This is a genomic window from Streptomyces sp. NPDC002698 (assembly GCF_042888945.1).
Lineage (GTDB): Bacteria > Actinomycetota > Actinomycetes > Streptomycetales > Streptomycetaceae > Streptomyces.
In genome coordinates, this window is sequence record NZ_JBIAQM010000031.1 from 1 (window position 1) to 97,817 (window position 97,817).

General features: G+C 72.0%; 86 protein-coding genes, 1 pseudogene and 1 riboswitch. Of the genes and pseudogenes, 49 read left to right on the forward strand and 38 right to left on the reverse strand.

Annotated features, from left to right (window positions below; all coding sequences use genetic code 11):
• Positions 1-135: 135 nt before the first annotated feature.
• Positions 136-1,341: an urea ABC transporter substrate-binding protein gene (gene urtA / locus ACFYW9_RS31320; protein WP_389157407.1), complete on the reverse strand. Its 1,206-nt coding sequence runs from the start codon at positions 1,339-1,341 to the stop codon at positions 136-138.
• 298 nt (positions 1,342-1,639) lie between these two features.
• Positions 1,640-2,752, reverse strand: a complete 1,113-nt coding sequence (locus ACFYW9_RS31325) for a substrate-binding domain-containing protein (protein WP_351871173.1) — start codon at positions 2,750-2,752, stop codon at positions 1,640-1,642.
• Positions 2,753-2,830: 78 nt separating this feature from the next.
• On the opposite strand from ACFYW9_RS31325, the gene ACFYW9_RS31330 reads away from it, so the two are divergent.
• The 5 genes from ACFYW9_RS31330 (at position 2,831) to ACFYW9_RS31350 (ending at position 6,329) form a co-directional block, all read left to right on the forward strand.
• Positions 2,831-3,277 (forward strand): MarR family winged helix-turn-helix transcriptional regulator, encoded by a 447-nt coding sequence (locus ACFYW9_RS31330; RefSeq protein WP_389157410.1) that lies wholly within the window; start codon positions 2,831-2,833, stop codon positions 3,275-3,277.
• Positions 3,278-3,365: 88 nt separating this feature from the next.
• Positions 3,366-3,746, forward strand: a complete 381-nt coding sequence (locus ACFYW9_RS31335; protein WP_389157413.1) for a hypothetical protein — start codon at positions 3,366-3,368, stop codon at positions 3,744-3,746.
• 66 nt (positions 3,747-3,812) lie between these two features.
• A complete protein-coding gene (locus ACFYW9_RS31340; protein ID WP_389157416.1) occupies positions 3,813-4,058 on the forward strand; it encodes a hypothetical protein in 246 nt (81 codons plus the stop codon).
• A 279-nt stretch (positions 4,059-4,337) separates the two neighbouring features.
• A complete protein-coding gene (locus ACFYW9_RS31345) occupies positions 4,338-5,243 on the forward strand; it encodes a universal stress protein (RefSeq protein WP_389157419.1) in 906 nt (301 codons plus the stop codon).
• A 63-nt stretch (positions 5,244-5,306) separates the two neighbouring features.
• Positions 5,307-6,329 carry a zinc-dependent alcohol dehydrogenase gene (locus ACFYW9_RS31350; RefSeq protein ID WP_389157422.1) on the forward strand — a complete coding sequence of 341 codons (1,023 nt, stop codon included), beginning with the start codon at positions 5,307-5,309 and terminating at the stop codon, positions 6,327-6,329.
• Positions 6,330-6,422: 93 nt separating this feature from the next.
• Here ACFYW9_RS31350 and ppk2 read toward each other — a convergent pair whose 3' ends face one another.
• Positions 6,423-7,226 carry a polyphosphate kinase 2 gene (ppk2, locus tag ACFYW9_RS31355; RefSeq protein WP_389157425.1) on the reverse strand — a complete coding sequence of 268 codons (804 nt, stop codon included), beginning with the start codon at positions 7,224-7,226 and terminating at the stop codon, positions 6,423-6,425.
• Between the two features lie 86 nt (positions 7,227-7,312).
• Here ppk2 and ACFYW9_RS31360 point away from each other — a divergent pair, with 86 nt between their 5' ends.
• Both ACFYW9_RS31360 and ACFYW9_RS31365 read left to right on the forward strand, forming a co-directional pair.
• Positions 7,313-9,697 carry a phosphoketolase gene (locus tag ACFYW9_RS31360; RefSeq protein ID WP_389157428.1) on the forward strand — a complete coding sequence of 795 codons (2,385 nt, stop codon included), beginning with the start codon at positions 7,313-7,315 and terminating at the stop codon, positions 9,695-9,697.
• Positions 9,698-9,832: 135 nt separating this feature from the next.
• Positions 9,833-12,217: a glycoside hydrolase family 65 protein gene (locus ACFYW9_RS31365; RefSeq protein WP_389157431.1), complete on the forward strand. Its 2,385-nt coding sequence runs from the start codon at positions 9,833-9,835 to the stop codon at positions 12,215-12,217.
• Positions 12,218-12,278: 61 nt separating this feature from the next.
• Here the strand turns inward: ACFYW9_RS31365 and ACFYW9_RS31370 are convergent, their stop codons facing one another.
• From ACFYW9_RS31370 to ACFYW9_RS31380, 3 genes are all read right to left on the reverse strand, one after another.
• Positions 12,279-12,983 (reverse strand): response regulator, encoded by a 705-nt coding sequence (locus tag ACFYW9_RS31370; RefSeq protein ID WP_389157434.1) that lies wholly within the window; start codon positions 12,981-12,983, stop codon positions 12,279-12,281.
• A 163-nt stretch (positions 12,984-13,146) separates the two neighbouring features.
• Positions 13,147-13,611 (reverse strand): cyclic nucleotide-binding domain-containing protein, encoded by a 465-nt coding sequence (locus tag ACFYW9_RS31375; RefSeq protein ID WP_326789680.1) that lies wholly within the window; start codon positions 13,609-13,611, stop codon positions 13,147-13,149.
• Positions 13,612-13,976: 365 nt separating this feature from the next.
• Positions 13,977-14,561 carry a hypothetical protein gene (locus tag ACFYW9_RS31380; protein WP_351871198.1) on the reverse strand — a complete coding sequence of 195 codons (585 nt, stop codon included), beginning with the start codon at positions 14,559-14,561 and terminating at the stop codon, positions 13,977-13,979.
• A gap of 338 nt (positions 14,562-14,899) precedes the next feature.
• Between ACFYW9_RS31380 and ACFYW9_RS31385 the strand changes: the two genes are divergently transcribed.
• The gene (locus tag ACFYW9_RS31385; RefSeq protein ID WP_389157439.1) at positions 14,900-15,334 is read left to right on the forward strand and encodes a hypothetical protein; all 435 of its coding nucleotides are present in this window, start codon (positions 14,900-14,902) and stop codon (positions 15,332-15,334) included.
• 100 nt (positions 15,335-15,434) lie between these two features.
• On the opposite strand, the gene gndA is transcribed toward ACFYW9_RS31385, so the two are convergent.
• The 3 genes from gndA to ACFYW9_RS31400 form a co-directional block, all read right to left on the reverse strand.
• Positions 15,435-16,877, reverse strand: a complete 1,443-nt coding sequence (gndA, locus tag ACFYW9_RS31390) for an NADP-dependent phosphogluconate dehydrogenase (RefSeq protein ID WP_351871204.1) — start codon at positions 16,875-16,877, stop codon at positions 15,435-15,437.
• 365 nt (positions 16,878-17,242) lie between these two features.
• The gene (gene thiD / locus ACFYW9_RS31395; RefSeq protein ID WP_389157443.1) at positions 17,243-18,067 is read right to left on the reverse strand and encodes a bifunctional hydroxymethylpyrimidine kinase/phosphomethylpyrimidine kinase; all 825 of its coding nucleotides are present in this window, start codon (positions 18,065-18,067) and stop codon (positions 17,243-17,245) included.
• Between the two features lie 66 nt (positions 18,068-18,133).
• On the reverse strand, positions 18,134-19,534 hold the full coding sequence (locus tag ACFYW9_RS31400) for a purine-cytosine permease family protein (RefSeq protein WP_389157446.1): 1,401 nt from the start codon (positions 19,532-19,534) through the stop codon (positions 18,134-18,136).
• A riboswitch (TPP riboswitch) is annotated at positions 19,526-19,620 on the reverse strand. Its footprint overlaps the gene before it by 9 nt.
• 349 nt (positions 19,621-19,969) lie before the next feature.
• On the opposite strand from ACFYW9_RS31400, the gene ACFYW9_RS31405 reads away from it, so the two are divergent.
• Both ACFYW9_RS31405 and ACFYW9_RS31410 read left to right on the forward strand, forming a co-directional pair.
• Positions 19,970-20,803: an alpha/beta fold hydrolase gene (locus ACFYW9_RS31405; protein WP_389157449.1), complete on the forward strand. Its 834-nt coding sequence runs from the start codon at positions 19,970-19,972 to the stop codon at positions 20,801-20,803.
• Between the two features lie 132 nt (positions 20,804-20,935).
• Positions 20,936-22,303 (forward strand): phospholipase, encoded by a 1,368-nt coding sequence (locus ACFYW9_RS31410; protein WP_389157452.1) that lies wholly within the window; start codon positions 20,936-20,938, stop codon positions 22,301-22,303.
• 115 nt (positions 22,304-22,418) lie between these two features.
• On the opposite strand, the gene ACFYW9_RS31415 is transcribed toward ACFYW9_RS31410, so the two are convergent.
• Both ACFYW9_RS31415 and ACFYW9_RS31420 read right to left on the reverse strand, forming a co-directional pair.
• The gene (locus ACFYW9_RS31415; protein ID WP_389157455.1) at positions 22,419-23,171 is read right to left on the reverse strand and encodes a hypothetical protein; all 753 of its coding nucleotides are present in this window, start codon (positions 23,169-23,171) and stop codon (positions 22,419-22,421) included.
• Positions 23,168-23,455 (reverse strand): hypothetical protein, encoded by a 288-nt coding sequence (locus tag ACFYW9_RS31420; protein ID WP_389157458.1) that lies wholly within the window; start codon positions 23,453-23,455, stop codon positions 23,168-23,170. Before ACFYW9_RS31420 ends, ACFYW9_RS31415 begins: the two co-directional genes overlap by 4 nt.
• Before the next feature lie 344 nt (positions 23,456-23,799).
• Here ACFYW9_RS31420 and ACFYW9_RS31425 point away from each other — a divergent pair, with 344 nt between their 5' ends.
• On the forward strand, positions 23,800-24,294 hold the full coding sequence (locus tag ACFYW9_RS31425; RefSeq protein ID WP_389157461.1) for a hypothetical protein: 495 nt from the start codon (positions 23,800-23,802) through the stop codon (positions 24,292-24,294).
• Positions 24,295-24,349: 55 nt separating this feature from the next.
• On the opposite strand, the gene ACFYW9_RS31430 is transcribed toward ACFYW9_RS31425, so the two are convergent.
• Positions 24,350-24,796 carry a hypothetical protein gene (locus ACFYW9_RS31430; RefSeq protein ID WP_389157464.1) on the reverse strand — a complete coding sequence of 149 codons (447 nt, stop codon included), beginning with the start codon at positions 24,794-24,796 and terminating at the stop codon, positions 24,350-24,352.
• Positions 24,797-24,900: 104 nt separating this feature from the next.
• Positions 24,901-25,644 carry a phosphatase PAP2 family protein gene (locus ACFYW9_RS31435; RefSeq protein WP_389157467.1) on the reverse strand — a complete coding sequence of 248 codons (744 nt, stop codon included), beginning with the start codon at positions 25,642-25,644 and terminating at the stop codon, positions 24,901-24,903.
• A 527-nt stretch (positions 25,645-26,171) separates the two neighbouring features.
• Between ACFYW9_RS31435 and ACFYW9_RS31440 the strand changes: the two genes are divergently transcribed.
• Both ACFYW9_RS31440 and ACFYW9_RS31445 read left to right on the forward strand, forming a co-directional pair.
• Positions 26,172-26,564: a VOC family protein gene (locus tag ACFYW9_RS31440; RefSeq protein ID WP_351871232.1), complete on the forward strand. Its 393-nt coding sequence runs from the start codon at positions 26,172-26,174 to the stop codon at positions 26,562-26,564.
• A gap of 86 nt (positions 26,565-26,650) precedes the next feature.
• The gene (locus ACFYW9_RS31445) at positions 26,651-27,715 is read left to right on the forward strand and encodes an adenosine deaminase (protein WP_389157471.1); all 1,065 of its coding nucleotides are present in this window, start codon (positions 26,651-26,653) and stop codon (positions 27,713-27,715) included.
• Between the two features lie 28 nt (positions 27,716-27,743).
• Here ACFYW9_RS31445 and ACFYW9_RS31450 read toward each other — a convergent pair whose 3' ends face one another.
• Positions 27,744-28,253 carry a DUF664 domain-containing protein gene (locus ACFYW9_RS31450; protein WP_389157474.1) on the reverse strand — a complete coding sequence of 170 codons (510 nt, stop codon included), beginning with the start codon at positions 28,251-28,253 and terminating at the stop codon, positions 27,744-27,746.
• A 108-nt stretch (positions 28,254-28,361) separates the two neighbouring features.
• Entirely contained in the window at positions 28,362-29,255 is an 894-nt protein-coding gene (locus tag ACFYW9_RS31455; RefSeq protein WP_389157477.1) for a LysR family transcriptional regulator, read from the reverse strand.
• A gap of 149 nt (positions 29,256-29,404) precedes the next feature.
• Between ACFYW9_RS31455 and mgrA the strand changes: the two genes are divergently transcribed.
• From mgrA to ACFYW9_RS31480, 5 genes are all read left to right on the forward strand, one after another.
• On the forward strand, positions 29,405-30,397 hold the full coding sequence (gene mgrA, locus ACFYW9_RS31460) for an L-glyceraldehyde 3-phosphate reductase (RefSeq protein WP_389157480.1): 993 nt from the start codon (positions 29,405-29,407) through the stop codon (positions 30,395-30,397).
• Between the two features lie 282 nt (positions 30,398-30,679).
• A complete protein-coding gene (locus ACFYW9_RS31465; protein WP_351871246.1) occupies positions 30,680-31,090 on the forward strand; it encodes a hypothetical protein in 411 nt (136 codons plus the stop codon).
• A 68-nt stretch (positions 31,091-31,158) separates the two neighbouring features.
• Positions 31,159-33,501, forward strand: coding sequence for an FHA domain-containing protein (locus ACFYW9_RS31470; protein WP_389157484.1), 2,343 nt, complete (start codon positions 31,159-31,161; stop codon positions 33,499-33,501).
• Positions 33,502-33,507: 6 nt separating this feature from the next.
• Entirely contained in the window at positions 33,508-34,332 is an 825-nt protein-coding gene (locus ACFYW9_RS31475; protein WP_389157487.1) for a hypothetical protein, read from the forward strand.
• Between the two features lie 34 nt (positions 34,333-34,366).
• A complete protein-coding gene (locus ACFYW9_RS31480) occupies positions 34,367-35,365 on the forward strand; it encodes a serine/threonine-protein kinase (RefSeq protein WP_389157490.1) in 999 nt (332 codons plus the stop codon).
• 62 nt (positions 35,366-35,427) lie between these two features.
• Here ACFYW9_RS31480 and ACFYW9_RS31485 read toward each other — a convergent pair whose 3' ends face one another.
• Positions 35,428-36,726, reverse strand: a complete 1,299-nt coding sequence (locus ACFYW9_RS31485) for a streptophobe family protein (protein WP_389157493.1) — start codon at positions 36,724-36,726, stop codon at positions 35,428-35,430.
• Between the two features lie 162 nt (positions 36,727-36,888).
• On the opposite strand from ACFYW9_RS31485, the gene ACFYW9_RS31490 reads away from it, so the two are divergent.
• Positions 36,889-38,190, forward strand: a complete 1,302-nt coding sequence (locus tag ACFYW9_RS31490; RefSeq protein WP_389157496.1) for a DUF6777 domain-containing protein — start codon at positions 36,889-36,891, stop codon at positions 38,188-38,190.
• 84 nt (positions 38,191-38,274) lie between these two features.
• Positions 38,275-38,751 (forward strand): helix-turn-helix domain-containing protein, encoded by a 477-nt coding sequence (locus ACFYW9_RS31495; protein WP_351871264.1) that lies wholly within the window; start codon positions 38,275-38,277, stop codon positions 38,749-38,751.
• 25 nt (positions 38,752-38,776) lie between these two features.
• Here ACFYW9_RS31495 and ACFYW9_RS31500 read toward each other — a convergent pair whose 3' ends face one another.
• From ACFYW9_RS31500 to ACFYW9_RS31510, 3 genes are all read right to left on the reverse strand, one after another.
• Positions 38,777-39,379, reverse strand: coding sequence for an ATP-dependent Clp protease proteolytic subunit (locus tag ACFYW9_RS31500; protein WP_328456163.1), 603 nt, complete (start codon positions 39,377-39,379; stop codon positions 38,777-38,779).
• A 1-nt stretch (position 39,380) separates the two neighbouring features.
• On the reverse strand, positions 39,381-40,034 hold the full coding sequence (locus tag ACFYW9_RS31505; protein WP_389157500.1) for an ATP-dependent Clp protease proteolytic subunit: 654 nt from the start codon (positions 40,032-40,034) through the stop codon (positions 39,381-39,383).
• A gap of 252 nt (positions 40,035-40,286) precedes the next feature.
• Positions 40,287-41,483 carry an epoxide hydrolase family protein gene (locus ACFYW9_RS31510; protein WP_389157503.1) on the reverse strand — a complete coding sequence of 399 codons (1,197 nt, stop codon included), beginning with the start codon at positions 41,481-41,483 and terminating at the stop codon, positions 40,287-40,289.
• 220 nt (positions 41,484-41,703) lie between these two features.
• On the opposite strand from ACFYW9_RS31510, the gene ACFYW9_RS31515 reads away from it, so the two are divergent.
• Complete coding sequence (locus ACFYW9_RS31515) at positions 41,704-42,186, forward strand: VOC family protein (RefSeq protein WP_389157506.1); 483 nt, start codon at positions 41,704-41,706, stop codon at positions 42,184-42,186.
• Positions 42,187-42,349: 163 nt separating this feature from the next.
• Here ACFYW9_RS31515 and ACFYW9_RS31520 read toward each other — a convergent pair whose 3' ends face one another.
• Both ACFYW9_RS31520 and ACFYW9_RS31525 read right to left on the reverse strand, forming a co-directional pair.
• On the reverse strand, positions 42,350-43,573 hold the full coding sequence (locus ACFYW9_RS31520) for a PP2C family protein-serine/threonine phosphatase (protein WP_389157509.1): 1,224 nt from the start codon (positions 43,571-43,573) through the stop codon (positions 42,350-42,352).
• A gap of 61 nt (positions 43,574-43,634) precedes the next feature.
• Entirely contained in the window at positions 43,635-44,651 is a 1,017-nt protein-coding gene (locus ACFYW9_RS31525; RefSeq protein WP_389157615.1) for a zinc-binding alcohol dehydrogenase family protein, read from the reverse strand.
• 140 nt (positions 44,652-44,791) lie between these two features.
• Here ACFYW9_RS31525 and ACFYW9_RS31530 point away from each other — a divergent pair, with 140 nt between their 5' ends.
• Together ACFYW9_RS31530 and ACFYW9_RS31535 are read left to right on the forward strand one after the other, a co-directional pair.
• The gene (locus tag ACFYW9_RS31530; protein WP_389157512.1) at positions 44,792-45,589 is read left to right on the forward strand and encodes a VOC family protein; all 798 of its coding nucleotides are present in this window, start codon (positions 44,792-44,794) and stop codon (positions 45,587-45,589) included.
• Positions 45,590-45,678: 89 nt separating this feature from the next.
• Complete coding sequence (locus ACFYW9_RS31535; protein WP_389157515.1) at positions 45,679-46,377, forward strand: ribonuclease H; 699 nt, start codon at positions 45,679-45,681, stop codon at positions 46,375-46,377.
• A 55-nt stretch (positions 46,378-46,432) separates the two neighbouring features.
• On the opposite strand, the gene ACFYW9_RS31540 is transcribed toward ACFYW9_RS31535, so the two are convergent.
• Entirely contained in the window at positions 46,433-47,257 is an 825-nt protein-coding gene (locus tag ACFYW9_RS31540; RefSeq protein ID WP_389157518.1) for a tyrosinase family protein, read from the reverse strand.
• A 34-nt stretch (positions 47,258-47,291) separates the two neighbouring features.
• Positions 47,292-47,702, reverse strand: a complete 411-nt coding sequence (locus tag ACFYW9_RS31545) for a tyrosinase cofactor (protein ID WP_389157521.1) — start codon at positions 47,700-47,702, stop codon at positions 47,292-47,294.
• Between the two features lie 336 nt (positions 47,703-48,038).
• Between ACFYW9_RS31545 and ACFYW9_RS31550 the strand changes: the two genes are divergently transcribed.
• The 3 genes from ACFYW9_RS31550 (at position 48,039) to ACFYW9_RS31560 (ending at position 51,678) form a co-directional block, all read left to right on the forward strand.
• Positions 48,039-49,241 (forward strand): FAD-dependent monooxygenase, encoded by a 1,203-nt coding sequence (locus tag ACFYW9_RS31550; RefSeq protein ID WP_389157524.1) that lies wholly within the window; start codon positions 48,039-48,041, stop codon positions 49,239-49,241.
• A 272-nt stretch (positions 49,242-49,513) separates the two neighbouring features.
• Positions 49,514-50,959 (forward strand): MFS transporter, encoded by a 1,446-nt coding sequence (locus tag ACFYW9_RS31555; RefSeq protein ID WP_351871381.1) that lies wholly within the window; start codon positions 49,514-49,516, stop codon positions 50,957-50,959.
• 206 nt (positions 50,960-51,165) lie between these two features.
• Positions 51,166-51,678, forward strand: coding sequence for a TetR family transcriptional regulator (locus tag ACFYW9_RS31560; RefSeq protein WP_389157617.1), 513 nt, complete (start codon positions 51,166-51,168; stop codon positions 51,676-51,678).
• Positions 51,679-51,711: 33 nt separating this feature from the next.
• Here ACFYW9_RS31560 and ACFYW9_RS31565 read toward each other — a convergent pair whose 3' ends face one another.
• Positions 51,712-52,338, reverse strand: a complete 627-nt coding sequence (locus ACFYW9_RS31565) for an alpha-ketoglutarate-dependent dioxygenase AlkB (protein ID WP_351871293.1) — start codon at positions 52,336-52,338, stop codon at positions 51,712-51,714.
• 113 nt (positions 52,339-52,451) lie between these two features.
• Positions 52,452-53,159 carry an SDR family NAD(P)-dependent oxidoreductase gene (locus tag ACFYW9_RS31570; protein WP_351871296.1) on the reverse strand — a complete coding sequence of 236 codons (708 nt, stop codon included), beginning with the start codon at positions 53,157-53,159 and terminating at the stop codon, positions 52,452-52,454.
• Between the two features lie 102 nt (positions 53,160-53,261).
• Here ACFYW9_RS31570 and ACFYW9_RS31575 point away from each other — a divergent pair, with 102 nt between their 5' ends.
• On the forward strand, positions 53,262-54,101 hold the full coding sequence (locus ACFYW9_RS31575) for a helix-turn-helix transcriptional regulator (protein WP_389157530.1): 840 nt from the start codon (positions 53,262-53,264) through the stop codon (positions 54,099-54,101).
• Positions 54,102-54,117: 16 nt separating this feature from the next.
• Here ACFYW9_RS31575 and ACFYW9_RS31580 read toward each other — a convergent pair whose 3' ends face one another.
• Positions 54,118-54,999: an aminoglycoside phosphotransferase family protein gene (locus ACFYW9_RS31580; protein WP_389157533.1), complete on the reverse strand. Its 882-nt coding sequence runs from the start codon at positions 54,997-54,999 to the stop codon at positions 54,118-54,120.
• 368 nt (positions 55,000-55,367) lie between these two features.
• On the opposite strand from ACFYW9_RS31580, the gene ACFYW9_RS31585 reads away from it, so the two are divergent.
• The 3 genes from ACFYW9_RS31585 (at position 55,368) to ACFYW9_RS31595 (ending at position 59,514) form a co-directional block, all read left to right on the forward strand.
• On the forward strand, positions 55,368-56,423 hold the full coding sequence (locus ACFYW9_RS31585) for a tetratricopeptide repeat protein (protein ID WP_389157536.1): 1,056 nt from the start codon (positions 55,368-55,370) through the stop codon (positions 56,421-56,423).
• Positions 56,420-57,487: a polyprenyl synthetase family protein gene (locus ACFYW9_RS31590; protein ID WP_389157539.1), complete on the forward strand. Its 1,068-nt coding sequence runs from the start codon at positions 56,420-56,422 to the stop codon at positions 57,485-57,487. The genes ACFYW9_RS31585 and ACFYW9_RS31590 overlap by 4 nt, the downstream gene beginning before the upstream one ends.
• Positions 57,488-57,723: 236 nt before the next feature.
• Positions 57,724-59,514: a M4 family metallopeptidase gene (locus ACFYW9_RS31595; protein ID WP_389157543.1), complete on the forward strand. Its 1,791-nt coding sequence runs from the start codon at positions 57,724-57,726 to the stop codon at positions 59,512-59,514.
• 73 nt (positions 59,515-59,587) lie between these two features.
• Here the strand turns inward: ACFYW9_RS31595 and ACFYW9_RS31600 are convergent, their stop codons facing one another.
• Both ACFYW9_RS31600 and ACFYW9_RS31605 read right to left on the reverse strand, forming a co-directional pair.
• Positions 59,588-60,265, reverse strand: coding sequence for an AIM24 family protein (locus ACFYW9_RS31600; RefSeq protein ID WP_351871309.1), 678 nt, complete (start codon positions 60,263-60,265; stop codon positions 59,588-59,590).
• 125 nt (positions 60,266-60,390) lie between these two features.
• Complete coding sequence (locus ACFYW9_RS31605) at positions 60,391-60,951, reverse strand: NAD(P)H-dependent oxidoreductase (RefSeq protein WP_389157547.1); 561 nt, start codon at positions 60,949-60,951, stop codon at positions 60,391-60,393.
• A 124-nt stretch (positions 60,952-61,075) separates the two neighbouring features.
• Between ACFYW9_RS31605 and ACFYW9_RS31610 the strand changes: the two genes are divergently transcribed.
• Together ACFYW9_RS31610 and ACFYW9_RS31615 are read left to right on the forward strand one after the other, a co-directional pair.
• The gene (locus ACFYW9_RS31610) at positions 61,076-61,738 is read left to right on the forward strand and encodes a TetR/AcrR family transcriptional regulator (protein ID WP_389157550.1); all 663 of its coding nucleotides are present in this window, start codon (positions 61,076-61,078) and stop codon (positions 61,736-61,738) included.
• A 33-nt stretch (positions 61,739-61,771) separates the two neighbouring features.
• Complete coding sequence (locus ACFYW9_RS31615) at positions 61,772-62,908, forward strand: sulfite oxidase (protein ID WP_389157553.1); 1,137 nt, start codon at positions 61,772-61,774, stop codon at positions 62,906-62,908.
• A gap of 120 nt (positions 62,909-63,028) precedes the next feature.
• Here ACFYW9_RS31615 and ACFYW9_RS31620 read toward each other — a convergent pair whose 3' ends face one another.
• Positions 63,029-64,213 (reverse strand): glycoside hydrolase family 64 protein, encoded by a 1,185-nt coding sequence (locus tag ACFYW9_RS31620; RefSeq protein ID WP_389157620.1) that lies wholly within the window; start codon positions 64,211-64,213, stop codon positions 63,029-63,031.
• Between the two features lie 256 nt (positions 64,214-64,469).
• Between ACFYW9_RS31620 and ACFYW9_RS31625 the strand changes: the two genes are divergently transcribed.
• The 4 genes from ACFYW9_RS31625 (at position 64,470) to ACFYW9_RS31640 (ending at position 69,127) form a co-directional block, all read left to right on the forward strand.
• Positions 64,470-65,156, forward strand: a complete 687-nt coding sequence (locus ACFYW9_RS31625) for a FadR/GntR family transcriptional regulator (RefSeq protein ID WP_389157557.1) — start codon at positions 64,470-64,472, stop codon at positions 65,154-65,156.
• On the forward strand, positions 65,153-66,535 hold the full coding sequence (locus tag ACFYW9_RS31630; RefSeq protein ID WP_389157560.1) for a hypothetical protein: 1,383 nt from the start codon (positions 65,153-65,155) through the stop codon (positions 66,533-66,535). The genes ACFYW9_RS31625 and ACFYW9_RS31630 overlap by 4 nt, the downstream gene beginning before the upstream one ends.
• The gene (locus ACFYW9_RS31635) at positions 66,532-68,376 is read left to right on the forward strand and encodes a GMC family oxidoreductase N-terminal domain-containing protein (RefSeq protein WP_389157563.1); all 1,845 of its coding nucleotides are present in this window, start codon (positions 66,532-66,534) and stop codon (positions 68,374-68,376) included. Before ACFYW9_RS31630 ends, ACFYW9_RS31635 begins: the two co-directional genes overlap by 4 nt.
• 133 nt (positions 68,377-68,509) lie before the next feature.
• Entirely contained in the window at positions 68,510-69,127 is a 618-nt protein-coding gene (locus ACFYW9_RS31640; RefSeq protein WP_389157566.1) for a hypothetical protein, read from the forward strand.
• Positions 69,128-69,245: 118 nt separating this feature from the next.
• Here the strand turns inward: ACFYW9_RS31640 and ACFYW9_RS31645 are convergent, their stop codons facing one another.
• Positions 69,246-71,072, reverse strand: a complete 1,827-nt coding sequence (locus ACFYW9_RS31645; RefSeq protein WP_389157569.1) for a coagulation factor 5/8 type domain-containing protein — start codon at positions 71,070-71,072, stop codon at positions 69,246-69,248.
• A 430-nt stretch (positions 71,073-71,502) separates the two neighbouring features.
• Between ACFYW9_RS31645 and ACFYW9_RS31650 the strand changes: the two genes are divergently transcribed.
• From ACFYW9_RS31650 to ACFYW9_RS31670, 5 genes are all read left to right on the forward strand, one after another.
• Positions 71,503-72,597: a DUF1996 domain-containing protein gene (locus tag ACFYW9_RS31650; RefSeq protein ID WP_389157572.1), complete on the forward strand. Its 1,095-nt coding sequence runs from the start codon at positions 71,503-71,505 to the stop codon at positions 72,595-72,597.
• A gap of 138 nt (positions 72,598-72,735) precedes the next feature.
• Complete coding sequence (locus tag ACFYW9_RS31655) at positions 72,736-74,484, forward strand: discoidin domain-containing protein (RefSeq protein ID WP_389157576.1); 1,749 nt, start codon at positions 72,736-72,738, stop codon at positions 74,482-74,484.
• 46 nt (positions 74,485-74,530) lie between these two features.
• The gene (locus tag ACFYW9_RS31660) at positions 74,531-76,981 is read left to right on the forward strand and encodes a glycoside hydrolase family 3 C-terminal domain-containing protein (RefSeq protein ID WP_389157579.1); all 2,451 of its coding nucleotides are present in this window, start codon (positions 74,531-74,533) and stop codon (positions 76,979-76,981) included.
• A 61-nt stretch (positions 76,982-77,042) separates the two neighbouring features.
• Positions 77,043-78,083 carry a LacI family DNA-binding transcriptional regulator gene (locus ACFYW9_RS31665; protein ID WP_389157582.1) on the forward strand — a complete coding sequence of 347 codons (1,041 nt, stop codon included), beginning with the start codon at positions 77,043-77,045 and terminating at the stop codon, positions 78,081-78,083.
• A gap of 356 nt (positions 78,084-78,439) precedes the next feature.
• Entirely contained in the window at positions 78,440-79,318 is an 879-nt protein-coding gene (locus ACFYW9_RS31670) for a universal stress protein (protein WP_389157585.1), read from the forward strand.
• Positions 79,319-79,469: 151 nt separating this feature from the next.
• Here ACFYW9_RS31670 and ACFYW9_RS31675 read toward each other — a convergent pair whose 3' ends face one another.
• Positions 79,470-79,823 carry a hypothetical protein gene (locus tag ACFYW9_RS31675; RefSeq protein WP_328456220.1) on the reverse strand — a complete coding sequence of 118 codons (354 nt, stop codon included), beginning with the start codon at positions 79,821-79,823 and terminating at the stop codon, positions 79,470-79,472.
• 107 nt (positions 79,824-79,930) lie between these two features.
• Here ACFYW9_RS31675 and ACFYW9_RS31680 point away from each other — a divergent pair, with 107 nt between their 5' ends.
• Both ACFYW9_RS31680 and ACFYW9_RS31685 read left to right on the forward strand, forming a co-directional pair.
• Positions 79,931-80,596, forward strand: coding sequence for an NUDIX domain-containing protein (locus tag ACFYW9_RS31680; protein ID WP_389157588.1), 666 nt, complete (start codon positions 79,931-79,933; stop codon positions 80,594-80,596).
• Positions 80,597-80,668: 72 nt separating this feature from the next.
• Complete coding sequence (locus ACFYW9_RS31685; protein ID WP_389157591.1) at positions 80,669-81,655, forward strand: aldo/keto reductase; 987 nt, start codon at positions 80,669-80,671, stop codon at positions 81,653-81,655.
• A gap of 98 nt (positions 81,656-81,753) precedes the next feature.
• On the opposite strand, the gene ACFYW9_RS31690 is transcribed toward ACFYW9_RS31685, so the two are convergent.
• Together ACFYW9_RS31690 and ACFYW9_RS31695 are read right to left on the reverse strand one after the other, a co-directional pair.
• Entirely contained in the window at positions 81,754-84,294 is a 2,541-nt protein-coding gene (locus ACFYW9_RS31690) for a SpoIIE family protein phosphatase (protein ID WP_389157594.1), read from the reverse strand.
• Positions 84,295-84,484: 190 nt separating this feature from the next.
• Positions 84,485-85,405, reverse strand: coding sequence for a LysR family transcriptional regulator ArgP (locus ACFYW9_RS31695; RefSeq protein WP_389157597.1), 921 nt, complete (start codon positions 85,403-85,405; stop codon positions 84,485-84,487).
• Positions 85,406-85,471: 66 nt separating this feature from the next.
• On the opposite strand from ACFYW9_RS31695, the gene ACFYW9_RS31700 reads away from it, so the two are divergent.
• The 4 genes from ACFYW9_RS31700 (at position 85,472) to ACFYW9_RS31715 (ending at position 89,149) form a co-directional block, all read left to right on the forward strand.
• Positions 85,472-86,083 carry a LysE family transporter gene (locus ACFYW9_RS31700; RefSeq protein ID WP_351871357.1) on the forward strand — a complete coding sequence of 204 codons (612 nt, stop codon included), beginning with the start codon at positions 85,472-85,474 and terminating at the stop codon, positions 86,081-86,083.
• A 382-nt stretch (positions 86,084-86,465) separates the two neighbouring features.
• Positions 86,466-87,776, forward strand: coding sequence for an MFS transporter (locus ACFYW9_RS31705; RefSeq protein WP_389157601.1), 1,311 nt, complete (start codon positions 86,466-86,468; stop codon positions 87,774-87,776).
• A gap of 38 nt (positions 87,777-87,814) precedes the next feature.
• Entirely contained in the window at positions 87,815-88,633 is an 819-nt protein-coding gene (locus tag ACFYW9_RS31710) for a methyltransferase domain-containing protein (protein ID WP_328456233.1), read from the forward strand.
• A 147-nt stretch (positions 88,634-88,780) separates the two neighbouring features.
• Positions 88,781-89,149 (forward strand): DUF6479 family protein, encoded by a 369-nt coding sequence (locus tag ACFYW9_RS31715; RefSeq protein ID WP_329297826.1) that lies wholly within the window; start codon positions 88,781-88,783, stop codon positions 89,147-89,149.
• 87 nt (positions 89,150-89,236) lie between these two features.
• Here ACFYW9_RS31715 and ACFYW9_RS31720 read toward each other — a convergent pair whose 3' ends face one another.
• Together ACFYW9_RS31720 and ACFYW9_RS31725 are read right to left on the reverse strand one after the other, a co-directional pair.
• A complete protein-coding gene (locus tag ACFYW9_RS31720) occupies positions 89,237-90,178 on the reverse strand; it encodes an ATP-dependent DNA ligase (RefSeq protein WP_389157623.1) in 942 nt (313 codons plus the stop codon).
• A gap of 165 nt (positions 90,179-90,343) precedes the next feature.
• Complete coding sequence (locus ACFYW9_RS31725) at positions 90,344-91,237, reverse strand: Gfo/Idh/MocA family protein (RefSeq protein WP_389157606.1); 894 nt, start codon at positions 91,235-91,237, stop codon at positions 90,344-90,346.
• Positions 91,238-91,491: 254 nt separating this feature from the next.
• Here ACFYW9_RS31725 and ACFYW9_RS31730 point away from each other — a divergent pair, with 254 nt between their 5' ends.
• Both ACFYW9_RS31730 and ACFYW9_RS31735 read left to right on the forward strand, forming a co-directional pair.
• Positions 91,492-92,280, forward strand: a complete 789-nt coding sequence (locus ACFYW9_RS31730; RefSeq protein WP_389157609.1) for a PIG-L deacetylase family protein — start codon at positions 91,492-91,494, stop codon at positions 92,278-92,280.
• 204 nt (positions 92,281-92,484) lie between these two features.
• The gene (locus ACFYW9_RS31735; protein ID WP_389157612.1) at positions 92,485-93,912 is read left to right on the forward strand and encodes a M1 family metallopeptidase; all 1,428 of its coding nucleotides are present in this window, start codon (positions 92,485-92,487) and stop codon (positions 93,910-93,912) included.
• 32 nt (positions 93,913-93,944) lie between these two features.
• Here the strand turns inward: ACFYW9_RS31735 and glgB are convergent, their stop codons facing one another.
• The 3 genes and pseudogenes from glgB to ACFYW9_RS31750 all read right to left on the reverse strand — a co-directional run.
• Positions 93,945-96,521, reverse strand: a complete 2,577-nt coding sequence (gene glgB / locus ACFYW9_RS31740) for a 1,4-alpha-glucan branching enzyme (RefSeq protein ID WP_389157626.1) — start codon at positions 96,519-96,521, stop codon at positions 93,945-93,947.
• Between the two features lie 757 nt (positions 96,522-97,278).
• Positions 97,279-97,632, reverse strand: a pseudogene (locus tag ACFYW9_RS31745) (maltokinase); the annotation flags it as partial.
• A gap of 47 nt (positions 97,633-97,679) precedes the next feature.
• Positions 97,680-97,817: alpha-glucosidase C-terminal domain-containing protein (locus tag ACFYW9_RS31750; RefSeq protein WP_389157629.1), on the reverse strand; the 138-nt coding region annotated here is incomplete at its 5' end.

Here is a 97,817-nt window from a genome sequence, read left to right on the forward strand (position 1 = left end):
CCGCTGGCCGCCCGCCCCCCCCCCCCCCCCCCCGCGCCCCCGCGCCCCCCCCCCCCCCCCCCCCGGGGCGCCCCCGGCGGCGCCCCCCCCCCCCCCCCCCCCCCCCCCCCCCCCCCCCCCCCCCGCGACGGGTGGTCAGGAGAGGCCGGAGGCCCAGTCGTAACCCTTCAGGTAGGGGTCCGGCTTGATCGGCTTGCCGGAGTCCCAGACCTGCTTGATCAGCCCGTCGGAGCCGATCCTGCCGATGCGGGCGGTCTTGTAGATGTGCTGGGTCGCGCCGTCCACGGTGACCTTGCCCTCCGGCGCGTCGAAGGTGATGCCGTCGGACGCGGCCCTGACCTTCTCGGGGTCGAAGGACTTCGCCTTCTCGACCATCGCCTTCCACAGGTAGACCGAGGTGTACGCGGCCTCCATCGGGTCACTGGTCGGCTTGTCCTGGCCGTACTTGGCCTTGTAGGCCTTCACGAACGCGGTGTTCGCGGCCCCCGGGGTGGTCTGGTAGTAGTTCCAGGCCGTCAGCTGGCCCGCCAGGTACTGCGCCCCGATCGACTTGACCTCCTCCTCGGCGATCGACACCGAGACCACCGGCATGCTCTTGGCGGTGAGTCCGGCGGACTTGTACTCCTTGAAGAAGGCCACGTTCGAGTCGCCGTTGAGGGTGTTGAAGACCGCGTCCGCCTTCGAGGCCTTCACCTTGTTGGCGATCGTGCTGAACTCGGTGGAGCCGAGCGGCGCGTAGTCCTCGCCGAGGACCGTCATGCCGTTGGCCTTCGCGTACGCCTTGATCTCCTTGTTGGCGGTGCGCGGGAAGACGTAGTCGCTGCCGACCAGGTAGATCCGCTTCCTGCCCTGGGACTTGAGATAGTCGAGGCCGGGGACGATCTGCTGGTTGGTGGTGGCGCCGGTGTAGAAGATGTAGGGGGACTGCTCTAGTCCCTCGTACTGCACGGGATAGAAGAGCAGCGACTTGTTCTTCTCGAAGACAGGCTTGACGGCCTTGCGGCTCGCGGAGGTCCAGCAGCCGAAGGTGGCCGCGACCCGGTCCTCCCTGATCAGCTTGCTCGCCTTCTCGGCGAACGTCGGCCAGTCGGAGGCGCCGTCCTCGCTGATCGGCTCGATCCGCTTGCCGAGCACTCCGCCCGAGGCGTTGATCTCGCCGATGGCCAGTTTCAGGGAGTCGCGTACGGTCACCTCGCTGATCGCCATCGTGCCCGACAGCGAGTTGAGCAGGCCCACCTTGACGGTGTCGCCGCTCACGTCCGCTTTCGCGGCCTTGTCGGACGTACCGCCCGCGTCGGTCTTGGCGCCGCACGCGGAGAGCGTGACGACGGTCGCGAGCACGGCGGCACCGGCTGCGATCCGGCGTCGGAGAATTCGGGAACCGCTGGACAATAGAACCCCCTCGGGCTGTGGAGGAGACAACCTCCTGAAGTGCGGTCCACAGCCTCAAGTCGCCCTGTTTCCAAGGTGTTTCGCGGTACTTTCCCGGCCGTATCTTCCCGCTCTCATGATGCGTTCGGGGGCGCTCGACGGGGCAACAAAAAATGCCCGGGGCGGAATTCGGCATCCGAATTCATGACACGCCCGAGGCATTCTGATTACTTCCCGCGGGAAGTATCTTGGCGCCGACGAGCCGGTGTCAAGGGCCGGGTTCGCGAAGGTCGAGCTCGGCGACCACGTCGAAGTCCAGCCCCTCGGCCCGTGCCAGGTAGATGCGCTGGCGCACATGACCGCCGCGCAGATGGAGCAGCCCCCGTGGCCCCTCGTAGGACACGGTCTCGGCCGCCGCCCCGATCGCGGACACATCGAGGGTTCCGGCCCGGCCGATGAGCGCGGCGAGCAACAGCACGCCCTCGTAACAGGATTCGCCGAAACTGCCGAGGGCCGGCGCCTCGATCCCGAATCGCCCTGCGTACAGTCCGTGGAAGTCCAGGCTGTCCTGGCCGGCGAGGGAAGCGAAGAACCCGGCCGTGCTGTAGAGATCCACCGTGGCCGAAGAACCGCTGGCCATCAGCATGTTCTCGTCCATCAGGGTGCTCAGCCGGAGGCACCGGGTGTCGAGGCCGGCCGCGGCGAACGCCCGGTTGAAGCGCACCGCGTCACTGCCGACCAGCAGCATGATGACGCCGTCCGCCTCCGTGCGCTCGATCCGGCGCAGTACCGCACCGAAGTCATGGGTGCCCAGCGGCAGATACACCTCTCCCTGGATGCTGCCGCCGCACTCGCGCGCGTACACGTGAGCGGCTCGGGCCGTACGGCGCGGCCACACGTAGTCGTTGCCCACCACGAACCAGCGGCGCAGCCCGCGCTCGTGCGCCAGCAGGCCCATGGCCGGGCGTAGTTGGTCACGCGGTGTCTCGCTGGTGAGGAACACCCCGGCGGTGTGCTCACCGCCCTCGTACAGGGCGGTGTAGACGTAGGGAACCCGATGCGCGATTCTCGGGGCGAGGGCCTGGCGCACGGAGGAGATGTGCCAGCCCGTGACCCCCTGCACGGCCCCCAGGTCCACCAACGCCTCGACGTGGTCCGCGACTTCGCGTGGTGTGCCACCCCCGTCCACGGGCAGCAGTCGCAGCTCCTTGCCGAGCACCCCGCCCGCGCGGTTGACCTCCTCCGCCGCCAGCTGCGCGCACAGTTCGCAGGTGGGCCCGAAGATGCCCGCCGATCCCTGCAGGGGAAGGACGAGGGCCACGCCGAACACGGAGTCGTCTGCCGTGAACCAGTCGGGCACGGGCGCGTCGGGCCGGAACATGGCGTCATGATTCCGGGTCGACGCGGTGAACTCCAATCCGTCTCGTAGCATGTACACCCCCCGGGAGCGAGGAGCAGGATGCCGACCCCATCGCCGCGTCAGCCCCAGGATCTGATGCAGCTGCTGACGCGGGCGGAGCGCCTGGCAGCACGGCGGCTCCGGTCCGTGCTGGACGAGGACGGCTGCTCCCTCGACGCCTGGCGGGTCCTCGCACTGCTCTCCGACGGCGCGGGCCACCCCATGACCGCGATCGCCGAGGCGGTCTTCCTCCCGCCGGCCACGCTCACCAGACTCGTCGACCACCTCGTGGACCAGAACCTCCTCTACCGCCGCGTCGACCCGCACGACCGGCGCCGCATCCTCGCCCACCTCACCCCGCGCGGCCGGACGTACTGGCGGCGCCTGGACCGCGAGGTCCGCGCGCGCTGGCCGGTGCTGGACGACGGGGACGACGAACTGCTGCGCTCGCTGCTGGGGCAGCTGGCCGACGTGCTCGGGGCGGCGGACGAGCGGTCCTCGCTCTGAAGCCGGATGCCGGAAGGTCCCTCACCCGAGACCCGCGTCATCCGTCGACAACCGCCCGAAGCGGAGCGGTCCGGGGCAAGATGGCCTCATGACAAAGCTGTCCGTACGGTCGGTCCCTCGTACGTCCAATGGTTCGGTGCTGTCGTTGTGGTCACAGGATTCCGTGCTGTCGATCGGCTCCGTGGGATCGGTGCTGTCCGTGGGGTCCGTCGGTTCGGCCCTGTCCGTCGGCTCGATCGGCAGCGCCCTGTCGGCCGGCTCGATCGGGTCCGCCCTGTCACTGATCTCGACCGGTTCGTGGCTGAGTACAGGATCGTTGTTCTCCGCGCAGTCGCGGTGGTCGGTACTGTCCTGGCGTTCCTCCGGCGGTCTCCTGGCCGTGGGAGCGGCGGGAGCGGTGGGGGCGGCGACCGGAGGCGCCCTGCTGGTGGCCCGGATGCTGCGCGAGGCCGGAACCGGCACGGATTAATTAGGACCTGTCCGGTCGATCACGGCGGAGACGCGTTCTCGCCGGTGTCCCCGCCGGATCGATGGGGTGGACCCGCCGCCCCGGGCCGGTGACACCTGGGTCCGCCAGCCCTTCACGGCCGGGCCGCTCGGCAGGGGGCTCGCCCTGATCGGCGGATTCGTGCTGCGGATCCGCGCGGTTGCGGGCACGGTGATGGTGGGGCTGATGCGGGTCGCCGAGTGGGTGCCCGCCCAGTACCCGGCCGACGGCTCACGGAGAGCACGGCGGTCGATCCGTTCGCCGACCACCACCTCGTCCACACGGCTTTCCTGATCCTCCTCGTCCTCGCCTCGTCCTCGCGCCGTCTCCGCGGGCGACACGCCCCGTGTCGGGGGGCGGCCGAGCCGTCGGTCAGGCGCACCGGTCGCCGGCCGTGCCGGCCCCGGGCGGGAGACGGGACCCCGGAAGGGTTCCGCCCTCCCGTGCGGCCCGGTGGCCCGGCTTGGGCCGAACGGCCCCCACCGGGGACCAGCGGCCCCTGCCCCGCCCGACCGTTTCGACACGACCCTGGAATCGGACCCCGACCGGGCCCCGATTCAGGAGGTGGACACCATGCCCCGCACTGTCACCGTAGGCCTCGACGGATCACCCGAGAGCCTCACCGCCGCCGAATGGGCCACCCGCGAGGCGCGGCTGCGCGCCCTGCCGGTCAGGCTGGTCAACGTATGGGAAGCCGCCCCGGACCCCATGGCCCAGGCACCACTGCTCGGCGCCGAGACCCACCAGCACTGGAGCGAGCGGATTCCGCGCGAAGCCGCCGAAGGGCTACGGGAGCGCCACCCGGGAGTCGACGTCACCTCGGAGCAGCTCACCGGCCGGCCCGCCGAGGTACTGCTCAAGGCCGCGGACGACGCCGAACTCCTGGTCCTCGGCACCCGTGGGCTCAGCGGCGTCGGCGGTTTCATGGTCGGCTCGGTCGGCCTGGCCCTCGCGGCACACGCCGGGCGCCCCGTCGTGTTCGTACGCGCCGGTGAACAGGCGGCGGACGAGCACCTGACGGATCCGACGGGCATCCCGTCCGCCCTCGCGCCCTTCCGCCCCGTGGTGCTCGGGCTGGACACCGGCTCCCCGGACGACGCGCTGATCGGCTTCGCCTTCGAGGCGGCCCTGCTGCGCGCCACGGCGCTGCGGGTCGTGCACTCCTGGAACGAGCCGCCCTACATCGCGTACGGGCTGCCCCCCGACATCAAGATGAACGCCCGGCTGGCCGCCGAGGACGCCGCCGCCATGACGGACGCGCTGCGGCCCTGGCGCGAGAAGTTCCCGGCCGTGGAGATCATCGAGGACTCCCTGTCCGGGAAACCGGCCAACCACCTCGTCGACGCCTCCCGGGAGGCCTCGCTCGTCGTGGTGGGCCGCCGGGTCCGCCACGACGCGCTCGGTGCCCACGTCGGGCCCGTCACGCACGCCGTGCTGCACCACTCCACCGCCCCCGTCGCCGTCGTCGCGCACCCCTGATCACCACGGGCCGGTCTCGGCCGCGCACCGGTCGCGGCCCGATCCCGCAAGGAGAGGCATCCCATGAAAGCAGCAGTCGTACGAGCGTTCGGTGAGCCGCTGGTGATCGAGGAGCGGCCGGACCCCGAGCCCGGCCCCGGCCAGGTCCGCGTCCGGGTGGAGGCCTCCGGGCTCTGCCACACCGACATCCACGCCGCCAACGGCGACTGGCCGGTCAAGCCGAGCCCGCCGTTCGTCCCCGGACACGAGGGCGTCGGCCTCGTCGAGGCGCTGGGCGACGGCGTCACCCACCTCACCGTGGGACAGCGGGTCGCCGTGCCCTGGCTCGGCAAGGCCTGCGGACGCTGCGAACACTGTCTCTCCGGCTGGGAGACGCTGTGCGAGCAGCAGATCAACACCGGCTACGGGTGCGACGGCGGCTACGCCGAGAAGATGCTCGCCTGGGCCGACTTCGCCCAGCCGGTGCCCGAGGGGATCTCCCCGCTCGACGCGGCGCCGCTCACCTGCGCCGGTGTGACCACGTACAAGGCCCTGAAAGTCGCCGACGTCAGGCCCAGCCGGCTCGTCGCCGTCTCCGGCGTGGGCGGACTCGGCCACCTGGCCCTGCAGTACGCGAAGATCGCCGGTGCGACCGTGGCGGCGATCGACGTCACCGACGAGAAACTCGAACTGGCCTCGGAACTCGGCGCCGACATCGTGATCGACGCCCGTAAGGAGGACCCCGGCGAGGTCCTCGGGCGCCACGGCGGCGCGCACGCCGCGCTGGCGCTCGCGGTGAACGAGGACGCCTTCTCCGCGGTGTACAGGGGACTGCGGCGCGGCGGGAAACTCGTCATGGTCGCGATGCCGGCGCACGGCACGATCCCGGTCCCGATCTTCGAGACCGTGCTCAACGGCACCTCCGTGATCGGCTCCATCGTCGGCACCCGGCAGGACCTGGCCGAGGTCTTCGAACTGCACGCCGCGGGCCGGACCAGGGTCATCCGCGAGTCCCGGCCCCTCGCCTCCGTCAACGAGTCCATCGACGAGGTGCTGCACGGCCGGATCCAGGCCCGGATCGTCTTCGACTTCGGCGAAGGGAGCTGACCGTCGTGGATCTTCCCCTCGTCGTGGGTGCCGACGGGGCCGGGCCCGGAACGCGCGCCGTGGACCGGGCCACGGACGAGGCCGCCCGGCGCCCTAGAGGCTCGCCGCGTGGTCGGGGACGAAGGTCTGCAGATCGCGCGGCGGGCGGACGTAACCCGTCGACGGCGGCCGGTCGGGCAGCTCCAGAACCGGTGGCGGCACCTCGCGATACGGGACGGTGGACAGCAGATGGGCGATCATGTTCAGCCTGGCGCGGCGCTTGTCGTCGCTCTCGACCACGAACCACGGCGCCTCGGTGATGTCCGTGTGCACCAGCATCTCGTCCTTCGCCCGGGAGTAGGCCTCCCAGCGGGTGATCGACTCCAGATCCATGGGCGACAGCTTCCAGCGCCGCGTGGGGTCCTGCAGCCGGCGCCGGAACCGCTTCTGCTGCTCCGCGTCACTCACCGAGAACCAGTACTTGCGCAGCAGCACACCGGCCTCCACCAGCATCCGCTCGAAGATCGGGCACTGCCGGAGGAAGAGCTGGTGTTCCTCCTTCGTGCAGAAGCCCATGACGTGCTCGACCCCGGCGCGGTTGTACCAGCTCCGGTCGAACAGCACGATCTCCCCGGCGGCCGGCAGATGCTCCACGTACCGCTGGAAGTACCACTGGGTGCGCTCCCGCTCGGTGGGCGTCGGCAGCGCGGCGATCCGCGCGACACGCGGGTTCAGATGCTCCGCCACCCGCTTGATCGTGCCGCCCTTGCCCGCCGCGTCCCGGCCCTCGAAGACCACCACCACACGGGCGCCCTCGGTCCGCACCCACTCCTGGAGCTTCACCAGCTCCGTCTGCAGACGGAGCAGCTCCCGCTCGTACGCCTCGCGCGGCACCCTCGCCGTCTTCTCCTCGGCCATGCCGCCTCCTCCGCCCGATGACGCCTCCTGTGAAGCGCCACGATGACCCGCCTCGTCGACACACCCCGATGACCTACGGAGTCACCATGCCCAAGGCAGAACACCAGGACAGCACCGTACTGACCGACGACGAACTGCGCACTCTGGACGCCCACTGGAGGGCCGCCAACTACCTTGCCGTGGGCCAGATCTATCTGATGTCCAACCCGCTGCTCACCGAGCGCCTGACTCCCGCGCACATCAAGCCCCGCCTGCTCGGCCACTGGGGCACCTCGCCCGGCCTCAACCTGGTCCACACCCACCTCAACCGCGTCGTGAAGGCACGCGGCCTGGACGCGCTGTGCGTATGGGGCCCCGGGCACGGCGGCCCGGCCGTGCTGGCGAACTCCTGGCTGGAGGGCACGTACAGCCAGACGTACCCCTCCGTGCCCCGGGACCGCGAGGGCATGGAGAGGCTGTTCCGGCAGTTCTCCTTCCCCGGCGGAGTGCCCAGCCACGTCGCCCCCGAGACGCCCGGCTCCATCCACGAGGGAGGCGAACTCGGCTACTCCCTCGCCCACGCCTACGGAGCCGCCTTCGACAACCCCGGGCTGCTCGTCGCCTGCGTCATCGGTGACGGCGAGGCGGAGACGGGACCGCTCGCCGCGTCCTGGCACTCCAACAAGTTCCTCGACCCGGTCCACGACGGCGCCGTCCTGCCCGTCCTGCACCTCAACGGCTACAAGATCGCCAACCCGACCGTGCTCTCCCGGCTCCCGGAGGCCGAACTCGACGAGCTCCTGCGCGGATACGGCCACGAACCGATCCATGTCACCGGCGACGACCCCGCCCAGGTGCACCGCGCCATGGCCGCCGCCTTCGACCGGGCCCTGGACCGGATCGCGCTCCTCCAGCTCACGGCCCGCGAGGAAGGCGTCGCCGAGCGGGCCCGCTGGCCCATGGTCGTACTGCGCACCCCCAAAGGCTGGACCGGCCCCGCCGAGGTCGACGGCGAGCCCGTCGAAGGAACCTGGCGCGCCCATCAGGTGCCTCTCGCCGGGGTCCGTGAAAACCCGGAACACCTGCGGCAGTTGGAGACCTGGCTGCGCTCCTACCGCCCCGAGGAACTCTTCGACGCCCAGGGACGGCCGGTCGCCGACGTACTGGCCTGCGTGCCCGAGGGCTCCCGGCGCCTGGGCGCCACCCCGCACGCCAACGGCGGCCTCCTCCTGCGCGATCTCCCGCTCCCGCCCCTGGAGCGCTTCGCCGTCCCCGTGGACAAGCCCGGAGCCACCGTGCACGAGCCGACCCGGGTCCTCGGCGGCCTCCTCGAACACGTCATGAACAAGACCTCGGAGCGCCGCGACTTCCGGCTGGTCGGCCCCGACGAGACGGCCTCCAACCGCCTGGACGCCGTCTTCGGCGCCAGCGGCAAGGCCTGGCAGGCACAGATCCTGCCCGTGGACGAACACCTGGACCGGCACGGCCGCGTCATGGAGATCCTCTCCGAACACCTCTGCCAGGGCTGGCTGGAGGGCTACACCCTCACCGGCCGGCACGGACTGTTCTCCTGCTACGAGGCCTTCGTGCACATCGTCGACTCCATGGTCAACCAGCACATCAAATGGCTGAGGACCTCACGCGAACTGCCCTGGCGCGCCCCGATCGCCTCCCTCAACTACCTGCTCACCTCACATGTCTGGCGCCAGGACCACAACGGCTTCTCGCACCAGGACCCCGGCTTCGTCGACCACGTCCTCAGCAAGAGCCCCGAGGTCGTGCGCGTCTACCTCCCGCCGGACGCCAACACCCTGCTGTCCGTGGCGGATCACGTACTGCGCAGCCGCGACTACGTGAACGTCGTCGTCGCCGGCAAGCAGCCCTGCTTCGACTGGCTCTCCATGGACGAGGCCCGCGCCCACTGCGCCCGCGGCGCCGGCATCTGGGACTGGGCGGGAACCGCCGACGGCACCCGGGACCCCGACGTCGTCCTCGCCTGCGCGGGCGACGTCCCCACCCAGGAGATCCTGGCCGCCTCCGACCTGCTGCGCCGCCATCTGCCCGATCTCGCCGTCAGGGTCGTCAACGTCGTCGACATGACCCGGCTGCTGCCGAGCGAGGAACACCCGCACGGGATGAGCGACTTCGAGTACGACGGACTGTTCACCACCGACAAGCCGGTGATCTTCGCCTACCACGGCTACCCCTGGCTCATCCACCGCCTCGCCTACCGCCGCACCGGCCACGGGAACCTCCATGTGCGCGGCTACAAGGAGATGGGCACCACCACGACCCCCTTCGACATGGTCGTCCGCAACGACATGGACCGCTACCGGCTGGTCATGGACGTCATCGACCGCGTCCCCGGCCTCGGCGTGCGCGCCGCCGCCCTGCGCCAGAAGATGGCCGACGCCCACTCCCGCCACGACATCTGGATCCGCGAGCACGGCACCGACCTTCCCGAGGTCGCGGACTGGACCTGGACCGGCTGAGAGACCGGGCCCGCCGCCGCGGCAGGGCGTCACCCGGGACCGTACGCGTCCACGGCCGACGCCCACGGGACAGGCCCGCCGTCGCCCCGCGTGTGCCGCGAGGCCGGCGGGCCGCCCGTACCGGAGGATGAAGGCATGGACGACCTCACCTGGGACTACGAGGGCTACCACCCGGCGCAGGAACGCCTGCGCGAATCGCTGTGCACCCTCGGCAACGGGTACTTCGCGACCCGGGGCGCGGCCCCGGAGTGCTCCGCCGACTCCGTCCACTACCCGGGCACGTACGCGGCGGGCTGCTACAACCGTCTGACCTCGCAGGTGGCCGGGCACCAGGTCGAGAACGAGGACATGGTCAACCTCCCCAACTGGCTGCCCCTGCGCGTGCGGACCGCCACCGGGACCTGGCTCACCCCCGACTCCCACCGGCTGCTCGACCACCGGATGCGCCTGGACCTGGTCGCGGGCACCCTGGAACGCACCGTGCGCTACGAGGACGAGGAGGGCCGGCGTCTCGCCGTGCGGCAGCTGCGACTGGTCCACATGGCCGATCCCCACCTCGCCCTGCTGCGCACGCAGGTGACGGCCGAGGGCTGGTCCGGCCCCGTCGAGATCGAGTCGGCACTCGACGGAACGGTCACCAACAGCGGAGTCGAGCGCTATCGCTCCCTCGCCTCCCGCCACCTGGCGGACGTCAGGACCGGTACCGGGAAACCGGACACAATCTGGCTGCGCTGCCGCACCTCCGCCTCGGAGATCGGCATCGGACTGGCCGCCCGTACCGTCACGGACGCCCCCGCCGAGACCACGGACGCGCACACCCCGGGACGCGCCGCCCAGTCGCTCAGGATCGCGCTGACCGACGGCCGGACGGTGACCGTGGACAAGACCGTGGCCCTGCACACCTCCCACGACACGGCGATCAAGGACCCGCTGGACGCGGCCGTCGACCGGGTCGGGCGGGCCGCGGACTTCGAGGGGCTGCTGGACACCCACCGCACCGCGTGGCAGGCACTGTGGCGCAACGCCGAACTGGACGTGGCGGGCAGCGTGGGACCGATCCTGCGTCTGCACCTGTTCCACGTGCTCCAGACGCTCTCCCCGCACACCGCGGAGCTCGACGTCGGAGTCCCGGCGCGCGGGCTGCACGGCGAGGCCTACCGGGGGCACGTCTTCTGGGACGAACTGTTCGTGCTGCCGTACCTGAACCTCCATTTCCCCGAGGTCTCCCGCGCCCTGCTCACCTATCGTCACCGCCGTCTGGAGCAGGCACGCCGGTCGGCCCAGGACGCCGGCCGCACCGGCGCGATGTACCCGTGGCAGAGCGGCAGCGACGGGCGGGAGGAGACCCAGCAACTGCACCTGAACCCGCGTTCCGGCCGCTGGCTTGCCGACCACTCGCACCTCCAGCACCACGTCGGATCGGCGATCGCGTACAACGTGTGGCAGTACTGCGAGGCGAGCGGCGACACCGAGTTCCTGCACACCAAGGGCATCGAGATGCTCGTGCAGATCGCCCGCTTCTGGGCCGGCTTCGCCGAGTACGACGGCACCCTCGGCCGCTACCGGATCCGCGGTGTCGTCGGCCCCGACGAGTACCACGACGCCTACCCGGACGCCATCCGGCCCGGGCTCGACGACAACGCGTACACCAACGTGACGGCCGCCTGGGTGCTCATCCGCACCCTCGACGTGCTGGGCGAGCTGCCCGAACTGCTGCGCCGGGACCTCGTGGAGCGGACCGGCCTCGACTCCGCCGAACTCGACCTCTGGCACGACGTGTCGAGCGGACTGCACGTGCCCTTCCACGCCGGTGTCATCAGCCAGTTCGAGGGGTACGGCGACCTCGCGGAGCTCGACTGGGAGGGCTACCGGGACCGGTACGGCGACATCCGGCGGCTCGACCGGATCCTGGAGGCCGAGGGCGACAGCGTCAACCGCTACCAGGCCTCGAAGCAGGCGGACGTGCTGATGCTGGGCTATCTCTTCGCGCCGGCCGAACTCGGCGCCCTGTTCCGCAGGCTCGGACACGAGGTCGACGACACCCTCTGGCGGCGCACCGTCGACCACTACCTGAGCCGCACGAGCCACGGTTCGACGCTGAGCAGTCTCGTGCACGGCTGGGTGCTGGGCCGGGCCCGGCGCGCCGAGGCCTGGACGTACATCCACGAGGCTCTGCGGGGCGACATCGCCGACCTCCAGGGCGGCACCACGGGGGAGGGCATCCACCTGGGCGCGATGGCGGGCACCCTCGATCTCGTCCAGCGCGGGCTGACCGGTCTCGAGACCCGCGGCGGAGCGCTGCGGTTCGACCCGGTCCCGCTGCCGGAGCTGTCCGAGTACGGTCTCGCGATCCGCTACCGGGGGCATCGTGGTGTGCACCTGCACCTGAGCGCGGGGAGGCTGATGGTCAGCGTGCCGGCGTCGGACGAGCCGCCGATCGACATCACCTTGGCGGACCGCACGGTCACGGTGGCGCCGGGTGAGTCCTGCGCGCTCACGCTGCCGGAACGGCGACGATGACCGGGACCGGGAGCGGGACGAAGGATCGGGGACAGTGACCGGGGGCCGGCCCGAGCGGGACTCAGCGCGTGGAGTGGTGGCCGGCCGCTTCCGGGTGTTCGAGCTGGTTGGCCAGGACCGCGGCCTGGACGCGGCGCTGGACGCCGAGCTTGGCCAGCAGACGGGAGATGTGGTTCTTCACCGTCTTCTCGGAGAGGTAGAGCTCCTTGCCGATCTCGCGGTTCGTGAGTCCGTCCCCGATCAGCGCGAGGATGTCCCGCTCGCGCGGCGAGAGACCGGCGAGCTCGGGCGAGAGGGGCGGTTCCTCGGCCGGGTCCGTGCGCAGCTTGCGCATCAGCCGGGCGGTCGTCGTGGGGTCCAGCATCGACTGGCCGGACGCGACGGTACGGACCGCCGAGACCAGGTCGGAACCCTTGATCTGCTTCAGTACGTAGCCCGCCGCCCCGGCCATGATCGCGTCGAGCAGCGCTTCCTCGTCGTCGAAGGACGTCAGCATCAGGCAGGACAGCTCGGGCATCTGGCTGCGCAGTTCCCGGCAGACGCTGATGCCGTCGCCGTCCGGCAGGCGTACGTCGAGAACGGCCACGTCGGGGCGCAGCGCGGGGCCGCGCACCAGGGCGTGCTCCACGTTGCCCGCGTCGCCGACCACCGAGATGTCGGGCTCGGCGTCCAGCAGGTCCGTGAGACCGCGGCGCACCACCTCGTGGTCGTCCAGCAGGAAGACCCTGATCGGGTTCCGCTCGGAGAACGTACGCGCCTCGGCCATGACGACCCCTTGTTCAGTAATGGACAGCAGACCGTGAGCCCGCTCAAGTCGATCGTCACGCTTCCGGGCCCGATGCACTAGGGCCGACCGGCCCCATTCGAGTCTGCACGGGTTTCCCCGCCGAGGCCGACGGCAGGCCCACCGATCCGCGCGACGCCGGTGGTCAGCGCGCGCTGCCGCTGCCGTAAGGGGCGTACAGGTCGAGCAGCCGGGTCCGGGCCGACTGGAGCCGGTGGCCGACGATCTCGCCCGCCCACTGGGCCACGGCCATTCCCAGCTCGGGGTCTTCGCGGCACAGTGCCCGGACGTCCTCGGCGTCGAACTCGTAGGCGCGCACCGGGCTCGTCGCCTCGGCGCCCAGATGCCAGGTGTGCGGGGCGAACAGCCAGGACCAGCCGACGAGTTCGTTGTGACCGAGGATCTCGATGACGGCCGCCCGGCGGCCCGGGACCCGCATGTCGAGGGACACCGTCCCGGTCCGGATGATCCAGAACCGGTCCGCGTGACGGCCTTCCTCGAACAGCCGGGTGCCCTCGGGGAACGACACCTCGCGGGCCATGCGCAGCAGCCGTTCCTGCTGGTGGGCGGGCAGTGCCCGCAGCATGGTGGATGTGGTGGAAGTGTTCATGATCCTGCCTCTTCCTGGCGCCCGACCCTTCCCCCTCCAATCTCCGCCCGTGGTCCGCCCGCCGCCATGGGCCGTCCGGCCCCCCTTCACGGGCCGCATGGCACCGGCCCGGGCCGAAGGCCTCCGCGGAAGGAGACCGTCGGCTCCGCGGTGCCGTGCGCGCGCCGTCCACGCCTTGACCGTCCCGGACCCCGTCGCCGCCGAACGGCTCCCGGACGGCAACCCCGTCCGGGAGGCGTGAAGTCCCGCACCGCGGAAGTCCCGCACTACAGAAGTCCAGTACCGCGGAAGTCCCCCACGGATTAGGCCGGTTGACTCCTGGCGGGGACCAGTGGCCCCGACCGTGGGGGACGGACGCGCCTGGGTCAGGGCGTCTTGTGCCCCCACTGCGGTCCGAGCCGCTCCCACTCGCGCTCCCACCGGCGATAGCGCCGCTGGTCGAGCCGCCACCGGACGAGGCCGCCCACGCCGAAGACCAGGCCGCCCAGGGCCACGGCGGCGGCGACGCCCAGCAGGGTGGACTCGGTGGCCGCGGCGCTCGTGGTCGGCGGTGCCGTGGTGGGCCGGCCCCGCGGATCCATCCAGATCACCACGTGTGATCCGGCCTTGTGCCCGGATTCCACCAGGGCGCTGCCGATGTGTGGTGACCCGTCCGGCGTCGTCCAGCGGACCGTCGCCCGGACATGGTCGAAGGACGAGCCCTCTCCGGCGGGTACCGCCCTTTCCGTGCCGCTGACCAGTGTGGCCGGGACGGCGTGCCGGTCGTGGCGCAGCCGCGTGAAGGACTCGTCGGCGGCGTGGGCGGTCACCAGGCCGGCGAGGGTGCCGCCGAGCACCATCACCGTCCAGACGATCAGCACGATCCACGCCTCGAAGACGTCGTCACGGCGACGCAGCGGATTCCTCCGCCAGCGCCAGCACCACTGCCTCGCACCCTGTGCTCCGCGCATGGCACCGCACCTCCTCGTTACACCCCAACAGTGCAAGGGGATCGCGGCGCGCGCGAGCGGTGGCAGAGGCCGGCCGGTCCCGCGGCCGGTCCCGCGGCGGGGGCCGGGCGGCCCCTGCGCGGAGCATCTGCCCCGGTCAGGGCGGGTATCGCGAGATCGGCCCGTGTACTGAAGGAGCCGTTGACAAGGAAATTTCCACCTCGGGCGCCGATGAACGGCGGGGCACCGGGCGAGGCGTGCGCACCGCGTGGGCCGGCACCGGGGACCTTCCGCCCGGTGACCTCCGCGCCGGAAAAATCCCGGGCCGATTCTCCACGGACCGAGGCAGGATGCCCCCTGTGAACCATGTCCTGAGCGGTCTCGCCGCCAACCCGGCCCTGCCGTCCGAACTGGTCGACCGGCTGATCGCGGTCGCGGACGCCGACCTCGCCATCGACCTCGCGAGCCGGGAGGACCTCAGCCACGCGCAGGCGGTCGCCCTCCTCGCGCGCGACGAGCGGAGCGGCGTACGACTCGCCCGCGAAGGCAGACTGACCGCCGCCGACGTCGACCCGAACGCGACCGCCCCGGTCCTGCTCTTCTGCCTCGCGGACGACCGGGCCAGACCCGTGGCCGCCGCTCACCCGGCACTCCCGCCGCGGGTGATCGTGGAACTGCTCTCCGACCCCGACCGGCAGGTGGCGGAAGCGGCGGCCGGCAACCCCTCGCTGCCGTCCGCGGTGATGACGCGCCTAGTGACGGGGATCGAGGAGCCCTTCACGAACGCCGGTTGAGACGTCCGGCCGTCAGCGAGGGGCGGGCCGTACCTCCGTCACCACGGAAGTGCGGCCCGCCCCTCGCTCATTCATCGACCGACGGGGGCGACCGACAGGGTCACAGGACCTCGGTCTCGCTGCGGGACGCCTCGCCCCACAGCGTGTGGAAGCTGCCCTGGCGATCGGTGCGCCGGTAGGTGTGGGCACCGAAGAAGTCGCGCTGCCCCTGGGTCAGTGCGGCCGGCAGCCGGTCGGCGCGCAGCGTGTCGTAGTAGGACAGCGCCGCGGAGAACGCGGGCACCGGGACGCCTCTGCGGGTGGCGATGGAGACGACCTCGCGCCACGGGACCTGGGCGTCCTTGATCTCGGTGGCGAACCCCGCGTCCGACAGCAGGCTGACCAGGCCCGGATCGACGGCGTACGCGGCGCGGATACGGTCGAGGAACGCCGCGCGGATGATGCAGCCGCCGCGCCAGATCTTCGCCACCTCACCGAGGTCGATGTCCCAGCCGTACTCGGCCGCCGCGTCCAGGATCATCTTCCAGCCCTGGTCGTAGGCGATCAGCTTCGAGGCGTACAGGGCGTGTTCCACCTGGCTGGTGAAGCGCTCGGCCTCGGTTCCCGACAGGTCCCAGTGGGTGCCGCCGGGCAGGCCGCGGTAGGCGGAGCGCAGGCCGTCCTGGCTGGAGGCGGCGCGGGCGAAGGTCGCCTGCGCGATGGCGGTGACCGGGGAGCCGAGGTCCAGGGCGGTCTGCACGGTCCAGCGGCCGGTGCCCTTCTGCCCCGCGGCGTCCACCACGACGTCGACGAACGGTTCGCCGGTGGCGGCGTCCGTGTGCGCGAGGACCTCGGCGGTGATCTCGATGAGGTACGAGTCGAGGCGGCCCTTGTTCCAGCGCCGGAAGATCTCCGCGATCTGCTGCGGCGTGTAGCCGCCGACGCGCCGGAGCAGGTCGTAGGCCTCGCCGATGAGCTGCATGTCGGCGTACTCGATGCCGTTGTGCACCATCTTGACGAAGTGTCCGGCGCCGTCGGTGCCGATGTGCGTGGCACACGGCTCGCCGTCCACCTTGGCACTGATCGACTCGAACATCGGGCCCAGCGAGGCGTACGACTCGGGGGAGCCGCCCGGCATGATGCTCGGCCCGTTGAGGGCGCCCTCCTCGCCGCCGGACACGCCCGCGCCGACGAAGTGGATGCCGCGTTCGCGCAGCGACTGCTCACGACGACGGGTGTCGCTGAAGTGGGCGTTGCCCCCGTCGATGATCATGTCGCCGTCTTCGAGCAGCGGGGCGAACTCCTCGATGACGGCGTCGGTGGCGGCACCCGCCTGCACCATGATCATGAGGCGCCGGGGGCGTTCCAGCGCCGCCACGAAGTCCTCGGCCGACTCGGCCGCGACGAAGGAGCCCTCGTGCCCGAACTCCTCGACCAGTGCCTTGGTGCGCGCGGGGGTGCGGTTGTGGACGGCGACGGTGTAGCCGTTCCGGGCGAAGTTGCGGGCCAGGTTGCGGCCCATCACCGCGAGCCCTGTGACGCCGATCTGCGCGGTCGCCTTCATGGTGTGCTCCTTGGATCCGGATCTGCCTGTCCGCGTACCTGACGGGCGAGCAGACGACTGTCGCTGTGCCGATCAGTACGCCGGGAGGGGCCGAGGTGTTCACCGTCCGAGGCAGGAGGTGTGCCGGACCGTGGAACGGGCCTCCGGGCGCCGGACGGACCCGGACGTCCGGGAACCTCGCGCCGAGGTGCGGAGCCGTTGGCCGGCCGGGGTCAGGGCCCCGGGCGGGCGGTGGCCGACGGAGGGGCGGGTCGTGCCCGAACGAGGGCCGGCGGCCGGGGAACCGGGCAGCCGTGCCGGGATCGCGGGCGGCGGCCCGGGCGGGATCCCGTGGTGCCGGAACGGCGGGCGGACGCCGGGCGGGGTCAGTCGTGCCCGGGCGTCGGGCGGGGGCGGTCGTCGCGGCGCAGCCGCCACCCGTGGTCCACCGGTCCGATACCGGCACCGAGCGCGAAACCGGCCTCGATCGCGGCCGTCACGTACGCCTTGGCCCGCCGTACCGCCTCCGGCACTTCGAGGCCCTCGGCCAGGCCCACCGCGACGGCCGAGGCGAGCGTGCACCCCGTGCCGTGCGTGTGCCGGTTGTCGTGGCGGGGCGCGCGCAGCCAGTGCTCGGAGGTTCCGTCGGTGAGCAGGTCGACGGCCTGGCCCGGCAGATGTCCCCCCTTCACGAGCACCCAACGGGGACCGAACGCGAGCAGCAGCCCGGCGGCCCGGCGCATGCCCGACTCGTCGTCCACCTTCAACCCGGTGAGCTGGGCGACCTCGTCGAGATTCGGGGTGGCCACGGTCGCCCGCGGCAGCAACCGGGTCCGTACGGCGTCCAGCGCGTCGTCGGCCAGCAGCCGGTCCCCGTGCTTGGAGACGCTCACCGGGTCCACGACGACCGGGACGCCCACGTCGGACAGCAACTCGGCGACCGTGGTGACGAGGCCGGGCGAGGAGAGCATCCCCGTCTTCACGGCCTGGACCCCGATGTCGTCGACCACACTGCGGTACTGGGCGCGTACCGCCTCCTCGGGCAGTTCCCAAGCCCCCTGCACACCCACGGAGTTCTGCGCGGTCACAGCGGTGAGCACGCTCATCCCGTGGGCGCCCAGCGCGAGCATGGTCTTCAAGTCGGCCTGGATTCCCGCGCCTCCGCCGGAATCGGAGCCGGCGATCGTCAGGACGCGGGGCGGGGTGGTCATGGGGTGTTCCTCTCGGGGTACGGCCGCGGGCCCGAAGCCCTGGACCGGCGGAGCGACGGGCAGCCCTCAGACGCGGCGGCGCAGCCGCAGCGGGGCGTAGAGGGCGAGGGCGACCAGGAACGCCACGTAGTACGAGAGATCGGCGCCGTGCAGCGCGTCGGCCACCGGACCGACGTACAGGCTCGTGTCCATGAACGGCACGGCCGCGCCGAAAGCGGCGACGAAGGCCACCAGCGACGGCCATCCAGGGCGCGGACGGGACATCTCGGCGGCGACGTCGACCGGGGCGTCCCCACGCTCCCGCCCCCGGGCGATCCAGTCGACGACGACGATCGCGACGAACCCGGGGATCCAACAGCCCACGAACAACAGCACGTTCTGGAAGCGGGCCGTGGTGTCGGCGGCGTGCATCCACAGCACCAGCGGGAAGCCGAGCGCGGCGGCCAGGGCGGCCGCCAACGGGCGCGGCATCCGCACACCCAGGGTCTGCAGGGCCAGCGAACCGCTGTAGTCGTTCATCGCGTTGCTGCACACCGCCGCGAGCGCCACGGCCAGCAGCCCGAACGCTCCCGCGGCACCGCCGCCCAGCAGCGTGTCCACGCCCGCCGCCGTCTGGTCGGTCAGCACCGACGCGCCCCACAGCCCGAGGACCTGCACGGCGACGAAGGACGCGACGAGCCCGAGCAGGGTGCACCAGAACATCCGAGGGCGGGACGTCGAACGCGGCAGATAGCGGCTGAAGTCACCGGCGTACGGTGCCCAGGACAGCGAGAGGCTCAGCGCGATGGTGCTGGTGAGGACGAACGCGCCGGCGCGGTCGGCGCCCGTCGCGGATCCGGTCGTCGCGGGGTGGACCCCGTCGAGCATCCGCCAGGCGATCACCGCGAAGGCCACGGCGAGCACGAACGTCATGACGATCTGCAGGCGGTGGACGGCCTCGTAGCCGAGGACGCCGAGGGCCCCCTGAGCGGCCATCATGACCAGGACGCCGAGCCAGAACGGCCAGCCGCACAGCCGCGCCAGCGCGTCCCCGCCGAACAGGCCGATCAACGCGTCCCAGGCGATGGAGGACAGCCACTGGAGCATCCCGGGCAGTACCACCGCCCGGCCGAACGCGAGCCGTGCGAGCGGGAGTTGGCCGGTGCCGGTGAGTCCGCCCCAGGTGCTGAGGTAGGCGGTGGGCAGGGCGCCGAGCACGGTCCCGAGGACGACGGCGGCCAGTGCGGTGGTGAAGTCCAGGCCGAGCGCGATCCCGATCGTGCCGGTGAACACACCCGTCATCGTCAGGTTCGGGGCGAACCACACGGTGAACAGGCGCCCGGCACCGCCGTACCGGTTGCTCTCGGGGACCGGCTCGATGCCGCGCCCCTCCACCCGCAGGTCGCCGGGTGCGGCGGGCATCCGTCCGTCGAAGACGGCGGGCCGGCTGTCGGCGGGCAGCCCGCCGGGAACATGCGCCAATGGCATGGAAGACATCCCTCCGCCAGTATGAACTGGTTCAGGTTCGACGGGTGTGATCTCAGCCCTCGGACGGGGCACCCCGTGTCCGGTACGACGGACACACTAACCGCTCCCGAGGACCGAGCGGGAGTGGGTCCCCCGGGCAGAACCCGTGCTCAGCTCCCGTGTACGGGCGGGCGGCGCCACCGCCGGACCCGGCCGGACCGTCCGGGAGTCCTCCGGGGCCCGTGACCCCAGGTCCCCTTCGGAAGCGTCGCTGCGTGGGCTCACTCGCCCGGACCGGTGTCCGCCCGCGCGCGCTCCGGTTCATTCGAACGGCGCGAGCGGGCCCGTTCGCAGCGCGGCGCGTGCCGCGCCTCGGTACTGTCGGAGGTGATCGCCGCTCGCTCTCCGCTCCCGGGTTCCCGGACCCGGTGGCCGGGCGGAAGGAGGCAGGGTGCCGTGACCGTGATCTCCCTGAAGTCCGCGCAGGTGCGGGAAGGTCTCGCTCTCCCGTACGCCGAAGCGGGCTACCCCAGTGGCACGCCGGTCGTCTTCGTGCACGGTCTGGCCGACTCCTGGTGGTCCTTCGAACCCCTCCTGAGGCGCCTTCCCGCGTCCCTGCACGGATACGCGCCCACGCAGCGCGGGCACGGCGATGCCGGTCGGCCCCCGGAGGGCTACACCCCGGACGATTTCGCCGCCGACCTGGTGGACTTCCTCAACGTGGTCGACATCCCCCGGGCCGTCCTGGTCGGGGCGTCCAGCGGCGGCGTACCGGCCCGGATCGTCGCCGGCAGCCATCCCGACCGGATCGCGGGCCTGGTCCTGCTCGGTGTCCCCGGCACCCTCGCTGACAAACCGGCGGTGGCCTCCATGGCCCGCGCCATGGAGGATCTGGCCGATCCCGTGCCCCGCGCGTTCGTCGAGGACTTCCTGGCCGACACGATGACCCGCCCGATCGCCCGGGGGTTCGTCGAGACCATGGTGGAGGAGAACCTCAAGCTCCCCGCCTACGTCTGGAAGGACACGGCCCGCGGTCTCCTCGACGCCGATCTCCGCGCGACCCTCGCCGGCATCCTGGTGCCCACACTCGTCATCTGGGGTGAACAGGACGAGTTCCTGCCCCGAGAGGACCAGCAGACCATCCTGGACGCGGTGCACGGCGCGGAATTCCTCGCCTACCCGGAGACCGGCCACTGCCTCCAGTGGGAACAGCCCGAACGCGTGGTCGCCGACATCGCCGCGTTCGTCACGCGGATCGAGCACCCCGGCACGCGAGCCGGCGGCCGCTGACCTCACCCGGCGGGTGTGCGGAAAGCCATCGGCCCGGGGCCACGCCCAACTGACGCGATCCGTACCGCCGCCGCCCGCCCCTGTGTCGCTGCATGGCATGCTCATGCTCCCCACAGGAAGGGATCACGTGCCATGAGACCGAGCCGACGCTCCCTGCTCGCCGCCACCGCTGTACTGGGCTCCGTTTTCGCCGTCCCCGCGCCCGCCGGCGCCGCCGAAGTCCCCGTCGCGGGCACCTACTTCGTCCAGAGCGCCATCACGGGACTGAACGCGTCCGACAGCGCGGGCGCGGTCGTCCAGCACAACCCCAAGGGAAACGAGGACCGCCAGCAGTGGACCCTGCGCCGGAGCGGTTCCGCCTCCGTACTCGAAAGCACCGACAGCGCGGGCAGTTGTCTGGGCCGCTCGGGCAGCCAGGCCCGAACCGTCGCGTGTACGAGTGCGGATGCCACCTGGGAGGTGACGCCGAGCGGCACCGACCAGTACGCGCTCAAAGCCCCGGGAACGAACAGCTACTTGACCGTCACCGACAAGTCCTCGGGCTCCAACTACCCGGCCCAGCTGGCGATCGGCTCACCGGGCGCTCTCGCCTCCTGGTACCTCACCCCGGCCGCGTCCGCGACCCTGCCGATGCCGCCGCAGGACCAACGCACCCTGGACCAGGTCACGTTCCTCACCGCGCACAACGCCTACGCGAACGGCGTGGACGGCGGATTCGCCCCGCCCTTCGTCAACCTCGTACCCAATCAGAAGCGAGGCATCAATCAGCAACTCGCCGACGGAGTAAGGGGGTTCATGCTGGACCTGCATCAAACCCCCGACGGAGCCATCCTCTGCCACAACAGTTGCACCCTCGTCAGCAGGCCCGTCGCGCTCTGGGTCGACCTCCAGCGCATGGTCGACTTCCTCAAGCAGCACCCCGACCAGTTCGTCACCGTGTTCCTGGAGGACTACGTCGACCCGGGCGTCCTGCGCGCCGAACTCGCCCGGGTGAACGGTCTGTCCGACGTCCTCTACCGTCCCGACCGGACCGGCGTGCGCGAGAACGGCTGGCCGAAGCTCGCGGATCTCACCGCGGCGGGACACCGCCTGCTCGTCTTCACCGACCACAGCCGTTCATCGGACGAGTCCGCCGGACTGACCCGGGACAGCTTCGGCGTCATGTACCAGCGCGAGTGGACCGTCGAGAACTACTGGTCCATGGGCTCGGGCCTCGGCTCCTCGGACTGGTCCTGCTACAGCCGCTGGTACGACGCGGGCACGAACGTACCGCTCACCCGTACCGAGAACGGCTTCCGCCCGCTCTTCGTCATGAACCACTTCCGTGACGCCGCGATCTCCGGGACCGCCGGGACGGACAACACCAAACTCGCCGACCGGGCCCGCCGCTTCTGCGAGCCCGCCGCCCGAAAGAAGCCCAACTACCTCGCGGTCGACCGCTACGACCTGGGCGATCCCGGCTCCGCGGTGAACACGCTGAACACGTACGTGTATCCGTAGCCGGACGCGACCCGCGAGCCTCGCCGAGGTCCCCCGAGGGGGGAGGGGCCCAGGCGAGGCCCGCCGGGCGTCGAATGACGCCGGCGCACCCGTCGGCGAACATGTCACGCCTCGTTCAGTGTTCGCGGAGACCGCATTCGGCTGGGCGAAGAGTGCAGCCCGGAAGGAACTCGGAGGGTGCTGCCCTGAAGTGGACGGCGGCGGCGCCCGAAGCGTCCGCGGCCAAGGCGTCGATCCACACGGTCGAAGCGGACAACACCGCTGCGGGTGTGTGCACTTCAGCCTCGGTCGGCGTGGCGAAGGGCGTGCCGTCGAGGAAGGCGAGGGCGGTCTGACCGCCGTCGGGCAGGCACTCCGCCTCCTCGATGGTCAGTCGCCAGTGCCGCTCTGCCTCGCTCACGAGCCGCTTGCCGCCGCGCCCGTGGACGAGAAGGAGGTCACGGCGGTCGCGGATGTGCTGCGCTATGGCACAGCAGAGGGGGATGTCGGCGCCGTGATCGGTATCCACGCGGTTGTGGTCGGCGGGTGGGAAGAAGCCCAGCGCGTCGGACAGCAGCCCGACCGCCGCGTCCTTGATGCGTGGACGCCGACCGTTCGCGACGAGGTCCAGCAGGATCGGGGTGGCCGCGTAGGCGGCCGGGAACACCATGGCGGCGTGGCCACAGACGAAGCCGCGACCGGCGAGGCCTGCCGCCGCGTCCCCCGTCTCGTTCGCCGTGGTGGACACCGTCAGCATCCGGAGCGCGTGAGCGACGCCCTCCGGATCGTCCCACCGGTCTCCCGTCGGATTGGGTATGGCCGACCAGTCGACGGCATCGATGGCATCGATGGCGTCCAGGGAGGCCTCCTTGTCCCGCGGGACCTTCATCGCCAGACTCCGTGGACACGTTCGATCTCACCGAGGTACTGCGCCAGATGGAAGCGGGCCTCCTCGACGACCCCGTGTTCGCGGTCCGGGAACATCAGATCGGACCAGACGACCGTCTCGCCCCGGAGCCGCACGGCGATGGTGAGTCCGGCGGGGTCCGCATCGGCTCGGCCATGGTCCGCCACCTTCACATCGCGAGGCGCGTCCGACGGGTAGAGGGGTCCGCCCGGGCGGAGGAGCTGTCGGGGGTGCAGGCCGAGTGCGTTGCCGTCGCTGCGCGTCACCAGGTCGAGCCCATCGACAAAGAGGTAAGTGTGCACATCGGCGCACGCCGGCGGCCCGGGACACGTGCTGACCAGCAAGGTACTCACCACGGCATCACCCCGCCGACCGGACGTCCCGCCCCGAAGTCCACCCGGCGCCCTACGCGGCATCGGCCTCATGTGACGTCATGGCCCGATCATAGCGAGAGCACGGCCGCGCTTCGGAAGACCGTTTGCGCGGACCGGACTTGTGCCCCTGTCCACCCGCTCCAGGCGGCACGGACCGGGAAACCACGGCTTGTCGGTATCGGGTCGAGACATTCACCGGGGTATCGCCGCGCCCCTTGCCTCGTACACTCCACGGGATGAAGTGGGTGCGTTCAACCGGTGTCATCGCTCTCGCGTTCCTGCTGAGTGGCTGCGGCGCGGAGTTCAATCCGCTGTTCGTCGAGAGCGGGAGTTCCGGTCCGGTGATCGGCTGGCGCGAGTGCCCGGGCGTCAAGTACGACGGCATCACCGAGGTCGGCCTGTACCGGTGGGATCACGACGGCACCGCTGATGATCCGGGCCAACTGCTGTGGCACATCAAGGCTTCCCACGGGATCCCGTTGCATCGAATCCGCCTCGGGAGCTCCCCGCAAGGCTTCACGACGCGGCTCCCTCTGTCCGTCGAGCTGGACCCCGCATCCACGTACGCGCTGCGCACCAACATGACCTCGGACGATCTCGTCTCGGGATTCCTCACCTTTCAGCCCCGCCAACTCGACACCGGGCGCGTGGTGTTCAGCGACGGCGAGGAAGCATCACGAAAGGCGTACGAGGACCGGGACAACGAGGACTTCGGCTGCTTCACCGACTGAAGGCGACGCGGCAGGGGCGGCGTAGCTGCTCGACTCCGCCCGGTCCCTGCTTTGTTCATCGAACGGCGGTCTTCGCACGCCCTCGTTCGCCGCCTCCTCGTCGTACCCACTGCCTCAGCTTCTTGAGGGCGTGTTCCTTGTGGATCCGGGTCGCCGGGAATTCACCCGTGCTCGTGATGAAAGCGGTCAGAGGGGTCCATCGCTCGCGCCCGTTGCGAGCCGTCCACCTCACGGCCGGAAAGTCCGTGACTTCCTTGACGCGGTCCCGGTCGATGACCCGTGTGCGCGAGTAGCCGCGAATCGTGATCCGCGAGTGGTCGTATGTCACGCCGAGCCGATATCCGCGGACTGCCAGAGCGGCGAACCCGAGCACAGCCAGAACGGCGAGAAGCCGCGGTGCTCCCCGCTCGGCCTGTACGGCGTACACGAGTCCGACAACCGCCGGAACGACCCCGAGGCCGCTGTTCGCCAGACGGTTGCGGGTCGGCAGCGTCTCTTCCATGGCCTTCCTCAGGTGATCTCGGCGCGGGCGCAGCCTACAGTCCGTGCTTCTCGGGACGCCATGAGTGGGTGTACCTGCTCCGCTACGGAGCTGAGTGAGGAGGGCTACGGAGCTGAGTGAGGAGGGGTGCGGCGCTGCTCCCGGGATCCGTCCTCGTGTCCGTCCGCCGTGGGGTCCTCGCGGGCCGGGGGCGCCGTCAGCGTGGAGTACGTGTGGGGGAGGAACCGCGCGAGGACGTACACGAGCAGGCTCAGCCAGCAGGTGGCGAACAGCCAGCCGCCCACGACGTCGGAGAACCAGTGGACGCCCAGGTAGACGCGTGACAGGCCGACGAGCACGGCCCAGCAGCCGATGAGCAGGACGAGGGTTCTCCTGGGCTGCGGGGCGCGGGCGAGCACCGCGAGGACGAGCAGCCCGCCCGCGACGGCGGAGGTGGTGGTGTGACCGGACGGGAACGACCACCCCGAGGCATGGGTGGCCCAGTTCGCCACGGGGGGCCGGGGCCGGGCGATCAGTGACATCACGGCGAACCGCAGGGCCTGCGCGGCGGCCAGGGCGCATACACAGGCGGCGACGGCGCGGACCCGCCGGTGTGCCGTCCGGCCGAGGAGCAGGCCGGACAGGACGACCAGCGAGTACGGGACGACTCCGGTGCCGGTGTAGGTCACGCCGCGTGCCATGGCGAGCGCCACGTCCGGGCGGTGCGTGAGCGACCAGGAGGTCAGCTCGGAGTCGCCGGACAGGGGAGCACCGTCGTGACCGGTCACGACCAGGGCCAGCAGCACGAACGTCATCAGGCTCCCCAGCGCGGTCGACGCGGCGATGCCGCTGGTGCGCTGTCGCTTCATGGCCGGGCCTGGACGGCGTCGGCCTCGTGCGCGGGTGAGGCGCCCGGGGCGGCGGACATGACTGCGGACATGACTGTGGCCTCTTTCCGCGGGACACGCGCACGGGGGCAGGACTGCTCGCCCGCGCCCAGCTGCGTTGCGGTCTCGTCTACACAACTGTAGACGGCGGGTGCCCGGGGCCGTCACCGGGTTGCCCCACGGAGATCAGCGTCCCATCGCCCGAGGAGGTCGGCGTCCTGTGACCCGCCGGGTGTCGGCGTCCCGTCACCCGGCGGAGAGGCGGTGCCGTGTCACCCGTCGGAGAAGCGGCGCCGTGTGACCGGGCGGGGGAGCGGCGCGGTAGCGCCCGGCGGAGAAGCAGTGCCGTGTCGCCCGGCGGAGAAGCAGTGCCGTGTCGCCCGGCGGGGGGAAGTCGCCGCCCGTCCACCTGTCTGGCCTTCCCGCGCGACCGGCGACGGGAGTCGCCCCGGTGGCCGGCGGAGGGAATGCCGTACCCTGCGTGTTACGTATAACCCTGGAGAGGTCCGATGAGACGCATCGCCCTGGTCACCCTCGTCGTCGACGACTACGACGAGGCCGTCCGCCACTACACCGAAGCCCTCGGTTTCCGCCTCGTCGAGGACACCCCGAGGCCCGACGGCTCCCGCTGGGTCGTGGTCGAGCCGGGTGCGGACGGCGGCGGAACCGGGCTGCTGCTCGCCCGGGCCAAGGACGAGGCGCAGCGCGGCCGGATCGGCGACCAGACCGGCGGACGTGTCGGCTTCTTCCTGTACACCGACGACTTCGCCCGCGACCACGCCAGGATGCGCGCCGCGGGCGTGACCTTCCTGGAGGAGCCGCGCCACGAGCCGTACGGCTCGGTCGTCGTCTTCCAGGACCTGTACGGCAACCGCTGGGACCTGCTCCAGCCCGCGGGCTGACCGGCCCGGTCTCCCGCACCCTCCCGTACGGCCCCGTACTCCTCCGCACCCTCCCGATCCGAACGACCTCCCGAGGAACACCGCACATGACCGCGCCCCGCATCGACATCGACACGATCCGCCGCCTGCCCAAGGCGGTCCTGCACGACCACCTCGACGGTGGCCTCCGCCCGGCCACCCTGGTCGAGCTCGCGGAGACCGTCGGCCACACCCTGCCCACCACGGACCCGCGGGAACTGGCCGCCTGGTACTACGAGGCCGCCAACTCCGGCGACCTGGTCCGCTACATAGCCACGTTCGAGCACACCCTCGCCGTGATGCAGTCCCGCGAGGGCCTGCTCCGCACGGCCGAGGAGTACGTCCTCGACCTCGCCGAGGACGGTGTCGTCTACGGCGAGGTGCGCTACGCGCCCGAGCTCATGGTCAACGGCGGGCTGACCCTGCCCGAGGTCGTCGAGGCCGTGCAGGAGGGCCTCGCCGCCGGTATGGCCAAGGCGGCCGCCGCGGGCACCCCGGTGCGCGTCGGCACCCTGCTGTGCGGCATGCGGATGTTCGACCGGACCCGCGAGACCGCCGACCTCGCGGTGGCGTTCCGGGACGCCGGAGTCGTCGGCTTCGACATCGCGGGCGCCGAGGACGGCTTCCCGCCCGCCGACCACCTGGCCGCCTTCGAGCACCTGCGCCGCGAGAGCGTCCCGTTCACCATCCACGCCGGCGAGGCGCACGGTCTGCCCAGCATCCACCAGGCGCTCCAGGTCTGCGGCGCCCAGCGCATCGGCCACGGCGTCCGCATCACCGAGGACATCGTGGACGGCAAGCTCGGCCGCCTCGCCGGCTGGGTGCGCGACCGCCGCATCGCCCTGGAGATGTGCCCGACCTCCAACCTCCAGACCGGCGCGGCGAAGTCCATCGCCGAGCACCCCATCACCGCCCTGCGCGACCTGGGCTTCCGCGTCACCCTCAACACCGACAACCGTCTGGTGTCGGGGACGACGATGACCCGGGAGATGTCGCTGCTCGTGGAGGAGGCGGGCTGGGGCATCGAGGACCTGCGCACCGTCACCGTGAACGCGGTCAAGAGCGCGTTCATCCCGTTCGATGAGCGCAGGGCCCTCATCGAGGACGTCGTGCTTCCCGGCTACGGCTGCTGAACCGGTCCGAGGACGTCGTGCGTCCCGGCTACGGCTGCTGAACCAGTCCGCGTACGTAGGCGGCCTGTCCGACGTGCTGGAGATCGTCGGACAGGACGCTGACCAGGCGTACGCCCAGGGTGACCGGCGGGTCCCAGCGTTCGTCCACGACGCGCTCGAAGTCGGGGGCGGCCAGCCCGCCGACGTAGGCGAGGGTCCGTTCGTGGACGGCGTCGTAGTAGCCGAGCAGCAGGTCGCCCGACTCCACCCGGACCCGGGCGACCTGCCCGGACGTGTGGCCGTACCCGGTGTCGCCGCGCGGCAGGTCGAGCCCGAAGCGCTTCGACCAGTCCTCGGTGAGCCACACCTGCTCCGTCCCGGCCGCGTCGGCGACATGGTCGTCCTGGACCCGGGTGAGGTGCCAGACCAGCCAGGAGATCGAGTTCGCCGTCTCGGCGGGGCGGGCGTTGAGGGCCTCGGGCGCGAGCCCGTCGACAGCGGCATGGACTTCTTCCCGGATGCGGCCGAAGCCGTCGATGAGGATGTCCTTCGCAAGCATGGAACCACCATCGCCCATCGCGCCCGTCCCTGCGTCCGGAACCGCCCGGGTGTCCGAAACGGTGCCGGGCACGCCGCCTCCCCGCCGTCGCCGCGCGTCCCGGACGGTTCAGGCACCTTCCTGAGAGGCGTCGAGCAGGGCCATCAGGGCCCGCGCCGCCGGGCTCGTGGCCTCCGCCGGGGGCAGCATCGCGACCGTCTCGTACGAGCCCTCCGAGACGCCCTTGAAAGGCAGCGCGGTGAGATCGCGGGCCTCCGGCTTGTGACCGAAATGGCGTGGTACGACGGCGACGCCGAGGCCCTCGTGGACGAGCTCCAGCAGGCTGTGGACGTCGTTGACCTCCAGGGCCACCGTCCGCCGCACACCCGCCGCAGCGAAGGCCGCGTCGGTGGTGCGCCGCGGACCCCAGTCGGGGTGGAAGTCGACGAAGGCCTCCCCGCCGAGTTCCTCGGGCGTGACCACGGCGGCGGTCGCCAGCGGGTGCTCGGCGTGGCAGAGCACGGTCATCGGCTCACTGGCCAGCGGGACCGACCGCAGATGCTCGGCATCGGCGCGGGTGCGCACGGCGAAGGCCAGGTCGAGACGGCCCGCCGCGACCTCCTCCGCCAGTGCCTCGGAACCCGCCTGGCGCAGCCGGATCTCCACGTCCGGATGGCGCCGCCGGAACGCGGCGAGCAGCCGGGCGCAGTGCACGCCCGCGATGCACTGTTCGGTGCCGAGGGACAGAGTGCCGCGCAGCACCCCCTGGACGGCGGCCACGGCGTCGTGCGCCGACCGCACCTGGGCGAGGATCCGTTCCGCCTCGACGAACAGGGCGCGGCCGGCCTCCGTGAGGGTGACCCGGCGGGTCGTACGGACGAACAAAGGCGCTCGAAGCTCCCGCTCCAGCGCTCTGATCGAGGAGGAGAGACCCGACTGCGACACCATGAGCCGCTCCGCCGCCCGGGTGAAGTGCCGGTCCTCGGCGACGGCGACGAAGTGCTGAAGATGACGCAGTTCCATGAGAGGCAAGGGTAGGCGCCGGCGACGGGCGCCCGGACCGATTGAGAAGCGGGATCGCTCAATGTCATCCGGTCCTTCCGTTGGACCGCTGCCCGCGGGGCGCGCGAGAGTGGAGGCAGCCTGTTTCCCCGGCCTCTCAGGAGTACGCGTTGTACACCCCGCACCCCGACCGTTACGCGGACATGCCCTACCGACGCACAGGACGCAGCGGCCTGAAGCTTCCCGCGCTGTCGCTCGGTCTGTGGCACAACTTCGGCCCCGACCGGCCCGTGGACGTGCAGCGCGCGATCCTGCGCCGCGCCTTCGACCTCGGTGTCACCCACTTCGACCTGGCCAACAACTACGGCCCGCCGCCCGGCGCGGCCGAGTCCGCCCTCGGTGACGCCCTGAAGGCGGATTTCGCGCACCACCGCGACGAGCTGGTCGTCTCGACCAAGGCCGGCTATCTGATGTGGCCGGGCCCGTACGGCGAATGGGGCTCGCGCAAGTATCTGCTGTCCTCGCTCGACCAGAGCCTGGGCCGGATGGGCCTCGAATACGTCGACATCTTCTACTCGCACCGCCCCGACCCGGAGACTCCGCTGGAGGAGACGATGGGAGCCCTGCACTCGGCGGTCCAGCAGGGCAAGGCGCTGTACGTCGGCGTCTCGAACTATTCGGCGGAGCAGACCCGTGAGGCCGCCCGGATCCTGGCCGAGCTGGGCACCCCGCTGCTCATCCACCAGCCGCGCTACTCGATGCTCGACCGCCGCCCCGAGGACGAGGGGCTGCTGGACGCGCTCGACGAACTCCAGGTGGGTTCCATCGCGTACTCGCCGCTGGAGCAGGGCCTGCTCACCGGCCGCTACCTCGACGGCATCCCGGAGGACTCGCGGGCCGCGAGCGGCAGCCCGTTCCTGAGCGCGGACACGGTCACCGAGGATCTCGTGGGCCGGCTGCGGACCCTCGACGAGATCGCCAAGTCCCGTGGCCAGTCGCTGGCCCAGCTCGCGCTGGCGTGGGTGCTGCGCGGCGGCCGGGTCACCTCTGCCCTGGTCGGCGCCAGCAGCCCGCGGCAGTTGGAGGACAGCGTCGAGGCCGTCGCCAACCTGGACTTCACCGAGGACGAACTCACCCGGATCGACGCGGTGGTCAGGGCGTAGGGGCCTGGAGCGCGGGGCGCGCCCGCGGGTGTACGCCGAGTTCCCCGACGTGTGACCGCGTCGGGGAACTCCTCGAAAGCTGTCGATGCCGTTTCGGCCAACCGTGGTGATGAATATGCCAAGAGACTGGCTGAATTCACGTGGTGACAGTGTGTCAGTAGTGACGATACTCAATCAGTAGGGCAATTCAGCCATGCCTGTGCAATTGCACGGAGCATCGCCCATGAGCCGCAGGGAAAGTGAGGCCGGACCGGCGACGAGCGACGCCAATGGGGGAAGATCGTGCACGACGAATTCCTGTGCCATGTCACCGCGTACGGCATGTGCGGCGGTCAGCGCGTCGGCGTACCCCTCGGCACCTATCGCGCGCCGACCCTCGCGCTGGCCCTGTGGTGGATGCGGGACCGTGCGGCCTGGATGGCCGAACGGCTCGATCCGCAGCCCGAGGATCCCGCCTTTCCGCCCAACTCGATCGCCCCGGTGGGGGACGGCGTTCCCGACGTCCCGACGATGCTGCGCGCCTGGTGTGGCGACTCGGGGCAACAGGAGCTGGTCGCCGAGGAGTTGGCCGCGGGCAAACTCGTCCGCGTCTCCACCAGCGACGACACCACCGAGTACGAACTGCTCGCGGAATCGGTGGACGCGCTGCGCATGCACCGCACCGCCACGGTCCTCGGAACCTCCGCCGCCTGACCGTTCGCGGGCCCCGGTCGGCGAACGCAGATCAGGCGCTTATGCGGGCAGATCGTTAGAATTCAGGCATGGCAGAGAGGCCGCTCGCGGCGACTGCACCCGAGCTCGTCCTCGAAACCGAGACGGGCTCGACGGTGATGAGTCCGAACCACGATTACCACGTCGGGCGCGATCCGCTGTGCGACGTCGTGATCGACGACGTCCGGGTCTCGTGGCACCACGCGGTGCTGCGGCCCCACGCCGATCACTGGACGCTCGAGGACGAGAACAGCACGAACGGCACGTACGCCGACGGCCGGCGCGTCCACGAATGGGGCGTCGGACCCGGCAGCGTGATCCGCTTCGGCAGTCCCGCCGACGGCCCGCGCGCCGTCCTCGTCAGCCGCCCGCCGCCCCCCGCGGAGCGCCCCTCGGCCGTCTCCATGCCGGCCGCCACCAGCACGTTCAGACAGCCGACCACCGTACGGCCGCTGCCCTCCCGCACCGTCCGCATCGGCCGTGGCGCCGACAACGACCTCGTCATCGACGACCTGATCGTCTCCCGGAACCACGCCGAACTGCAGGCCCGGCCCGACGGGACGTACGAGATCGTCGACCTCGGCAGCCACAACGGCACGTTCCTCAACGGACAGCCCGTCGAGCGCGCCCCGATCACACCCGGTGACATCGTCGGCATCGGGCACTCCGCGTTCTGTCTCGTCGGCGACCAGCTGCAGGAGTACGTCGACAGCGGCGAGGTCTCCCTCGACGTGCAGAACCTCACCGTCGAGGTGGACAAGGGCCGCAAGACGCTCCTGGACCAGGTGTCGTTTCCCGTCGGCGAGAAATGTCTGCTCGCCGTCGTCGGCCCGAGCGGCGCCGGCAAGTCCACGCTCCTGAACGCGCTCACCGGACAGCGGCCCGCCGACCACGGCACGGTGCTCTACGACGGCCGTGACCTCTACCGCGACTACGCCGAGCTGCGCCAGCGCATCGGCCTCGTCCCGCAGGACGACATCCTGCACGCCCAGCTGACCGTCCGCCGGGCGCTGACCTACGCCGCCGAACTGCGCTTCCCGCAGGACACGGCCAAGGAGGAGCGTTTGGCGCGGGTGGACGAGGTGATCGGTGAACTCGGCCTGGGCCAACGTGCCGACCAGCCCATCCACAGTCTGTCCGGCGGACAGCGAAAGCGCGTCAGCGTGGCCCTGGAACTGCTCACCAAGCCGTCCCTGCTCTTCCTCGACGAACCGACCTCCGGACTCGACCCGGGCATGGACCGCTCGGTGATGCACATGCTGCGCGGCCTCGCCGACGACGGCCGAACCGTCATCGTGGTCACCCACAGCGTGCTCAGCCTGGACGTCTGCGACCGGCTCCTGGTCCTCGCACCCGGCGGCAAGGTGGCCTATTACGGGCCGCCCGACGACACGCTGGCCTTCTTCGGCTATCGGCAGTGGCCCGAGGCGTTCGAGGCCTTCGAGCGCGACACGGACCGTGACTGGGCGGGGGAGTACAAGGACTCGCCGTTCCATGGTCAGTACATCGACAAGTCGACCTCGCAACCGAAGGTGCCGGACGCGGCCACCGGAGCGCTCGTCGGACCGCCGCCGAAGGCCCAGAGCTGGGGCTCCCAGCTCCGTACCCTGGTCCGCCGCTACGCGGCCGCGCTCGGGGCCGACCGGACCTTCCTCGCCATCATGATCGCCCTGCCGTTCGTGATGGGCGCGATGGCGCGGGCGCTGGCGGGCGGCAAGCTGACCCAGGAGACGGCGATGAACGCGCTGCTCATCCTGTGTGTCGGCGGCGTGCTGACCGGCGCGGCCAACGCCGTGCGCGAACTCGTCAAGGAACGGACGATCTACCAGCGAGAACGGGCCGTCGGCCTGTCCAGATCGGCGTACCTGATGTCCAAGGTCGTCGTCCTCGGCACCATCACCGTGCTCCAGGCCGTCGTGCTCACCCTCGTCGGCCTGTTCGGCGTCGACCTCAACGCCCCCGGGGGCGAAGGCGTCCTGATGCCGCCCCTCCTGGAGATCACGCTGGCGGTGGCCCTGCTCGCCTTCACCGCGATGATGCTCGGCCTCCTCGTCTCCGCCGTGGTGCGCAAGGAGGAGGTGACGATGCCGCTGCTGGTGCTGCTGGCCATCGTCCAGGTGGTGTTCTGCGGCGCCCTGCTGAAGCTGCACGGTGTGCCCGGCCTGGAGCAGCTCTCCTGGCTCGTGCCCTCCCGCTGGGCCCTGGGCGCGATGGCGGGGACCATCGGCCTCGCCCGGATCGTGCCCGGCGACCTGACCGGCGATCCGATGTTCCGGCACTCGACCAGTGCGTGGCTCATCAACATGGGCATGCTCGTGGTGCTCTCCGTCGTCTTCGGCTGGCTGGTCGCCCGGCTGCTGCGACGGCACGAGCCCGCGGTCATGCGGAAGTAGCCGCCGATGACGACCCCCGGCTTCCGCCCGACGCATGTCGTTCCGCAGGACGGGCTGCCCGCCTGGGAGTCGCCCGACCCGTCCCGGCCCACCGTTCCCCTGGACGCGCTCCTGCCGGTCGAACTCGTCGACCGGCTCGGCGACTGGGGGCGGATCGTGTGCGCGAACGGCTGGTCGGCCTGGGTCGACGGCCGCCTGTTGATCGCCGTACCGCAGGTACCGCCGGCGGCGACCCGTCCGCTCGCCCGCACGGCCGATCCGCGCCCGCTGCTGGCCCGCGTCGAGCAGGCGCTCACCGACTACCGGCAGGCGGCCGAGGACCTGGCGTCCGGGCAGCTCGAGGCCGAGAACTTCCGCGCCCGGACGATGGGCAGCCGGATCGGTGTGGTCGTCGACGGCGAGTCGCTGTGGCTGTACGACGGCGAGCACGAGCGATGGGTGTACTGCGACGGGACGCGGCTGAGCACCTTCGCGGTCGAGCGAACCCCCTCGACCGCGCGACGCGAGAGTGCTCACCGGCCCCGGGAACAGGAACCGTCTCGGGACCGGGGGCCGGAGCAGGATCGGGGTCCGGAGCGCGACCGGTCGCAGGAACCCGGCCGACCGCAGGGTTCCGGCCGGTGGCCGGAGCGGGACCGGTCGCAGGGGCCGGGCACGGCGCGCGAGCGCCAGGCGGAGCCGACGCGGATCGTGCGGGAGCCCGCCCCCGGCGGGCCCCCCAGCGGGCCACGGGGCGGGCCTCCCGGCGGACACGAGCCCACCCGCCTGGTGACTTTCGACAGTGACGGCGACGGCGACGGCGACGACGACAACGACGGGAGCCGGGACTGATGCACGGCGCGGGGCGGGAACGGGGCGACGGCTGATGGACGAGACGTCCGGGCGGGACACCAGCCCGTTCTCGGGGCGGCCCTCCGACCTGATCGGACGGCAGATCGCGGGCTACCGGATCGAGCGGGAGATCGGCCGCGGCGGGATGGCCGTCGTCTACCAGGCCAAGGACCTGCGTCTGGACCGCACGGTCGCCCTCAAACTGCTCGCCCCGGAACTCGCCCGGAACGACACCTTCCGCGGCCGCTTCACCCACGAGTCACGGGTGGCCGCCGCGATCGACCACCCGCACATCGTGCCCGTGTTCGAGGCGGGCGAGACGGACGGCGTCCTCTACATCGCCATGCGTTACGTGGCCGGACGCGACCTGCGCCATCTTCTCGACCGTGAGGGTCCGCTGACGGTCACCGTGGCCGCCCGGATCGGCATCCAGGTCGCCTCCGCGCTCGACGCGGCCCACGATCACGGTCTGGTGCACCGGGACGTGAAACCCGGCAACATCCTGGTGGCCCAGGGCACCGACAGCGACCACCCCGAACACGTCTATCTCACGGACTTCGGACTGACCAAGAAGTCCCTGTCGCTGACCGGGTTCACGAGCGTCGGACAGTTCGTCGGCACCCTCGACTACGTGGCGCCGGAGCAGATCTCCGGCAAGCCGGTCGACGGCCGCTGCGACGTCTACAGCCTCGGCTGTGTCGTCTACGAGACGATGGCCGGCCGTCCGCCCTTCCGGCGCGACGACGACATGGCGCTGCTGTGGGCCCACCAGTACGACCAGCCGCCGGCCCTGACCACGCATCGCCCCGACATCCCGGAGGCGGTCGACGCGGTCCTCGCGAAGGCGCTCGCCAAGAGCCCCGACGACCGGTACGACTCGTGCCTGGCCTTCGTCAGCGCGCTGCGGGTCGCCGCACGCGGCCCGGTGACCGGGAGCGGCACCGGGTCGAGCACGGAGGCCGAGGTGGCGTCGGGCGGCCCGGGGCCCGTGCCGCAGCCGCCCGTCTGGGCCCGGCCGGTGTTCCGGGGCTGAGGCACCACCGTCAGCCGTCAGCCGTCAGCCGTCAGCCGTCAGCCGTCAGCAGGCGGTATCGGTCATCGGTCGACGGACTCGACCTCGCCCTTGCGCCGGACGCTCTTGGCCAGAAGGGCGCCCAGGAAACCGGTGACCAGCCCCCACAGCACGGCGAGGCCGAGGGCTCCCCACACCTGGGGCTTCAGGAAGAGCTCCCCCTTCAGGCCTCCGCCGATGTCACCGAGGCCGAGGATCGACAGGCCGTAGTGCGCCGAGATCCGGCCCAGCAGGCAGATCATGAGCACCGTCAGCGCCAGCGCGACCGCCATGCGGACGGCGTGCTGCCAGGCCCGCGTCCGGGCCGGTGAGCGGGCCGCCATCAGGAACGCCGCCCCGAGCAGCAGTACGGCGTCGACGACCACCAGCCACCAGATCCTGCCGTCGTAGTCGGCGAGGGAGTCGAGGTTGAGCGCGGACACGTCCGGAGTGCGCAGCACCTCGTCGAGAACGTGCGGCATCGGCAGTCCGAAAGGCCCGTCCACCCGTCCGTTCCAGGTGGCGCCCAGCCCGATGGTGAACGCGAGCCAGACGACATTGGGAAGACCGAGGAGCATCACGGCGAAGGTCTCGGCCGGATGCCCGCGGGTCGCCGCCACGACCAGTCCGATGACCACGCCGAGGCCCACGCAGGCGAGCAGCAGGATCACCATGGCGTACGCGGCCGGCCGTACCGATTCCTGGAAGCGCAGCAGCCGGGCCGGGAGCGGCGCACCGCGTGAGACCAGCAGCGCGATCACGAAGACGCCGGCGAGCCACAGCACCCCGAGAACCAGCGTCGGTGCCATGGCGGTCTTGAAACCCACCTCGGGCGTTGCGCCGAACAGGTCGCCGATGGCGCCGATGGTGCCGTCCCCGAGGTCGATGGTGAAGTTCTGGCGGGCCGCGAGCGCCAGCCCGATCAGGACGAGCAGCCACAGGACGGCGAGCCGTCCGGCCCAGCCGGCCAGCTCCGCCGCTCCGGCGACGGCGCGGTGCCGCAGCGGCCGCAGGAATCCCGCCCCGAGCACCAGCGCCCCGGTCAGGGTCACCGACAGCGGGATCACCGTGAGGCCCGCCTTCGTCTCGGCGATGGCTCCCGCGTCGCCGGTGAACTCGATGGTCCCGCCGACCGCCGTGACCAGGGTGGCCGCGACCACCCGCGGATAGGCGTTGTCGGGGAGGTCGGTGGCCCCGGAGGCCCACAGGCCGAGAGCGGCGACCACGGCCATCAGGACCAGACCGGCCAGTACGGCCGCGAGGGCCTGGAGCCAGCCGTGACGGGCGGCCGGACCTGTACCGCTGCTGTGGGCCGGCTGGGCGGACGGTGTCTGGGGACTCACGCTGCCACGCTAAGCAGCACCGACACCGTCCGCCCCTCGGGAGAGCCGGCCGCGTCGGCTTGCGGGCATCGGCGGACCGGGGCACACAATGGTTTCGTTATGTAGGAAAACAGTACAAAAGCACCTCGGTGCCACCGCATCCCTCCATCGGGAGAAGAGCTTGTGAGCGTCGAACCGCCATCCTCCGGCCGCCCCACAGGACCACCTTCGGGCCCGCTGTCGGGCCCGTCGCAGCCGAGCCCCACCCAGCCCGTCAACCTTCCGCCCGCGGGACCGCCCAGCGGTGCTTCCGGAGCGGGCGACGGAGCCGGTGGACCGGGAAGCGGTGGTACGGGAGGGGGCGGTACGGGTGGCGGTGGCTCGGGCCCCGAGGGGCCCGGCGGTGGATCCACCGCCGGGCAGCCGGGTGGGGGACCCGAACGGCCCTGGTGGCGGTCGGCGCCGCGGGTCGCGCTGATCACCGGTGTCGTGGCGGCGGCGGTGATCCTCGGACTGGTCTTCACCAACAGCGGCGGCGGGGCCAAGAACGCCAGCAGCGAGGTGTTCGCGCAGCCCGCGGGCAAATCGGGGCCCGACGCGTTCACCGAGTCGACCGCCAACGACAGTTCCATCGAGTCGGAGACGCCCTCCGCATCGGCATCGTCGGCGTCGGCGCCGGCCACCAGGGGCGGCACCTACAGCGGCAGCGCGCCCGGCCTCTACGGCGGCACCCGCAACGTGTCGAGCTGCGACGTCGAGAAGCAGATCAGCGCTCTGAAGGCGGACCCCGCGAAGAACAAGGCCTTCGCCTCGGTCGAGGGCATCCAGCCGAACACGGTCCCCACGTACCTGCGCTCCCTGACCCCCGTACAACTGCGCCTGGACACCCGTGTCACCAACCACGGCTACCGCAACGGCGCCCCCACCAGCTACCAGGCGGTCCTCCAGGCGGGCACCGCCGTTCTCGTGGACTCCCGCGGTGTGCCCCGGGTGCGCTGTGCCTGCGGCAACCCGCTGCTCGAACCGGTACCGCAGAAGGGCAATATCAAGACGACGGGCGACCCGTGGCCGTCGTACCGTCCGCAGAACTCCGTGGCCGTCGCGCCGTCGACGACGGTCATCAAGGTGTTCGTGCTCTACGACCCCGAGAGCAACGAGTGGATCGAGCGGCACCGGGGCGACGACGTGGACAAGGACAAGAAGACGCACCCCCCGGTGAAGCCCTCGCCCTCGGTCAGTGACTCGGGTTCCGAGTCCCCGTCGACCTCGGCCTCGCCGTCGTCCGAGAGTTCGTCCCCGTCGTCCTCCTCCGAACCGTCCTCCTCCGAACCGTCCTCCTCCGCGCCGTCCTCGGTGGAACCGGAGAGTCCTTCCAGCGAGCCCCCGCCGCCCGTGACGGAGTCGGCCCCGGCGTCCGGCTCGTCGTCCGGCGAACAGTCGCCGGAGGCGCCCGGTTCCTCTCCCGCCTCGGGCGACGGCGGCTGAGGGTCCGGGGCGACGCGCCCCGGCTTCACCGAGAGCGGAACGCCGGTCCCTTCCCGTACGGCCCCGGGCTTCTAGGCTGAAGGGGTGAGCGACCACGTGACGAACGAAGCCCGCGTCATTCCCCTGCGCCCGGCGGCGGGAGGGCCTTCCCGGGCAGCGCCGCCGGCCGGTGCCCCGGGCCGAGCACCGCGGCCGCCGGCGCTCGCGCCGCTCCGGGGACCCGCGGCTCCCGCTCCCGCGGCCAAGGAGCCGCTGTGGCGCGACCTGGTCGGCGACGTCCTGAGGCGCGAGCGCCTGGCCCAGGAACGCACGCTCAAGGACGTGGCCGACGCGGCCCGGATCTCCATGCCCTACCTCTCCGAGGTGGAACGCGGCCGTAAGGAGGCCTCCTCCGAGGTCCTCGCCGCGGCCGCGCGCGCCCTCGGTCTCGGTCTGACCGACCTGCTGTCGCTGGCCCAGCGCGAGCTGACCCGGCACACCCGGTCCGAGTCCGTCCGGGGTCGCTCCGCGTCCACCCCGTCCTCGGCCTCGCGGTACGACGGGATGTGCCTCGCCGCCTGACGCCGTGCCCGCCGGCTCGCCGAGGTCAGACCACGGCGAGCCGGCGGCTGAGGATCTCGTCCGCGAGCCCGTACTCCACGGCTTCCTGCGCGGTGAAGATCTTGTCGCGGTCCATGTCCGCGCGCAGCGTGGCGACGTCGTGGTGGGTGTGCCGGGACAGGACCTCCTCGACCTGCGAGCGGATCCGCAGCATCTCCTTGGCCTGGAGGCTGAGGTCCGACACCGTGCCCTGACGGCCGCCGCTGGCCGGCTGGCCGAGCAGCACGCGGGCGTGTTCCAGGACGAATCGCCGCCCGGGATCACCTCCGGCGAGCAGCACCGCGGCGGTGGAGGCCGCCTGCCCGACGCAGAACGTCGAGATGGGCGCCTGGACGAAGGTCATCGTGTCGTAGATGGCCATCAGCGAAGTGAACGATCCCCCGGGCGAGTTGATGTAGATCGCGATCTCGCTCTCCGGGCTCGACGACTCCAGATGGAGGAGTTGCGCGATGACGACGTTGGCGACACCGTCGTCGATCTCCGTGCCGAGGAAGATGATCCGCTCGGAGAGCAGCCGGCTGAAGACGTCGTACGACCGCTCGCCCTGCGGGGTCCGCTCGACGACGTTCGGGATCGTGTACGTACCCATGTCAGAGTCCCGTCCGTCGCCGTGACGCGGCCGGGCGGACATCGTCGAGCGACTCCACGACCCGGTCCACCATGCCGTACTCCCTGGCCTGCTCCGCCGTGAACCAGCGGTCGCGGTCACCGTCCCTGGAGATCGTCTCCTCGCTCTGGCCGGTGTGCTCCGCGGTGATCCGTTCGATGGCCCGCTTGGTGAACTCGTGGTTCTGCGCCTGGATCTCGATGTCGGCGGTGGTGCCGCCGATGCCCGCGGACGGCTGGTGCATCATGATCCGCGCGTTCGGCAGGGCGAAGCGCTTGCCGCGGGTGCCCACGCTGAGCAGGAACTGTCCCATGCTCGCGGCGAATCCCATCGCGAGCGTGGAGACGTCGTTGGGGATCAGCCGCATGGTGTCGTAGATGGCGAGCCCGGCGGTCACCGAACCACCCGGACTGTTGATGTAGAGGCTGATGTCGGTGCGCGCGTCCTCGGCGGACAGCAGGAGCAGCTGGGCGCACACCCGGTTCGCGGAGACCTCGTCGACCTGGGTGCCCAGGAAGACGATCCGCTGGGCCAGCAACTGCGCGGCCAGATGGTCGTCGTAGCGGGTCGCCGGGGTGTCGCCCTCCTCGGCCCGCGGCATGCGGTCCGGATACCGGCCGGTGATGAGGGGAGTCATGGTTCCTCCTTGCCGTGACGCGGCGGGTGTCGCCGCTGACTCCACTCTCGGTCCGGCGGCGGTGCCGGAGCGGATTTCTCGGCCCGTGGCAGATTCGCCGTCGGCAGAGCCGGAAAGCGCCCCGGAGTGTTCCCGCGGACTCCCCGCCGACTGCGACGGCGACGGCGACTGCGACGGCGACGGTGGCGGTGGCGGCGACGGTGGCGGTGGCGGCAGTCGGGAGGCGGGCCGGCGGAGGACCGGCACCGTTCCTCAGGTGGTCGCGCGGAGTTGGCGGAAGAACGCCCGGATGTCCGTGACCAGCAGATCCGGCTCCTCCATCGCGGCGAAGTGTCCGCCCCGGTCGAACTCGGTCCAGCGGACGATGGTGTCGGTGCGTTCCGCGACATGGCGCAGCGCGACGAAGTTCTCCTCGGGGAAGACGGCGAGGGCCGTCGGAGCGGTCGACGGCTGGGGCGGTGTGCCCCAGTAGGCGGCGTGGGCCCGCTCGTAGTAGATCCGCGCGGACGAACCGGCCGTTCCGGTCAGCCAGTACAGCATCACGTTGGTCAGCATCAGATCCCGGTCGACGGCCTCCTCGGGACGGTCCCGCGAGTCCGTCCACTGCCTGAACTTCTCCGCGATCCAGGCGAGTTGACCGACCGGGGAGTCCGTGAGGGCGTACGCGAGGGTCTGCGGCCGGGTGGACTGGAGCGCGGCGTATCCCGCCTCCTCGCGGTTCCATTCCCGGCTCCGCCGCCAGGAGTCGAGGGTGCGCTCGCGCTCGTACGGGGTCAGCTCGGCCAGTTCCAGGGCGGTCGGCTCGGTGACGGCGGACGACCCGGGCAGCAGGTTGAGGTGGACGCCGGTCACCCGGTCGGGGTGCGCCCTCCCCAGCTCGCGCGAGACGGCCCCGCCCCAGTCCCCGCCCTGTGCGCCGTATCGCCGGTAGCCGAGGCGCTCCATCAGGACGGCGAACGCCGCGGCCACCCGGGTGAACTCCCAGCCGGTGTCCCGTGTCGGTCCCGAGAGCCCGAAGCCCGGGATGCTCGGCACGACCAGGTGAAAGGCGTCGGCCGGATCGCCGCCGTACGCGCGCGGATCGGTCAACGGCCCCACGACATCGGTGAATTCGACGATGGACCCGGGCCAGCCGTGCGTCATGACCAGCGGGGTCGCGTGGGGTTCCGGCGAGCGGATGTGCGCGAAGTGCACGCGCGCGCCGTCGATCTCGGTGGTGAACTGCGGCCACGCGTTGAGGCGTTCCTCGGCCGCGCGCCAGTCGTAGGCGTGCCGCCAGTGGTGGACGAGATCCTGGAGGTAGTCCTTCGGGACTCCGTAGGCCCAGCCCACTCCGGGCAGTTCGTCGGGCCAGCGGGTGGCGTCGAGACGGCGGTGCAGGTCGTCGATGTCGCTCTGCGGGAAGTCGACACGGAAGGGATGGACGCCGGGGGAGTCGGTGGGATTCATGTCCGGGGATGCTAACTCCGCGCCCGGCTCGCCCGGCACGGGTTTTCCGCGGTACCGGGGGCCGCGCCGACCTCCGGTGGTCATGGCCGAGGCGGGTGAAGGGGCGCGCACCGGGCGGTCCCGGGTCGTCGCGGGTGAGGTCGTGCGCGCGCGGCCGATGAGTTTTCGGACGAGGATCGGTCGACAGAGGTGACGACGATTTCCGCCCGAGGAGGTACACATGCCCGCCGACGGTTTCACCACCTGTCTGTGGTTCGACGGTCAGGCCGAGGAGGCCGCCCACTACTACGTCTCGATCTTCAAGAACTCCCGGCTCGGCCGGGTGGGCCGCTACACCGAGGCCGGGCCCGGGACCCCCGGTTCCGTGCTGGCCGTGGAGTTCACGGCCAACGGCCAGAAGTTCGTCGCGGTCAACGGAGGCCCGCAGTTCACGTTCGACGAGGCGATCTCGTTCCAGATCCACTGCTACGGCCAGGAGGAGGTGGACCACTACTGGGACAAGTTCATCGAGGACGGGGGCGAGGCGGGTCCCTGCGGCTGGCTGAAGGACAAGTACGGACTGTCCTGGCAGATCGTCCCCGACGGGCTCATCGAGCTGCTCGGCGACGCGGACACGGAGAAGGCCGCCCGCACGGCCCAGGCGATGTACAAGATGACCAAGCTGGACATGGCGGCCCTGGAAAGGGCGCACGCGGGGGAGTGACCGACGGCCGCCGCCCTCCGGCCGGGACAGGGAGCCTGTCCCGGCCGGAGGACGGGGACGCCGGGCGCAAGGGGTGCAAGTGACGCAAAGGGCGCAAGGCGTGTGACGAGGGACAGCGACAGGCGACGGGCGACAGGCGGCAGACGGCGGGTGCCGGGGCGCCTCAGGCAGGGTGGTCGCGCGGGCGGATCCGGGCCGCCAGCACCGCCACGTCGTCCTCCGCGTGCCGGGCGTCGAGCGCGACCAGCACCTCGTCGAGCAGGGCGTCGACCCCGGCACCCGGTGGAAGCCGCAGCGAGGCCAGCCGTCCCAGCGACTCGTCGATGTCCTCGTCGCGGCGCTCGACGAGACCGTCGGTGAACATCACCAGGGTGTCGTCCGGGGAGAGCCTGCGGACCACCTGCTGGTAGCCGCCCACCCCCGTGCCCAGCGGCGGACCCACCGGCAGCGGCAGCAGTTCGCCCGAGCCGTCACCGGCGAACACCACCGGCGGCAGATGCCCGGCACCCGCGATCACCGCGATCCCGCGCGCCGGGTCGACCCGCACGAGCAGACAGGTGGCCGGGCGTCGGCTGCCGTCCTCGGCGACCGCGGTGTCCAGACGGCGCAGCACCCGGTGGGGCGGAAGATCCGTGGAGGCGACGTAGCGCAGCATCGAACGGTACGCGTTCATGTCCACCGCGGCGTCCAGGCCGTGCCCCATCACGTCGCCGACGACCAGCAGGGTGCGCCCGAAGTGCAGCCGTACGGTCTCGAACCAGTCCCCGCCCACCAGGGAACCGCCGCCCGCGGGCAGATAGCGGGTGGCGAGGTCGAGGTTCGGATGCGGCCGGCCCGGTGCGGCGAGCAGTGCCCGCTGGAGGTCCAGGACCGTGCCGCGGAGGGCCGCGTGCTCGCGGGAGTGGCCGAGGTGCACGGCCGCGAGCCGCGCCGCGTGGTGGGCGCCCGCCACGTCGGCGCCGGTGAACGGCGCGCCCTGCCGGACGGCGAGCAGCACCCCGTACCGGTGTCCGTGCGCGAGGAGCGGTACGGCCATGACCTGCCGGGGTGTCCGGCCGGACAGGTCGATCGAGGCGGCGATCGGACGGCCCTCGTCGAGCGCCCGGACCGACAGCGGGCGCCGGCCCTCCAACGGGGTGAGCAGCCGGGTGCGGCCGCCCTCGGCGACGCGGGTGAACTCCGGGTCCGAAGTGCGGCGGCCGGCCGCCACGTCCTTGGACAGCAGGTCCACCGCGGCGGTCTCGCACAGGCGCCGGCACACGAACGTGACGAGTTCCTCGCAGGTCGTGTGTTCGTCGAGCGTCGTACCGATCGACTCGACGGCGTCCTCCGAGGCGTCGGACGGCATCCCCGCACCCGCCGTCCCGTCCTTGCCCCGGCCCGCCATCACACCTCCACCGCAGCACCCCCTGGGTCCATCCACGCACGGGGGTGGTCCGCCCGCACGCTCAGTTCCGCGGCGGGCGGTCGTTCACCAGCACCGCCGCGCCGTCGAATCGGCCCGCCTTGAGGTCGCGCAGCGCCCGCGGCGCTTCCTCCAGGGGATAGGCGTGCGTCGTGGCGCGGATGCCGTGGCGGGCCGCGAGTGCCAGGAAGTCCCTGCCGTCCTCACGCGTGTTGGCGGTGACGCTGCGCAGTTCCTTCTCCTGGAACAGGTCGCTCTCGTAGCGCAGCGGCGGGATGTCGCTCAGATGGATGCCGGCGACGGACAGGACACCGCCCCGGTCGAGTGCGCGCAGGGCGACCGGCACCAGATCACCGGCCGGCGCGAAGAGGATCGCGCTGTCCAGCGGCTCGGGCGGCACGTCGTACGCCCCGCCGGCGGACGCGGCCCCCAGGCCGAGCGCCAGCCGTCGCGCGGCCGGATCGCGGGTCAGTACGTGCACGGTGGCGCCCTCGGCGAGCGCGAGCTGCGCGCAGAGGTGGGCGCTGCCGCCGAAGCCGTACAGGCCGAGCCGCCCGCCCGGCGGCAGCGCGGCCCGGCGCAGGGCCCGGTAGCCGATGATGCCCGCGCACAGCAGAGGGGCCAGGGCGACGTCGTCCACCCCGTCGGGCAGCCGGTAGGCGAAGGCGGCCGGTACGGTCGTGTATTCCGCGTAACCGCCGTCGGCGTCCCAGCCGGTGTACTCGGACGCCGGGCAGAGGTTCTCGGACCCGCGCAGGCAGTACCCGCAGGTGCCGTCCGTACGGCGCAGCCAGGCGACCCCCACCCGGTCGCCGGGGGCGAAGCCGCTCACCGCGCCGCCGGTCGCCGCCACCACACCGACGGCCTCGTGGCCCGGTGTCACGCCGGGGCGGTGTACGGGCAGGTCGCCCTCGGTGACGTGCAGGTCGGTGCGGCACACCCCGCAGGCGCGGACGTGGACCAGGAGCTCGTCGGGGCCGGGCACCGGCACCGGTCGCTCGGCGAGGCGCAGCGGGTCCCCCTCGACCGGCCCCGGCCGGACCACTTCCCATGCCCGCATCATCCCGTGCCCCGTCCCGTCGACGGCCGGACCGGCCCGCCTCCAGTGTCCTGCGGGGCCCGCGGTTCGGCGCGCGGCCCCGGTGAAGGCTGGCTAGCGTGAACAGCGCAATCGTTCACCGAACAGGAGAAGGTCGGGTCATGGCCGTACAGCCTGAAGGAACGCCCTGCTGGGCGGACGCGATGTTCAGCGATGTCGAAGGGGCCAAGAGCTTCTACGGGGACGTGCTCGGCTGGACGTTCGGCGAGTCGTCCTCGGAGTACGGGAACTACACACAGGCCTACTCCGGCGGCAAGGCGGTGGCCGCCGTCGTACCGCCGATGCCGGGGCAGGAGGGCCAGTCCGCCTGGTGTCTGTACTTCGCCTCACCCGACACCGCGGCGACCGCCGAGAAGATCAGGAGCCAGGGCGGCGAGGTGCTGATGGAGCCGATGCAGGTCGGCGAGTTCGGCACGATGGCGCTGGCCCGGGACCCCGGCGGGGCCGTCTTCGGCGTCTGGCAGGCGGGCGTCCACGAGGGCTTCGAGTCGATCGGCGAGCCCGGCTCGTACGCCTGGGCCGAGGTCTTCACCCGTGAGCCGGAGAAGTCCGACACGTTCTTCCCGGCCGTCTTCCCCTTCACCGCCCAGCAGGTGCAGGACGACGCCGTCGACTTCCGCGTCTTCAACATCGACGGGAACCCCGTGCTCGGCCGGATGAAGATGACGGACGACTTCCCGCCCGAGGTTCCGTCGTACGTCAACGTCTACTTCGCCGTCGAGAACTGCGACGAGGCGGTGTCCAGGGCGACGGCGCGCGGCGCGGTCCTGCGCTTCGGGCCGATGGACAGCCCCTTCGGCCGGTTCGCCGCCCTGAGCGACCCGCAGGGCGCGTCGTTCTCCGTCATCGACATGAAGACGACCCAGGGCGAGATGCCCGGGATGACGGACGTGTCCTGACGCTCGTCCGTGACCGCCGCCCGCCGGTCACCGGCGGGGCGGCGCCACCCCGCACCACTCCGTGCGCGGGGTCCCCGCCGGGGCGTGGCATGATCGGGGCCATGCCTGAACGTGTTGTTGCCGCCTGTGACGGGGCTTCGAAGGGAAACCCGGGACCGGCCGGATGGGCCTGGGTCGTCGCCGACGGGGACGAGACCCCCACCCGCTGGGAGGCGGGACCGCTGGGCACGGCGACGAACAACGTCGCCGAACTGACGGCGCTGGAACGCCTGTTGACGGCCGTGACCGCCGATGTGCCGCTGGAGATCCGGATGGACTCCCAGTACGCGATGAAGGCCGTCACGACCTGGCTGCCGGGCTGGAAGCGCAAGGGCTGGAAGACGGCCGCGGGCAAGCCCGTGGCCAACCAGGAACTGGTCGCCCGGATCGACGAACTCCTCACCGGACGTACGGTGGAGTTCCGTTACGTCCCCGCCCATCAGGTCGACGGCGACCGCCTGAACGACTTCGCCGACCGTGCCGCCAGCCAGGCCGCGGTGGTGCAGCAGGCCGCGGGCAGCGACCTCGGGTCCCCGGAGCCGCCCGCCTCCCCCGACACCCCGGTAGCCTCCCGCCGCCGTCCCGCGGCCAAGACGTCCCGGCCGGGCGCGTCGAGCCGCACCATCAAGGCCAAGTTCAACGGCCGTTGTGTGTGCGGTCGTTCCTATGCCGCGGGCGAGCCCATCGCCAAGAACGCCCAGGGCTGGGGCCACCCGGAGTGCCGGAGCGAGGCGCAGGGCGGAGCCTGAGCCCCGGCGTTCCCCGCGCCGCGGGCGCTCGCTCGCGCCCGCGCCGCGGCCGTGATCAGACGGTGTCGAACGTGTAGAAGGCGGAGTGGTCGAGCAGGTCGGCCGGCCGGGTGTCGTTCCACGGCTTCATCGTCTCGCCGAGGTCGACGACGTTCGGGGTGTCCTTGAGCGGGACATAGCCGGAACCCGGGTGCCGGCGCTGCCACTGGGCCCACAGCCTGTCTATGAAGGCGTGGTGGAGCCAGAACACCGGATCGTTGGGCGAGACGCCCGTGCCCATCTGGCCGCCCACCCACACGTGCACCCGGTTGTGGAGGTTGACGCCCCGCCAGCCTTCGAGGTGATTGCGGAAGCCGTCCGAAGCGCTGTTCCAGGGCGCCATGTCGTACGTCGCCATGGCGAGCACGGACTCCACCTCGGCGCGGGTCGGCAGTTCCCGCACTCCGCCGCCCAGCGACCTGCGCAGATAAGTGCGGCTGTCCACGCGGACGTTGATGGGCCAGTTGCCCGAAGAGGCGGCGAACGGACCGTCCATCACCCGGCCGTCCAGACTGCGCCCGGTTCCGCCGAGGAAGTCCGGCGCCCACAGGGACGCCCGAGCGGTGCGGTCGGTGCTCCAGTCCCAGTAGGGCAGGGCCACCGAGGGGTCGACGGCCTGCAGGGCCCGCTCGAACTCCAGAAGGAATCTGCGGTGCCAGGGCAGGAACGAGGGTGAACGGTGGCCCGTCCGCTCGCCGTTGTCGGTGTCGCCGAGGATGAACGCGTTGTGCGTGGTGACGAAGGCGTCGTACTTTCCGCTGCGCTTCAGTTGCAGCAGCGCGTCGACGAATCGCCGCTTCTCGTCGGCGGTCAGGCTCGCCTGGTTCTTGCGTACGGTCATGTGCGGGACTCCACGATCTGCTTTGCGGGGTGGTTCAGTTGGCGGCGAAGGGCACGAGCGGCGCCCCCTGCAGCTCCACGACGGCGGCGCGGGCCGCGTCGCGCGGGGTGGGCACGGGGTCGTAGTGGCTGACGACGCTGATCCAGCTCCCGTCGGCGTTGCTCATCACGTGCAGCTCCGCGCCGTCGACGAACACGGCGTATCCGCCGCCGTGGTGGTGGCCGCCCCCGGTGACCGGGCGGCCTTCTATGCGGCGCCCGCGGAAGACCTCGTCGAAGGGTTGCGGGCCGCCGTGGTGGTGCTCGCCCATGGACTCCCGTGCGGCGGCCGGCCCGTTCGGGGACGCGGACGCGGACGCGGAGGGTGCGGTCAGGGTCTGGGCACCTGCGCCCGCGGCGAGCGCGGCGGCGGCGCCGAGGGCGCGGCGGCGAGTGAGCTCCGGCATGCGGAGACCTCCTGTGATCAGCGGTGTTGATGACCCGATATGCCTATCGGATCGTCAAACAACGGGAGAAATCGCCGAATGTCGGTTGGCTGTGATCCGGACAATCGTGGATATGTCATGCAGGATTGAACAAAGATGATCTTGCTGTCCGAGGTGTCCGCGGCCGTCGGCGGGCGGAAATCCTTCGGCCGGAAGGTGCCGTGGCGATGATCTTGCGGTCGTGGCCGCCGGCTCGTGGCGCGGCTCACGTCCGCGATCTGGCGCGAACCGCGAGCGTGACGACCCTGCTACTCTTCGTGTTCAATCGACCGCATTGTGCAACATAGGGGAGTGCGCGTGAAGATCGCGTGCGTCGGTGGCGGACCCGCAAGCCTGTACTTCTCGATCCTGATGAAGCTCCAGGACCCGTCCCATGACATCACCGTCCACGAGAGGAACCCGGCCGGATCGACGTACGGCTGGGGTGTGACCTACTGGGCGGGCCTGCTCGACAAGCTGCGCGAGGGTGATCCGGCGTCCGCGCTCGCCGTCAGCGAGAACTCGGTGAGCTGGAGCGACGGCGTCGCCCATGTCGGTCCCCGCACGACAGTGGCTCCGGGGGACGAGGGATTCGGCATCGGCCGCCGCCGGATGCTCGACCTGCTCGCGGAGCGGGCCCGCTCCCTGGGCGTCCGTGTCGAGTACGAGAGCGAGATCGCGGCCGACCGGCTGCCCGACGCCGACCTCGTCGTCGCCGGCGACGGGGTCAACAGCGCCCTGCGCGAGCGCCATGCCGGCCACTTCGGCACCGAGATCAGCCACGGGCGCAACCACTACATCTGGCTCGGCACGACGAAGGTCTTCGACGCGTTCACCTTCTCCTTCGTGGAGACGGACCACGGCTGGATCTGGTGCTACGCGTACCGGTTCGGCGACGACCGGAGCACCCTGGTCATCGAGTGCTCCCCGGAGACCTGGACCGGCCTCGGGCTCGACCGCGCGGGCGAGGCCGACGGTCTCGCGCTGCTGGAGAAGCTCTTCGCGGACCTGCTGAACGGGCACGGACTGATGGGCCGGGAGCGGTCCGACGGCGCGGCGCAGTGGCTCACCTTCCGCACGCTGACCAACCGGACGTGGCACCGCGGCAACCTCGTCCTGCTCGGCGACGCCGCCCACACCACGCACTACTCGATCGGCGCTGGCACCACCCTCGCCCTGGAGGACGCCATCTGCCTGGCCGGAGCGCTGCGGGAACACCCGGACCTCGAGACCGCCCTCACCCGGTACGGGCGGAAGCGCAGGTCCGAGCTGCTGTCGGTGCAGAGCGCGGCCCGTCACAGCGCCCAGTGGTACGAGAGCCTGCCGCGCTACATCGGTCTTCCGCCGGCGCGGATGTTCGCCCTGCTCGGGCAGCGTCACTCGCCCCTGCTGCCGTACGTCCCGCCGCAGCTGTACTACCGCCTCGACCGTGCGGCCGGCCGGCTGGAGGCGCTGCGCCGCTTCAAGCGATGGCTCGGCCCCAAGATCGCCTGCGGAGTACAGGCCCGCGCCGGGAGATAGCCGTGCCGGGGTGACAGCCGCACGGGGGTGGCGGCTGTACCGGCTCGTGCCGGGCGATATCCGTACGTGCCTGCGCCTGTGCCCGTGCCCGACGCGGACCGGCCCGCCCCGCGCCACTCGTGAATCCCCGGCGCGCCCCCGGAAGCACCCCGGCGCCGCCGAGGCGCCCTCACGCACTCCCGGAGAAGCGGACACCTCTTGGGGTGAATGACAATTCACCGCTAAGGTGAATTGTCATTCACCCCTATCTCACGTCTACTTCTGGAGTGCCGATGGCGGCCCTGCGCGAGCGGCTCGCGATACCTGTCCTGGCGTTCGGCGGGATCCTCATGGCCGTCATGCAGACGGTGGTCGTCCCCTTGCTGCCCGACCTGCCCCGGCTGACGGGCGCCTCGGCGGGCGCGGTCTCCTGGATGGTGACGGCGACCCTCCTCGCCGGGGCGGTGCTGACCCCGGTCCTCGGCCGCGCGGGAGACATGTACGGCAAGCGGCGCGTGCTGCTCATGGCCCTCGGGATGATGACGGTCGGCTCGCTGATGTGCGCGCTCACCTCCCACATCGGCGTCCTGATCGTGGCGCGGGCGCTTCAGGGTGCCGCCGCCGCCGTGGTCCCGCTGTCGATCAGCATCCTGCGCGACGAACTGCCGCCCGAGCGCACGGGCTCCGCCGTCGCCCTGATGAGCTCCACCGTCGGCATCGGCGCCGCCCTCGGCCTGCCGCTCGCCGCCCTCTTGGTGCAGTACGCCGACTGGCACGTCATGTTCTGGGCGACGACCGCGCTCGGTGCCTTCGGGACGGCACTGGCCTGGTGGGCGGTGCGCGAGTCGCCCGTACGGGAGCCGGGCCGCTTCGACACCTTGGGCGCGCTGGGTCTGGCCGCCGGACTGGTGTGTCTGCTGCTCGCCGTGTCCCAGGGCGGCACCTGGGGCTGGACCAGCCCCGGGATCCTCGCGCTGTTCGCCGCCTGCGCGGCCGTTCTCGCGCTGTGGTGGCGACAGCAGCTGCGTACCGAACGCCCCCTCGTGGACCTGAAGCTGGCCGCCCGTCCGCGCGTCGCCCTGCCGCACATCGCCGCGCTGCTGACCGGCTTCTCGTTCTACGGCAACTCGCTGGTCACGGCGCAACTGGTGCAGGCGCCGAAGGCCACCGGCTACGGGCTCGGCCTGTCCATCGTGGCGACCGGCCTGTGCCTGCTCCCCGGCGGGGTGACGATGCTGCTGCTGTCGCCCGTCTCGGCGCGCATATCGGCGGCCCGCGGTCCCCGGATCACCCTGGCCCTCGGTACGGCGATCATCGCCTCCGGCTATGTCCTGAGGATCGCCGACAGCCGTGACCTGTGGGCGATCATCCTGGGCGCCACGGTCTGCTCGATCGGTACGACGTTCGCCTACTCCGCCCTGCCCACGCTGATCCTGCGGGCCGTGCCCGCCGGGCAGACCGCGTCCGCCAACGGCGTCAACGTCCTGATGCGGACCATCGGGCAGGCCGTGTGCAGTGCCGCCGTGGCCGCCGTGCTCGTGCACCATACGAGCCTCGTCGCGGGCGCCCCGGTGCCGACCCTGCACGGCTATCTGCTGGCCTTCGCCATGGCGGGTACCGTCGCACTGGTGGCCTGTGCCGCCGCACTGTCGATACCCGCCGACCCCGCCTCCCGCGAGACCCCGCGAACCGGCCGCCCCACCGGCGCACCCCGCGACGAGGCCCTCGAAGGAGCTTGAGCACCGTGACCACCCCGCACTCCGGTCTCACGGCGTCGCCGGCCGCGCCAGGGCCCGGTGAGCAGCCGGCCGCCCCCGCTCCACCGCACCACGATCCCGAAGCCGCGCCCGCCCCGCACCGCGAACCGGAAGCCGCGCCCGCCCCGGACCAGGAGCCGGAAGCCGCGCCCGCCCCCCGCCGTGACGCCGAGGCGAGCAAGGCGGCGATCCTGCGCGCGGCCCGGTATCTGCTGGCCCGGCACGCGCACACGGACATCACGCTCAAGGCGGTCGCCGACCGGGCCGGGGTGAGCGCGCCGCTGATCCTCAAGTACTTCGGCAACAAGGACGCGCTGTTCGCCCGTGTCATGTCCTTCGAGTCCGACGCCGAGGCACTGCTGGACGCGCCGCTGGAGGAGCTCGGGCGGCACATGGTCCGCCACCTCCTCGAAGGCCAGACCCGGCGCGGCGCCGACCCCGTCCTGCGGATCGTCTTCGCCCCGCTCCAGGGGGAGCAGGGCGAGATACTGCGGGCCAACTTCCGCGCCCAGGTCAGCGACCGTCTGGCCGGGCGGCTGAGCGGGCAGGACGCGGGCCTGCGCGCCGAACTCGCCGTGAGCACGCTGCTCGGCCTCGGCGTGATGTACGGGATCGCGCGGGGCTCGCACCTGCGCGCCACCCCGGTCGACGACATCGTCGACCGGTACGCGCCCGCCGTGCAGGCGCAGCTCGCGCCGTGAGCAGGCCGGGCCCGGCGGGAGCGCCCGCGCCGGTCAGTTCACGCCGTCCGGGCGGAACTGGACGCTGATCCGGGGTCCCGCGGCCCGCGCCGTCTTGGGGATCGCGTGTTCCCAGGTGCGCTGGCAGGAGCCGCCCATGACGATGAGGTCGCCGTGGCCCAGCGGGCGCCGGACCGTGTCCCCGCCACCGCGCGGCCGCAGCAGGAGATCACGCGGGGCGCCCACCGACAGGATGGCGACCATCGTGTCCTCGCGGGCGCCCCGGCCGATCCTGTCCCCGTGCCAGGCCACACTGTCGCGCCCGTCCCGGTAGTAGCAGAGCCCGGCGGTGGTGAACGCCTCGCCCAGCTCCTCGGCGTAGTGCGCCGACAGCGCGTCCCGGGCCTCGTCCAGGACCGGGTGCGGCAGCGGATCCTCCGCGCGGAAACAGGCGAGCAGCCGGGGTACGTCCACCACCTGCTCGTACATCCGGCGCCGTTCGGCCCGCCACGGGACCTCGGCGGCGAGGCGGGTGAAGAGCTCGTCGGCCCCGCTCAGCCAGCCGGGCAGCAGGTCGGTCCAGGCGCCGTCGCCCAGCGTCGTGCGCCGCAGCCCGTTCAGGGGGCCGAGGCGGAGTTCGTCGGTCTGGTCGAAGAGTGAGCCCTGGAGATGCGTGGCCATGAGGTCAGCGTACCTCCGTAATCGAATATGTGTTCCATTTAGTCGCTGGGGCGCTGGGGCGCTGGGGCGCTGGGTCGCTGGGTCGCTGAGGGGCCGGTCGGCCGGGGGCGTGGTCACCAGGGGACGGGGCCCGCCGCGTCGAAGAAGCCGCCGGTCGGTCCGTCCGGGCCGATCAGCGCCATGCGCACGATGATCTCGGCGCCCTCCTCCACGGTCTGGATCCCGGTGTTGCCGTTCAGGTCGGTGGCGGTGAAACCCGGCTCCACGGCGTTGACGCGGATCCCGGGGAACGCCTTCGCGTACTGCACGGTGATCGTGTTGACGGCGGTCTTGGACGCCGGATAGGCGACACCGGGGTAGGCGTGGGCCGGACCGGCGGGATCGGTGATCCGGGCCAGCGAGGCCAGGCCGCTGCTGAGGTTCACCACGACCGGGGAGGCCGACCGCTGGAGCAGGGGCAGGAAGGCGTGGAGGACCCGGACGACACCGAACACGTTCGTCTCGAACAGTTCGCGCATCATCCCGGCGGTCACCTCCGCCGCCCCGATCACTCTGTTGCCTTCGCCGCGCCCTTCTATGCCGGCGTTGTTGACCAGGACGTCCAGGCCGCCCTCCGCCTCGATGGTCCTGGCCGCGGCGGCGACGGACGCGTCGTCGGTGACATCGACGACGACCGAGCGCGCCCCGAGGCCGGCTGCCGCGCGCCGTCCGCGCTCCGCGTCCCGGCTGCCCACGTAGACGGTGTGGCCCGCCGCGACGAGCCGGCGGGCGGTTTCGAAGCCGAGGCCCTTGTTCGCTCCGGTGATCAGTGTTGTGGTCATGCGTCCAGAGTCCGGCGGTCCGCCGCCCGCAGCCAGGAGTCCGGTCTTCCTGGGACCGCCGGTACCAGGCGCGCCGGCCCGGGCGGGTGCACAGTGGGTGGCATGGCGAACACGGAGTTCGGGCGGACGGTGCGACGCTGGCGTGACCGGGTCGCGCCGGAGGCCGTCGGGTTGCCCGGCGGCGGGACCCGGCGTGCGGCCGGACTGCGCCGCGAGGAGCTGGCCCTGCTCGCCGGCATCTCGGTCGACTACGTCACCCGCCTCGAACAGGGGCGGGCGGCCCATCCCTCGGAGCAGGTCGTCGAGGCCCTGGGCAGGGCGCTGCGGCTGTCCGGAGCCGAACGGGAGCACCTTTTCCAGGTGGCCGGACTGGTGCCGCCGGGCCGGGGCATGGTGCCGGCCCACATCACCCCCGGCGTCCACCGGCTGCTCGACCGGCTGAGCGGGACGCCCGTGGCGGTGTACGACGCGGCCTGGACCCTGCTGCTGGCCAATCCGCTGTACGCGGCGCTGCTGGGTGATCCGTCCGGGTGGAGCGGCAACGAACGCAACGGTGTGTGGCGCGCCTTCGTCGGCCCCGGCGGCCGGGTGCGGCACACCCCCCGGGAGCGGCGCGCCTTCGAGGCGACGCTCGCCGCCGACCTGCGCGCGACCGCGAGCCGGTACCCGACGGACCGGCGCCTCGGGCAGCTGATCGACGAGCTGTGCGCGAACAGCGTGCGGTTCGCGGAGCTGTGGGAGTCCGGAGCCGTCGCCCGTCACGAGGCCTCCCGCAAGACCATCGACCATCCCCAGGTCGGAGCCGTGACGCTGGACTGCGACGTGCTCAGCGTCGCGGGCAGCGATCTGCGGATCATGGTCTACACGGCCGAGCCCGGTACGGAGGACGCCGAGCGCGTCGCCCTCCTCGGCGTCCTCGGAACGCAGGCCCTCGTCGAGTGACCGCGCGTGACGGCGGCTACGGCACCCGCTGTTCGGCCAGCACTTCGCGGATCACGTGCTCGGCGTTGCCCGCGATGACCGGGTTCGTGACGCGGTAGTACGGGAGTTGGGCGAGGGCCATGGACAGGGCCCAGCCGCGTCCCCGTGCCCATCCGGCGTCGTCGGCGCCGGCCGCGTCCCGGAAGACGGGCCTCGCGGCCGCGGGCAGGAGGTTCCAGGCCGGGATGAAGTCACAGGCCGGATCGCCGGTGCCGAGGGTGCCGAAGTCGAGGACGGCCGCGAGCCGGCCCCCGCGGACCAGGAGGTTCATCGGCATCAGGTCCGAGTGGAGCCATCGCGGCGGTCCCGTCCACGCCGGTGCCGCCAGGGCTTCCTCCCACGCCGCCGTCGCGGCCCCGGTGTCGATGGTGCCGCGGAGGTCGTCGAGCGCCGAGCGCGTCTCGGCGTCCACCGCGGCCAGTGGTGTGCCGCGGTAGGCACGTGGTCCGCCGGGCAGGTCGATCCCGCGCAGGGCGGTGACGAACGCCCCCAGATCGGCGGCGAGTTCCCGTGGGGCGGTCAGGGCATCGGGCACCGGGAGGTCGCCGTCGAGCCAGCGCAGCACGGACCAGTGCCACGGGTAGTCCGCGGCGGGGGTGCCGAGGCCGAGGATCTCGGGGACCGGGAACGGGAGCGCCGGGGCGAGCCGCGGCAGCCACGTGTGTTCCTTGAGCGCGTCGTCGGCGCCGTCCGCGACCCGCGGGAGGCGCACGGCCATGTCGTCGCCGAGACGGTAGAGGGCGTTGACGGTACCGGCCGACTGCACGCGTTTCAGGGGGAGTCGGGCCCACCGGGGGAACTGCCCGGCCAGCAGACGCCGTACGAGCGAATCGTCGATCGGCGTCTCACCTGCGTGCATCGGGGCTGGGGGCAACGGTGGCCTGCTTTCCGCGGGGGAGGCTCTGCTGCCGCCATCCTGTGGCCGGTCCGGGCCGCCGTGCAACGTGTTTGGGGCGGCCAGGCAACCTCCCGGACGCGATCGCCGTCTTGATCGGCAACGGGTGCGTGGCGCGCCGCCCTCCCTGAGGCATCAGTTCACGGACAGGGACCGGCGCACTATAAACGTTGTGTATACAGGCCATGTATACAGTTCGGGTATACATGTCGTGTATACCGAGTGTGCATAGTGGGATCGCCGCACGTCACCGCCTTGAAGGAGTCGAGAACAGCATCACCACCGGGCCGAGCCCGTACGGGGCCGGACGGTGGGCGGACGGAGAGGCACTCATGTACGGCAAAGCCTTCGCCCCGGAATACCAGGGCGCCTTGACCACCCTGTCGGTGAACTCCTCGCTGACCGACGTCCTCGCGGCGGGCACCGAGCAACTGCGCGCCGCCGAGCGTACGGGCGCCCGCGCCGAGGCCGCCCGGTCGGGCCTCGCGGTCGCCGAGGCGCACCGCCGGCTCGGGCAGGTGACGGACGCCGACCGCGCGTGGAAGGCGAGTTACCGCACCGCCCGGGAGGCCGGGGACGGGGCCGCGATGGCGTGGGCGCTGTGGAGCGGCGGCACCCTGGCCCGCCAGCGCGGGGCGTTCCCGCTGGCGTGGCGGCTGCTGCGGCTGGCCGCCGAACTCGGCGGCCGGGTGGGGGATGTGGTCGTGCGCGGCTACTCGCTGGCCGGAATGGCGGAGACCGGCCGCATCCAGGGCGACTACGCGGCCGTGACGGAACTGCACGAGCAGCTGCTGGCCGAGGCCCGCAAGCGCGGCGAGGCCCGGCACACCGTGTGGGCCCTGGAGGGCATCGCCCAGATCCACCGCAACACCGGCGCCTACGACACCGCGTACGCGATGTTCGAGGAGGCGGCCGGGATAGCCGCCCGTGCCGAGGACCGGCGCGGCCACGCCTGGGCGCTGCGGGGACTCGCGGACATCGTCTCCGTGCGCGACGGGGACACGGAGCGCGCGCTGGAGCTGCTGAGCGAGGCCGAGGTCCCCTGCCGCGCGATGAAGCTGTCCGGCGCGCTCGCGTACAACCACAAGATGCGCGGCAACGTCCTCTACCGCGCCGGGCGTTACGAGCAGGCCCGTGATGTGTACGCGGGCGCCCTGGCGGAGTTCGAGGCGATGAGCGAACCGCGCGGCACGGCCCTGTCCCGTCTCGGGCTGGCCAAGTCCCTCGCCCGCCTGGGCCGCGACCGCGCCGAGACCACCGCCGAACTCGACGAGTTGGCCGTGACGCTGGAGGGCATCGGACTGCGGCACGCCCACCGGATGGTCGAACGAGCAAGGACAGAACTCGGGTTGACGACCGGGACCGGCGCGACGGAGGCCACGGGATGACCTCCACCGCCCTCGACCGTTCGACCGCCCCGGCGCTGCCCGCGCCGTCGCCCGCCGCCGCGCAGGTGCTGCGCCGGTGCCGCGAACTCACCGCTCCCGCACTGTCGGAGGCGATCGGCACGCTGCACCCGTGGGTGGCCGAGATGGCACGGTACGCGCTCGGCCGCTGCGAGGTCGGCGGCGCCCCCGCCGACCACGGTCAGGGCAAAGGGGTACGCCAGGCACTGGCCGTCCTCGGGGCGGAGCTCGTCTCCGGCCCGGCCGAGGCCGGTGTGCCGGGGGCTGTCGCGGTGGAGCTCGTGCACGTCTTCTCGCTGCTCCACGACGACATCATGGACGGTGACCCGCTGCGCCGCGGGCGCCCGGCCGTGTGGAAGGCGTACGGCACCGGTCCCGCCGTCCTGGCGGGCGACGCGCTGTTCGCGCTGGCCGTCGAGACCGTCGCCCTCACTCCCCAAGCCGGTTCCGCCGTACGGCAGTTGACCTCCGCACTCGGTGACCTGGTCCGCGGCCAGGCCGATGACCTGCTGTTCGCCGACCGGCCCTGGACCGGGCCGGGCGCGGTCGGGGTACGGGAGTACGAGGTGATGGCCGAGCGCAAGACCGGTGCGCTGCTCGGCTGCGCGCTGGCACTCGGCGCCCGGCTGGCCGGAGCACCGGACCGGACCGTGGCCGTGCTGGACCGCGCCGGCCGCCATCTCGGCGTCGCCTTCCAGATCGCCGACGACGTGCTGGGCATCTGGGGCGATCCGTCGGTCACCGGCAAGCCGGTCCACAGTGACCTGCGGCAGGGGAAGAAGACCCTGCCGGTGCTCGCGGCGCTCGGCGGAGCGGGGTACGGCGAACTCGAAGAACTCCTCTTGGCCCCAGCCGGCCTGGGCGAATCCGGAGTCCGCCGTGCGACGGCCCTCGTCGAGCGCGCCGGGGGCCGCGCGGAGGCCGTGCGCGCGGCGCGCCGCCACCTGGCCATGGCGGACGCGCTCCTCGCCGGGGTGCCGTCGGCCCAGGAGCCCGCGGCGCGACTCCGTACCGTGCTGTCCGCCCTCGCCGACCGCACCGTCTGAGGTCTCCGCGTTCCCGGATCCCGCCTCGCCTCTCAGCCCGCACGCCCCGCCCTGTCCGCTCCGGGGCCGGGTCCGTGCGACATCGGTCACACACGGACGCCGATCGGCCGGGCCGGGCAACCACCCTGTTCCCCCGCACATCTGTCCGACCGGGACCCGACAGCCCCCGTGGTGCCCGACGGCGCCGCGCCGTAAGGCGGTTGGTGATCCTGGCCGCCTTTGTACGAAGGAACTCAGTGCGTAGACCCCACATACGCCGCGTGGCGATCGCCGTCGCCGTGACGACGGCCGCCACGCTCCCCGGTCCCGCCTTCGCCTTCGCGCCGAACGAGCCCGCCCGCGTGGCGACTTCGGCCTCGTCGCCGGTGGCCGCCGCCAGGGCGGCGGCGTTCGCGCACGCCTCGGCCACCGGTGTCACCCGCGGCGACACCCTCCGGGCCAAGGACGTGATGACGGACCCGGACGGAAAGAGCCACGTCCGCTTCGTCCGCACCCACCGGGGCCTCCCGGTCCTCGGTGGCGACATGGTCGTCCACCTCGGCAAACGGGGCGAGTACCTGGGTGTGACCCGGGCCGCCGACCACGTGGTCGAGCCGTCCACCGTCGAGGCGGAGCTGACGCCCGAGCAGGCGGAGCGGAAGGCGGAGGCCGTGGCGAAGGGCGCCGCGGACACCGCCCGGCTCGTCGTGGACGCCCGTGACGGCGCCGCGGCCCTCGCCTACCAGGTGCTCGTCATGGACAGCGACACCACGGAGGCCGGCGGGTCGAGCACGGTCGTCGTGGACGCCCGTACCGGCCGGATCCGCAGCAACACCCCGAACACCGACGAGTTCATATCCCCGTCCCTGGCGGCGACGCTGCGCGAGCGCGGCGAGAGCGTGAGCCCGCGGACCGGCATCGCGGCCGGTGCCGCCACCGCCGGGCCGTCCGGCCTCACGGGCATCGCCGCGGCGGGCCGCTACCCGGCCACGGCCAAGGGGAGCGGGTCCTCCCTGTTCGCCGGCAAGGTGTCCCTGACCACCACCCGCACCGCGCGGACCAGCTATGTGCTCAAGGACCCGACCCGGTGGAACACCGAGACCCGGGACGCCAGGGGCCAGGAACTGGAGTCCTTCGCGCGGGGCAGGGCGTTCACCGACGGCGACAACAAGTGGGGCACGGGTACCACCTCGGCCCGGACGAGTGCCGCGGTCGACGCCCAGTACGGCATCACCCAGACCCTGGACTTCTACAAGAAGACCTTCGGCCGCAAGGGCATCAAGAACAACAGCGCCGGTGCCCGCGGGATGGTCCACTTCGGCAACAAGGTCGGCAACGCCTTCTGGGACTCGTACTGCGGCTGCATGCTGTACGGCGACGGTGACGGCCAGGTGTTCAAGAAGCCGCTCGTCGTCCTCGACGTCACCGGCCACGAGCTGACCCACGGGGTGGTCGACGCGACCGCCGCCCTGGAACCCACCCGCGTCGACGACGACGGCAACCAGTACGGCGAGGCGGGCGCTCTGAACGAGTCGCTCGCCGACGTCTTCGGCTCGAACGTCGAGTTCTCGGCGAACAACCCGAAGAACCCGCCGAACTACCTGGTGGGGGAGAAGCTGGGCCTCGCCCAGAAGTTCCTGCGGCGCCTCGACCGCCCGTCCCTCGACGTGCTGGAGGAGACGATCGACTACTGGTCGCCCGCCGCGTACGACACCGAGGTGCACGCCGGCTCCGGTGTCTCCTCGCACGCGTTCTACCTGCTCGCCGAGGGCAGCGGCCGCAAGACGATCAACGGCGTGACCTACGACTCGCCGACGTACGACGGTTCCCGGGTGACCGGCATCGGCCGCACCAAGGCCACCGCCGTCTTCTACCGGGCACTCACCCGGTACATGGTCTCCACGACCGACTTCCACGACGCGCGCAAGGCCACGCTGAAGGCCGCCGCCGACATGTACGGCGCGAACAGCGCCGAGTACAAGGCGGTGGGCAAGGCCTGGGCCGCCGTCAACGTCACGGCCGCCAACACCCCGGCCGCCCGGCACTGACGACCGGCTCCGGCAGACGGACCGAGGGGCCCCGCCGACCGGCCGGCGGGGCCCCTCGGTCCGTGCGCACGGATCAGTGCTGCTGCGTCTTCTGCGGCGTCGCCTCACTGGGACGTACGACCACGTGGCCCTCGCCCTCCAGCTTGAGCTGCACCGCCTCGCCCGAACCCCCGCGGATCATCGAGCCGATCGACTGCGAGCGGTGCAGCGAGGTGCGCAGATGCGCCGTCCAGCCGACGACCGCGTCGGTGTCGACGAACACCGGCTGCTGCTGGGAGACGGGTATGACGAGCGGGTTGCCCTCGCATATCAGCCCCAGGCTGCCGTGACCGGTGAAGACGCTGTTGAACAGACCGCCGCCGGTGATGCCCGCGCCCTTGACGGTCTTGATCTCGTACGACAGCGAGGCGTCGAAGCACAGGACGTTGCGGCCGTTGACCGTGAACACGTCGCCGGGTTCGATGCCCACGATGAAACAGTTCTGTGCCTCGTGCGCGAACCAGGCCTCGCCCTGCCCGCGGACGGTCATCAGCGGAAGCCCCTCACCCGTGACCGCGCGCTTGAGCATGCCGCCCACGCCCTGGCCCTTGCGCTCGAACTGGAGGCTGCCCCGGTAGGCGACCATCGCGCCCTGGCGCGCGAACATCTCGCCCTGGACCGCGTACTTGATGGACTTCGCGTTCTGGACCGTCATGCCCGCCGCCACGGCCGGCTGCACCATGTGGTCACTGGAAAAGAGATCGCTCTTCATGCGGGCATCCTGTCGCGGAGGGTGAGGCTCCGCCAGAGTCGTGGCGATCTTGGGACGAACGGTGACCGAGTGACGACATGCCGAAGGCCGGTCCGGGTCAACCGGACCGGCCCACGAGGGAGTTGTCAGGCAGCGGGCGCACCGACGTGGCCGTGCAGACGGTTCAGGACCTCGGAGAGCTGCGCCGCGACCTCGGCGTCGTCGACGGGGTGCTTCTCGGCGAAGCGGACCACGGAGCCGGGGACGGAGAGCTTGACGTCCTCCAGCACGGTGCCGCCGGCGATGCCCACGGCCTTGCGGGCCTCGTCCTGCGCCCAGACGCCGCCGAACTGGCCGTACGCGGTGCCGACCACGACGGCCGGCTTGCCGGTGAAGGCGCCCGCGCCGTACGGACGGGACAGCCAGTCGATGGCGTTCTTGAGGACCGCGGGGATGGTGCCGTTGTACTCCGGCGAGAACAGCAGGAAGGCGTCGGCCTCGCCGGCCGCGGCGCGCAGCCGCGCGGCGGCGGCGGGCACGTCGCCCTCGACGTCGATGTCCTCGTTGTAGAAGGGGATCTCGGCCAGGCCCTCGAAGAGCTCGACCTCGGCACCCTCAGGGGCGAGCTTGACGGCCGCCTCGGCGAGCTGACGGTTGTGGGAACCGGCGCGAAGGCTGCCGACGAGAGCGAGGATGCGTACGGACATGGATATCTCCCGGGGGTGGAATCGCTGAAACACTGCCGCAATAAAACGGACCGAAGTCCGCTTAAGGTCTACCACCGAAGCGGACCGCAGTCCAGTTGACCCCGGATGCCGTTACGCTGGCTTCATGTCCCATCCACTTCCGCCGTTTCCGGAGCGACCGGAGTCGCCCGGAGAGCCCGTCCTCATGCAGCTCGGCGCGCCCGAGGAAGCCCCGTTGCGCGCCGACGCCGCCCGCAACCGCGCGCGTCTGCTGGAGGCCGCCGCGCGGCTGGTCGAGGAGCAGGGAGTGGCCAGGCTCACGATGGAAGGCGTCGCCTGTGCGGCGGCGGTGGGCAAGGGGACCGTCTTCCGGCGCTTCGGCGACCGCACCGGCCTGCTGATGGCGCTGCTCGACCACACCGAGCAGCGCTTCCAGACCGCCTTCATCAGCGGTCCGGCCCCGCTCGGCCCCGGCGCGTCACCGGTGGAGCGCCTGCACGCCTTCGGATGCCACGCCCTGCGCCAGACCTCCGAACAGCTCGACCTGTACCTCGCCGCCGAACCCGAGGTCACCCGCCGCTTCACCTCCGCGCCGTTCCGGGTCCGCTTCATGCACGTGTGCATGCTGCTGCGGCAGGCCGGCTCGGGACCGGACACGGACACGGAGCTCGTCGCCCAGACCCTGATGGGATACCTCGACCCCGCGCTGATCGGCCATCTGACCCGCCAGCGCGGTATGCCGCCGGAGCGTCTGGAGGCCGGCTGGCGCGACCTGGTCGACCGGAGCGTCACCCCGCGCTCTGTCTAGCGGTTCCAGCCCGGCCGGGCGGACAATGGGCTCATGGGCCAACGCCTCGAGGACATGAGCGCACCCGCCCGGCTGGCCGGCCCGGACGAGGGCATCAGCGCCCAGGAGCTGGCCCTCGCCGCCCGGAACCACGGACTGCCACTGGAAGCCCTGCGCTACGAGGTCACACCGCCGGGGCTGCACTATGTGCTGACGCACTACGACATCCCGTACGCCGAAGAGGCCTCCTGGCGGCTCGTTCTCGGCGGGCGGGTGCAGCGCCCGCTGCTGCTCGGAGTCGACGAGCTGAAGGCGTATCCCGCGGTGAGGCAGCGGGTGACCATGGAGTGCGCGGGCAACGGGCGCGCTCTGCTGACCCCCCGGCCGGTCAGCCAGCCGTGGCTGGTGGAGGCGGTCGGAACGGCCGAGTGGACGGGTGTGCCGCTGCGCCTGCTGCTCTCCGAGGCCGGGGTCGAGCCGGACGCGGTGGACGTGGTGTTCACCGGAGCCGATCACGGCGTGGAACGCGGGGTCGAGCAGGACTACCAGCGTGCCCTTCCGCTGGACGTGGCCCGCGGCGAAGAGCCCGAGGTCCTGGTGGTCTACGCGATGAACGGAGCCCCGCTGCCGCCGCAGCACGGGCATCCCCTGCGGCTCGTGGTGCCGGGTTGGTACGGCATGGCGCACGTGAAGTGGCTCCGGGACATCACGGTGACGAGCGCGCCGTTCCGGGGTTTCCAGCAGACCGTGGCGTACCGGCTGCGGCAGGAGGCCTCCGACGAGGGCGAGCCGGTCACCCGGATCGCCCCGCGCGCCCTGCTGGTCCCGCCGGGTTTCCCCGACTTCATGTCACGGGAGCGGGCGGTCCCGCCGGGCGTCGTCACCCTGACGGGACGGGCCTGGTCGGGGCGCGCGCCCGTGACCGGCGTCGAGGTCAGCACGGACGAGGGGCGCTCCTGGCACCCGGCGCGGCTGGACCCGCCGAACGCCGACCGGTGGGCCTGGCGCGCGTGGAGCTTCACGTGGACGGCGACCCCCGGCCGTCATGTCCTCAGTGCGCGCGCCACCGATGCCGAAGGCCACACACAGCCGGTCGAACAGCCGTGGAACCGCGGGGGCTTCGTGAACAACCTGGTCCAGCGGGTCCCCGTGCACTGTCTGGATCCCGGCGACGACGGACGAGGCCGCTGACGGCGCCCCGCGCCCGAGGCGGTCCGGGCGACGGGGTCCGGGGACGGGCACGAGGACGGGGGCGGGGACGGTTCCCGCCCGGGACCCACCCCCGCTCCCGCCCCCGCGACGCGGCGTCGGTCAGCTGAACGGGTCCAGCGTGACGAACGCCTGCTGCGGATTGCCGTCGTTGACGAGGGACTCGTGGTTCCCGACGTCGTCGAACGCGAACGCGTAAGCCTTGCCGTCGGCCATCTGCGCGTGGATGGCCCGGGCGTACTGGTTGGTCACCGCGTCCGCGTAGAAGTTCGCGGACGAGGTGTCCGGCTGGTTGGGGTTGGTCAGCAGTGTGGTGCGGTTGAACCCCGCGCACAGCGTGCGTGAAATGGGCCCGCGTACCAGGTCGTTGGGCGCGTCGAGCCGCTTGTAGCAGCCGAAGACACTGTCCGAGTCCGGCTTCTGGAAGCTGGTGACGACCGCTCCGGAACTGTTGGTGAAGTTCATGACGCCACCGGAGACCCGGCCGAAGTATTTGGTGTTCGGCTGGTTGCCGAAGGGCGTCACCGTCAGCGTCGACGAACCGTACTTCTGCCAGACGCGGTTGATGTAGTCGTCCATGACGCCGGCCGGGAGCGCGCCCGCCTCGATGCCGTGCCCCGGGGCGAGCGCCCGCAGCACCGTGCCGTCGGACCGGGTCTGGACGAGGTTCGCCCAGCCGCCCGGCCGACTGCGCAGCGCGTTGAAGAAGCCGTTGTAGCCGCCGGCCTTGAGGTGCCCGGTGCTCTTCGTGGTCCCGTCGGCGAGCTTGACCCCGACGGCGTACGGGGCGGAGAACATGTCGACCTGGGTGCTGTTGATCCACAGACCGGAGTCGTTGAGCGTGTACTCGGACCAGTTGAAGAGGATGTTGCGGTTCGGGTCGCTCGGATTCTGGACGGCCGGCTGCACGAGACCGCCGGTCGTCACCCGGAAGTCGAGCTTCTGCCCGAAGGAGAAGTAGAGCCGCCCGGAGAACTTGGGGAGCCGGATCGTCTTCGACTGACCGTTGGCCGGTCCCGTGATCGACGCGTCGGGCGCGGGCGTCGGCGGGTTGCCGCCCACGGGCCACGCGTGGAAGGTGCCGTTCGCGTCGGCCCAGCCCTGCCGTCCGGTCGAGAGCTCGGTGCCGAGGTCGTAGATGTAGACCTGGTCACCGCGGCCGGAGTTGTTGGTGAAGGTGAGGGGGATGGTCGCCGGTACCGCGGCTTCGGCGCGGGAGGGCGCGCCGAAGCCGAGCAGTGCCGTGGCGAGTGTGGTGCAGGCCAGCGCCCAGGCGGGCCATCTCATGTGTACGCGCACTCTCTGCCTCCTTGATGTGGGGGTTCAGCGAGGTGGATGCACGCGGACGCGGCTCGTCCGCTTCCTTTTGAGAGCGCTCTCAGAATCCTGCCGGGCGGCAGACGTGTCAACGATTCGCGCAGCATTGGTCCGGTCCAACTCGCCTCGTGGTGGCGCGGGTTGAGCGCACGCGAGGGGTTGACCCCCGGGGGTGGACACTGGTTCAGTGGCTCATCCACTCAGCCACTTGCCCAAAGGGGGAAACGTGGAGGCTCTGCCCCGCGAGACCATCGTGGACGTCCTGGAGGACCGGCTGCGGACGGACATACTCGACGGCCTTCATCCGGCGGGGAGTTACCTTCCCCCCGAGCGGCGGCTGGCCGACGGGTACGGCGTCACGCGCACCACGCTCAAGCACGCCTTCGGGCGGCTCGCGCAGGCCGGACTGCTGGAGACCCGGCACGGAGTGGGCACCCGGGTGCGGGACTACGCCCGGCTCGGCGGGGCGGATCTCCTGCCCATGCTCGTACGGCACGACGCCGGCTGGGTGCGCGAGGTGTTCGAGGTGCGGCGCGGGGTGGGCGCGCTGATCGCCGAGCGGGCCGCCGAGCGTGGCACCCGCCCCCAACGGGCCGAACTCGGCGCGTTGCTCGCGGCCGTACGGCGGGCCGAGGGCGCCGACGCGGTCCAGCTGGCCGACGTCGAGGTGCACCGCGCGCTGGCCCGCGCCACGGGCAACCGCGTGTACGTCCTGCTCACGAACACCCTCTTCAACGCCTACCTGCCGGTCCGTTCCCTGCTCAAGGGGCCCTTCACCGACCCGGAGGCCGCCCACGAGAGGCTCGCACCCCTCGTGGAGGCCGTCACCGCAGGGGATGCCCGGCGAGCGCACGAGGCGGCCGACACCTATCTGCGGGCCACCGAACGCATCATGCTGGACGGCCTCAAGTGAGGGGCACGCGGTTCACGGAGACGATGCTCGGCACCGTCCGCCTCGACGGCGAACCGGACCACCGGCGCATCCGGCTCGACCTGCGCGCCGTCGCCGACCAGGTCCTGCTCCCGCACCGGACCACCCCGGCCCGCCTGACCGGCCGGGTACGCATCGCCGGGCACACCGACGACCCGCTCGCCGAAGGCGAGTTGGAGGTGTCGCCGATCGCCCGGCGGCGCATTCGCTACCGGCTCACCTTCACCGCGGACGGGCGCCGCCTCACCCTGGACGGCTGGAAGTCGGTGACACCCCGCCGTCCCCTCACCTCCATGACCGTGCTGCCGTTCACCGTCCACGAGGGCCCGGCGCGGGTGGGCGAGGGCGTCCTGCGCTTTCCCCTGGCCACCGGCCTTCTCCCCTTCCTGCTCGGATTCCGCTTCCCGCGCCGCGAGGACCCCGCGGAACACGCGGCCCCGCGATGGAACGGCACCCCGGGCCGCACGGAGGTCTGGTACACCACCCTCACCGACCCGGCGACCGGTACCGGGGTCTGGCTGCACCACGAACTCACCGCACCCGCCGACGGATCCGAGCCGTTCGCCCACGGCTGGGCCGCGGTGTTCCCCCGCGAGGGCGAGGTGCGGCACGCCCGCTTCGGACCCGTCCCCTGGACCCGGCCGGCCGACGGATTCGCGACCGAGGACGTCACCAGCGGTGGTGGACAACTCATCGGCAGCGCGGGCGACTTCCGCTGGAGACTCCTCGAACAGCCCCAGGGAACACCACTGTTCACCTTCCCCCGCTGGTCCTGGCGCCGCCCCGTGCTGCCCGCGGCCCAGATGCTGCCGGCCGCCCGCGCCACGTACGAGGGCGAATTCTCGTACGGGGACACGACCTTGGACCTGCGCGCCGCACCCGGAGCCTCGGCCCGGATCTACGGGCACGGCAACGCGCACCGCTGGACCTGGCTGCACGCGGACCTCGGCGACGGAGACGTCCTGGAGATCGTCGCCGCCGTGTCCACCCGGCCCGCCCTGCGCCGGCTGCCCCCGCTCGTCTTCCTGCGCCTGCGCCGGGACGGCCGCACCTGGCCACGGCGACCGGAGCGCTCGGCCATCGGCCAGGCGGGACTCGGCCGCTTCCGGGCCGCCATCGGCCTGCCCGAGTGGACGGTCACCGGCCGCACGGCCCTGCGCCGCATCCGCGTCGAGGTGCGCCAGCCCCCGGAACGGACCCTCACCCTCGAATACCGCGACCCGGACGGCGCCCGCGCCGTCTGCCGCAACAGCGAGTCCGCCGACGCCCGAGTCGTCCTGGAACGCTGGTGGGGCCACTGGCGCCCGGAAGCCACCTGGGAACTCGACGGCACCGCCCACGCCGAGGCGGGCGAACGGTGACCGCCGACGGGCTCGTCGCCGCGCTGCTCGCCGACGAGGGCGGCCCCGCATGGCCCGCCCGTGTGCCGCACCGCCTCGATTCCGTGCTCGCGGCGCTTCCCCGGCCCGCCCGCGCCGCGGTACACGCCGCCGTCGCCGCCGTGGAGTCGTACACCCTCGTACGCACCGGCAGGCCTCTGGCGGCGCTTCGCCCCGAAGAACGCGAGGACGTACTCCGCTCGCTGGCCCGGCGACCCCGGCTCGCCCCGCTCCTCGACCTCCTCAAGGTTCCCGTCCTGCTGGCCGCGGGCACCGAACGGACACAGGCCCGGCCCGCCCCCGGGGCCGTCCCCCAGGATCCGCCCCTCGACTGCACACCGGCCGAGGAATGGCCCGCCCGCACCACCGCCGACGCGGTCGTCGTCGGCTCCGGCGCGGGCGGCGCCATGGCCGCACGGACCCTCGCACGCGCCGGGCTGGACGTCGTCGTCCTGGAGGAGGGCCGGCACCACCCGACGGCCTCCTTCGGCCGCCGGGCGCCCCTCGACCGGTTCACCGAGCTGTACCGGGACGGCGGCGCCACGGTGGCCCTCGGCAGGCCGCCCGTCCTGCTGCCCGTCGGCCGCGCCGTCGGCGGTACCACCGTGGTCAACTCCGGCACCTGCTACCGCACACCGGACCACGTACAAGAGCGCTGGCGGAGCGTGTTCGGGTTCGCGCTCGCCGACCGCCTCGGCCCCTTCCTCGACGAGGCCGAGCGCACCCTGCGCGTGGCACCCCAGCCCCTCGACGTCCTCGGCGACAACGGGCTGCTCACCCTCACCGGCGCCGAACGCCTCGGCTGGCGGGCCGCCCCGCTGCGCCGCAACGCCCCCGGCTGCAAGGGCTCCTGCCAGTGCGTCGTCGGCTGCCCCACCGGAGCCAAGCAGAGCGTGCAGCTGTCCGTCCTGCCCGACGCCTGCGCCGCCGGCGCCCGGATCGTCGCCGGCGCGCGGGTCCACCGCATCCTGCTGGACCACGACGTTCCCGGCCCGCCACGCGCCGCCGGAGTCCGGGCGCGCCGCCCCGACGGCGGCGAACTGGAGATCCTCAGCCCCCTCGTCGTGACGGCCGCCGGCACCCTCCAGACCCCGCCCCTGCTGCGCCGCTCGGGCCTCGGCGGACATCCCCGCCTGGGCCGCAACCTCAGCGTGCACCCGGCCACCAGCGTCGCCGGACGCTTCACCGAACCGGTGACGGCCTGGCGGGGCGTCCTCCAGAGCGTCGGGGTCGAGGAACTCCACGCACAGGGGATCCTCATAGAGGCGACCGCGAGCCCACCCGGCATGACCAGCTTCGTCCTGCCCGGCCTCGGCCGGGAACTGCGGTGCGAACTGGAGGGATCGGACCATCTGGCGACCCTCGGCGCCATGATCGCCGACCGTCCCTCGGGGCAGGTCAGGGGCCGGGACCGCACGCTCGTCCGCTACGACCTCGACCCCCGCGACGGCGACCGCCTGATGACCGCCGTACGCGCCATGGGCCGCCTGCTCTTCGCCGCCGGGGCGACGGAGGTCCTCACCGGAATCCCCCGCGCGCCCCGCGCCCGCTCGCTCGACGCGCTCGACGAGCTGCTCACCTCGGCCGGGGCCCGTGATCTGCACGTGTCGGCGTTCCACCCGACCGGCACCGCGGCCGCGGGCGACGATCCGCAGCGGGCACCCGCCGACCCCGAGGGCAGGCTCCGCGGTGTCCACGGGGTCCTCGTCGCCGACGGTTCCGTCCTCCCGTCCTGCCCGGAGGTCAACCCGCAACTCAGCATCATGGCGGCGGCCCTGGCGGTCTCGGACGCGTGGCTCGACGGAGCACGGCACGGGGGCTGAACCGTCGTGCGCCACCCCAATGGGCCCCCGTGGTTCGCCGTGGCCGGGCGTGGCGCGGAGCATGAGGGGAGTCCGTACGGCAGGAAGAGGACGAGCCCCCGTGCCCCGTACGGCAGGAAGAGGACGAGCCCCCATGAGCAGACGTGTTCCCCACGGCCGGAGCGGATCACGGCGTGTCGCTGTCCTGTTGTCCGCGATCGCGTGCTGCTCCGTTCTCGTCTCGTGCAGTTCGGACGACGGCGGCGGCAGCAGCACGGCCTCCGTCACCCCGCCGAACAAGTCCGACTTCACGGGGTCGGCACCCTCCGCCATCGCCTCGGCGGCCTCCTCGATCATCGCGTCGGCCAGCGAGCGGGCGTCGTCGGCGGCGGCCTCCGTGGAAGCCAGGGCCTCGGAGTTCGCGGCCTCGGTGTCCGCCGACACCGTCCGCGCCGCGGCTACCGCCGAGAAAGAGCTGAAGGACGTCCAGGGCAGCGGCAACGCGACGTCCGAGGTCAGCATGAAGGGCGTGCCCACGGCGGAGACCGGCGGGCTGCGGGCCGTACTCGTCACCATCACCAACACGACCGACAAGACCGCCTCGTACGCCGTGCAGGTCGACTTCAAGAACCCCGACGGCAAGGTCGTGGAGACGAGGTTCGTGGGCAAGGAGAACCTGGAGCCGGGGAAGAAGGCGACGCCGATCGTGATCAGCAGGCAGCCCGCGGAGCCCCAGCTCACCGCCGTGCTGGTCAAGGCCCAGCGCTACTGACACGGGCGACGCGGACGGACACGGGCGTCGGCCACGCCCTCGCCCCGGGAAGCCCGTCCCCCTGTCGGGGACGGGCTTCCCGGGCCGCGCCGGTGGAAGCCGCGCGGACGGGGAACGGTCAGGGATACGAGACCACGGTGGACGGCACGGTGGAGGTGCCCGAGGTGGGGGCGCCCGTGTCGTTGATGACGCGCTCGTACTGTCCGTTGCCGCCGAGCGAGACGACCAGCAGATCGTGGAACTTCACGCCGGGCCTGTTCGGCGCCGCGAAGCCGTGGTGCTGGACGATCGTCGGAGCGACGTTGTAGTAGCAGTAGCTGCCCAGGCCCCAGCCCTCATGGGTGGTCACGGTGTCGGCGACCTTGTAGGCCGCGTACCCCTTGACGCTCCCGTTCTGGATGGCGGCCTGGTTCGGCGCGTCGTACGCCTTCTCGTTCTGGAAGAAGATCGTGCGGCCCCGCTGGCCGTACCACTGCACGTCGTACTTGTTGAAGTGCTCGACGAACAGACCCGTGGCCAGGACGTCGTCGCCGTTGACGCGGATGCCGTAGTCGGCCCGGTTGGTGTCCCAGCCGACGCCGGTGCCGTGGTCGGCCCGCCAGATCCAGGTGTGGTCGACGATCGTGTGCCGGCTGTTGACGACGACGCTGGTCGTCGCCTTGCCCGCGCCCGCACCCCCGATGCGGACGAAGACGTCCTGCACGGTGGTCGGATTGGCCGAGTGGTCCGCCGACGCCCCGGCCGGACCGATCTCCAGGAGGGTCGCGGAGTTGACGGGACCGGCGTCGATGAGGAAGCCGGCCAGCCGGACGCCGTCCACGTCGGCCGTCCTGAGCACGGTCACACCGTTGTCCGGGATCAGCGTGGCGTAGCCGAGGCCGAGGACCACGGTCCCCGCGCGGTTCACCTGGATCGGCTGGTCCAGGTGGTAGATCCCCGGTGTCAGCAGCAGATGGAGTCCTTGCGTGAGCGCGGCGTTCAGGGTGGCGGCTGTGACACCGGGCCTGGCCACGTAGAACTGGCCGAGCGGCAGGGAGGAGCCGCGCGGGGTTCCGTTGCCCCAGGTGACGCCGCGTGCGTTGGTGCGCTTCTCCGGCAGGAACACCCGGTACTCACTGCCGTTGAGGTACAGGAACGGCTTCTCGCGCGACACCGGTGTGGTGTCGAGCGTCGTGTACGGAGGGTTCGGGAAGGACTGGGCGGGCGCTCCCTGGACGCCCGAGAACACCATGTTCCAGACGGCGTTGACCCAGCCGCCCACCGAACTGTCGCGGGTGTACCACTGCTGCTGCGAGTACGGTCCGACCGAGCCGTCGATCCGGCTGTCGGCGATGTAACCGCCGCTGGCCCAGCCGTAGCCGTCGGGCGCCAGGTTGAGGCCGCCCTTGACGTGCATACGACGGAACGGCGCGGCCTGCGCCACCGCCCACCGGTTGGTGCCGCTGACCGGGCTGAGGGCGAGATTCTCCGCCGAACGCCAGAAGTTCTGGGTGGCGTTGCCGTTGAACCAGCCGGCGTCGACGGTCACGTCACCGTTGATCGTCGTGTCGTCCGGTGACAGGCCGAGACCCGCGATCGAGGTGTAGAAGCCGAGCTGGGCGTTGAGCCCGTTGTACGTGCCCGGCTTGAAGAGGAACGCGTAGCGGCCCGTGCCGAACTGCGCCGACTCCTGCTGCCGGAAGATCTGGTCGAGCCTGGCCTGGATCCCCGGTGTCGAGGGATCGAACACGATGACGTTCGGGCCGAGGTCACCGCCGCCGGGAAGCGCCGACGGCCGCTGGGCGGGGGAGGCGGACCCGGCGGGCGGGGCGGGTGCGGCGGACGCGGGTGAGGACAGCGCGAGCAGTCCGGGCGCCGCCGCGCCGGCCGCCATCGCTCCGAGGACGGTGCGTCGCGCGACGGGGGAACGGCCGGAGTCCGGGACGTCTGTGGGGGCTTGAGACATGGGGGGCGACTCTCCTGGTTCAGAAAGTGAACGATGGGAGGTACGGGGGAGCGCTCTCTCGCCGATGCATGCTTCATCCAGGTGAACGACGCGTCAAGAGTTGTGACCGGAGTCCCGGATGTTGTTGCACGGCGAAGCAGCGACAGGGTGTGGATTTGGGATGGTTCACCGCCCTATGGGCTCACTCGAAGATCGATGGCGGGTTCGGGGCTGTATTCAAGAGGTGAGCACACGACTGTCGCGTGATCCTTCGTCAACTCCCTTGACACTCCCGCGCGACCGCCACAACACTCCTCGAACGGGAGAGCGCTCTCCCATTCTCTCGGCACATGTGATGGACCGTCACGCGGACGGCCCGGCGGCACCGTGCTCATCGCCGCTCACGGCCGTCCGACCCCCACCGTCCCCATCGACGTGGCAGGAGGTCTCCATGGCACGGAGATCGAAGATCGTTTCAGGAATCCTGATGTCCGGCGCGCTGGTGCTGACCTCGCTCGGCCTGGCCGGAGTGGCGATGAGCGCCGACCCCTCGTCCCGCCCGGCGGCGTCCGCGGCCGGTGCGCCGGCCGCGCACGCGGCGCACGTGATGGCCGCCTCCACGCTCTCCTCGCCCGAGGACCCGGACGGCGACGGCTACATCCCGGCGAATCCGCAGGTGACCGGTGTCGTCCCGTCCAAGGCGGAGCCGGCGCACCGCTACTTCCACGAGTTCCAGGCGAACTGTTCGGTGTCCCACACCCGGCCGGACGACCCGATCGTCTACCCCGGCCAGCCGGGCAAGTCGCACGACCACACCTTCATGGGCAACACCACCACGAGCGCGGCCAGCACCACCGCCTCGCTCGGCGCCGGCGGGACCACCTGCCGGGCCCCCGGTGACAAGTCGGCCTACTGGATGCCGACCCTGCTCAACGGCAGCACGCCCGTGCTGCCGGTGGGCCCCCAGGTCATCTACTACAAGGCAGGGGTCACCGACTACACCAGCGTGCGTCCCTTCCCGAAGGGTCTGCGCTTCGTCGTCGGCAGTCCCCTGCAGTCGGCGGCCGACTTCCGCAACCACCGCGGCTTCGTGGAGGGCTGGGAGTGCGGCGACAGCTTCTTCAACATCGACTTCCCGCGGCAGTGCCCGGACAGGGCCGACGTCCAGCTCAACATCCGTTTCCAGGCGCCGAGCTGCTGGGACGGCAAGTATCTGGACACCCCCAACCACCAGGGTCACATGGCCTATCCGGTGGTCAACCCCGGCACCAACAACAACATCTGCCCGGACGACCACCCGGTCGCGCTGCCGATGATCGAGTTCAAGATGGCCTTCCCGGTCAACGGTGACATGTCGCAGGTCAGGCTTGCGAGCGGCGCCGGCTACTCGTTCCACTACGACTTCTTCAACGCGTGGGACCCGGCGACACAGAAGGCGCTCGTCGACCACTGCGTCGTCGGCGGGCTCCAGTGCGACGCCCGCGGCTACGACCAGACGCACCCCGAGGCGGGCGCGGCGCTCGACGCGAACTACCGGCTTCCCTGAGGCGGCGCGGACGCGTTCCGCCGGTCCGGCGCGCACCCGGCCGGCGGAACCGTCCGTCCCCGCCGCCCCGCGCACCCGTACCTCCGCACCCGCACCCCTTCCCCGGCACCTCCCCACCCGTACACCGGACGGATTCCCATGACCGGATCGCGTACCACCCGGCGCCGTGTCGCGGCGCCCCTCACCGCGGGCCTGCTCGCCGCGGGAGCACTCGTCCTGCCCTCCCAGCCGGCCCAGGCCGCCGGCGGCGTCGTCAAGGTCACCGGCTCGCAGGGCAACTGGCGGCTGACCGTCGACGGAAGCCCGTACCAGATCAAGGGACTCACCTGGGGCCCCACCGTCGCCGACGCGGGGCGCTACATGCCCGACCTGAAGTCGATGGGCGTCAACACCGTCCGCACCTGGGGCACCGACGCCTCCAGCAAGCCCCTGTTCGACGCGGCGGCGGCCCAGGGCATCAGGGTGATCGGCGGCTTCTGGCTGCAGCCCGGAGGCGGTCCCGGCAGCGGCGGCTGTGTGAACTATCTGACGGACACCGGCTACAGGAACCAGGTACTGACCGAGTTCCCCCAATGGGCCGCCGCCTACAAGGACAACCCGGGCGTCCTGATGTGGGATGTCGGCAACGAGTCCGTGCTCGGACTCCAGAACTGCTACGGCGGTGCCGAGTTGGAGCGCCAGCGGGACGCCTACACGACGCTCGTGAACGACATCACCAAGAAGATCCACGCCGTCGACCCCAACCACCCCGTCACCTCGACCGACGCGTGGACCGGCGCCTGGCCCTACTACAAGCGGAACGCGCCCGATCTCGACCTGTACGCGGTCAACGCCTACAACGCGGTCTGCGACATCAAGTCGGCCTGGCAGCAGGGTGGTTACACCAAGCCCTACATCGTCACCGAAACCGGTCCCGCGGGCGAGTGGGAGGTGCCGGACGACGCCAACGGCGTCCCCGCCGAACCGGCCGACCGGGCGAAGGCCGACGGCTACACCCGGGCGTGGAACTGCGTCACCGGCCACCAGGGCGTCGCGCTCGGCGCCACGATGTTCCACTACGGGACGGAGTACGACTTCGGAGGCATCTGGTTCAACCTGCTGCCCGCGGGCGAGAAGCGGCTGTCGTACTACGCCGTGAAGAAGGCGTACGGCGCGGACACCTCCCGGGACAACACCCCGCCGGTCGTCTCCGACCTGACCGTGGAGGGAGACGCGGGCAAGGTACCCGCGGGGCGCGACCTCACCCTCTCCGTCAAGGCCACGGACCCGAACGGTGATCCGGTCACGTACGAGGTGCTGGACAACAGCATGTACATCGACCAGGGCGGACAGCTGAACCCGCTGCCCTTCACCGACCTCGGCGGCGGCCGGCTCCGGGTCACCGCGCCGGACCGGCCCGGAGTCTGGAAGGTCTACGTCAAGGTCAAGGACGGCAAGGGCAACGTCGGTGTCGAGACCCGGTCCGTGCGCGTGGTACCACCCACCCCGAGCGGAACGGACATCGCGCTCGGCCGGCCGGCCACCGCCTCCTCGTTCCAGACCGGCGGCGGCGACTGCCCCTGCACCGCGGCCGGTGCCGTGGACGGCGACCTCGGCACCCGCTGGGCCGGCGACTGGAGCGATCCCCAGTGGCTGCGGGTCGACCTCGGTACCCGAACCCCGTTCCGCCATGTGCAACTGGTCTGGGAGACCTCGTACGCCAGGGCCTACACCGTGCAGACCTCGGACGACGGGCAGGACTGGACCACCGTCCGCACGGTCACCGACGGCAACGGCGGCGTGGACGACCTCGACGTCACCGGGGCGGGCCGCTACGTACGGGTGAACGGCACCGCGCGAGGAACCGGATGGGGTTACTCGCTCTACGAGTTCGGCGTATACAACTGAGTCGAGCACCGATGGGGAGAGCGCTCTCCCGGGAACGAGGCGGCACTTGACGGAGAAGACGGACGACGAGGCGGAACGCGAACGGCTCCTCGGCAAACTGACCCTCCGCGAGAAGGTCCGGCTGCTCACCGGCGCGACCACCTGGCGCACCAGGGCCGAACCAGCCCTGGAACTGAGGGAGATGGTCCTGTCGGACGGTCCCGCCGGAGTACGCGGGCAGTCCTGGGACGAGCGCGATCCGGCCCTGCTGCTGCCCTCGGCGTCCGCGCTCGGCGCCCTGTGGGACGAGGAACGGGTGGAGCGCCTCGGCGGGCTGCTCGCCGCCGAGGCGCGCCGCAAGGGCGTCGACGTCGTCCTCGCCCCCACCCTCAACCTCCACCGGACACCGCTCGGCGGGCGGCACTTCGAGTGCTTCTCCGAGGACCCCGAACTGACCGGCCGCACCGGCGCCGCGCTGATCCGGGGCATCCAGGCACACGGAGTGGCCGCCACCGCCAAGCACTACGTGGCCAACGACTCCGAGACCGACCGGCTGACCGTCGACGTACGGGTGTCCGAGCGGGTCCTGCGGGAGGTGTACCTGGCGCCGTTCGAGGCGGCCGTCGAGGCCGGCGTCCGGGTCGTCATGGCCGGGTACAACGGCGTCAACGGCACCACGATGACCGCCAGTTCCCTGCTCGACGAACCCCTCAAGGGGGAATGGGGCTTCACCGGCGTGGTGGTGTCCGACTGGGGCTCGGTGCGGTCGGGGGAACCGGCCGCCCGCGCCGCCCTCGACCTCGCGATGCCGGGACCGGAGAGCGCCTTCGGCGAGGAGCTGGTGCGGGCGGTGGAAGAGGGGCGCGTTCCGCGGAACGCCGTCGACGACAAGGTGCGGCGGCTGCTCGGGCTCGCCGCCGCGTGCGGCGCGCTGGGGGAGCCGCCGCGGGACACCCCGCCCGCCATCGGCCGGGGCGAGGCCCGCGCGCTGCTGCGCGGGGCCGTGGCCGCGAGCACCGTCCTGCTGCGCAATCGCGGTGTCCTCCCGCTCGATCCCGCCCGGTTGCGCACCGTCGCGGTGATCGGCGCGCACGCGACCCTGCCGCGCGTCCAGGGCGGCGGCAGCGCGGGAGTCTTCCCCGAGCGGGTCGTCACTCCGCTGGAGGGGATCAGGGCCGCGCTCGGCGACGGCGTACGCGTCGTCCATGTGCCGGGCCCCTCGGCCGACGCGCCCGCGCCACCCCTGACCCCGGACCTGTGCGCCGATCCGGTCACCGGCGACCCCGGTGTCCGGCTGCGCGTGCTCGACGCGGCGGGGCGTGAACTGTTCTCCGAACACCGCCTCGGAGGGCGGCAGTTGGAGCCTCCGCTGCCGCCGGGTGCGCACACCGTCGAGATCGCCGCCCTGCTGCTTCCGGTGGTCTCGGGGCGGTGGACGCTCGGAGTCGGCGGGTTCGGGCGCCTGAGCATCACGGTCGACGAACGCGTGGCCCTGAAAGGGGAGTTCGGCAAGGAGACCGACGATCCGGCGGTCGTCCACGTGAACCCGCCCGTCCACGGCGCGCCCGTCCGGCTCACGGCGGGACGCGCGGTGCGCGTGGTGGCCCGCCGCGAACTCGCCCCGGACACCGGCCGGGCCACCGTCGTCACCGCGGCCCCGCCACCCCCCGACGACGGTCCGGCCCTGGCCGACGCGGTGCGGGCGGCCCGCGACGCGGACGCGGCGATCGTGGTCGTCGGCACCACCGAACACGGCGAGTCCGAGGGATACGACCGGACGGACCTCGGGCTCGGCGGACGCCAGGACGAGCTGGTCCGCGCGGTGACCGCCGCCGAACCGCGCACGGTCGTCGTCGTCAACAGCGGCGGACCGGTCGAACTGCCCTGGCGCGCGGCGGCCGGTGCCGTCCTGCTGACCTGGTTCCCCGGCCAGGAGGGCGGCGCGGGCCTCGCCGACGTGCTGTTCGGCCGCGCCGAACCCGGCGGGCGGCTGCCCACGACCTGGCCGGCGGCCCTCGCCGACGCGCCGGTCACCCGCACCCGGCCCGAGGACGGACACCTCGACTACACCGAGGGCCTGCACATCGGCTACCGCGCCTGGGCACGCCACGACCGCGAACCCGCCTACTGGTTCGGGCACGGACTCGGCTTCACCACCTGGGCGTACGAGGGGCTGGGCATCCCCGACGACATCGTGGCCGACGAGCCGTTCACCGTGCGGGTCGACGTACGCAACACGGGTCCCCGGCGCGGACGCGAGGTCGTCCAGGTCTATCTCGCCGGGCCCCCCGGCCCGCCGGACCGCCCGGAACGCCGGCTCGCCGGGTACGCCGCGGTGAGCGCCGAACCGGGCGAGCGGGCGACGGCGTCGGTGCGGATACCGCCCCGGGCGCTGCGCCACTGGGCCGAGGACGAACACGCGTGGCGCACGCGGCCCGGCGCCTACCGTGTGCTCGCCGGCAGCTCCGCGGGCGCCCTGCCGCTGACGGCCACCGTCCTGGTCCGGCCCGCCGGCTGATTGCCGGAGGCCGGGGAGAGCGCTCTATCCCGGGGCGGTGCCGTGCCGTTAGGGTGCCGCCATGAGCAGACAGGCTCCCACGCTGGAGGATGTCGCGCGGGTGGCCGGAGTCTCCCGCGCGACCGTGTCCCGGGTCATCAACGGTGTCCGCAATGTCGACCCCGGAATCCAGGAGGTGGTGCGCCAGGCCATCGACCGGACCGGATACGCGCCCAACCGGGCCGCCAGATCGCTGGTGACCCGGCGCAGCCAGACGGTGGCGCTGATCGTCTCCGGCGCGGGCGACACCCCGGGGGAGGCGCAGAACGCCTTCGCCGCACGGGTGTTCGCGGACCCCTTCTTCGGACGGGTCGTCAGCGGCGTGGTGGGGTACCTGCGTCCGCGCTCGATGCATCCGCTGCTGATGTTCGCCGAATCCGAGGAGACCAGGAGCCAGGTGCTGGCCGACCTCCGGCAGGGCAGCGCGGACGGCGCCCTCGTCGTCTCCACCCACGCCGACGACCCGCTGCCCGCCCTGCTCGCCGACGCGGGTCTGCCCGCCGTCCTCTTCGCCCGGCCCTCCCGCCCCGTGCGGCTCAGCTATGTCGATCTCGCCCACCGCGAGGGGGCGCGACTGGCGGCCGAACACCTGCTGAACCGGGGCTGCCGGCGGATCGTCACCGTCACCGGGCCCCTCGGCATCGCCGCGAGCCAGGACCGGCTCGCCGGGTTCCGCGACACGATGGCCCGCGGTGGACACCCGTACGTCCCGGTCGCCGAGGGCGGGTTCACGCTGGACAGCGGCATGGCGGCGATGTCCGGCCTGCTGTCCGAACACCCGGACGTGGACGGGGTGTTCGCCGCCAATGACCTGATGGCCCAGGGCGTGTGCCAACTGCTGCGGGAGCGGGGCAGGCAGGTACCGGACGATGTCGCGGTCGTCGGCTTCGACGACTCCAGCGTGGCCGTGACCTGCCGTCCTCCGCTGACCACGGTGCGCCAGCCGGTGGAGGAGATGGCCGCGGCGATGGCCGCCCTCCTGGACGAGCACATCCAGGGCGTTCGCACCGAACCCACGTCGCTGATCTTCGACCCGGAACTCGTGGTCCGCGCCTCGGCCTAGGGCCTGTCTGACAATTCGCGTCGTCGCCCGGAGGGCGGCCCGGGGGCGTCATGGGGGTCCCCCTGCTCGAGCGAAGCCGAGAGCTTGGGGGAGCGTGCTCTCGGCGTGCCGGCCCCAGGCCTGCGTACTGGGCGTACTCGGGTCTGGGGCCGGTGCGGCGAGAGGGCGTGCATGGCGTCGCCGGGCAGACGGGAATTGTCAGACAGGCCCTAGGCTTCCGCCCGTCGTCCGTGCCGGAGCGAGTCCTCCGCGTGTCCTGTCGTGTGTCCGCCGTCCCCGCCGGTGACGGAGACTGGACCGGCAAGGACGGACGAGCACCCGGCCGGGCAGATGGGCCGGCGACGGAAGGCAGGCTGATGACCCACCCGATCACCGTGGGCGTGGACGGATCACCCGAGAGCAGGGCGGCGCTGGCCTGGGCGGGCCGTGAGGCCGTCCGCCGGGGTGTGGCCCTGCGGGTGGTGTACGCCTGGCACTGGCCGCCGCACGACATGGTCGGCGGCGGTGACCGGGAGGACCAGGCACGCTCGGCCCGCGGCATGATCGAGGACGCGGCCCGCGCGGTCGCCGACCGGCACGAGGGTCTGCCGGTGACGGTCGACGTGATCGACTCCGTCGACGGCGACGTGGTGGAGGCGTTGCTGGGTGTCGCGGCCGACACGCGGACCCTGGTCCTCGGCTCGCGCGGATACGGCGCGTTCGTCGGCTTCCTGCTCGGTTCCGTCGGACAACGGGTGATCGCCGAGGCGTCCTGCCCGGTGGTGCTGGTGCGTTCGGAGGACCGGCCCGAGGACGAGGCGGGCGGCCGCGAGATCGTCGTGGGCCATCAGGGCGGACCCGAGGACGACGCCGGTCTGCGTTTCGCGTTCGAGACCGCGGCGGCCCGTGGCGCGGCGGTGCGGGCCGTACGGGCGTGGAGCCTGCCGCCGGTGTTCGCCTACAGCCCCGGTTCGCTGAAGATGCTCGACGAGGCCGGCGGCCTGGAGCCGTACGAGAGGAAGGCGCTGACCGAGGCGCTCCTGCCGTGGCGCGAACGCTTTCCCGAGGTGCCCGTCACCCAGCACATCGAGATGGGCAGCGCGGGCCAGGTGCTGCTGTCCCTCTCCGACCGGGCCCAGTTGCTGGTCGTCGGCCGCAGGGCAGACCGCTCCGCGGTCGGCGTCCGGATCGGTTCGGTGGCCCACGCGGTGATGCATCACGCGCCCTGCCCGGTGGCGGTCGTTCCGCACGCCTGACCCGGTACCGGGCCGCCGGCCCCCGCCGTGGACTCCCCCGGTCGAGAGCCGGCCGGGGGAGCCCGGGCCGAGACCGGCCGGGTGCGCGTCGAGCGGGACCGGTGACGTGGAGCGGGGCGGGGCGGGACGAGGCGCCCGGGCCGGACGGCGGTTACTCGTTGTCGGCCCGGGACATGCGCAGGGCGAGATCCTGGAGCAGATCGGCCGTCGAGACGTCGGTGCGCCCGGAGTCGTGGAGGTCGGCGAGCTCGGAGAAGAGGAACGCGAAGGCGCCCACCAGCGAGATGGCGGCGGGCAGGTAGGCGTCCGCGACCGCCTGCCCCGCCTCGGCGGGGCCTGCGTCACCGGGCACCTCGACACGCGGGAACACCTCGGTGACGAGAGCGCCCAGGTTGTTCTCGGCCGATTCGACCCCGGCCTCCTCGTCCTGGGCGATCCTGCGCACCATGGCGTTGGTCTCGGTGAGCACGCCGATGGCGCGCAGGATGATCTCCGTCTGTTCCATGCCGTGAGCCTAGACGGGCGAAGCCCCGCTGTGACCAGGACCTTGGTCTCGGGATGGTAGACAGTGCCCATGAACGACAACTCCCGCGCCCGCCGGGCCCGCGCGCGATGACCGCCGGCATCGACACCCCCGACCGCCGGGGCCGGACCGGACTCGACCGGACGGGCCGCGACCTGACCGGCAATCCCCGGGTCAGGATCCGCGACGTGCACCTTCTGTCCTGCCACTGGTACGTGGAGCGCACCACCACCTTCGACCTCCAGCTCGCCGACGGGACCTGGAGCACCCAGGAGCGCGAAACCCACGACCGCGGCAACGGAGCCACCCTCCTGCTGTACGACGCCGAGCGTGAAACCGTGCTGCTGACCAGGCAGTTCCGCTATCCCGTGTATGTCAACGGGCACCCGGACGGCATGCTGGTCGAGACACCCGGCGGCCTCCTCGACGAGGAGGACGAGCACCCCGAGGACGCCGTACGGCGCGAGGTCATCGAGGAGACCGGGCACACCGTCGGCGCGGTGGAACACGTCTTCGACGTCTACATGAGCCCGGGTTCGGTCACCGAACGGGTGAGCTTCTACGCCGCCTCCTACGGCCCGTCCACCCGCACCCACGAGGGCGGCGGACTCGACGAGGAGGGCGAGGACATCGAGACGATCGAACTGCCCTTCCGCGAGGCCCTGTCGATGATCCGCACCGGGGGGATCGCGGACGCCAAGACGATCATGCTGTTGCAGTGGGCCGCCCTGGAGGGGCCCTTCGCCAAGGCTTGACCTCAAGAGCACTCCAACGACCAGACTCCCGTTCGGGCCCGGGGACTTCGGGCCCGAACGGGAGGGAACACCATGCGCTACCGCACGATCGGCACGGACCCGGCGACCCGCCGTGAGGTGAGTGTGCTCGCGCTCGGCGCGATGCTGTTCGGCTCACTGACCGACGAGAAGACGTCGTTCGCCGTACTGGACCGCTATGCCGAGGCCGGCGGCAACTTCATCGACACCTCGGACAACTACGCCTTCTGGACCGACGGAGGGCAGGGCGGCCAGAGCGAGGAACTGCTCGGACGCTGGCGGCGCAGCCGGGGCGTCGGCGACGAGATCGTCCTCGCGACCAAGCTGGGCGCTCGCCCGCTCGCCCCGGGGACCGGCTACGTCGACAACCCCGAGGGACTGTCGGCCAAGGTGATCCGCGAGGCCTCCGAGCGGAGCCGGGAACGCCTCGGCGTGGAGAAGATCGACCTTCTGTACGCGCACATAGAGGACCGCACCGTCGAACCGGGCGAGACCGTCCAGGCGTTCGCCGAACTCGTCGCGGGAGGCAGCGTCGGACTCCTCGGGGTGAGCAACCACGCCGTCTGGCGGGTGGAGCGGGCCCGCGCCCTGGCAGCCCTGGCCGGACTGCCCGGCTACGAGGTCCTCCAGTACCACCACAGCCTGCTGCGCCCGCGCTCCGACGTACCCAGCGGGCTCTTCCCCGAGGGCGGACTCGGCGCCGCGACCGGTGAACTCCTCAGCTACCTGGGGGCGGAGCCCGGGCTGACGCTGGTCGCCTACTCGCCGCTGCTGGGCGGCGCCTACGGGCGCCGGGACAAGCCGCTGCCGTCCGACTACGACCACCCGGGGAACACGGCCCGGCTCACCGTGCTCAAGGAGGTGGCGAAGGAGACGGGGGCGACCCTCAACCAGGTCGTGCTGGCCTGGCAGATGGGCGGCGAGCTGCCGGTGATCCCGCTGGCCGGTGCCTCCTCGGTGGCCCAGCTGGAGGAGAACCTGGCCGCGGTGGACCTGGAACTCACCCCGGACCAGCGGGCCCGTCTGGACGCGGCCCACTGACATCCGCCGGGCTCACTGACCTTCGTCGGGCCCACTGACATCCGTCCGGCCCGTGCCACCGTGAGGAGCGGTCCGGACGGGTGTCCGGACCCGGGCGTTCACCCCTCGCCGGGCGGTCGGCGGGTGGTGAGCAGCAGCGCGATGTCGTCGGGGCGCTCGTCGGCCTTCCGGGCCTCCGCGGTGAGCAGGTCGGCGGCGCTGGACAGGGACGGACCGCCCGCCGTGCGGTGCCGCGGGGGGTCCGCGTCGGCCAGGGTCGCGCGAAGGGCCTCGACCCCGTCGTCGATGTCCGTGCCGGGCCGCTCGACCAGCCCGTCCGTGTACAGGGCCAGGACGGCGTCGGGCTCCAGCACCAGGTCCGTCACGGGGTAGTCGGCGTGCGGGTCCACGCCCAGCACCACGCCGCCCGGCAGGTCCAGGACCTCGGTGCGGCCGTCGGGGTGGCGCAGCAGCGGCTGCGGGTGCCCGGCCCGCGCGGCCTGCGCGACACCGGTCAACGGATCCACCCGGACATAGCAGCAACTCGCGAACTGGCCCGGATCGAGGTCGATGAGCAGCCGGTTGGTGCCGCTCATCACCTCGTCCGGAGGATGATCCCCGAGCGCGAACGCCCTTACCGCGCTGCGGAGTTGACCCATGGTGGCGGCGGCCTGGACACCGTGGCCCTGGACGTCCCCGATGACGAGGGCGAGCCCGTCGCCGGCCTCGACGACGTCGTACCAGTCGCCGCCCACGTCCATGCCGACGGTGCCGGGCAGATAGCGGCCCGCCGTCTCCACGAGGGGGTGTGCCGACAGCCGGTGCGGCAGCAGGGCCTCCTGGAGCCCGCGGGCGAGCGCCGCCTCGCTGTCGTAGCGCCTCGCCCGTTCCAGGGACTGCGCGATCAGCCCGGCGAGCGCGGTGAGGACCGTACGTTCCTCGGTACTGAAGCCGCGCGGCCGGTCGAACCCGAGGATGCAGGAGCCGACCGGCCGTCCGGAGGCGATCAGCGGCAGGAAGGCACGGGCGCCGACGGTGGCGTCCAGGGAGATGCCCGGATAGGCGGCGGCGAGCTGTTGCATCGACTCGAAGAAGAGCGGCCGGCCGCTGGTGAGCGACTCGACCCCGGGCAGTTTGGCGTCCAGGCCCACACCGTCGAAGGGGGCGAGGAACCCTTGCGGGAAGCCGGTCTCCCAGGCCAGATAGAGCCTGCGGTCCTGGAGCAGATAGATGGCCAGGCGGCGGCTGCCGAACGCGGGCAGCAGCTCGCGCATCACCACCTCGGACACCTGCCGCGCCGTCACCGCCTCGGTCAGCGCGATCGCCAGGACGATGGGCCGGTACTGCGGTGCCGTGCCCGGGACACCGGGGTCGGGCTCCTCGACCTCGGCCCGTACCGCCTGTGTCGCCTCGACGTCGAACGGGGCATTCCCGGTGGCCCCCGAGGCCCGTCCCAGAGGCATGATCTTGCAGGTCACCCCGTGCGGTCCCGGATAGACGGAGAAGCTCAGCCAGGTTCCCGTCAGGTGTCCCGGAGTCGTCGCGGTGCCGTGTCCCAGCGGGCTGCGGGCCCGGAAGTGCACCGGGTCCGGTGAGAACAGCGCGCTGCGCAGGTGATCCTCGTAGGCGGGGTGGTCCATCCAGGGCACCGCGTCCCACAGCAGCCGCCCCATCAGCTCGGCGCGTGGGCGGCCGAGCAGCTCGGCGGCGCGCGGGTTGGCGTAGGTGATCAGCCCGATCCGGTCGATCGAGAAGACGCCCTCGGGGAGCTGGTCGGCCGCCCCGTCCGCCGCCGGTCCCGGTCCCGGGTCGACGAGCGCGCCGCTGACCCGGTAGGGCGGGGCGTCCGCCCCTCCCGCGGTCCACAGTTCGAGGAGCCGCAGTCCGCCGTTGCCGGTCCGTACGGGCAGGGGATGGGGTGGGGGCCGGCCGGCGGCGGTCTCGCGCAGGGCGGCCAGCAGCAACCGGGGCTCGTCGTGGGCCAGCGCGTCCGCGAAGGCATCGGGGGTGCCCGTGAAATCCTCCTGGGGTATTCCCAGCAGCGCCCACAGGGCGTCGTCCGCGATCAGCGCGCCGTCGTCCGGATCCCAGGTGAAGCCCCCGACGCACCGGGTGGACGGGCCGTCGACCGGCGGCCGGGTTCCGAGGGGGTCGCTGTCCCACAGGACCGAGACCCCGTCCTTGTCCAGCTTCGCCAGCCGGGATCCGAGCTCCGCCGCGACCGCCGTCATCCGGTCGCGGTCCGGCAGGACCTCGGTGGCGTCGGAGGCCGGCGGGCGCAGCACGGTCAGGACGCCGTACGAGGTGGAGTCGCTGACGACGGGCACGTAGAGCGAACCGAACTGGAACGGCAGTCCCGCCGCGAGCTGGGGGTAGCGGCGCATCGTCTCCGTCGGATCGGCGAGCAGCACCTCCACACCGAGCCGATGGGCGTCCGCGACCGGGAACGGCCGGTCCACGTGCATGCGCGACCAGGGGCGGAAGAGGGGCCCCGGCAGCCCCGCGAGCACGGCGAGACGCAGCAGGCCGGGCGTGCCGGAGCGCAGGTACACGCCCCCCGCGAAGCCGCGGGCGGCCCGGATCGCGTCCGTCACCGCGTCACTGAGCAGGGAGGTCAGGCTGTCCGGCGCCTGGCCCTCACGCTCGGCGCTCCCTGTCATCGATCTGCCCTCGTCCGCCCGCCACCAGGGGGGTAACACAGCAAGAATGCGCCTCTCGGGTCGTTCACCGCACCTCGACGTCTTCGAGGGCACCAGGAGGTGAGGCCATTCTTCCCGGCCGCGCCCGAATGTGCCCAGCGTGAACATACCGGCTCGGGCCTGGTTCGGGAGCTGTCGGGAAGCAGGTGATTCAGGAGGCCGGTCCGGGCCGCAGCGTCTCGGCGGCGACGGCCGTCACGGCCTCGGCCAGCGCGCCGAGGGCGGGGAAGTCGAGCTTCCACTGCTGCCAGAACAAGGGGACGTCGATGCCCCGGTCCGCCGCGAGAGGAACCAGTCCTCCGGCGCGCAGCAGCGGTGCCGCCTGGACCTCGGGCACCATGCCCCAGCCCATTCCGGCCGCCACGGCCTCGACGAACCCCTCCGACGTGGGGACGAAATGGCGCAGCGCGCTCCCGCCTGGACCGCCCGTGAGGGCGCGGACGAAGTCGTCCTGGATGTCGTCGTTGCGGTCGAACGCCACCACGGGGGCGGAGCCGATCAGCTCGCGCAGGGGTGTGCCGGTCGTCGTGCCGAGCCACCGCTCGGCGCAGCCGGGGCTCGCCACCGGCAGGTAGCGCATGATCCCGAGGGCACGTACGGAGCAGCCGGCCACCGGCTCGGGCGACGAGGTGACCGCCGCCATGACCGTTCCCTCGCGCAGCAGGGCCGCGGTGTGGTCCTCGTCCTCCCGGCGCAGTTCGAAGCACAGCCGCAGGTCGCCCGGTACACGGGCGAGCGCAGGCAGGAACCAGGTCGCCAGCGAGTCGGCGTTCACGGCGACCGACAGCCGTGTGGGCTCACCGGATCCGGACATGCCGAGCTCGGCGTGCGCGTCGCGCTCCAGCCGGGCGAGTCGGCGCGCGAAACGCACCACGATCTCGCCGGACTCGGTCGGGCGCACCGGCTTCGTCCGTGTCAGCAGGACCCTGCCGGTGCGCTGTTCGAGCGACTTGACCCGCTGGCTCACCGCCGAGGGCGTCACGTGGAGGGCCGTGGCCGCCGCGTCGAAGGTGCCCTCGTCGACCACCGCGAGCAGGGTGCGCACCTGGTCGAGGGGGAGTTCCGTCATCACGACCGCTAAGGATACGTAAGAATCTTTAGCTGTACTTCCGGCGATTCGTTTTCTAGCGTCGACGGCATGACAGACGCCCTGGCCGCAGCGGCCGCCGGATTCGGCGCCGGCCTCTCCCTCATCGTCGCCATCGGCGCGCAGAACGCCTTCGTCCTGCGCCAGGGCGTCCGCCGGGACGCGGTGCTCGCCGTGGTGGGCATCTGCGCCCTGTCCGACGCGCTGCTCATCGCGCTGGGAGTCGGCGGGGTCGGCGCGGTGGTGGTGGCCTGGCCCGCGGCGCTCACCGCGGTCGGGCTGATCGGCGGCTGTTTCCTCGTCGTCTACGGAGTTCTCGCCGCCCGGCGGGTGCTGAAGCCGTCGGCCCTCCGGGCGGCCACCGGCTCCCCGGGCTCCTGGCGCCGTGCCGTCCTCACCTGCCTCGCCCTGACGTGGCTCAACCCGCATGTGTACCTCGACACCGTGTTCCTGCTCGGCTCGCTGGCGGCCGGCCGTGGATCGCTGCGCTGGACGTTCGGGCTGGGCGCGGTACTCGCCAGCCTGTGCTGGTTCGTCGCCCTGGGGTTCGGCGCGCGACTGCTCGGCCGTTTCCTCGCCCGGCCGGCGTCCTGGCGTGTGCTCGACGGCCTGGTCGCCACGACCATGATCGCGATGGGTGCCACCCTGATCGCCGGAGCCTGACCCGCCGCACCGCACGTACGGTCCGCACCACCCGGCCCGCCGCAAACGTCCCGCCCGCCGCACGCCCCGCGCCGCGCCCCGCTCCGGGCGTGCGCCGTCCCGCAGCGCCGAGCGCCCGTGTGCCTGCATGCCCGCCGGAGTTTCCGCTCCGCCGGGGTTTCCGTCCCGCCGTGCGCCGTCTGCCCGTCTGCCCGTCTGTCCGTACGCCCGTCTGACCCGCTGGGGCATCCGGCCCCGCCGTACGGCGGTCGTGAGACCGGCCCGCGGGGCCGGTCTCCGGGCGCCCCGTGCACCGATCTCGTCCCCCCGGGGGACACCCGCCGCCCGCGCTCGGCCATAGTGATCCCCGAATCGAAAGATGTATCGAGCAACCAGGATGAGCGTGGACACGAGCCAGAGCAGTACGGACAGCGGCGCCGCGGACCCCGACGGGAGGGCGGAGACCGAGCGGTCCGGCCGCTCCGGATGGCGGCGGTGGGCCATGGACACCCGGCCGCTGCGCCGTCCCGCCTACCGCCGGCTGTGGTCGTCGACCGCGGTCACCTCCGTGGGCAGCCAGCTCACCGCTGTCGCCGTGCCCAAGCAGATCTACGACATCACCGGCTCCTCGGCCTGGGTCGGCTACGCGAGCCTCGCCGGCCTGCTGCCCCTCGTGGTCTTCGCCCTGTGGGGCGGTGCGGTCGCCGACAGCGTGGACCGCCGCAAGCTGCTCCTCGTCACCAACATCGGCATAGCCGTCACCTCCCTGCTCTTCTGGGTCCAGGCCGTCACCCAACTGGAGTCGGTGCTCGTCCTGATGGTCCTGCTCGCCCTCCAGCAGGCGTTCTTCGGCCTCAACTCACCGGCCCGCAGCGCGTCCATCGCACGGCTCGTCCCGGCGGACGAACTGCCCGCGGCCAACGCCCTCGGCGCGACCGTCATGCAGACCGGTTCGGTGGCCGGGCCGATGCTCGCCGGTGCCCTCATCCCCCTCATCGGGCTGCCCGAGCTCTATCTGATCGACGCCCTCGCCCTGTGCGTCACCGTGTGGGCCGTCCTGCGCCTTCCGGCACTGCCGCCCCTCACCGGAACGGCCTCCCAGCGCGCGGGCCTGCGCGAAGTGGTGGCCGGTTTCCGCTACATCGCCCTGCACAAGGTGCTGCTGCTGTCCTTCCTCGCCGACATCATCGCCATGGTCCTCGGCATGCCGCGCGCGCTGTTCCCGCAACTCGCCGCCGAGACGTACGGCTCCTACGGCGAAGGGCTCGCGCTCGGACTGCTGTTCGCGGCGATCCCCATCGGCGCGGTCGTGGGCGGACTGATGTCGGGCACCTTCTCCCGCGCCCGCCGGCACGGCCTGATGGTCATCGTCTCCGTCGCGGCCTGGGGCGCGGCCGTCGCCGGGTTCGGTCTCAGCGGCAGCCTGTGGCTCGCCGTGGCCTTCCTGGCCGTCGCCGGGGTCGCCGACATGGTCTCCATGGTCTTCCGCGGCGCGATCCTGCTGTCCGCGGCCACCGACGAGATGCGCGGACGGCTCCAGGGCGTCTTCACCGTCGTCGTCGTGGGCGGCCCGCGCGTCGCCGATGTCCTTCACGGCACGGCCGGTTCGGCCTTCGGAGCACCGGCCGCGGTGGCCGGCGGAGGCCTGCTGGTGATCGTGGCGGTGCTTGTGCTCGCTTTTGTCACACCGGCCTTGAGGCGTTACACAATCTGAATACGAAAAACGACCATGGTGGTTCTAGAGTGGCCGCCATGGTGGACACGCGCCCTACGTCGGCATTCCACGCGCAGAACATCAGCGCGGACAGTACCTCCCGTCTGGTGGGAGCCCTGGATGCCCAGGACGTCAACGACGGCGTGCAGCGCCTGCGTTCGTGGGCACACGCGGCACTGGCCGTGCGGCCGGGGGAGCGGGCGCTCGACATCGGCGCGGGCACCGGATCACAGACCCGGCGGCTCGCGGCGGCCGTGGGTCCGCGCGGCAGGGTGCTCGGCATCGAACCGAACCCCGGACTGCGCGCCGTGGCCGAACAGCGGGGCACCGAGGAGCGCAGCGCGGCGCGGTTCGCCGACGGTGACGCCCTCGCCCTGCCGCTGCCCGACGCCACCGTCGACGTGGTGTGGTGCGAGCGGGTTCTCCAGCACCTCGTGGAGCCGGAGAAGGCCGTCTTCGAGATAGCGCGCGTGCTGCGCCCCGGCGGGCGGGTCGCCCTGCTGGACACCGACTGGGCGACCACGATCCTGCACCCCGGCGACCCCGAGACGATCGCCGCGCTCACCACCGGCGCGCTGTCCGCGGCCACCGACCCTTACTCGGGACGCAAGCTGGTCGGACGGCTCACGGCGGCCGGCCTCGTCATCGACGACCGTGGATCGCAGGCGCTGCTCCAGGACCACAAGTCGGTCGCCTGGCCGCTCATCCGCATGCTGGGCGACTCGGCGCTGAGCCGCGGACTCATCGGCGAGACGCAGCGCGACCGCCTGTACGACGACCTCGCGGAAGCCGCGCGCCAGGGCGGCCTGCACATGTCCGTGACGATGTTCGGAGCCGTCGCGCACCGTCCGGAGTGACCGGGTCCGCGTTCACCGTGTGCCGTCGGCGGTGACCGGGTCCAGGAGCACGGCGTAGCGTCCGGATTGATCCGGAATACAATGGAATGGCCGTCGCTGACGGGCCAGTACACAGCTTTCCCCTGGTATTGGGGGTACGCGAACACCATGTACACCGCGAGCCAAGACCTGATCGCAGCAAGTTCATCGCTGAACGCGGGCGCCGCTTTCATCGGCGGCCTCATCATCGCCGGTGCCCTCGTCTGGGCCGTCCGGATGGGCATCCGGGTGCGGAACCTGGAATCCCGTCCGCCCACCGCCGAGGAGCAGCCCAGGCTGCCCGAGACCGGGGCGGTGCACGAGGAGCGCGAGATGCGGGAACCCGACGAGGTCCCGCACGCCGCGGACGAGAGTGAGCGGCTGATGCCGTACAACATGCACTCCGCGGGCACCAAACACGCCGATGACCAGCACCGCAAGCGCTGGCAACCAGGATCCAGCGGGTCCTTCGGCAGCGGCGGACCCGGCAGAACCTGACCGGGGCGCGAAGGAGCCGACCGCCGTGAGCGGCCGGCTCCTCCCTGTACGCGCACGGCCTCTCCCGGGAGATCGACCGGACAGGTCCTAGGGGAGATCGGCCGCCGAGTCCTCGGGAGCGAGGTCGGGGCGCAGCCGCAGCCACGACGGCCGGCGCAGCAGTCCGGCCCGGGTGCGGGTGCTGTAGCGGACCTCGCCCACCAGCCGGGGCAGCACCCAGCGCGCCTCGGCCGCCCGCGGGACACTGTCGAAGGGGCGGTGGCCTGTCTCGGCGGCCCGCAGCAGCCGGGCGAGTCCGGCGCGTTCGGCCTCGCTCCAGCCGGTGCCCACGCTCCCGACGTAGCGCAGCCTTCCCGCGTCGCGCCGGCCCACGAGCACGGCACCGGGCAGTCCCGACAGACGACCCTTCCCGGGGACCCAGCCGCCGACCAGGACGTCCGCGGTCCGCATGTTGCGGATCTTGATCCAGGACCGGGAGCGCACGCCGGGCTCGTACACCGAGTCGAGGCGCTTGCGGACCAGCCCCTCGAGGCCGCTCGCCCGTGTCGCCCGCAGGGCCTCTTCGCCGTGCCCCACGAGTGCCGTCGGCGTCGACCAGGACGGGCCCTCCAGGGAGAGGCTCTCCAGCGTCTGCCGCCGCCACGCGTAGGGCCGGCCCGTGAGATCGCCGCCCAGACGCATGACGTCGAACAGGACGAGATGAGCGGGCGCCTGCCCGGCGCGCCGGGCCGCCCTGCCGGGCGACCGGGCGAGGCTCATCCGGGACTGCAGCAGGTGGAAGTCGCCGCGTCCTTGTCCGTCCAGGACCAGCACCTCTCCGTCCAGGACCGCCGCGGTCGTGCCGAGAACACCGCCGAGGGCCCGCAGTTCCGGATAGGCGGCGGTGATGTCCTCACCGGAGCGGGCCCGCAGTGCCACCCCGCCGTCCCCGGGCAGACAGACCACGGCGCGCTGACCGTCCTGCTTCGTCTCGTAGGCCCAGAGCATGTCCTGGCCGGCGGCCGGCAGGGATCCGGGGGTCGCGAGCATGGGCGCGATCAGCGGAAGCTTCGGCGGGTTCACACCTCCTGTGTCGGCACGCCGCCGGCCGCACACGCCCTTCCGGCACCCGTTTCGCCTGAACGGCGGTGCCGCGCCGCGCCGCTCCGGAGCAGTGACCGGGAGCCCTCGGGGCTGCCCGGGCCCTCTAGGCTTCTAGCCCTCCAGCGCCTGGGCGATCAGCGTCTGCAGGTACAACCCGCGGTGGGCGTCGAGGTCGCCCGGCCGGCCCGAGCGGACGGCGGTGGCGAACTCCCGGCGCAGCACGGGCCAGGACTCCTCGTGGTCGAGGGCCCCGGCGTCGAGGACCAGTTCGGGATGCCGGCCGAACAGCTCGACACGGGTGATCCCGCGCTCGACCTCGACCGAGCCCGACAAGGATGCCTGGCTCACGGCGCCGCTCTCGTGCTCGCAGGTGAGTTCGAGCCAGCGGCGCGGGTCCCCGGCACCGCGCACCCGGACGACCGGCCCCAGCGCCGCGTCCAGCAGATCCAGCAGATGCGGTCCGAGGTCCAGGAGCGCCCCGTGCTCGAGGCGCCACGGGGTCGCGAAGTCGCCGCCCAGGAAGGCGCCGCTCAGACCGCAGGAGCGCGCGCCCGAGACGTCCAGGGTCCGTGCCGCGGCGAGGAACCGCCGGACGGCCGGGTGATAGCGGTTCGTCAGGACGAGCTGCGAGACCACGCCCGAGGCGTCGATCGCGTCCACGAGCCGTCGCGCCGCGGACAGGTCGAGCGCCAGCGGCTTCTCCAGGAGCAGGGCCTTGCCCGCCTCGGCAGCCCGTACGGCCAGTTCGGCCTGCACCGCGGGCGGGACCGAGAAGGCCACCGCCTCGCAGCCGTCGAGCAGTTCCTCGAACGTCGCGGCGACATCGGCGCCGTACGGGGCCGCCGTCTCGCGGGCGGCCTCCGGCCGGCGTGCCCACACCGACGTCAGCACGGTCTCGGGTCCGGCGGCGAGCACCCGGGCGTGCACGGCCCGCGCCCAGGGTCCCGCGCCGACGAGCCCCACCCTGACGGGTGTCCGGTTCCAGGCGGGCGAGGTGGTGGTCACGGCTTCTCCTCTGCGCTGTACGGGTTCTGACATACCGACGGCCGAACGCGCCGACGAGGGGAGCGACCGCGGCCGACGTCGGATCTTCGGACGTGTGGACAGACTTCACCACGGTGTCCCGGTGTTCGGCCAGCGGCTCGACGGCGCGCTCGCCTCCCGGTCGCGCGGGGCGTGCGGGGCGCGGGAGCCCGGCGCGCGAACCCGGAAAGCGCGCCTCTGTCGGTCCCCGCCCGCCGCACGCCATCATGCCGGACATGGATCCCACACAGGACAAAGCGGGCTTCGGGGGCGGTGCGGTCCTGCCCGCGCTGCCGGAGGACTGGGAACGGTGTCTCGCCGTGGCCGCCCACCCGGACGACATCGAGTACGGCACGGCCTGCGCCGTCGCGCGCTGGACCGCACAGGGCAAGCGGGTGAGCTACCTGCTGGCGACCAGGGGAGAGGCCGGCATCGACAGCCTGCACCCGGACCGGGCGGCACCGCTGCGGGAGGCCGAGGAGCGGGCCGGCGCACGGCAGGTCGGCGTCGACACCGTCGAGTTCCTCGATCACCGCGACGGCGTCGTCGAGTACGGGACCGCCCTGCGCCGGGAGATCGTGCGCGCGATGCGCCGCCACCGGCCCGAGATCGTGGTGTCCGGCGCGTTCACGGTACGGATGATCGGCGGCATGACCAACCAGGCGGACCACCGGGCGGTGGGCCTCGCCGCCCTCGACGCGGCACGCGACGCGGGAAACCGCTGGGTCTTCCCCGAACTCGCCGACGAGGGCCTGGAACCCTGGAACGGCATCCGGATGGTGTGCTTCGCCGGAGCGGAACGGCCCACCCACGGCGTCGACGTCACCGGCGAACCCCTCGAACGCGGCATCGCCTCGCTGGAGGCACACGCCGAGTACACCAAGGGTCTGGGCGCGGGCGCCTTCGAGGCACGGCCGTTCCTCACCTGGGCGGCCGGCATGGGCGGAGCGGCGCTCGGCGTCGAGTCCGCCGTCCTGTTCGACGTCCACCAGCTCGTCCCGGACGGTCCGCCGCCCTGGGTGTGAGCGCTCCGGGACCGTCCACCGGGACGGGGCCGGGCCCAGCGACCGGGGGCACCCGGCCCCGTCCGGGAGGGGGCGTTCTCCCGGACGGTTCCTCCTCGCGGGTCGGCACGGCACGGACGGGACTTGACCGGATCATGGGGGCCGAGGCCGCGAGGGACTCATAGGCTGTGCGCGAGTGATCACCGTCGAACCGGAGGAGCGAACGTGACAGCACGCCCGCACGAGGCCGCACGACGCACAACCGTCCTTCGCCGCGAGGCCGTTGTCGCGGCCGTCCCCGTCGCGCTCGCCGCGCTGCTCACCGCGGCGGGCCCCGCCACAGCGGCCGGGACCGTGGGCTCCGCGGGCGCGGGTGACCCGTACTTCCCTCTGTCGGGCAACGGCGGCTACGACGTCCGCCACTACGATCTGACGCTCGGTTACGACCCGGGCAGCCGCCACCTCGACGGCAAGGCGGTCATCACCGCCAGAGCCACGCAGCGGTTGAGCCGGTTCGACCTCGACCTCAGCGGGCTGAAGGTCACCGGCGTCACCGTCGACCACGCCAAGGCCGCGTTCCGGCGCGACGGCCGGGAGCTCGTCGTCACCCCGAAGGACACCCTGCGCAAGGGCCAGGAGTTCCGCGTCACCGTGACCTACTCCGGCACCCCGAAGCCGGTCACCGACCCCGACGGTTCCCTCGACGGGTGGATCCCCACGGACGACGGCGCGTTCGTGGCCGGTGAGCCCCAGGGCGCGATGACCTGGTTCCCCGCCGACAGCCACCCCACGGACAAGGCGTCGTACGACTTCACCCTGACCGTGCCGAAGGGGCGCACCGCCGTCGCCAACGGCGTCCTGCTCGGGCAGCGGACCGCGAACGGCCGGACCACCTTCCGCTGGCGCCAGTCCGAGCCGATGGCGGCCTACCTCGCCACGGCGACCGTCGGCACGTTCAAGGTCGAGCGGTACACCACCCGCGACGGCATCGAGATCTACAACGCCGTCGACCCCCGCGAGGCGGTCGCCGCCGCGCCCGTCGTGAAGAAGCTGCCGTCCGTCCTGGCCTGGGAGAGCAAGCTCTTCGGCCCCTATCCCTTCCGGGCGGCCGGAGCCATCGTCGACCGGGCCCCGCAGGTCGGCTACGCCCTGGAGACCCAGACCCGTCCCGTGTACGACTCCGCGCCCGACCTGGACACCCTCGTCCACGAGAGCGCCCACCAGTGGTTCGGCGACTCCGTCACCCTGACCCGCTGGAAGGACATCTGGCTCAACGAGGGCTTCGCCACCTACGCCGAGTGGCTGTACGCCGAACAGCACGGCGGCAGGAGCGCGCAGAAGGCCTTCGACGCGCTGTACGCCACCCCCGAGGGCAAGGACCTCTGGGCCTTCCCGCCCGGTGATCCCGGAAACGGCGAGCACATCTTCGAGACGCCTGTCTACGCCCGCGGGGCCATGGTCCTGCACAAGCTGCGCACGGCCGTCGGGGATCCCGTGTTCTTCCGCGTCCTGCGCACCTGGGCCACCGTCCACCGCGGCGGGCACGGCACGACGGCGCAGTTCATCCGGCTCGCCGAGCGGGAGTCGGGCAAGGACCTCACCGCTCTCTTCCACACCTGGCTCTTCACGGCCGGGAAGCCCGCCTCGGCCTGAGGCGGGCTTCCCGGTGGCGGTTGCGGTCCGGCTCAGGCCGGCCGCAGCCACACCGTCGCCAGCGGCGGCAGCGTCAGTTCGATGCTGGTCGGGCGGCCGTGCATGCCGATCGCCTCGGCCTTGACGGGCTCGGGGTGGACGACGTCGCTGCCGCCGTAGCGGAGGCTGTCCGTGTTGAGGACCTCCCGCCAGGCGGGGATCTCCTCGGGGACGCCGAGGCGGTAGCCGTGGCGGACGGCGGGGGAGAAGTGGGAGACGGCGAGGAGGGGGGTGCCGTCGGCCGCGTAGCGCAGGAAGGCGAAGACGTTGTCGTCGGCGGCGTCGCCGACGACCCAGGTGAAGCCGGACGGGTCCGTGTCGCGCTCCCACAGCGCGGGTTCGCCGCGGTAGAGGGTGTTGAGGTCACGGACGAGATCCTGGACCCCGCGGTGGTCGGCTTCGGCGCAGTAGGCGGGGTCGAGGAGCCACCACTCGGGGCCCTCGGCCTCCTTCCATTCACCGCCCTGCGCGAACTCCTGCCCCATGAAGAGGAGTTGCTTGCCGGGGTGGGCCCACATGAAGCCGAGGTAGGCGCGGGCGTTGGCCCGCCGCTGCCACCAGTCGCCGGGCATCTTGGAGACGAGTGCCTGCTTGCCGTGCACGACCTCGTCGTGGGAGATCGGCAGGACGTAGTTCTCGCTGTAGGCGTACACCATCGAGAAGGTCATCTCGTTGTGGTGGTACTTGCGGTGGATCGGCTCGTGCTGCATGTACTCCAGCGAGTCGTGCATCCAGCCCATGTTCCACTTGAGCCCGAAGCCGAGCCCCCCGTCGGACGTCGGACGGGTGACGCCCTCCCAGGCCGTGGACTCCTCGGCGATCGTGACGACGCCGGGGTTGCGGCGGTAGACGGTGGCGTTCATCTCCTGGAGGAACGCCACCGCGTCGGGATTGTCCCGCCCGCCGAATTCGTTGGGGGCCCACTGGCCCTCTTCGCGGGAGTAGTCGAGGTAGAGCATGGAGGCGACGGCGTCGACGCGCAGGCCGTCGATGTGGAACTCCTCGCACCAGTAGGTGGCGTTGGCGACGAGGAAGTTGCGGACCTCACGGCGGCCGTAGTCGAATTCGAGGGTGCCCCAGTCGGGGTGGTCGGCACGCCTCGGGTCGGCGTGCTCGTAGAGGGGTCGGCCGTCGAACTCCGCGAGTGCCCAGTCGTCGCGCGGGAAGTGGGCGGGCACCCAGTCCATGAGGACACCGACCCCGGCGCGGTGCAGGGCGTCGACGAGGAACCTGAAGTCGTCGGGGGTGCCCAGGCGCGCGGTGGGCGCGTAGAACCCGGTGATCTGGTAGCCCCAGGAGCCGCCGAAGGGGTGCTCGGCGACGGGCATCAGCTGGACGTGGGTGAAGCCGAGGCCGGTGACGTAGGCGGGGAGCTGGTCCGCCAGTTGACGGTAGGTCAGACCCGGTCGCCAGGACGGCAGATGCACCTCGTACACCGAGAGCGGCGACTCGTGCAGCGGGCGGGCCTTCGCCCGCTCCTTCATCCACTTCGCGTCCTGCCACGCGTACGACGACCGTGTCACGACCGACGAGGTCGCCGGGGGCACCTCGGTGCGGCGGGCCATCGGGTCCGCGCGCAGGGTGCGGGACCCGTCGGGGCGCGTGATGTCGAACTTGTAGAGTGCCCCCTCACCCATGCCGGGCAGGAACACCTCCCACACACCGGACGACCCGAGCGAGCGCATCGGGAACCCGGCGGCGCCGTCCCAGTGGCAGAAGTCCCCGCAGACCCGGACCCCTTGGGCGTTCGGGGCCCATACGGTGAACCGGGTGCCCTCGACCCCCTCGTGGGTCATCGGCTCGGCGCCGAGCGCCCGCCACAGTTCCTCGTGCCGGCCCTCGCCGATCAGGTGCAGGTCCAGATCGGCGAGCGCGGGCAGGAACCGGTAGGGGTCCTCCGAAGCGAACTCGGTGCCGTCGTAGGTCACCAGCAGGGTGTACGCGGGAATCGCGTCGAGCGGCAGCACGGCCCCGAAGAGCCCGTCGCCCAGGTCGTCCAGGTCGGTGCGCTGCCCGTCCACCATCACCGCCACGCCCTGGGCGTACGGCCGCAGCGCCCGGAACACCACCCCGCCCGGCACCGGATGGGCACCCAGCAGCGCATGCGGATCGTGATGGGCGCCGGACAGCAGCCGCCCCCGGTCCATGGGGTCCAGCGCGGTGTGCTGCGCCGAAGGGGGGACGGGCTTGGCCCGTCTTGCGCGGTTGGATGCGGTGCGGGTCACGGCTTGAGCCTCTCGAAGTGGGGGCGTTGAGGGTGGTCGGTCGGAGCGTCGAGGGTGGTCGGTGGTCAGGGGCGGTCGGTGGTCAGGGGTGGTCGGCGAGACGTCCGACCGCCGCCATGGGCACGGGCAGCCAGTCGGGCCGGTGCCGTGCCTCGTACAGCACCTCGTACACGGCGCGGTCCGTCTCGTACGCGCGCAGCAGTTCGGGTTCCTCGCGCGGGTCCCAGGCCGCCGCGGCGGCGTAGCCCGCGCAGAAGGCCTCACGGCAGCGCTCCGCCCACTTCGGACGCCAGGGCTGCCGGGAGCGGGCCGCGTAGTCGAAGGACCGCAGCATGCCCGCGACATCGCGTACGGGCGACTGGACACGCCGACGTTCGCTGATCGGGCGGGCCGGTTCACCCTCGAAGTCGATGACCGACCACCGCTGCCCGGCCCGCAGGACCTGGCCGAGGTGGAGGTCGCCGTGGATGCGCTGGGCGGGGCGGACCGCGGAGTCCAGGGCGGCGAGCGCGTCGAACGCCGACCGCAACCCGGGCGCGTGCGGGCGCAGTTCGGGGACGGAGCGGACGGCGGAGTCGAGACGCCCGTGCATCGCCTCCGCGAGCCGCTTGTTCCGGTACGGGCTCGGCGCGTCCACGGGGAAGGCCTCGGCCAGGGTCAGATGCACCTCGGCGGTGGCCCGGCCCAGCTCGTACGCCTCGCCGGTGAAGTCCTGCCGCGATCCGAGGGACTCGAGCGCCAGCGCCCAGCCGTCGGCGGCGTCGCGCAGATACGGCTGCAGGACACCGAGCGTCGCCTCCTGCGGCTCCGAGGTATGGAACCACGCGGCCGGCGCCGGGACGCGGGTGCAGCCCTGCCGGGCCAGTGCGCGCGGCACCTCCAGGTCCGGGTTGATGCCGGGCTGGACGCGCCGGAAGACCTTCAGTATGAACGCGTCTCCGTAGACCAGTGAGGTGTTGGACTGCTCGGCGTCGAGGAGGCGTGGCGTGAGACCGGACGGCACCGTCACACGAGGATCGCGCTCGAACCGCAGCGGTCCCGCCTTGCCCGAACGGCGCAGTCGCTCCAGGAGCAGTCCCGCGGCCTTCGGGTCGTGGAAGGCGTCGTACACGGTCAGGTCGGCCAGCGGGCCGGCGCTCGCCCGGCCGATGACGGCGTGGGCCAGCCGGGGCGGCAGGGTCTCCCGCACTCCGAGAAGCAGTTGGTAGCAGTCCTCGGCCGCGGGAGCGCCGGCCGTGCCGTGGGCGGGCGGGCCGAGGTGCTCGGTGCGGACCAGCAGATGCAGACATCCCGGGTACAGCTCGGTGGTCGACAGCAGCGTCAGATCCGTCACGGGCCTGCCCTTGCCCGCGAACCAGCGCTGCCGCGGCAGCCAGGCCCGCAGCAGCTCGGCCAGCGAGGTGAGCAGCGGAGCGGTGTCGAGGCCGCTCGGACGCTGCAGAGCGGTGTTCGCCATGACGGCACGTCCTTTCAGGGGCGGGCGGGCTGTCGAGGGGTACGCGTTCACGATCGCCTCGTGGTGCCGGGCCCGACCGCGCGGCGCAACCGGAACCAGTAGAAGCCGTGACCGGCGAGGGTGAGCAGGTAGGGCAGCTCGCCGATGGCGGGGAAGCGGACGCCGCCGATCAGCTCGACCGGGTG

Excerpts from the sequence above, each read along its gene's own strand:
- ACFYW9_RS31545 (WP_389157521.1), bottom strand. The coding sequence starts at position 47,702 with ATGCCGGAGCTCACTCGCCGCCGCGCCCTCGGCGCCGCCGCCGCGCTC.
- ACFYW9_RS31380 (WP_351871198.1), bottom strand. The coding sequence starts at position 14,561 with ATGCGCGGAGCACAGGGTGCGAGGCAGTGGTGCTGGCGCTGGCGGAGG.
- ACFYW9_RS31570 (WP_351871296.1), bottom strand. The coding sequence starts at position 53,159 with ATGACCACAACACTGATCACCGGAGCGAACAAGGGCCTCGGCTTCGAA.
- ACFYW9_RS31335 (WP_389157413.1), top strand. The coding sequence starts at position 3,366 with ATGACAAAGCTGTCCGTACGGTCGGTCCCTCGTACGTCCAATGGTTCG.
- ACFYW9_RS31530 (WP_389157512.1), top strand. The coding sequence starts at position 44,792 with ATGGCCGTACAGCCTGAAGGAACGCCCTGCTGGGCGGACGCGATGTTC.
- ACFYW9_RS31605 (WP_389157547.1), bottom strand. The coding sequence starts at position 60,951 with ATGTCCGTACGCATCCTCGCTCTCGTCGGCAGCCTTCGCGCCGGTTCC.
- ACFYW9_RS31580 (WP_389157533.1), bottom strand. The coding sequence starts at position 54,999 with ATGCACGCAGGTGAGACGCCGATCGACGATTCGCTCGTACGGCGTCTG.
- ACFYW9_RS31665 (WP_389157582.1), top strand. The coding sequence starts at position 77,043 with ATGAGCAGACAGGCTCCCACGCTGGAGGATGTCGCGCGGGTGGCCGGA.
- ACFYW9_RS31685 (WP_389157591.1), top strand. The coding sequence starts at position 80,669 with ATGCGCTACCGCACGATCGGCACGGACCCGGCGACCCGCCGTGAGGTG.
- ACFYW9_RS31480 (WP_389157490.1), top strand. The coding sequence starts at position 34,367 with ATGGACGAGACGTCCGGGCGGGACACCAGCCCGTTCTCGGGGCGGCCC.
- ACFYW9_RS31690 (WP_389157594.1), bottom strand. The coding sequence starts at position 84,294 with ATGACAGGGAGCGCCGAGCGTGAGGGCCAGGCGCCGGACAGCCTGACC.
- ACFYW9_RS31400 (WP_389157446.1), bottom strand. The coding sequence starts at position 19,534 with ATGCCATTGGCGCATGTTCCCGGCGGGCTGCCCGCCGACAGCCGGCCC.
- ACFYW9_RS31555 (WP_351871381.1), top strand. The coding sequence starts at position 49,514 with ATGGCGGCCCTGCGCGAGCGGCTCGCGATACCTGTCCTGGCGTTCGGC.
- ACFYW9_RS31590 (WP_389157539.1), top strand. The coding sequence starts at position 56,420 with ATGACCTCCACCGCCCTCGACCGTTCGACCGCCCCGGCGCTGCCCGCG.
- gndA (WP_351871204.1), bottom strand. The coding sequence starts at position 16,877 with ATGAAGGCGACCGCGCAGATCGGCGTCACAGGGCTCGCGGTGATGGGC.
- ACFYW9_RS31345 (WP_389157419.1), top strand. The coding sequence starts at position 4,338 with ATGCCCCGCACTGTCACCGTAGGCCTCGACGGATCACCCGAGAGCCTC.
- ACFYW9_RS31515 (WP_389157506.1), top strand. The coding sequence starts at position 41,704 with ATGCCCGCCGACGGTTTCACCACCTGTCTGTGGTTCGACGGTCAGGCC.
- ACFYW9_RS31575 (WP_389157530.1), top strand. The coding sequence starts at position 53,262 with ATGGCGAACACGGAGTTCGGGCGGACGGTGCGACGCTGGCGTGACCGG.
- ACFYW9_RS31730 (WP_389157609.1), top strand. The coding sequence starts at position 91,492 with ATGGATCCCACACAGGACAAAGCGGGCTTCGGGGGCGGTGCGGTCCTG.
- ACFYW9_RS31610 (WP_389157550.1), top strand. The coding sequence starts at position 61,076 with ATGTCCCATCCACTTCCGCCGTTTCCGGAGCGACCGGAGTCGCCCGGA.
- ACFYW9_RS31430 (WP_389157464.1), bottom strand. The coding sequence starts at position 24,796 with ATGGAAGAGACGCTGCCGACCCGCAACCGTCTGGCGAACAGCGGCCTC.
- ACFYW9_RS31450 (WP_389157474.1), bottom strand. The coding sequence starts at position 28,253 with ATGCTTGCGAAGGACATCCTCATCGACGGCTTCGGCCGCATCCGGGAA.
- ACFYW9_RS31330 (WP_389157410.1), top strand. The coding sequence starts at position 2,831 with ATGCCGACCCCATCGCCGCGTCAGCCCCAGGATCTGATGCAGCTGCTG.
- ACFYW9_RS31520 (WP_389157509.1), bottom strand. The coding sequence starts at position 43,573 with ATGGCGGGCCGGGGCAAGGACGGGACGGCGGGTGCGGGGATGCCGTCC.
- ACFYW9_RS31675 (WP_328456220.1), bottom strand. The coding sequence starts at position 79,823 with ATGGAACAGACGGAGATCATCCTGCGCGCCATCGGCGTGCTCACCGAG.
- ACFYW9_RS31500 (WP_328456163.1), bottom strand. The coding sequence starts at position 39,379 with ATGGGTACGTACACGATCCCGAACGTCGTCGAGCGGACCCCGCAGGGC.
- ACFYW9_RS31375 (WP_326789680.1), bottom strand. The coding sequence starts at position 13,611 with ATGAACACTTCCACCACATCCACCATGCTGCGGGCACTGCCCGCCCAC.
- ACFYW9_RS31470 (WP_389157484.1), top strand. The coding sequence starts at position 31,159 with ATGGCAGAGAGGCCGCTCGCGGCGACTGCACCCGAGCTCGTCCTCGAA.
- ACFYW9_RS31655 (WP_389157576.1), top strand. The coding sequence starts at position 72,736 with ATGACCGGATCGCGTACCACCCGGCGCCGTGTCGCGGCGCCCCTCACC.
- ACFYW9_RS31715 (WP_329297826.1), top strand. The coding sequence starts at position 88,781 with ATGTACACCGCGAGCCAAGACCTGATCGCAGCAAGTTCATCGCTGAAC.
- ACFYW9_RS31645 (WP_389157569.1), bottom strand. The coding sequence starts at position 71,072 with ATGTCTCAAGCCCCCACAGACGTCCCGGACTCCGGCCGTTCCCCCGTC.
- ACFYW9_RS31510 (WP_389157503.1), bottom strand. The coding sequence starts at position 41,483 with ATGAATCCCACCGACTCCCCCGGCGTCCATCCCTTCCGTGTCGACTTC.
- ACFYW9_RS31525 (WP_389157615.1), bottom strand. The coding sequence starts at position 44,651 with ATGCGGGCATGGGAAGTGGTCCGGCCGGGGCCGGTCGAGGGGGACCCG.
- glgB (WP_389157626.1), bottom strand. The coding sequence starts at position 96,521 with ATGTCGCGGGCATGCTGCGGTCCTTCGACTACGCGGCCCGCTCCCGGC.
- ACFYW9_RS31350 (WP_389157422.1), top strand. The coding sequence starts at position 5,307 with ATGAAAGCAGCAGTCGTACGAGCGTTCGGTGAGCCGCTGGTGATCGAG.
- ACFYW9_RS31620 (WP_389157620.1), bottom strand. The coding sequence starts at position 64,213 with ATGAGATGGCCCGCCTGGGCGCTGGCCTGCACCACACTCGCCACGGCA.
- ppk2 (WP_389157425.1), bottom strand. The coding sequence starts at position 7,226 with ATGGCCGAGGAGAAGACGGCGAGGGTGCCGCGCGAGGCGTACGAGCGG.
- ACFYW9_RS31455 (WP_389157477.1), bottom strand. The coding sequence starts at position 29,255 with ATGGAACTGCGTCATCTTCAGCACTTCGTCGCCGTCGCCGAGGACCGG.
- ACFYW9_RS31435 (WP_389157467.1), bottom strand. The coding sequence starts at position 25,644 with ATGAAGCGACAGCGCACCAGCGGCATCGCCGCGTCGACCGCGCTGGGG.
- ACFYW9_RS31670 (WP_389157585.1), top strand. The coding sequence starts at position 78,440 with ATGACCCACCCGATCACCGTGGGCGTGGACGGATCACCCGAGAGCAGG.
- ACFYW9_RS31475 (WP_389157487.1), top strand. The coding sequence starts at position 33,508 with ATGACGACCCCCGGCTTCCGCCCGACGCATGTCGTTCCGCAGGACGGG.
- ACFYW9_RS31640 (WP_389157566.1), top strand. The coding sequence starts at position 68,510 with ATGAGCAGACGTGTTCCCCACGGCCGGAGCGGATCACGGCGTGTCGCT.
- ACFYW9_RS31615 (WP_389157553.1), top strand. The coding sequence starts at position 61,772 with ATGGGCCAACGCCTCGAGGACATGAGCGCACCCGCCCGGCTGGCCGGC.
- ACFYW9_RS31415 (WP_389157455.1), bottom strand. The coding sequence starts at position 23,171 with ATGAAGGTCCCGCGGGACAAGGAGGCCTCCCTGGACGCCATCGATGCC.
- ACFYW9_RS31650 (WP_389157572.1), top strand. The coding sequence starts at position 71,503 with ATGGCACGGAGATCGAAGATCGTTTCAGGAATCCTGATGTCCGGCGCG.
- ACFYW9_RS31440 (WP_351871232.1), top strand. The coding sequence starts at position 26,172 with ATGAGACGCATCGCCCTGGTCACCCTCGTCGTCGACGACTACGACGAG.
- ACFYW9_RS31445 (WP_389157471.1), top strand. The coding sequence starts at position 26,651 with ATGACCGCGCCCCGCATCGACATCGACACGATCCGCCGCCTGCCCAAG.
- ACFYW9_RS31565 (WP_351871293.1), bottom strand. The coding sequence starts at position 52,338 with ATGGCCACGCATCTCCAGGGCTCACTCTTCGACCAGACCGACGAACTC.
- ACFYW9_RS31365 (WP_389157431.1), top strand. The coding sequence starts at position 9,833 with ATGGACGACCTCACCTGGGACTACGAGGGCTACCACCCGGCGCAGGAA.
- ACFYW9_RS31585 (WP_389157536.1), top strand. The coding sequence starts at position 55,368 with ATGTACGGCAAAGCCTTCGCCCCGGAATACCAGGGCGCCTTGACCACC.
- ACFYW9_RS31425 (WP_389157461.1), top strand. The coding sequence starts at position 23,800 with ATGAAGTGGGTGCGTTCAACCGGTGTCATCGCTCTCGCGTTCCTGCTG.
- ACFYW9_RS31710 (WP_328456233.1), top strand. The coding sequence starts at position 87,815 with ATGGTGGACACGCGCCCTACGTCGGCATTCCACGCGCAGAACATCAGC.
- ACFYW9_RS31325 (WP_351871173.1), bottom strand. The coding sequence starts at position 2,752 with ATGTTCCGGCCCGACGCGCCCGTGCCCGACTGGTTCACGGCAGACGAC.
- ACFYW9_RS31505 (WP_389157500.1), bottom strand. The coding sequence starts at position 40,034 with ATGACTCCCCTCATCACCGGCCGGTATCCGGACCGCATGCCGCGGGCC.
- ACFYW9_RS31720 (WP_389157623.1), bottom strand. The coding sequence starts at position 90,178 with ATGCTCGCGACCCCCGGATCCCTGCCGGCCGCCGGCCAGGACATGCTC.
- thiD (WP_389157443.1), bottom strand. The coding sequence starts at position 18,067 with ATGACCACCCCGCCCCGCGTCCTGACGATCGCCGGCTCCGATTCCGGC.
- ACFYW9_RS31700 (WP_351871357.1), top strand. The coding sequence starts at position 85,472 with ATGACAGACGCCCTGGCCGCAGCGGCCGCCGGATTCGGCGCCGGCCTC.
- ACFYW9_RS31600 (WP_351871309.1), bottom strand. The coding sequence starts at position 60,265 with ATGAAGAGCGATCTCTTTTCCAGTGACCACATGGTGCAGCCGGCCGTG.
- ACFYW9_RS31370 (WP_389157434.1), bottom strand. The coding sequence starts at position 12,983 with ATGGCCGAGGCGCGTACGTTCTCCGAGCGGAACCCGATCAGGGTCTTC.
- ACFYW9_RS31535 (WP_389157515.1), top strand. The coding sequence starts at position 45,679 with ATGATCGGGGCCATGCCTGAACGTGTTGTTGCCGCCTGTGACGGGGCT.
- ACFYW9_RS31540 (WP_389157518.1), bottom strand. The coding sequence starts at position 47,257 with ATGACCGTACGCAAGAACCAGGCGAGCCTGACCGCCGACGAGAAGCGG.
- ACFYW9_RS31360 (WP_389157428.1), top strand. The coding sequence starts at position 7,313 with ATGCCCAAGGCAGAACACCAGGACAGCACCGTACTGACCGACGACGAA.
- ACFYW9_RS31680 (WP_389157588.1), top strand. The coding sequence starts at position 79,931 with ATGACCGCCGGCATCGACACCCCCGACCGCCGGGGCCGGACCGGACTC.
- ACFYW9_RS31410 (WP_389157452.1), top strand. The coding sequence starts at position 20,936 with ATGAGACCGAGCCGACGCTCCCTGCTCGCCGCCACCGCTGTACTGGGC.